The organism is Vibrio sp. 10N.247.311.47 (assembly GCF_041467535.1).
Lineage (GTDB): Bacteria > Pseudomonadota > Gammaproteobacteria > Enterobacterales > Vibrionaceae > Vibrio > Vibrio crassostreae_C.
In genome coordinates this window covers 1-115,343 of sequence record NZ_JBFSUR010000004.1, presented here as the reverse complement: position 1 = coordinate 115,343, position 115,343 = coordinate 1, and the positions used below count along the sequence as shown (strand labels likewise).

90 protein-coding genes and 5 pseudogenes (1 of these 95 running past the window's edge) are annotated in these 115,343 nt (G+C 44.2%); 57 read left to right on the top strand and 38 right to left on the bottom strand.

Annotated elements, in window-relative coordinates:
- From AB6E51_RS04225 to yghU, 3 genes and pseudogenes are all read right to left on the bottom strand, one after another.
- On the bottom strand, positions 1–254 hold the 5' portion of the coding sequence (locus AB6E51_RS04225) for a DOPA 4,5-dioxygenase family protein (protein WP_017060873.1). Its footprint begins 70 nt before the window's first position; 254 of the gene's 324 nt are visible here — the first part of the coding sequence; the start codon lies at positions 252–254; its stop codon lies off the left edge, out of view.
- A gap of 204 nt (positions 255–458) precedes the next feature.
- Positions 459–4,945, bottom strand: a pseudogene (locus AB6E51_RS04220) (SslE/AcfD family lipoprotein zinc metalloprotease).
- Between the two features lie 276 nt (positions 4,946–5,221).
- A complete protein-coding gene (gene yghU, locus AB6E51_RS04215) occupies positions 5,222–6,079 on the bottom strand; it encodes a glutathione-dependent disulfide-bond oxidoreductase (RefSeq protein WP_372058266.1) in 858 nt (285 codons plus the stop codon).
- Between the two features lie 284 nt (positions 6,080–6,363).
- Here yghU and AB6E51_RS04210 point away from each other — a divergent pair, with 284 nt between their 5' ends.
- Positions 6,364–6,708 carry a YajD family HNH nuclease gene (locus AB6E51_RS04210; RefSeq protein WP_017060876.1) on the top strand — a complete coding sequence of 115 codons (345 nt, stop codon included), beginning with the start codon at positions 6,364–6,366 and terminating at the stop codon, positions 6,706–6,708.
- A 180-nt stretch (positions 6,709–6,888) separates the two neighbouring features.
- On the opposite strand, the gene AB6E51_RS04205 is transcribed toward AB6E51_RS04210, so the two are convergent.
- On the bottom strand, positions 6,889–7,269 hold the full coding sequence (locus AB6E51_RS04205) for a hypothetical protein (RefSeq protein WP_017064770.1): 381 nt from the start codon (positions 7,267–7,269) through the stop codon (positions 6,889–6,891).
- Between the two features lie 594 nt (positions 7,270–7,863).
- Here AB6E51_RS04205 and AB6E51_RS04200 point away from each other — a divergent pair.
- The 3 genes from AB6E51_RS04200 to AB6E51_RS04190 all read left to right on the top strand — a co-directional run bounded on the left by AB6E51_RS04200 (position 7,864) and on the right by AB6E51_RS04190 (position 13,422).
- On the top strand, positions 7,864–9,102 hold the full coding sequence (locus tag AB6E51_RS04200) for an OFA family MFS transporter (protein ID WP_017067032.1): 1,239 nt from the start codon (positions 7,864–7,866) through the stop codon (positions 9,100–9,102).
- A gap of 57 nt (positions 9,103–9,159) precedes the next feature.
- Complete coding sequence (locus AB6E51_RS04195; RefSeq protein ID WP_372058267.1) at positions 9,160–10,824, top strand: VRR-NUC domain-containing protein; 1,665 nt, start codon at positions 9,160–9,162, stop codon at positions 10,822–10,824.
- Between the two features lie 243 nt (positions 10,825–11,067).
- Positions 11,068–13,422 carry a fatty acid cis/trans isomerase gene (locus AB6E51_RS04190; protein WP_372058268.1) on the top strand — a complete coding sequence of 785 codons (2,355 nt, stop codon included), beginning with the start codon at positions 11,068–11,070 and terminating at the stop codon, positions 13,420–13,422.
- Between the two features lie 122 nt (positions 13,423–13,544).
- Here AB6E51_RS04190 and AB6E51_RS04185 read toward each other — a convergent pair whose 3' ends face one another.
- Positions 13,545–14,483, bottom strand: coding sequence for a LysR family transcriptional regulator (locus AB6E51_RS04185; protein ID WP_372058269.1), 939 nt, complete (start codon positions 14,481–14,483; stop codon positions 13,545–13,547).
- A gap of 93 nt (positions 14,484–14,576) precedes the next feature.
- On the opposite strand from AB6E51_RS04185, the gene AB6E51_RS04180 reads away from it, so the two are divergent.
- From AB6E51_RS04180 to AB6E51_RS04170, 3 genes are read left to right on the top strand one after another with little or no spacing between them, the layout of a single operon-like run.
- Entirely contained in the window at positions 14,577–15,902 is a 1,326-nt protein-coding gene (locus tag AB6E51_RS04180) for a cytosine permease (RefSeq protein ID WP_372058270.1), read from the top strand.
- A 5-nt stretch (positions 15,903–15,907) separates the two neighbouring features.
- The gene (locus tag AB6E51_RS04175) at positions 15,908–17,032 is read left to right on the top strand and encodes a DUF917 domain-containing protein (protein WP_102449797.1); all 1,125 of its coding nucleotides are present in this window, start codon (positions 15,908–15,910) and stop codon (positions 17,030–17,032) included.
- Positions 17,033–17,036: 4 nt separating this feature from the next.
- A complete protein-coding gene (locus tag AB6E51_RS04170) occupies positions 17,037–18,617 on the top strand; it encodes a hydantoinase/oxoprolinase N-terminal domain-containing protein (RefSeq protein ID WP_372058271.1) in 1,581 nt (526 codons plus the stop codon).
- A gap of 135 nt (positions 18,618–18,752) precedes the next feature.
- Here the strand turns inward: AB6E51_RS04170 and torS are convergent, their stop codons facing one another.
- Positions 18,753–21,758: a TMAO reductase system sensor histidine kinase/response regulator TorS gene (gene torS / locus AB6E51_RS04165; protein ID WP_017060885.1), complete on the bottom strand. Its 3,006-nt coding sequence runs from the start codon at positions 21,756–21,758 to the stop codon at positions 18,753–18,755.
- Positions 21,759–21,850: 92 nt separating this feature from the next.
- Between torS and torT the strand changes: the two genes are divergently transcribed.
- Together torT and AB6E51_RS04155 are read left to right on the top strand one after the other, a co-directional pair.
- Positions 21,851–22,879 carry a TMAO reductase system periplasmic protein TorT gene (gene torT, locus AB6E51_RS04160; protein WP_372058272.1) on the top strand — a complete coding sequence of 343 codons (1,029 nt, stop codon included), beginning with the start codon at positions 21,851–21,853 and terminating at the stop codon, positions 22,877–22,879.
- 60 nt (positions 22,880–22,939) lie between these two features.
- Positions 22,940–23,395 (top strand): methylglyoxal synthase, encoded by a 456-nt coding sequence (locus tag AB6E51_RS04155; RefSeq protein WP_017064778.1) that lies wholly within the window; start codon positions 22,940–22,942, stop codon positions 23,393–23,395.
- Between the two features lie 120 nt (positions 23,396–23,515).
- On the opposite strand, the gene AB6E51_RS04150 is transcribed toward AB6E51_RS04155, so the two are convergent.
- Together AB6E51_RS04150 and helD are read right to left on the bottom strand one after the other, a co-directional pair.
- A complete protein-coding gene (locus AB6E51_RS04150; RefSeq protein ID WP_017071128.1) occupies positions 23,516–23,866 on the bottom strand; it encodes a VOC family protein in 351 nt (116 codons plus the stop codon).
- An 87-nt stretch (positions 23,867–23,953) separates the two neighbouring features.
- Complete coding sequence (helD, locus tag AB6E51_RS04145; protein WP_102332912.1) at positions 23,954–26,029, bottom strand: DNA helicase IV; 2,076 nt, start codon at positions 26,027–26,029, stop codon at positions 23,954–23,956.
- Between the two features lie 177 nt (positions 26,030–26,206).
- Between helD and yccS the strand changes: the two genes are divergently transcribed.
- The 5 genes from yccS to AB6E51_RS04120 all read left to right on the top strand — a co-directional run bounded on the left by yccS (position 26,207) and on the right by AB6E51_RS04120 (position 31,761).
- Positions 26,207–28,390: a YccS family putative transporter gene (gene yccS, locus AB6E51_RS04140; protein ID WP_017060891.1), complete on the top strand. Its 2,184-nt coding sequence runs from the start codon at positions 26,207–26,209 to the stop codon at positions 28,388–28,390.
- Positions 28,391–28,722: 332 nt separating this feature from the next.
- Positions 28,723–28,908: a hypothetical protein gene (locus AB6E51_RS04135; RefSeq protein WP_372058273.1), complete on the top strand. Its 186-nt coding sequence runs from the start codon at positions 28,723–28,725 to the stop codon at positions 28,906–28,908.
- A 121-nt stretch (positions 28,909–29,029) separates the two neighbouring features.
- A complete protein-coding gene (locus AB6E51_RS04130; RefSeq protein WP_102332914.1) occupies positions 29,030–29,350 on the top strand; it encodes a hypothetical protein in 321 nt (106 codons plus the stop codon).
- Between the two features lie 161 nt (positions 29,351–29,511).
- Positions 29,512–30,774: a hydroxymethylglutaryl-CoA reductase gene (locus tag AB6E51_RS04125; protein WP_372058274.1), complete on the top strand. Its 1,263-nt coding sequence runs from the start codon at positions 29,512–29,514 to the stop codon at positions 30,772–30,774.
- A gap of 75 nt (positions 30,775–30,849) precedes the next feature.
- Complete coding sequence (locus tag AB6E51_RS04120) at positions 30,850–31,761, top strand: LysR family transcriptional regulator (RefSeq protein ID WP_372058275.1); 912 nt, start codon at positions 30,850–30,852, stop codon at positions 31,759–31,761.
- 75 nt (positions 31,762–31,836) lie between these two features.
- On the opposite strand, the gene AB6E51_RS04115 is transcribed toward AB6E51_RS04120, so the two are convergent.
- The 3 genes from AB6E51_RS04115 to AB6E51_RS04105 form a co-directional block, all read right to left on the bottom strand.
- Positions 31,837–32,751: a YjjW family glycine radical enzyme activase gene (locus AB6E51_RS04115; protein ID WP_017060896.1), complete on the bottom strand. Its 915-nt coding sequence runs from the start codon at positions 32,749–32,751 to the stop codon at positions 31,837–31,839.
- Positions 32,752–32,807: 56 nt separating this feature from the next.
- Entirely contained in the window at positions 32,808–34,373 is a 1,566-nt protein-coding gene (locus tag AB6E51_RS04110) for a YjjI family glycine radical enzyme (RefSeq protein ID WP_372058276.1), read from the bottom strand.
- Between the two features lie 330 nt (positions 34,374–34,703).
- Positions 34,704–35,303: a class I SAM-dependent methyltransferase gene (locus AB6E51_RS04105; RefSeq protein WP_017064785.1), complete on the bottom strand. Its 600-nt coding sequence runs from the start codon at positions 35,301–35,303 to the stop codon at positions 34,704–34,706.
- A gap of 161 nt (positions 35,304–35,464) precedes the next feature.
- Between AB6E51_RS04105 and AB6E51_RS04100 the strand changes: the two genes are divergently transcribed.
- Complete coding sequence (locus AB6E51_RS04100; RefSeq protein WP_016797108.1) at positions 35,465–36,343, top strand: LysR family transcriptional regulator; 879 nt, start codon at positions 35,465–35,467, stop codon at positions 36,341–36,343.
- A gap of 57 nt (positions 36,344–36,400) precedes the next feature.
- On the opposite strand, the gene AB6E51_RS04095 is transcribed toward AB6E51_RS04100, so the two are convergent.
- A complete protein-coding gene (locus AB6E51_RS04095; RefSeq protein WP_017060899.1) occupies positions 36,401–36,751 on the bottom strand; it encodes a hypothetical protein in 351 nt (116 codons plus the stop codon).
- 288 nt (positions 36,752–37,039) lie between these two features.
- Between AB6E51_RS04095 and AB6E51_RS04090 the strand changes: the two genes are divergently transcribed.
- Positions 37,040–37,936 carry a cation diffusion facilitator family transporter gene (locus AB6E51_RS04090; RefSeq protein WP_050653601.1) on the top strand — a complete coding sequence of 299 codons (897 nt, stop codon included), beginning with the start codon at positions 37,040–37,042 and terminating at the stop codon, positions 37,934–37,936.
- A 39-nt stretch (positions 37,937–37,975) separates the two neighbouring features.
- Here AB6E51_RS04090 and yddG read toward each other — a convergent pair whose 3' ends face one another.
- Both yddG and yjjG read right to left on the bottom strand, forming a co-directional pair.
- Entirely contained in the window at positions 37,976–38,905 is a 930-nt protein-coding gene (gene yddG / locus AB6E51_RS04085) for an aromatic amino acid DMT transporter YddG (protein ID WP_372058277.1), read from the bottom strand.
- A 281-nt stretch (positions 38,906–39,186) separates the two neighbouring features.
- Positions 39,187–39,861, bottom strand: a complete 675-nt coding sequence (yjjG, locus tag AB6E51_RS04080) for a pyrimidine 5'-nucleotidase (RefSeq protein WP_372058278.1) — start codon at positions 39,859–39,861, stop codon at positions 39,187–39,189.
- Between the two features lie 213 nt (positions 39,862–40,074).
- Between yjjG and AB6E51_RS04075 the strand changes: the two genes are divergently transcribed.
- The 3 genes from AB6E51_RS04075 (at position 40,075) to AB6E51_RS04065 (ending at position 42,754) form a co-directional block, all read left to right on the top strand.
- The gene (locus AB6E51_RS04075) at positions 40,075–40,230 is read left to right on the top strand and encodes a hypothetical protein (protein ID WP_372058279.1); all 156 of its coding nucleotides are present in this window, start codon (positions 40,075–40,077) and stop codon (positions 40,228–40,230) included.
- A gap of 256 nt (positions 40,231–40,486) precedes the next feature.
- Complete coding sequence (yiaY, locus tag AB6E51_RS04070) at positions 40,487–41,635, top strand: L-threonine dehydrogenase (protein WP_372058280.1); 1,149 nt, start codon at positions 40,487–40,489, stop codon at positions 41,633–41,635.
- A 195-nt stretch (positions 41,636–41,830) separates the two neighbouring features.
- Positions 41,831–42,754 (top strand): hypothetical protein, encoded by a 924-nt coding sequence (locus AB6E51_RS04065; protein ID WP_029235256.1) that lies wholly within the window; start codon positions 41,831–41,833, stop codon positions 42,752–42,754.
- Positions 42,755–42,858: 104 nt separating this feature from the next.
- Here AB6E51_RS04065 and AB6E51_RS04060 read toward each other — a convergent pair whose 3' ends face one another.
- Positions 42,859–43,293 carry a YccF domain-containing protein gene (locus AB6E51_RS04060; protein WP_004730224.1) on the bottom strand — a complete coding sequence of 145 codons (435 nt, stop codon included), beginning with the start codon at positions 43,291–43,293 and terminating at the stop codon, positions 42,859–42,861.
- 247 nt (positions 43,294–43,540) lie between these two features.
- Here AB6E51_RS04060 and AB6E51_RS04055 point away from each other — a divergent pair, with 247 nt between their 5' ends.
- Positions 43,541–43,666 (top strand): hypothetical protein, encoded by a 126-nt coding sequence (locus AB6E51_RS04055; RefSeq protein ID WP_017060906.1) that lies wholly within the window; start codon positions 43,541–43,543, stop codon positions 43,664–43,666.
- A gap of 102 nt (positions 43,667–43,768) precedes the next feature.
- Here AB6E51_RS04055 and AB6E51_RS04050 read toward each other — a convergent pair whose 3' ends face one another.
- Entirely contained in the window at positions 43,769–44,845 is a 1,077-nt protein-coding gene (locus tag AB6E51_RS04050) for a low specificity L-threonine aldolase (protein WP_372058281.1), read from the bottom strand.
- A gap of 306 nt (positions 44,846–45,151) precedes the next feature.
- Between AB6E51_RS04050 and AB6E51_RS04045 the strand changes: the two genes are divergently transcribed.
- From AB6E51_RS04045 to AB6E51_RS04035, 3 genes are all read left to right on the top strand, one after another.
- Entirely contained in the window at positions 45,152–45,769 is a 618-nt protein-coding gene (locus AB6E51_RS04045; protein WP_010428887.1) for an NAD(P)H-dependent oxidoreductase, read from the top strand.
- Positions 45,769–47,691 carry a monovalent cation:proton antiporter-2 (CPA2) family protein gene (locus AB6E51_RS04040; RefSeq protein WP_017067137.1) on the top strand — a complete coding sequence of 641 codons (1,923 nt, stop codon included), beginning with the start codon at positions 45,769–45,771 and terminating at the stop codon, positions 47,689–47,691. Before AB6E51_RS04045 ends, AB6E51_RS04040 begins: the two co-directional genes overlap by 1 nt.
- Positions 47,692–48,232: 541 nt before the next feature.
- A complete protein-coding gene (locus tag AB6E51_RS04035) occupies positions 48,233–49,459 on the top strand; it encodes a DUF819 domain-containing protein (protein WP_372058282.1) in 1,227 nt (408 codons plus the stop codon).
- Between the two features lie 128 nt (positions 49,460–49,587).
- Here AB6E51_RS04035 and AB6E51_RS04030 read toward each other — a convergent pair.
- Positions 49,588–49,728, bottom strand: a pseudogene (locus AB6E51_RS04030) (L-threonine 3-dehydrogenase); the annotation flags it as partial.
- Positions 49,729–49,851: 123 nt separating this feature from the next.
- Here AB6E51_RS04030 and AB6E51_RS04025 point away from each other — a divergent pair.
- From AB6E51_RS04025 to AB6E51_RS03995, 7 genes and pseudogenes are all read left to right on the top strand, one after another.
- Positions 49,852–50,164: pseudogene (locus AB6E51_RS04025) on the top strand (IclR family transcriptional regulator C-terminal domain-containing protein); the annotation flags it as partial.
- A gap of 499 nt (positions 50,165–50,663) precedes the next feature.
- The gene (locus tag AB6E51_RS04020; protein ID WP_010429574.1) at positions 50,664–50,876 is read left to right on the top strand and encodes a DUF1656 domain-containing protein; all 213 of its coding nucleotides are present in this window, start codon (positions 50,664–50,666) and stop codon (positions 50,874–50,876) included.
- Between the two features lie 10 nt (positions 50,877–50,886).
- Positions 50,887–51,753, top strand: a complete 867-nt coding sequence (locus AB6E51_RS04015) for an HlyD family secretion protein (RefSeq protein WP_102332923.1) — start codon at positions 50,887–50,889, stop codon at positions 51,751–51,753.
- A 9-nt stretch (positions 51,754–51,762) separates the two neighbouring features.
- Positions 51,763–53,118, top strand: coding sequence for an FUSC family protein (locus AB6E51_RS04010; RefSeq protein WP_154723769.1), 1,356 nt, complete (start codon positions 51,763–51,765; stop codon positions 53,116–53,118).
- Between the two features lie 325 nt (positions 53,119–53,443).
- On the top strand, positions 53,444–55,102 hold the full coding sequence (locus AB6E51_RS04005) for a hypothetical protein (protein ID WP_102332925.1): 1,659 nt from the start codon (positions 53,444–53,446) through the stop codon (positions 55,100–55,102).
- Positions 55,103–55,292: 190 nt separating this feature from the next.
- Positions 55,293–57,431 carry a carboxylesterase family protein gene (locus AB6E51_RS04000; RefSeq protein WP_102332926.1) on the top strand — a complete coding sequence of 713 codons (2,139 nt, stop codon included), beginning with the start codon at positions 55,293–55,295 and terminating at the stop codon, positions 57,429–57,431.
- Between the two features lie 82 nt (positions 57,432–57,513).
- Positions 57,514–58,971, top strand: coding sequence for a phospholipase D family protein (locus AB6E51_RS03995; protein ID WP_102332927.1), 1,458 nt, complete (start codon positions 57,514–57,516; stop codon positions 58,969–58,971).
- 102 nt (positions 58,972–59,073) lie between these two features.
- On the opposite strand, the pseudogene AB6E51_RS03990 reads toward AB6E51_RS03995, so the two are convergent.
- The 10 genes and pseudogenes from AB6E51_RS03990 to AB6E51_RS03945 all read right to left on the bottom strand — a co-directional run bounded on the left by AB6E51_RS03990 (position 59,074) and on the right by AB6E51_RS03945 (position 72,516).
- Positions 59,074–59,951: pseudogene (locus tag AB6E51_RS03990) on the bottom strand (aspartate/glutamate racemase family protein).
- A gap of 111 nt (positions 59,952–60,062) precedes the next feature.
- Entirely contained in the window at positions 60,063–61,781 is a 1,719-nt protein-coding gene (locus tag AB6E51_RS03985) for an autotransporter assembly complex family protein (protein ID WP_102332935.1), read from the bottom strand.
- 201 nt (positions 61,782–61,982) lie between these two features.
- Positions 61,983–63,134 (bottom strand): BamA/TamA family outer membrane protein, encoded by a 1,152-nt coding sequence (locus tag AB6E51_RS03980; RefSeq protein ID WP_102332928.1) that lies wholly within the window; start codon positions 63,132–63,134, stop codon positions 61,983–61,985.
- 308 nt (positions 63,135–63,442) lie between these two features.
- Positions 63,443–64,357 (bottom strand): LysR family transcriptional regulator, encoded by a 915-nt coding sequence (locus AB6E51_RS03975; protein ID WP_102332929.1) that lies wholly within the window; start codon positions 64,355–64,357, stop codon positions 63,443–63,445.
- 159 nt (positions 64,358–64,516) lie between these two features.
- Positions 64,517–64,870, bottom strand: coding sequence for a hypothetical protein (locus AB6E51_RS03970; protein ID WP_372042757.1), 354 nt, complete (start codon positions 64,868–64,870; stop codon positions 64,517–64,519).
- Between the two features lie 88 nt (positions 64,871–64,958).
- Positions 64,959–66,131, bottom strand: coding sequence for a patatin-like phospholipase family protein (locus AB6E51_RS03965; protein WP_102332931.1), 1,173 nt, complete (start codon positions 66,129–66,131; stop codon positions 64,959–64,961).
- A 225-nt stretch (positions 66,132–66,356) separates the two neighbouring features.
- Positions 66,357–67,214: a pyridoxal kinase PdxY gene (gene pdxY, locus AB6E51_RS03960; RefSeq protein WP_102332932.1), complete on the bottom strand. Its 858-nt coding sequence runs from the start codon at positions 67,212–67,214 to the stop codon at positions 66,357–66,359.
- Positions 67,215–67,415: 201 nt separating this feature from the next.
- On the bottom strand, positions 67,416–69,014 hold the full coding sequence (locus AB6E51_RS03955; RefSeq protein ID WP_102332933.1) for a bifunctional aspartate transaminase/aspartate 4-decarboxylase: 1,599 nt from the start codon (positions 69,012–69,014) through the stop codon (positions 67,416–67,418).
- Between the two features lie 153 nt (positions 69,015–69,167).
- Positions 69,168–70,883, bottom strand: coding sequence for an aspartate-alanine antiporter (gene aspT / locus AB6E51_RS03950; RefSeq protein ID WP_154723770.1), 1,716 nt, complete (start codon positions 70,881–70,883; stop codon positions 69,168–69,170).
- A gap of 925 nt (positions 70,884–71,808) precedes the next feature.
- Positions 71,809–72,516, bottom strand: a complete 708-nt coding sequence (locus AB6E51_RS03945; protein ID WP_102333082.1) for a KilA-N domain-containing protein — start codon at positions 72,514–72,516, stop codon at positions 71,809–71,811.
- Positions 72,517–72,714: 198 nt separating this feature from the next.
- Here AB6E51_RS03945 and AB6E51_RS03940 point away from each other — a divergent pair, with 198 nt between their 5' ends.
- Positions 72,715–73,221, top strand: a complete 507-nt coding sequence (locus AB6E51_RS03940; RefSeq protein WP_235612492.1) for an EAL domain-containing protein — start codon at positions 72,715–72,717, stop codon at positions 73,219–73,221.
- A 49-nt stretch (positions 73,222–73,270) separates the two neighbouring features.
- Here the strand turns inward: AB6E51_RS03940 and AB6E51_RS03935 are convergent, their stop codons facing one another.
- A complete protein-coding gene (locus tag AB6E51_RS03935) occupies positions 73,271–73,414 on the bottom strand; it encodes a hypothetical protein (protein WP_154723771.1) in 144 nt (47 codons plus the stop codon).
- A gap of 423 nt (positions 73,415–73,837) precedes the next feature.
- On the opposite strand from AB6E51_RS03935, the gene AB6E51_RS03930 reads away from it, so the two are divergent.
- The 19 genes from AB6E51_RS03930 to AB6E51_RS03840 all read left to right on the top strand — a co-directional run bounded on the left by AB6E51_RS03930 (position 73,838) and on the right by AB6E51_RS03840 (position 91,332).
- Positions 73,838–74,209, top strand: a complete 372-nt coding sequence (locus tag AB6E51_RS03930) for a hypothetical protein (RefSeq protein WP_102333079.1) — start codon at positions 73,838–73,840, stop codon at positions 74,207–74,209.
- A 141-nt stretch (positions 74,210–74,350) separates the two neighbouring features.
- Positions 74,351–74,686, top strand: coding sequence for a type IV conjugative transfer system pilin TraA (locus AB6E51_RS03925; protein ID WP_235612494.1), 336 nt, complete (start codon positions 74,351–74,353; stop codon positions 74,684–74,686).
- A 49-nt stretch (positions 74,687–74,735) separates the two neighbouring features.
- Positions 74,736–75,041, top strand: coding sequence for a type IV conjugative transfer system protein TraL (traL, locus tag AB6E51_RS03920; protein WP_016800278.1), 306 nt, complete (start codon positions 74,736–74,738; stop codon positions 75,039–75,041).
- Positions 75,041–75,601 carry a type IV conjugative transfer system protein TraE gene (gene traE, locus AB6E51_RS03915; protein WP_102333077.1) on the top strand — a complete coding sequence of 187 codons (561 nt, stop codon included), beginning with the start codon at positions 75,041–75,043 and terminating at the stop codon, positions 75,599–75,601. The genes traL and traE overlap by 1 nt, the downstream gene beginning before the upstream one ends.
- Positions 75,598–76,320 carry a type-F conjugative transfer system secretin TraK gene (gene traK, locus AB6E51_RS03910; protein WP_102333076.1) on the top strand — a complete coding sequence of 241 codons (723 nt, stop codon included), beginning with the start codon at positions 75,598–75,600 and terminating at the stop codon, positions 76,318–76,320. Before traE ends, traK begins: the two co-directional genes overlap by 4 nt.
- A complete protein-coding gene (locus tag AB6E51_RS03905; protein WP_102333075.1) occupies positions 76,320–77,732 on the top strand; it encodes a TrbI/VirB10 family protein in 1,413 nt (470 codons plus the stop codon). Before traK ends, AB6E51_RS03905 begins: the two co-directional genes overlap by 1 nt.
- Before the next feature lie 11 nt (positions 77,733–77,743).
- Positions 77,744–78,127 (top strand): type IV conjugative transfer system lipoprotein TraV, encoded by a 384-nt coding sequence (traV, locus tag AB6E51_RS03900; protein WP_102333074.1) that lies wholly within the window; start codon positions 77,744–77,746, stop codon positions 78,125–78,127.
- A gap of 4 nt (positions 78,128–78,131) precedes the next feature.
- A complete protein-coding gene (gene traC / locus AB6E51_RS03895) occupies positions 78,132–80,675 on the top strand; it encodes a type IV secretion system protein TraC (protein WP_102333073.1) in 2,544 nt (847 codons plus the stop codon).
- Entirely contained in the window at positions 80,672–81,019 is a 348-nt protein-coding gene (locus tag AB6E51_RS03890; RefSeq protein ID WP_102333072.1) for a TrbI F-type domain-containing protein, read from the top strand. Before traC ends, AB6E51_RS03890 begins: the two co-directional genes overlap by 4 nt.
- A 4-nt stretch (positions 81,020–81,023) precedes the next feature.
- Positions 81,024–81,749 (top strand): type-F conjugative transfer system protein TraW, encoded by a 726-nt coding sequence (gene traW, locus AB6E51_RS03885; RefSeq protein ID WP_102333071.1) that lies wholly within the window; start codon positions 81,024–81,026, stop codon positions 81,747–81,749.
- A 32-nt stretch (positions 81,750–81,781) separates the two neighbouring features.
- On the top strand, positions 81,782–82,762 hold the full coding sequence (traU, locus tag AB6E51_RS03880) for a conjugal transfer pilus assembly protein TraU (RefSeq protein ID WP_102333083.1): 981 nt from the start codon (positions 81,782–81,784) through the stop codon (positions 82,760–82,762).
- 11 nt (positions 82,763–82,773) lie between these two features.
- Positions 82,774–83,460, top strand: a complete 687-nt coding sequence (gene trbC / locus AB6E51_RS03875; protein WP_102333070.1) for a type-F conjugative transfer system pilin assembly protein TrbC — start codon at positions 82,774–82,776, stop codon at positions 83,458–83,460.
- Positions 83,457–85,217: a type-F conjugative transfer system mating-pair stabilization protein TraN gene (gene traN / locus AB6E51_RS03870; protein ID WP_102333069.1), complete on the top strand. Its 1,761-nt coding sequence runs from the start codon at positions 83,457–83,459 to the stop codon at positions 85,215–85,217. The genes trbC and traN overlap by 4 nt, the downstream gene beginning before the upstream one ends.
- A 24-nt stretch (positions 85,218–85,241) precedes the next feature.
- The gene (locus tag AB6E51_RS03865) at positions 85,242–85,448 is read left to right on the top strand and encodes a hypothetical protein (protein WP_102333068.1); all 207 of its coding nucleotides are present in this window, start codon (positions 85,242–85,244) and stop codon (positions 85,446–85,448) included.
- Positions 85,449–85,460: 12 nt separating this feature from the next.
- Complete coding sequence (traF, locus tag AB6E51_RS03860) at positions 85,461–86,270, top strand: type-F conjugative transfer system pilin assembly protein TraF (protein ID WP_102333067.1); 810 nt, start codon at positions 85,461–85,463, stop codon at positions 86,268–86,270.
- A 15-nt stretch (positions 86,271–86,285) separates the two neighbouring features.
- Positions 86,286–86,723, top strand: a complete 438-nt coding sequence (gene traF, locus AB6E51_RS03855; protein ID WP_102333066.1) for a conjugal transfer protein TraF — start codon at positions 86,286–86,288, stop codon at positions 86,721–86,723.
- The gene (locus tag AB6E51_RS03850; RefSeq protein WP_102333065.1) at positions 86,720–88,081 is read left to right on the top strand and encodes a conjugal transfer protein TraH; all 1,362 of its coding nucleotides are present in this window, start codon (positions 86,720–86,722) and stop codon (positions 88,079–88,081) included. The genes traF (AB6E51_RS03855) and AB6E51_RS03850 overlap by 4 nt, the downstream gene beginning before the upstream one ends.
- 11 nt (positions 88,082–88,092) lie before the next feature.
- On the top strand, positions 88,093–90,777 hold the full coding sequence (locus tag AB6E51_RS03845; protein ID WP_102333064.1) for a conjugal transfer protein TraG N-terminal domain-containing protein: 2,685 nt from the start codon (positions 88,093–88,095) through the stop codon (positions 90,775–90,777).
- A 108-nt stretch (positions 90,778–90,885) separates the two neighbouring features.
- Positions 90,886–91,332 (top strand): hypothetical protein, encoded by a 447-nt coding sequence (locus AB6E51_RS03840; RefSeq protein WP_102333063.1) that lies wholly within the window; start codon positions 90,886–90,888, stop codon positions 91,330–91,332.
- Positions 91,333–91,463: 131 nt separating this feature from the next.
- On the opposite strand, the gene AB6E51_RS03835 is transcribed toward AB6E51_RS03840, so the two are convergent.
- Positions 91,464–91,736 carry a helix-turn-helix domain-containing protein gene (locus tag AB6E51_RS03835; protein WP_102333062.1) on the bottom strand — a complete coding sequence of 91 codons (273 nt, stop codon included), beginning with the start codon at positions 91,734–91,736 and terminating at the stop codon, positions 91,464–91,466.
- A 331-nt stretch (positions 91,737–92,067) separates the two neighbouring features.
- Here AB6E51_RS03835 and AB6E51_RS03830 point away from each other — a divergent pair, with 331 nt between their 5' ends.
- Positions 92,068–92,889 (top strand): restriction endonuclease, encoded by an 822-nt coding sequence (locus AB6E51_RS03830; protein WP_102333061.1) that lies wholly within the window; start codon positions 92,068–92,070, stop codon positions 92,887–92,889.
- 617 nt (positions 92,890–93,506) lie between these two features.
- On the opposite strand, the pseudogene AB6E51_RS03825 reads toward AB6E51_RS03830, so the two are convergent.
- From AB6E51_RS03825 to AB6E51_RS03815, 3 genes and pseudogenes are all read right to left on the bottom strand, one after another.
- Positions 93,507–93,706, bottom strand: a pseudogene (locus AB6E51_RS03825) (group II intron reverse transcriptase/maturase); the annotation flags it as partial.
- Between the two features lie 249 nt (positions 93,707–93,955).
- Entirely contained in the window at positions 93,956–94,114 is a 159-nt protein-coding gene (locus AB6E51_RS03820) for a hypothetical protein (protein WP_016799988.1), read from the bottom strand.
- An 18-nt stretch (positions 94,115–94,132) separates the two neighbouring features.
- Positions 94,133–94,861 (bottom strand): zeta toxin family protein, encoded by a 729-nt coding sequence (locus AB6E51_RS03815; RefSeq protein ID WP_102333060.1) that lies wholly within the window; start codon positions 94,859–94,861, stop codon positions 94,133–94,135.
- A 640-nt stretch (positions 94,862–95,501) separates the two neighbouring features.
- Here AB6E51_RS03815 and AB6E51_RS03810 point away from each other — a divergent pair.
- Genes AB6E51_RS03810 through AB6E51_RS03795 form a run of 4 tightly spaced genes read left to right on the top strand, consistent with a single transcriptional unit; the run spans position 95,502 to position 100,159 of the window.
- Entirely contained in the window at positions 95,502–96,596 is a 1,095-nt protein-coding gene (locus AB6E51_RS03810) for a CBASS cGAMP-activated phospholipase (protein ID WP_102333059.1), read from the top strand.
- Positions 96,593–97,918, top strand: a complete 1,326-nt coding sequence (locus tag AB6E51_RS03805) for a CBASS cGAMP synthase (RefSeq protein WP_102333058.1) — start codon at positions 96,593–96,595, stop codon at positions 97,916–97,918. The genes AB6E51_RS03810 and AB6E51_RS03805 overlap by 4 nt, the downstream gene beginning before the upstream one ends.
- A 5-nt stretch (positions 97,919–97,923) precedes the next feature.
- On the top strand, positions 97,924–99,702 hold the full coding sequence (locus tag AB6E51_RS03800) for a ThiF family adenylyltransferase (RefSeq protein WP_102333057.1): 1,779 nt from the start codon (positions 97,924–97,926) through the stop codon (positions 99,700–99,702).
- Positions 99,692–100,159: a Mov34/MPN/PAD-1 family protein gene (locus tag AB6E51_RS03795; RefSeq protein WP_102333056.1), complete on the top strand. Its 468-nt coding sequence runs from the start codon at positions 99,692–99,694 to the stop codon at positions 100,157–100,159. The genes AB6E51_RS03800 and AB6E51_RS03795 overlap by 11 nt, the downstream gene beginning before the upstream one ends.
- Before the next feature lie 275 nt (positions 100,160–100,434).
- On the opposite strand, the gene AB6E51_RS03790 is transcribed toward AB6E51_RS03795, so the two are convergent.
- The 4 genes from AB6E51_RS03790 to AB6E51_RS03775 form a co-directional block, all read right to left on the bottom strand.
- Positions 100,435–101,265 (bottom strand): hypothetical protein, encoded by an 831-nt coding sequence (locus AB6E51_RS03790; RefSeq protein ID WP_102333055.1) that lies wholly within the window; start codon positions 101,263–101,265, stop codon positions 100,435–100,437.
- A 201-nt stretch (positions 101,266–101,466) separates the two neighbouring features.
- Positions 101,467–102,501: a restriction endonuclease gene (locus tag AB6E51_RS03785; RefSeq protein ID WP_102333054.1), complete on the bottom strand. Its 1,035-nt coding sequence runs from the start codon at positions 102,499–102,501 to the stop codon at positions 101,467–101,469.
- Between the two features lie 88 nt (positions 102,502–102,589).
- Complete coding sequence (locus tag AB6E51_RS03780; RefSeq protein ID WP_102333053.1) at positions 102,590–103,963, bottom strand: UvrD-helicase domain-containing protein; 1,374 nt, start codon at positions 103,961–103,963, stop codon at positions 102,590–102,592.
- Positions 103,960–105,657, bottom strand: coding sequence for an ATP-dependent endonuclease (locus AB6E51_RS03775; protein ID WP_102333052.1), 1,698 nt, complete (start codon positions 105,655–105,657; stop codon positions 103,960–103,962). The genes AB6E51_RS03780 and AB6E51_RS03775 overlap by 4 nt, the downstream gene beginning before the upstream one ends.
- Positions 105,658–106,029: 372 nt before the next feature.
- On the opposite strand from AB6E51_RS03775, the gene traD reads away from it, so the two are divergent.
- Complete coding sequence (gene traD, locus AB6E51_RS03770) at positions 106,030–108,069, top strand: type IV conjugative transfer system coupling protein TraD (RefSeq protein WP_102333051.1); 2,040 nt, start codon at positions 106,030–106,032, stop codon at positions 108,067–108,069.
- A gap of 181 nt (positions 108,070–108,250) precedes the next feature.
- Positions 108,251–114,034 carry a conjugative transfer relaxase/helicase TraI gene (gene traI, locus AB6E51_RS03765; RefSeq protein ID WP_102333050.1) on the top strand — a complete coding sequence of 1,928 codons (5,784 nt, stop codon included), beginning with the start codon at positions 108,251–108,253 and terminating at the stop codon, positions 114,032–114,034.
- Positions 114,035–114,054: 20 nt separating this feature from the next.
- Here traI and AB6E51_RS03760 read toward each other — a convergent pair whose 3' ends face one another.
- Both AB6E51_RS03760 and AB6E51_RS03755 read right to left on the bottom strand, forming a co-directional pair.
- Complete coding sequence (locus AB6E51_RS03760; protein ID WP_029224421.1) at positions 114,055–114,414, bottom strand: hypothetical protein; 360 nt, start codon at positions 114,412–114,414, stop codon at positions 114,055–114,057.
- Between the two features lie 555 nt (positions 114,415–114,969).
- Positions 114,970–115,343 (bottom strand): lytic transglycosylase domain-containing protein (locus tag AB6E51_RS03755; protein ID WP_372139823.1); only part of this gene is annotated, 374 nt, incomplete at its 5' end.

Genomic DNA, 115,343 nt, shown 5'->3' with positions numbered 1-115,343 from the left:
AAAGTTTCTTCACCGCCAGTTACAGGGTGAATAAGCACCGACATATCACCGCGTTCTTGCTCAAGCCATTCAACAATGCCCGACTCTTTGTTCGCAAAGTGAATCTCAAACATTGGCATCTTATGTGGACCAACCAAACGCTGTATTAATGGGAAAACCTCTAATACATCTTTACGTTCCGCTAAAATTTTCTGACGCAGTGTTTCTGCTTGCTCTGCAAATCGCAGAGGGAAATAGATATGACCGTGGTACATGGCACCATCCTTTAGAATTATGATGCGAACAGTTTAACCTGCTTTCTCTAGCAAGGACAGTCAACCAATGGCAGCCGAAGTATTAAACATCATGTAGAAGACTGATCTAGCTGAAATTTCTAGAGCATTCCAACAAAAACGCCACACGTAGTTTCAGTGTGGCGTTTGTTTTTAAGCTATAAAATGCTTTAGCAATAATTAGCGTTAGTAAATTGAATCAACATTCAAAGGACTGTTGTTTGGTTTCTCTAGTTTTAATTGTTCAACCGCACTAAGACCTTTAGAGCTAATTCCGCCACTATAAGACTTCGTGCCATCAGCATTAGTCATGGACGTTTCGCCCACGTTCCAAACTTCAAAGAAGTCACTTAAGTCATAGTTTGAAACATAAGAAGCGCACACCATCATTAGGTCTCCACCAGAAAGCCCAGTCTCGCTAGCACTACAATAGTTCGTATTCGAGTCGCCTTCTCTATCACCTCGAGCTTTACGGTGCATAAGTTTGGAACATGTTCCAGCCTTCATCTTCACCATACACATCAGATTGGCTTGCGCCGCGTGTATACCAATCATCAATTGCAAAGTTCGATTTTGCCCAGATTTTTAGCTGACCAAACACAACTAATCGTAAACCTGCATCACCATGTGACCACGCATGTTCATTATTAAGCTCTAGCCATTTAGGTGCTTTCTTAATATCCGATTTAATACGATCCATTTCAGGGTTTGCATTGCGCCCCTCTAACTCCTGCATATACAACGCAAGAAGGTTATTGGTCACTTCTGTACTACCAGCCGCAAGGAAAGGAGCTGATGCTAAGTTGTGACCAACTTCATGCCACAACAACCAATCGTTCACAGGGTTGGTTGGAATGTATGTCCGATTTGCGTTAAAGCTTGAATTCATCACTGGGTAGCCAGAGTGAGCAGCGCCAATCGAAATCTGCACGTCATTCACAAAACGATGGCGGAACGCATTCAGTTCTGGATAAGTGAACCTACGGTGTAAACCAGTGCTTTGTTTCTCATCACGCCCGTAGAAGTCACTTGCCGCTTCAGCGAATCGATTCATATCTGTTGCGAATTGGTTCAAATCAGCGGATTCTAGATTCCTGATTGGTGTAGTGTAAATAAATGAACCCGTATCGATTTCTGCAATTGGTGCGTCTGCCGATTGAATAGTGTTAATCCACTGTCCCTCTTTCCACCAAGCCGCTTTTAACGCGCCATCAATGCTAAACGAGACTTCACCAAGCTCTTTTACTTTCGGTTGAATGTAAATAAGGCCACCATATGGAACCTTGAAAGTTAAGCTCGAACCATTGTAGTCAAAGCTGGTTTGCATACGTGGAGGGCGTTTCAAACTCGTTTCGTGATTCGGCTTACCTGTAAGATCATCCGCGATCATCACAGTAATCGTAGCTGCCACGCCATCTTGAATGGTTACTTCTTGTAATTGAGGTGCCCACAGACCTGTCGATTGATTGTTTCCTGCCGAATACGTCACCGCTTTACCGTTGGTCTGAACCATTACCGTACTTGACGAAGATGCCCCCGAAGTTCGACCCGGATACATTGTGGTATCAACAACGATTTCATGATCCCAGAATGAGCGCCCCAACATAATACGAGTCAGAGGTTTCTCCATGTAATTTAATGGATAGCTAGGATTCAACTGCCCAGATAACTCACCTTCGCCATGAATCATTCCATTAGCGACTAACGACGCTTTTAGGTCAACAGGACACTGTGCATCCATTGTGTCTGTTTGATGTAAGTCTTCGGTATAACAGTTAAGGAACTGAACAGCCTGCTTGAACCCCAACTCATCTTGTATTTCTGTTTCAAAATGGTATGCGTTGTCATTCCACATCCAAACAGACAGGTTATCAAACGCTTGATTCAATTCGCTGTTAGACAGACGCTTACCTTTAGTGCCCTTCGTGCGATAGTAAATCTCGTGCTCGTAAAGCGCTGTAAAGTTAGAACCCAAGTTTGCTGCTTTCACCATACTGTCGACAACGGTTTTACTCACTTCATAGCGGTCGAAATCGGCTCTATGATAAGCACCACGAACAGTGATGCCGTCTCCAGAACGAGTCTCTATACAGTTAAATTCGTATTCATACTCGTTCTTACAAAGCTCAGTGCTAACGAATGCCGACTGCAGTTCTTTGATTGCCGCTTCACGCTCTTCTGCCGATTCAACAAAGATACGTGCGGATTTTGTCTCCATGACTGGTACGCCAGACTCATCAAGCACTGGTTTCCCTTCAGCGTCTAACTTAGTAACCTCATAAGTCGGGATCTCAAACTTAATCTTGGACTCATCTTTGATCCACTCAACCGTACCATCTTGATTTACCGTGAATGGAGGTTCTCCTTGGTTATCTTGAAAACGCTCAAGAACCACCATTTCCTTTTCGCTCTTCACGTGAAGATTTGGATACGGCGCTTGGCAATAATAAGAGCTACCGCAGAAAGCTTGGTTTGTCGGCGTAACGTTTTCACCACCTAGTGAAACACCAGCGGCATCCGCCAAGCGTCCAATAGGTTCAGGGTTTGTCGTTTGAATCGCATCCATAAACAAGATATTGCCACCGTTATTAACATAGTTGATAAGAGCGGTAATATCGTCTTGGCTTAAGTTCGGGTTATCCAAGTCAGCAACAAACTGGTTAGTCATACCATCTTGAACCAACTTAGGGGGATATGCCTGAAGGATCAAAATCGGCGTAGTGCTCATATCCAAACCATCAAAGTCACCTGAACCACGCTTTTCTACTGATGCAAAACCATACTGAGGACTAACAAAAAACGTGTACTGCTTACCCATTGTGGAGTGGTGATAAGCCGAATAGGCTTGGTCAATATTGGTCACTGCATTCATCCCAGCAATAGGCAAACCATTATTGAACCACTCAAACAAGTTCGAGAAAAACAACCTCATGCTGCCTTGGTCATCATGTAGTAGGTTTTCAAACGTCGAAACAGTGCACTGTTGTTTGTTGCTGTCGATATGTAATGTGCGATTAGCCCAATAATTCTCTGGGCATGACAGAATACTTGGATATAAGCCATTGCCCATGAACACGACCTTACCTTTGCCTATCTCGCCTGCAGTAACGAATGGGAAACCATAAGTCGCGTTGTCTTCAGAGACTAAAGGAATCGGAGGCATCGAGATGCTTGGGTGTTGTGCGATGTAAGGCTTACCTTCACGAGTCCAAGCCTGTTGCTCACCAAAGTAAAGCTCACGGTTTTTATCAGTTCTTGGCATCACCACAGGGAATGCTCTGTTCGATATGTTCAGAGCTCGCATACCACGGGTATACCCCGTCGCACCGTAAAAGCTACCATTGTCATTGAAGACATGGAATTTGGTGACGTTGTGGAAGATTTGCTGCAGAGACTCTGTTACATACTGACCAGAATCCATAGATAAAACGGCAGGTTGACGAACATAATCCATAAACTGAGGCGTTTGGCGCAGCTGCTCATCAATGACTGCCGTTAACCCTTGGCTAAACTGACCAACAAACTCATTAGGAAGTTCGAAGTCTGTACCCTCTATCAGCCCCCCATTTGGCAGAGTTAGGTTGATCAACTCATTTATAACGTTAGGGTAATGAAAAGGTATCTTGGACTTCTTCAGATATCTCATAATAACTTACATGATCAACCGCATAGCGCTCTAGTAATGACTGGATATTCGCTTTCTCAACCATATTATTGGTCACATCAGACAATTTATAAGCAACCTGATTACCCGTAATGGAGCCAAACTCAAACGTATCAATACCAAAAACGATTCTGTCGCCCCACAGGTACTCAAAGACCCCCTCTTCATCCGTCACGCCCGTCGCGTTAGCCGAAAAGAAACTGATCCCAGAAATCGGCGTACCATTAGCGTCTGTAAGCTTACTGCGAGTTAACACCTTACCTTCAACACTTGGCTTATAAGCATAGGTAGACTCCGCGTCTGCAGAAACAAAACCAGCGTTAAGGTTATTGTCCGCATTAGGGTCAACCGCAGGAACAACAGTTGTGTCTACGTGTGAACTAGGAGCCTTACCTACTTCATCTGTAGACTCCTCTTCTTTCGATGAAAAGTACGCATCGACAGCATCTTGATCATCAAGCTGCGAGAACACATCCTCAATATCAAAAGCATCCAGCTCTTTTAGACAGATAGCACTTTCAGTCTCACAAACATCAATTGATTCGAGTACCTTGGTAACGTTGTCTCCATGTAATTCTGTCAACTCAAATGCCGCATGAAGCGCATCATTTGAAATCGTGCTTTCTGTGACTTCGGGGAAAGGAGCCGTGAAATCACCTAAAGTAAGGTGACCCAAGGTACAACTAAAACTCACGCCTTGTTTTACACTGAACGTTCCGTTTTCAAGATGAATGCCGTCACAGTACACATCTCCAGAAACAAACGCCCCGCTCGACAACAGTGAACCGATGTAAGTTGTTGGGGGAATAATATCTGTTGGTGGAATAATGTCAGTCGGCGGAAGAATATCCGTTGGTGGAACAATATCTGTCGGAGGAAGAATGTCCGTTGGTGGTACAATATCTGTTGGAGGAGCCGTATCAGGGCCACCACTATAGCTTAGTGAGTCGTGATTACACCCTAAAAGAGCCGTGGATATGATAGCCAACGCAATTAAGTTTTTTTTCATTGAGCGAAGTTAGTCGTAATTTAAAGTGGACCGTTATCTTATAGATTTACTCCACCTCGATGACTATCGTTTTTTGTCTTAACCACAAAGACCATTACTCATAAGCGATTGAATAAGAAAAACAAAATGATAATTGAGACTCTCATTCCAATTACAAAACCTCTCCCTACCTTAAAACGGAAAAACGCCATATCTCGATTGAGATATGGCGTTTCAATTAGCCATTAACATTAAGACCGATAGGGTATATCTGCCAAAAACACGTTCAAAAAAGAACTAAGGCTTAAGCTTTAAAACACGGTCAATGTCTTCTGCAGAATGGCGCTCTGGTACTTGCTCCCACTCTTCGCCAAATGAACGGTTAACCACTCGACCGCGTTGGAAACCTTCGCGCGCTTCTAGTTGCTTCGCCCAGCGAACTACGTTGGCGTACGACTCAACTTGAAGGAATTCAGCGGCATCATATGTTTTACCTAGTACAAGGTTGCCATACCAAGGCCAAATCGCGATATCTGCAACACTAAGCTCTTCGCCTGCCACATACGTGTTATTCGCTAACTGTTTGTCTAATACATCTAGTTGACGTTTCACTTCCATCGCAAAACGGTTAATTGGGTATTCTTGCTTTTCATCGGCGTAAGCGTAGAAATGACCAAAGCCACCACCTAGGAATGGTGCAGAGCCTTGCGCCCAAAACAACCAATTTAATGTTTGAGTGCGAGCAGCGCCCTCTTTCGGTAAAAAGTGACCAAACTTTTCAGCCAAGTGCATCAAGATGGATGCCGATTCAAAGACATTCACATCTTCGTCACCAGACTTATCAACAAGTGCTGGTATTTTCGAATTCGGGTTTACACCAACAAAGCCAGAAGAGAACTGATCAGCCTCACCGATGTTGATCAAGTACGCATCATATTCAGCTTCTTTAACACCCGCCGCTAACAACTCTTCCAGCAAGATAGTGACTTTTTGACCGTTAGGTGTGCCAAGAGAATACAATTGAAAAGCATGGTCACCAACAGGAAGCTCTTTATCAAAGCGAGCTCCAGATTCAGGACTATTGATGTTTGCCCACTTGTTACCACCAGCAGTATCGTTAACCCAAACTTTTGGCGGAGTGTATTGTTCTGACATGATATTTCCTTATTAATATAGGGTCTCACAAACTGATATTAGGTCACATGCCTGCGGTTAAAACCCCTGAATACGATTTATTTTCAAACTGTTAAGCATGGCTTATTCCAGAAAGACATAACCCGCTTAAGCGTTAGTGTGTAGAAGGTAAGTCTGTATTCAAACTTCAATCTAATATCGATAAGTCCACTGCATCATTTAGCAATGATTTTACGAACGACATACCGACAGCTTCAAGAAAGCTGTGATAAAATCGGGATATTACAATTGATAAGGATTTGGCAATGTCTTCTGATTTCACAGGTTCGAGTGCAGCGTATGCTCGCCAAGAGAAAGGCTACCGCGAAAAAGCACTAAAACTGTACCCTTGGGTTTGTGGTAAATGTGCGCGCGAATTTGTTTACTCAAACCTCCGAGAGCTTACCGTTCACCACGTGGATCACGACCATACAAACAACCCTGAAGATGGCAGCAACTGGGAGCTACTGTGCCTGTACTGTCACGATCATGAGCATTCAAAATACACTGACCATGAGCGTTATGGTGTGGATGCAAAAGCGAGTTTAGATGATCATCAGTCAGCGACACACAACCCGTTCGCCGATCTCGCTAAGATGATGAAGAAATAACACACCTTCAGAGTAGTCTTTGGTAGATGGTAACTGCTAGATAATAGATACATAACAAGTAACCCCAGTATGTCACCATACTGGGGTTTCTTTTATCTGCCGTCATAACCAAATAATAGAGTTCAGGTAGGCAGGATCAAAAAAGCCTTCCGAAGAAGGCTTTTTAAGAATCAAATCGAATTATGCTGCCGCTTGCTTGCGAGACTCTTCTACCTTCTTAGCGCGCTGTTTTAGCGTCAATTTATCGCGGTATGCAAACCAAACGTAAGACACAACCACTAAGAAGAACAGGTATGACAATGAGAAAATGAACGGCGATTGAATGATATCGTTCGAGATACCCCAAGAAACACCGATAACAGTCACTGCAATTTTCGCAAAAAAGCCACACATCAATAGCACTAATGCCAACTGTGGGAAACGCGTACTGCGGAATGCAAGCCAGTAGCAACTACCAACTGCTAGAGCCGCAACATAGAAGCCGAATAGGAAAGAGTGAATATGGTCAGCTGCCGCTACACCACCAGAAATTGACATCAATAAAATTAAAAACAGTTTCATAATACTCGCCTCACCATAAGTTGGAAACGCATCCTTTCAAATTTGGAATCTCAGTTTGCATACTATTTTCCCACTTTTTACGGACAACACAACCCCTCCAATCGAACAAAATGTAAGCAAAAGTACTAACAAAAATCACCCTTAACAATTGCTTAACATTCTGTTTTTAATAAAACTCCGTTACTCCTTGTCTCATATGAGCAAAGCGCTGTTACGATTTATTTTGTTACACAAATTTAACCTTGGAAATTAATTAAAATTATTTGTAACTCTGTGATATCCGCACGCAATACGCGTCTATTCAAAAACCATCACCTCAAAATCCCTGAAATAATAAGAAGACAGAGCGAAAAAGAACAAAATAGAGAGGTGTTAAAAACATTTCAAAAACCAATGAAAAACAACTTATTAACAAATTGAATTTAATTTACCAAAAATGGAAAAAGAGATTCCAATCACATTTTAATTGGTTATAATCCGCGCTCTTTTGCGCTATCTGTTGATAAACGCAAACTAATTTTGAAGAAACAATCACAATAACCCGTCTTTAGTTAAGTGGCTCTCCACTAACCGATGACAAAACTGAGAATAAAAATGAGCAAGATTGATAAAGCAACACGTATCCTGCTAGCAGGCTTCTGTATCAACCTTTGTCTTGGCATCCTGTATGCTTGGAGTGTATTTAACAAAGCGCTAGTAACTGAAGCTGGTTGGAGTGCTGCTGAAGCATCTTCACCTTACGCTATTGCAACTATCACATTCTCTGTTTGTCTTCTTGTTGCGGGCATCCTACAAGACCGTATGGGTCCACGTAAGATCCTTATCCTAGGTACAGCGCTTACAGGCCTAGGTATGATTGCTTCTGGTTTCGCTACAACGCCTATGATGCTGAACATCACGTTCGGTATTATAACAGGTGCAGGTATCGGCTTCGGTTACGCATGTCTGTCTCCATCAGCAATGAAGTGGTTCCACTCTTCTAAGAAAGGTATGGTTAACGGCCTTATCGCAGCAGGCTTCGGTCTTGCGGCTATTTACCTAGCACCAGTAACTTCTGCGCTAATCGACAGCATGGGTATCCAAACTAGCTTTATGATTCTTGGTGTTGGTGTACTTGCAATCGCAGTACCTCTAGCAGCAACAATCAACAACCCACCAGCGGATTACACGCCAGCTGAGCCTAAAGTAAAAGCAGGCCAAGCTCCTAAAGCGGTTAAGAAGACTGAAGACCTAACTTGGAAAGTAATGCTGAAGACTCCTCAGTTCTACTCTCTATGGATCATGTACGCATTCGCTGCATCTGTTGGTCTAATGATCATCGGTAACATCACTACAATTGCTAGCGTTCAAGCTAACCTGCCAAACGCAGTTTACCTAGCGTCTATCCTTGCAGTATTCAACTCAGGCGGCCGTGTTGCTGCGGGTATGCTTGCAGATAAAATCGGTGGCGTACGTACTCTACTTCTAGCGTTCATCCTTCAAGGCGCGAACATGGCTCTATTCGCTACGTTCAACTCTGAATTCACGCTAATCATTGGTACGGCTATCGCAGCGGTTGGTTACGGTACGCTTCTAGCAGTATTCCCAACACTAACTGCTGAGTTCTACGGCCTGAAAAACTACGGTACTAACTACGGCGTGCTTTACACGGCATGGGGTATCGGCGGCGCTATCGGTGCAGCAGTTGTTGGCTTCTCAATGTCAAACGGCGAAGGTTACGGCCTAGCTTACACAATCTCTGCAGTTATGATGGCAGTGTGTATTGTTCTAGCAATCATCACTAAACCAATCTCTGAAGCTAAAGTTGCTGAACTAAAAGCATCACAAGCTTAATCAACAGAAAAGATTGAATTTGTTACTGAAGAGCTTAACCTTAGGGTTAGGCTCTTTTTGTATCAAGCGACTTCTCCATTGACGACCGAAACCACTCTTCAGCTCTCCCCCACTTATTATCTCGACAACTTCAATCGACTGGTTGAACACGCTCAAACGCTCTACCCCGATCTTCTGAGTGATGATGAATGTCGTTGGTTGTCCGCATACAAACGTCTTTCTGTTTCAAGCCAATGCCTAATGGTTCGTTTGCTTTCTCGTAAAGGCCGTTGGTTTCGCAGCGATAAACTCAACTATGTTGAGATCCCAGATCTAAAGACCGTACTGCAAGAGCTAAACAGCTCAGGCTTCATTGGGTTGAGTCATCCCGAAGAACAGCATGACCTCGCCATTAGTGAGGTCGAGCTCGGGTTTCACTTGCTCACCAAACCAGAGCTGTTGAGTGTATTCCCCGCCCTTAAGAGCCATAGAAATGCCAAGAAAGACGAGCTGTTGTTACGGCTTGATCAGCAACCTTTTGATCAATTTCAAAACCTCTCTTTCGACTGTATTTACGTCATCGAATCTCAAGTGATTGATGTATTACTGTTGCTGTTCTTTGCCAACACCTATCAAGACTTAAGTCAGTTCGTGTTAAGCGACCTTGGGCTAAACACCTTTGAGAACTACCCATTAAGCAAGCAACACCGCTTCTTCACCTCTAGGGATCAGCTCAATCAATTAATCCAGATGCGCGATATTCAACGCTTTTATTCAGAAGGTGACCGCAAAGATGGCGAGTTTCTGGAACTGCTTTTAAATGCGATTCCTGAAGAATCAGAACACAGAAGTATTGCCAGAAAACGATCGCGTTTGATCAATGATATTGCTCGCGATCTTGAAAGGCTTAATCTAAACGACCAAGCTATCTTTTGGTTCAGACAATCTACACTTCCTCCGAGCAGAGAACGACTTGCACGCATCTATGATAAGCAAGGTACGCTAGACTTAATGTGTGACATTGTCACGCAAATGAAAGCTACTCCATCGGATGTGTCAGAGTTGGAAATCGCTATTAAGCTTGAAGACCGGCTGCTACGGAAACAGGGGCACAAAGTTTCACGAACCATAAAGCCGAGCTGCAAAGAGTTAAAACTGGAATTAGACCTCAGCCAAACTCGAGTCGAGCTTGCGGTAAAGCAGCATTTTGAGAACCAAGGTTGGGACGTCTACTTTTCAGAAAACAGTTTTCTGTGTGGCTTGTTTGGTTTGGCTTTCTGGGATGTCATTTTCGCAGACGTTGAAGGCGCCTTTATCAATCGTTACCAACATCGACCATTGGATCTGTACCATTCAGATTTCGTAGACAAGCGAGCCGAACAGATTGAAGCCGTGTTTCAAACGATATCCAAACATGGGCTGAACCATTTTCTTGATACTTACGATGAAAAGCAAGGTATCGCGAACCCCTTTGTTCATTGGGATTATTTTCCTAAAGCACTCATCGAACACGGCATGGCTTCAATTCCAAATGCCTTGGTTGTAGACCTCTTCAAAGTGATATTGAGTGACTTAAAGCTATTTAGAACTGGGATGCCGGATTTGATTGCGTTCAAGGGCGATGAGTTTCATTGGATTGAAGTCAAAGGCCCTGGCGATAAACTGCAAGACAACCAGTGGCGCTGGATCAAAGAGTTTGAGCGATTGTCTGTCCCCTTCTCTGTTTGTTACGTCAATCAATGAGTCTTAGCTCTTAACTCTTAACTCTTAACTCTTAACTCTTAACTCTTAACTCTTAACTGCTAGCTTTCAGCTCTTGGGACTTAAATCTAGCTAAGTCTAAACACCAATTTCTGAGCACTAGCGAGTGACGCGCATCGACAAGTCACTCGTCCCATCAAGATCTTGTCTACAAAATTGTTAGAACATGAGCATTTTCAATCATTTTCGATATAATTATAGAAAATGCCTAATATTTAAATACGTATGAATTTGAAAAAACTCTTCATTTTAGCTTTTGTTAGCGTCTTCTCAGGTTGTGCCGTCTACGCGGGTTTAAACTTCGACGAACTGTTTGGTGAACAACAAGTACGCGATCGCCAAGCACCTATTCTTTCAGCTCAAGCGCAGCACTTCATTGACGAAGTAAAGCCCATCATTGATAACCGATGCGTGGTTTGTCACGCTTGTTATGACGCCCCTTGCCAACTCAAAATGTCTTCAGTGGAAGGTATAGACCGAGGCGCGAGCAAGGCACTCGTTTATCAAGGCACCCGCTTAACGGCATCAGCCCCTACTCGCTTGTTTGAAGATGCTTTAACCACGCAAGAGTGGCGCGATGCGGATTTTCATCCTGTCCTCAATGAGCGCATGCAAAACTCAACGGCTAACCTCGATGCTGGTCTTGTTTCTCGTATGTTGATCCAGAAAGAGAATCACCCTCTGCCCGATCAAACCCAGCTTGAAGGTTTCGACTTTTCAATCGATCGCGACCAACAGTGCCCAACCATTGAAGAATACGCTCAATACGAGAGAGATTACCCAACTTGGGGAATGCCTTATGGGATGCCAAACTTAGACAAAACCGAATACGCGACTTTAATGAGTTGGTTGGAAAATGGCGCGTTAATGAACGACCACATTCCATTGACTGATGCAGAACAAGAGCTCGTTAATGTCTACGAAAGCTTTTTAAACAAGAGTGACAATAAGAGTCAACTTTCAGCACGTTACATCTACGAGCACCTGTTTTTATCTCATGTCTATTTTTCTGATTTAGCTCAGCCAACACGCTTCTTCACTGTTGTTCGCTCTGCAACACCACCAGGTGAAGCGGTACAGCGCATCACGACTCGTCGCCCTTATGACGATCCAAAAGTAGACCGTGTTTACTACCGTCTGATTCCAAAACAAGGCACTATCGTCGACAAAACGCACATGCCTTTCGCACTTAATAAAGAGCGTCTACAAAAGTGGAATACCTGGTTTGTCGACGTAAATTACGAAGTAAAACAACTACCTAGTTACGACATCGATGTTTCAGCTAACCCAATGACTTCGTTTGAAGCACTGCCAGTAAACTCGCGCTTCAACTTCATGTTAGATAACGCGCAAAACACCATCATGGCCTACATCAAAGGACCTGTGTGTCGTGGTCAACTTGCCTTGAACGTAATTAACGACCGTTTTTGGGTTTTCTTCATCGACCCAGAGAAAGCCGATGTTCCGGAAATCAACGCCTTCTACGCAAGTCAAAAGAAAAACTTAAAGCTGCCTAGCGAACTAAAAAGTAACACCGTACCTGTGACCAACTGGGTAAGATACGCAAAGCAACAAGCGCAATACCTAAACGCGAAATCAGACTTCACTAACCAATGGTTCGAGAGTGGCGTCCACCTAGACACTGGCATCATTTGGGATGGCGATGGCATCAACCCGAATGCTGCTCTCACCGTCTTTAGGCACTTCGATAGCGCCTCTGTTGTACAAGGGTTAGTTGGCACGCAACCTAAGACTGCGTGGATTCTTGATTATGCTCTTCTAGAGCGTATTCATTATCTTCTCGTTGCAGGCTTCGATGTTTACGGCAACTTTGGCCACCAGCTGATTACACGCATGTTCATGGACTTCTTGCGTCTTGAAGGTGAGAGTAACTTCTTAAGCCTTCTTCCTAAAGACGTTCGTCACATTGAACACTCTAGTTGGTACCAGAACCAAAGCGCACAACTGAGTGACTATTTGCAGCGAAACATTGCACCTTTTGATCAGCCGACCAGCGTGGTTTACAAAACGGCGGATCCGAAACACGAACTGCTTGATATGATCAAAGATAAGCTCGCACCTGTTCTCGATAATCGCTTTGAGATTGTTGAAACAGGTTTTGGTAGGAAGAATGAAGCACTGCTTAACCAAGTGAATTTGATAAAGGGCGAAGGCCTGCGTCATGTGCCTCAATTAGTGATGATCATGATTGAAGGCGAAAACGGCGAAGAGCAACTGTTCACCATGATTCACAACAACGCTCACAGCAACATTTCGAGCCTGTTTAATGAAGAAGGTAACCGTGATTACGCCAATGATGACCTAACCCTCGTAAGAGGCGTTGTCGGTAGCTACCCTGCGGCTTACCTATCATTAACCGAAAGCGACATTCCGACTCTGGTTAAAACGCTACAGAACTTGAACACGGAAGAAGACTACGTGGCGTTACTTGATAAGTTTGCTGTACGACGCAGCTCTCCGGAGTTTTGGCCGTTCAGTGACCGTGTCCATCGCTGGTATCAACAAGCGCAACCTATCGAGTTCGGCCTGTTGGATTACAACCGCTTTGAGAACCGCTAGTTTTCACGCATAACTTTTAAAAACAAAAATCCTCTGTCTTGGCAGAGGTTTTTTGTTTATGGGGAAAAGTATCGTAAATGCTATTGAGAAGCGAGAAGTGCTCTTAAGAAGCGAAAAGTGCTCTAGATTGAACCCGATGTTTCCGGTTGGTGTAGCTCATCAAAAAACGCACGCGCGGCGGGGGAAAGGGAATCTACAGGTTGCTTCAACACCACATAAAACTGACTCTTAAGGCTCCACTTCTCGGGCTGAAGCGGAATCAAGGCTTGGTCATAATGGCCACGGTCGATTAAATGAGACGGTAAAAAACTCAGGTGTGTGCCCGCCAAGGTTAAAATTACACCCGACTCGACATGCCAGCCATCAAAAGGCTTTACGGAATCGTACTGCTCAATATTCAGTAATCGGAACATCTCATCTTTGGCATAGCCGCCCATGTTGATACGACAGCCATCCAATGAGAAATCCTTGTCCATGATCTTCTCAGCCAGATCCTTACGCGCATACAGATAACTGTGCTCTTCAAACAGTGGGTATTTATGTTGAAACGCTGATTTTTGATGTGACCCTAGAACCACTATCATCATATCAATCTGGTTCTTTGCTAACTTCTCATTCAACTGGGTGAAATCCCCGACATCAACACTCACCTCAACACTGTTACTGCGTTGGTAAAACGTCTCGATCGCTTTGGGAAGTGGGTTATAAGGCAAAGTGACGGTGTTATCCAAACATCCAATTCGCACATGCCCAGAGAGTTCCGTCTGTACACCTCGTAACTTATAAGCGAAGTCGGTTAAGGTCGATTTTAGTTGGTTCGCATATTTATACACTTGCTCACCTTCATGAGTCAGCTTAAAACCACGTCGACCACGTTGGCATAATGTTAATTCTAAGCTTTTTTCCAAGGCAATAAGCTGATTACTCAGCACTGGTTGACTAATCCCAGTGCTTGCGACCGCCTGATTGATGCCTCCTTGTTCAACAATTTCACAAAAAAGCTCTAATCTACGTAGGTCTCTTTTGTCTAACTTATTGTTTTTATTCACTTTGCCACTCACATTTGTTTTTTGTTATGTTTACATCTGATTATATTCATTTATTAACAATAAATACATCAGTATGCTTTATTCACACTTATGGAATAACAATGCATGGATGGCACTATGGCGGCAGAAGCTTACGTGAATAAACCCGAAGCAACACACAGCCACAAAAAGATAGATGACTTCGAGTTGGAACCCGTTCCCGAGAAGGCCAAACGATCTTGGTGGGTCATCAGCCTTATTTGGTTGGCAATCGGCATCGACATTTCGGGACTGTTTCTCGGCTCGATTCTAAGCAGCGGTATTGGTTTTGAAGACGCACTGCTTGCCACGTTTATTGGTTCAGGCTTATTGGCGATCATCGCGATGCTGTGTGCCAACATTGGCTTTCAAGCTGGCGTGTCTACCCCGCTGGTGAGCAGTGCGGTATTTGGCCGTAACGGCGGTAAAATTCTTGGCTTCATCAACGGCATCTCATTAGTCGGCTGGTTCGCATTCCAGGCTGATTTCTTCGCTTTCATCATGGTCGATGCACTGGCGAAATACGACATCATAATTTCACACCTCACCGCTCTTATTGGCGGCAGTGTGTTAATGATGATGACGGCTATCTATGGCGTTCGTGCTTTAGGCAAACTCAGTACCTATTCTGTTCCATTGATGGTGACGTTGATTACCATCGGTTTGTTTATGGCTGCTGATTATCAAGGTGGCGCAGCGCCATCGATTGAAGATCCTTTGACGCTTGGCCAAGCCATCTCTTTTGTTATGTCTATCTGGATTCTAGCTGCGGTTGCTGCACCTGATATTGCTCGCTACGCCAAAACACGCCGTGATGCGATTTTAGGAGCGGGTATCGGTTTCCTCGTCGGCAACAGCGCCATCATTCTTATCGCATTGATCTTGACCAAAATGACCGGCACCGACGACCTAGTCGAAGTCTTCTTCACCCTAGGTTTAGGCATGGCGGCCATTATAGTACTGGTATTCGCACAATGGACCACCAACAGTAGCAACCTAACCTCTGGCGGCTTATGCATGTCGATGGTTCTACCTAAGATTCCGCGCCCTGTTCTGGTTGTGATCATGACCATCGTCGGCATTGGTATCGCTCAACTCGGCATGGTGAACAAGTTTACCGACTTCTTAATGCTACTCAGCGTAACCATTGCGCCTGCTGCGGGTGTCTACATCGTTCAATATTATGTTTTAGATTCGACAAAAATGAGCTTTGAGAACATCCAGCAAGTTCCAGCTTGGATGTTTAGAGGCTTGGCTTCTTGGGCATTTGGTACTGCATTCAGCGCTTGTACCGCGCCAGAGTTTTTCAACCTGTTTTCGTTAACCAGTATCTCGGCGTTAGACGGCATTCTTGCCGCTGGTGTGATTTACCTCGCCCTAATGAAGCTTTCTCCTTCAAGTGATAAGGAATAGTAGTTGTGATTATTACTGAACAAATGATTGATGATATCGCGCTTGGTGCGACGGTATTAGGTACTGGCGGCGGCGGTGACCCATACAGCGGTGCCTTGATGGCGAAAGTAGCCATTGCAACGGCAAAGCACCCTGTACGCATGATTCCTTTAGAAGACGTGCAAGACGATTGGATGACAGTACCCTCTTCAATGATTGGCGCACCAACCGTCGCAGTAGAGAAACTCAATTCGAAAGATCAAATGTTGATTGCTTTCGAAGCGATGGAAAAAGCGCTCGGCACTGAAGTGGCGGCAACGTTTCCTATCGAAGTAGGCGGCTTCAATTCATTGATTCCAATTCTCGTTGCAGCACAAAAGAACATTCCTGTGATCGATTGTGATGCGATGGGACGTGCGTTCCCAGAAGCTCAGATGGTGACCTTCTTTCTTGATGGTCTCCCTTCTGCACCAAACACATTGGCCGATGAGCGTGGCAATGTCGTCACGCTTTATCCGATAGACGGAATTTGGTCGGAAAAATTTGCGAGGCCAATTACCGAACAGATGGGCGGATCTGCAGCAATGTGCGATTACCCAATGAACGGTAAGAACCTAAAGCGCAGCGCATTGCCTGCAACACTGACCCAAGCAATGAAGATTGGTGAAGCGATAAGGCTGGCGAACGACAACAATCAAAGTGGCACACAGGCTGTATTAGACATTGTCGGCGGCCATACCATCATCAGTGGCAAGATTGTTGATATTCAAAGAGAAACCGATGGTGGTTTTGCAACAGGCGGTGTCGTAATTGAAAAGCTAGCTCAGTTTGAAGATACCGGCGTCGATAACGTGTTTGTGCAGTTCCAAAACGAATTACTTCTGGCGCACAAAGGCGCAAGCCGCGCAGACATGAACCAAGATAATCTGCTGGCATCAACACCGGATCTTATTTCGATCTTGGATCATGAAACCGGTAAACCAATCACAACCGAACAACTTCGTTACGGGCAGCGCATTGACCTTATCGCCTACCCTTGCGACCCTAAATGGCGCACTGACAAAGGTATTGAAGTCGCGGGCCCGGGTTACTTTGGCTACACAGTCGAGTATCAAACCATTGAACAACTGAAGTCTGCATTGAAGAGGTAGTAGCATGACAAACATTACGCTTGATTACTGCCGTTTGGGCATTGACGTAGGTGGCACCAATACCGACGGTGTGCTACTCGACGCAGACTTGAATGTGATTGCCAAAGTAAAGACCGCAACCACACATGACATTTCAACCGGCATTGATAACGCGATTGCTGCACTATTAAGCCAAGCAGACATTGATGGTCAGCAAGTGAAACATGCGATGCTTGGTACGACTCAATGCACCAACGCAATCGTTGAACGAAAAGGCTTAGATAGAGTCGGGATGATCCGTTTAGCGCTTCCAAGTGGCGATAGTGTTCCGCCACTCTGTGGTTGGAGCGAAGCTTGGCAAAACCTGCTTGGTGAACACTTCTACCAAGCACACGGCGGCTACGAATACGACGGCCAATTGATTGCCGACATTCAAGAGTCTGAGATCCGCAAGCTTTGCCAGAAAATGAAAGGCCATGTGGATTCCATTGCTATCTGCGGAGTGTTCTCTCCCGTCAACGGCGACCAGGAGCTTCAAGCAGCAGAGTGGATTCAACAAGAACTTCCGGGCGTGAACCTATCGTTATCCCATAAAGTGGGCAGTTTAGGGCTTTTAGAGCGTGAGAACGCCACTATCCTCAATGCGGCTCTGCAAGGGACAGCAAAACGATTCGTTGACGGCTTTTGCAGTGCACTCATCAATCATGAAATCCACACCACGCCTTATTTCGGTCAGAACGACGGAACACTGATGTCACAGCAGTTCGCATTGATGTACCCGATTCTTACCGTGGCTTGTGGGCCAACAAACTCGATTCGTGGAGCGAGTCACTTAACTAAGTTAAAAGACGCGATTGTGGTCGATGTGGGCGGCACTACGTCTGATATCGGCGTACTGACTCACGGCTACCCAAGAGAATCGAGCTTAGCAGTAGAAATCGGTGAAGTGAGAACCAACTTCCGTATGCCTGATATTTTGGCGTTAGCCATTGGTGGTGGTACCAAGGTTCGCTTTGAACAGCAGCGTATAGAGCTAGGCCCAGAAAGTGTTGGCCATACCTTGACGCAAACGGCGCGTAGCTTTGGTGGTGATGAACTTACGCTCACCGATATTGCACTCAAAACAGGACAAATGCAGTGGCAGGCAGAACATCAACTGAGTGATGAGATTGGTGTTTCGGCCGAACAAGCAAGCAAGATTTATCAACAAATGGTCACGGATGTTGAAGAAGGCATCGATAAGATGAAGACCTCTGCGGCGAGTGTACCCGTAATCATGGTTGGTGGTGGTAGTGCCCTATTCCCAGATCATTTTGAAGGTGTGAGCCAAGTGGTTCGTCCTGAGCACTTTGAAGTGGCTAATGCGATTGGTGTTGCGTTGGGTGAAATATCAGGTCAATTCGATAAGATCGTACCGATTGACCCAGCATCACGTGAAGAGACCTTAAAGGGCTTGGAAGCGCAATCAAAGCAACTGGCGATTGAAGCTGGCGCATGCAGCGATAATGTCGCGATCATTGAACGCAGCGAGATTCCATTAAGCTACCTACAAGGCAATATGGTTCACGTTAAGATCAAAGCTGCTGGACATATCAAGATGGCTTAGAGCCGTTCCTTGAAAGCCTTACTTAGATTCTTATTCGACAATAAAAAAGCAGGTCACTTCTTCATATTAAAACGGAGAAATAGCCTGCTTTTTGTTTTCTGTTCTTATTTTGGGGCTTTCCGCCCAATAGCCACTCTATAGTTGCTCTCGGAGCGCTGCTAACGAGTCTTTCACCAATTCAGGTAATGAGTCTGCATTATCGCGATATTGAAGTAATGGATCCTCGCTCGCTTCAATGCTCTGGCATAAAGCAAACAGTGCAGATAATCCTAGGCTGCCGGCAGACCCTTTCAGTTTATGAGCTAAAGACTTAATTTCACGAGCGTTGTCAGCGGCACTTGCCACAATCAGTTCATCGAGAGTGACTTGGCTGCTTTGGTCAAACAACCCAACAATCTGCACTATTTTTTCTCGACCGAGAATGGCCAAGTCGTCTTTGATAATCTTAGGGTTAATCATCTGCACAATCGGTTCTCCTTGATTATGTTCCGCGTCTTGGTTTGCTCGTTGTGTCGAGCTTGCAAATGCCAATGCTGATAAGTCTAGCTCGGTTTCCTGAGGTTTAGAGTTTAGCTGACAGCAAACAGCATCTGACGGATCCGGCTGAGGCAGCAACAGCGTGTGACCGTCCAACTGCTCAACAATCAATTCCGATAATGCTTCCTTCTCTAACGGCTTAGGTAAGAATCCATCAAAGCCAGACGACAAATAGCTTTCCACTTCTTCGTTAAACACATGAGCCGATACTGCGATCATTGGGGGTACTTTTCGAATTACGTCTTCTTCACTTTTATGCTGAAGCGCATCGTCTTTGAGTTGTTGAATTAACTCGACGCCATCGCAGTCGGGTAAGTTAATGTCCACCAGCGCAATATCGAACTCTTGCTCACTGAATATGGCTCTCGCTTCTTGTCCGGTTGTCGCAATCACAACCTCGTGCCCCAAGTTATGCAAGAAGCCTTCAGCAACGATGCAGTTTACGGGGTTATCTTCAATCAGAAGTACTTTAGCTCGAATACACGCTTCAATGACCGGTACTTTCGTTTCTATCTTCTCACCGGCTTCAAGTGGCAGTGAGAACCAAAACTGGCTACCCTCGCCTTCTTCAGAATGAACGCCAATATCCCCGTTCATTGCCAACATGATGCTTTTACTGATCGCTAATCCAAGCCCTGTGCCGCCGGTTTTGTTGCGACCGCTATCGGTTTGGGTAAAGGCATCAAACAGACAAGCTTGTTCGCTAGCATCAATACCGACACCTGTATCTGACACTTCAAACATCACTCGATTTTCATCTTCGATATCTAAGCTGATAAAGATATCGACCGAGCCACTTTCCGTAAACTTAATCGCGTTACCGACCAAATTATTCAAGATTTGGCTGATTCGCGTTACGTCACCACGCCAATAGCGTTGCACATCACTTTCAATATGGAAATCAAAGTTCAGCTTCTTCTCAGCGGCACGCCCTTCCATCAATTGGTAGGTATCTTGAACCATCTGATGAAGATCAAACGAAGCAGTGCGGATTTCTAAATGCCCTGCTTCAATCTTTGAGTAATCCAACACGTCATTCAAAATCGCGAGTAGGTTCTTACCGCTGCGGTTAATGATGTCTGCATAGCCGGATTGCAGCGGGTCTAACCCGGTATCTTTGAGCAATCTTGCAGTACCTAATACACCGTTCATCGGCGTTCGTATTTCATGACTCATCGTCGCAAGGAAAGCGGATTTTGCTCGGCTTGCTTGTTCTGCGGCGTTGCGAGCCTTAGCGTGGTTCCCTACCTCGATGTTCAGCTTCTCATTGGTCTTTTGCAGCTGGTAGGTTCGGTCTGTGACCAACTCTTCTAAGTGTTCTTTGTGCTCTTCAAGTTCGCGTTTCGCCTTTGCTTCACCCACCGCAACCACTTGTAGCGCCTGCGCGGTGTTTCTGGCAGTGATGATCGCCTCGCCCATATGAGCCAGCTCATCATTACCCTTTACCGAGATATCAATATTCAGGCGACCTTGTGCGATAGACATCAAGGCCGATGAGTATTCAGTAAGACGTTTAACAACCGAGATATACACCACTCGCCACACGATAAATGCAACGATAACCAAACCAATAACCGAAATCACAGACAGTGACCATTGAGCCAAATTCAACGTGCTGGTCAGCTCATCAACCGCTTTTTTGGTACTGCGGTTTGAATCATCAACCAGTTGGTTAACCGTTGTATTCAGCTGAGAGAACAGCTCCAACGTATTTTGCATCAGAAACTCTGACTTTTTGGTGTTCTCATATTGTTCTAATGAAATATCGAACACGACTTGGCGTTTTCTGAGCTCTTCTAGAAGCTGAGACATCTGCGCTGAACGAGTCGGATCTTCGACCGCTTTAACGCGGCGCGCCATGATTCTTAGGTTGGATTCAAATTCTGATTGGATTTGATGAATACGCTCTACGTTGGTAACGGTTTGCGTTTCTTCAATTTGGTTAAGCATTTTGAACGCCAGCAAATGCAATTCGTGTAGGCGCTCAGACAAATCAAGGTCAACCTCTACAAGCGCATCTAAGGCTTGGTAGGCTTTATCCGTTTCTTTGGTTTCTAGCAGGTCATAGATATGCGTGACGTTAGCAACCGCAATGGTAGCCGTGTTCAAAACTTGGGTTCGCGTCAACTGCTCTAGCTCTTCGGCCAATAGGCGCATCTCTTCGACACGAGACGACAACTCTTTGCTTAACCAAAGCTTACGCTCAACCGACACACCCAACTCAGCCAGTGTGTTAATAACGCTTTGAACATTGTTTTCGAGTTTATTGAGGAGCTGAGAATCGAAACTGTCGACACCAAGCTCTTTGATATGTTGAAGAAGCGACTCAAGTTGGTCAAACAGTACGGTGCCAGCCTCTTTTCTTTCAGCTTCGTTTCTCGCATTAGAAAGTGTTTGTACTGACGAAATAATACGGTTACTCAACTCAGAAACCTGACGAGCTTCGATCATGGCAGGAAGCGCCGAATCAACGACGTTTCTTTCCGTTTTGGCTACAAAGCTAAAACCAGAAACACCGATCAATGCAGACAATAGAACCAACAGTGCCATCACTAAGAATGAGGCCAGCAGCTTGCGTCCAATACTCGCTGAAGCTAACAACATAAACTCTAAACCTTAAAACGTTCTTCTTTACCCATGCAGAATACGCTATATTTTGCAGTGTTTCTTATCTAAAACCAACAAAACGGCAATTCATGCTATCTAGACCTTTCGCTTCAATAATTCTTCTCTCACTACTGGCCTCAGTGACTACTGTCGCAGGTGCTAGTGAGCCTTTGAGCCCAATAAAACCCGCCAATGCCACATCACAAAAAGAGAAAATCTGTGCCATTTATCCGCACCTCAAAGACTCTTATTGGTTGTCGGTAAACTATGGAATGATCTCTGAAGCAGAAAAGCAGCAAGTTGAGCTAAGAGTATTGGAAGCTGGCGGTTACCCCAACGTGGCCAAACAAGCCTCGCAACTGGTGCTTTGCACGCAATGGGGAGCCGATGCCATTATTTTAGGTACGGTTTCACCCGATGCGTATCATGACAATCTCAGCGATTGGGTTGGCTCGACGCCTGTGTTTGCTACGGTAAATGAGTTAACCGTCAATGAAGAACAACAGAGGGTATTAAAAGGTACGGTCGGTGTCGATTGGTACCAAATGGGATACCAAGTCGGAGATTTTTTGTCGAAACGACACCCGAAAGGATCAGGCGAAACACCTATCGCCCTGTTACTTGGCCCACAAGCGAGTGGCGGCACTAAGCCTGTAGCACTGGGGTTTTATGATGCGCTCAAGTCGAGTGATATCAAAATTGCGATCAGCTATTGGGCAGATAACGATAAAGAACTTCAAAGAAATCTAGTACAGCAGGTGATAGAAGAACCTGATATCCAATATATAGTCGGAAGTGCCGTCGCGATTGAAGCAGCGATCAGTGAGCTACGAGCGGCCGATAAAACCGAAGATATTGGGTTAATCTCAAGTTACCTAAGTCACGGAACCTACCGTGGTTTACTCCGTAACAAGGTACTTTTTGCGCCAACAGATAAAATGGTTGAGCAAGGTCGCTTGTCGGTAAAACAAGCCACGAGTTACTTACGCGGTCAACCTTACGAGCAACACAGCGCACCGATTATCGAAGCGCTGACACCTGCAACTCTCAAAGATCAAATTATCGCCGACTCATTGTCACCTTCTGAGTTTCGTCCGGTATTCAGTGTGAATCCATAGTGCTATATTGGCTGAAGAACTCAAAACAATAAAAACGAAACAACAATTTAGGGAACATTCATGCAAAAAACAACGCGCACTATGCCAACACACAAGCATATCGCTTTGGTCGCTCATGACCACTTCAAACCTGAGCTACTAAGATGGGTCAAAGAGAACAAAGAAAAACTACAAAAGCACTTCCTTTACGCAACGGGCACGACTGGTTCTCTACTCAGTAAAGAGACAGGCTTAGCAATCAAGAGCATGATCAGCGGCCCTATGGGCGGTGACCAACAACTTGGCGCGCTTATCTCTGAAGGCAAGATCGATATGCTGATTTTCTTCTGGGATCCGCTTAATGCTGTGCCACATGACCCAGACGTAAAAGCACTGCTTCGTATCGCAAGTGTTTGGAACATTCCTGTGGCCACTAACCGCGCTACCGCTAATTTCTTGTTTAACTCTTCACTGCTTGAAGAAGAAGTAATCATCGAGATCCCAGACTACGAAGCGTACCTAGCTGAGCGCACGTAATCGCACGTTAAATGTGCTCTCTACTGAACAGACTAAAAAGCCTGCATTTTATCGCAGGCTTTTTTATGTCTCGTTTTCAGACATTAAACAGTTCAATCATAAAACAGTGCGAGAGTCTCTCTATTTATCGCTCCACACTGCCATCTCGTTGCCACTTGGCTCTCTGAAATGGAAACGTCTGCCGCCGGGAAAGCTAAAGATCTCACGGTTTATCTGACCACCAGCATCAATTACATCGCGCTCGGTTTGCTCAAGATCTTGGCTATAAAAAACCATCAGCGCCGCGCCATTATCCGTATTCGACGCCAGATCCGCCAAATAGAAGCCGCCCATTAAGCCTTTGCCTTCAAACGCAGAATACTCAGGGCCATAGTCTTCAAAGCTCCAACCAAACACTTGACTGAAAAATGCCTTAGTTGCGGCGATGTCTTTCGCAGCAAATTCAATGTAGTTAATAGAGCCGTGTTCCATAGCAAATTCCTTATGCTTTATGCGTCTGCCTTGTGATATTAGGGCAGGGATTGAAGATCTAATCTTAGACAATCAAGTCAAGTAACATCACTTTTTACGAACAACTGGGTAATCAGAACCATGCAGCTCCTGCACAAAGCCAGAGCCGTCGCCACTGTGCGTGATCCATACTTTCTCTTTTGCCCGCGTCATTGCTACATAGAATAAACGACGCTCTTCAGCATAAGGGAACGCGTCTGATGATTCAGTCAATGCGCCATCAATATGCAGCTGTTTCTTCTTGGTCGGGAACTGTCCTTCGTCAACACAAAGAATAATGACAAAGTCCGCCTCTTTACCTTTACTGCCGTGGCAAGTCATGAACTTGATATCAATGGAAGTGAAGATCTTCTTCCAGTCTTCCAACAACTCTGGCTTGTGGTAATGATTACGTCCAAGTAGCAGCACCAATTTATTGGTTTTGCCTTTGGATTGACGGTTCAGTTGATCAAGAATCTTCTCAACTTCTTTACTTGGCGCACTGTACACCGCCTTCTGCTTCTGTTGCTTGAAGCTGTTCAGTTCTTTCGGAATCTGAATTGGGTTTTCTTGTACAAAGCGATTAGCCACCGCACCTAACTGATTGTTAAAGCGGTAAGTCGTATCTAGGTGATGAATGGTCGAACTTTCAAAACGATCCTTAAAGCCCGTGGTCAAATCCACATCCGCACCTGCAAACTGGTAAATCGACTGCCAGTCATCGCCTACTGCAAAAATAGAGGCTTGATGCTCGGCTTTAGACTGATTACACAGTGCTTCAACCAAGGCAAGACGATCAGGTGAGATATCTTGGTATTCATCGATCATGATGAACTTCCAAGGTGAGATAAACTTGCCCTTCTCGACATACTGAGTCGCTCGGCTGATCATGATTGAGAAGTCGATATGATTCTGTTCTTTCAGCTCCTTTTGCCACGCGGTTACACATGGCCAACACAGTGAAAGCTCGCTGTTGAGGCGCGCATAGTCTCGGTGATCAATCAGCTGTTGCTGTACTTCTTTTTTGGTTAAACCCGACGCATTCAACTGTTCTAGCTGCTTTTCAAGCCAACCGATCAATTTGAGGTTTGAAACGTGGCTACCAAGCTCATCGTCACCGGTTAAATAAGCGATTGGCCATTTAGACAAATGCTTTTGCCAACGTTTAAAGTTGGTCGGTGTCATCCAGTGCTTCTTCAACCAATCAATGCACCATGCTTGGCGTTGGTTGTCATCGAGCGCTAAAGGAGAAATAACCACACGTTCGGGTTCAACTTGATTCAGTATCTTTAAACCCAACTGGTGGAAAGTGCTGACTTGCACCTTCTCTGCTGATAAACCAATTTTGCTGTCGAGACGTTGCTTCATCTCTTCTGCCGCTTCACGACCAAAAGCGAGCAATAGCAACTCTTCAGCTTGAGCTTGATGGCTTTGCAGTAAATACGCGACGCGAGCCGTTAGAACACTGGTTTTACCCGAGCCTGCACCCGCTAAAATAAGGTTGTGATCATCATTCATCAACACCGCATATTGCTGCGATAAGTTCAGTGGTGACGACTCACATTGCGCAAACAACACTTCCCAGTTTTTTCGCTCGGTCTCTAGCCATTGCTGGTTTCTTTCAGCTTGCTTGATTTCCGTTTCAGATAACCATGGCTGCATTCTTGCGATGCGGTTTGGCATGCGTTGTGCGGCCTCTTCTAGCGTCATTGTCATACTCTCTAAGCCTGAGTTGACCATATCAACCCAAGTGTTGACCTTAGAATGCGGTAGAAAGGCTGGTAATTGCTCAAGACGTGTTAATTCAGCTTCCCACTGAGGTACGTGTTCAGCCAATTGTTCACATTGAGTGTCGTGCCACTTCTGATAAGCACTAACTGACGCGCGTGCAAATTGACGGCATTGATCCCAAGGTAAGCCTTGTACTAACCAACTGCGCTGTGTTCCATCTTGTTGATTAGCAAAAAATTGTAGCGATCCCCAGAACAATCCGCGCTTTATCGCGATCTTGCCACTCCAAATAGTAAATGGGATACGCTCTTCACTGCCTACTGAAGATAACAGCAAGCGTGGACCATCAAGTTCAACCTGATGATATTCATTTTGAATAAAAAACTGTGCAGTCTTGTTAGCGCTTAGCTGCATTGGAGTGTGCTCTTAATTGGGAATATTGAATTTATATCATGATGCAATGAGAATTAATAATATCTCATATCTTATCGACGCTTTCATGACCACCTACGGGCAATTATGGATAAGTATCAAATTCTTGTGCTTGATTTCTGTTAGGATTATGGTTTTTAGTGTGTCAAGTGAGCGACTGTGGACTTTTCAGCCAAATTACGCCTCTATTGGGCGAATAAAACCATAAATTACAGCGTATTAATTCTCATCACTCTACTCGGCGTGGTGGTGCCTGCTTGGTATTATGGACAAAACACACTGATCACGCCTTTGATCTTAGGCGTTATTGCTGCGGCTCTTGCGGAAAGTGATGACAGCTTTACCGGGCGCTTGAAAGCACTCACGCTGACCTTTATCTGTTTCGCCGTTGCGGCTTTCTCTATTGAGCTTCTCTTCGATACGCCTTGGCTGTTCGCGATAGGGCTTTTTGTTTCAACCTTCTCTTTTATCATTCTCGGGGCAATTGGCCCTAAATACGCGAGTATCGCGTTTGGTTCTCTCTTGGTTGCCATCTATACCATGCTTGGTGCACACGAGAGCACCAACCTTTGGTTTCAACCGCTTCTACTGTTAACTGGCGCCGCTTGGTACTACTTCATGTCGATGATTTGGCAGATAGTGTGGCCAATGCAACCCGTGCAGCAAAACTTAGCCACGGTATTCGATCAAATCGGTAACTACATCGATTCAAAAGCGGAACTCTTCTACCCCGTTTCTGACTTGATTCCCCAGCCACACCGAATCATTGAAGCCAAACTCAACGCGAGTACCGTTAACGCACTCAACATGTGTAAAGCGACGCTGCTTAATCGCTCTAAGCGCGGACACATTGACGGCCCTAGTGACCGATTTCTTAACACCTACTTCATCGCACAAGATATTCATGAACGCGTCAGCTCTAGCCACTATCGCTATCAAGAGCTAGCAAAACACTTTGAGCGCTCTGACGTGTTGTTTAGATTTAAGTATCTACTGGAAGCGCAGGCCACTGCGTGTAAAGAAGTGGCGAGCTCGTTGAAAGTTGGCGCTGAATACCAGCATGGTGACAAGTCTGTATTGGCACTCGATGAGCTGATGTCTTCGCTCAATCATCTGCACCAACAGAATAATCCTAAATGGAAATCACTGCTGAACCAGTTGGATTACTTATTCAATAACCTAGCAACCGTTGAAAAACAGCTCTCGAATATCAGCAACCCAGATGCAGAGAAGATTGAAGAAGGTGTATTGGACGATACCAACCCTCATACTTTGACGGCAATGTGGCACAAGATCAAAGCTAACTTGCACACCGATTCTATGCTATTCCGCCACGCGATTCGCATGGCGATCACTTTGACGCTGGGCTACGGGATTATCCAGGGTTTTGATATCGAACGAGGTTATTGGATTCTACTGACGACACTGTTTGTGTGTCAGCCAAACTACAGTGCAACCCGTCAAAAACTGACGGCGCGTGTCATTGGCACGGTCGCAGGCTTATTGATCGGAGTACCGTTACTGACTTTCTTCCCGTCGCAAGAGAGCCAATTAGTGTTCATTGTGATCAGTGGCGTGATGTTCTTTGCGTTTCGAATCAATAACTACGGGTTTGCGACCGGCTTTATCACACTGCTTGTGCTCTTCTGCTTTAACCAATTAGGTGAAGGCTACGCGGTAGTATTGCCAAGGTTAGCGGATACCTTTATTGGTTGTGCTCTCGCCGTGCTTGCTGTCATTTATGTGTTGCCTGATTGGCAATCGAAGCGACTGCACAAAGTGATGGCGGATGCGCTCGATTCCAACAAGAACTATCTCGCTCAGATCATCGGCCAATACCGTGTCGGTAAGAAAGATAGCCTAAACTATCGTATCGCTCGTCGTAGCGCTCATAATAATGACGCAAACCTGACTGCCGCCATCAGTAGCATGTTGGTTGAACCGGGTAAGTACCGTACCTCTGAAGATGAGAGCTTCCGATTCTTAACACTCAATCATGCTCTGCTTAGCTATATCTCGGCTCTGGGTGCTCACAGAACGCGTATTGATGATGAAGCGACACACAAACTGGTGCTAGATGCGCACAGAGTAATCCACCAGCATCTCGACGCTCTAAATGATCAGCTCTATTCTCATAAAGAGCATTGTGAAGTGAAAAACGCTTATGACCCGGAGCTGGATAAACGTTTGAGTGAATGGCGAGAAGAAGATGAGAATTCTGTCAAAATGGTTCTACAACAGCTCCATTTGATCTATCGCATGCTTCCAGAACTGCATACCTTAGCGACCAAGTTTGCAGTTAAGGTTAAGATCGACAAGTCGTTTGAAACAGAAGCTTCTTGAGCAACAAACAAAATACCGTAAAAACAAAAAGATAACGCCAATTGCTTATCTTTTGATCATCACAAATATTTATACATTGCTTTACCCATACCCCTAATTGGGTAGAGAAATTACTTACCTACCCTTGTGCCACAAGGGTTGAAGGCGTTTTTACATTGTAGGAATTTTCTGACTTTGATTGACCAAGCCTTAACTTTTCCTAACATTTCTCGGACAAAAAACGACCACAGGAATTTATAGTTGTCTTAGTTTCAAGAAACTTCAAACATCATTTAAAATTCACTTAATCTTGTTTGATTTCCTGAATCAGTAGGCTATGCTCTAAAGAGCATATGAATTTGAACAAAGGTCACACTATGAATACACAGCAATTTGAAGCATTTAAGCAGCAAATACAGCTTCTTAGCCCACAACAATTAAAAGCACTTCAGGGTGAGATCGACGGCAACCTCGAAACAGAGAAGCTTTCTTTGCTTACTGATGAAGAGTTAAACGCGCTAAATGACCTGTTCAGTTAATAGACAGACATCACTATTTTAGCTTAAGTTCACATTTTTACCGTAAATTTCATCTGTTCATCATTGCGCTCAAAATATCGTCCGCCTAGACTCATTCCATACGTCAATAAAAGGTTCTGATATGTCGATATCTGGTATTCAATCTGGTTACGCCATTATTCAGCAATCCACCAACATGGCTGAAGAAGCCGCAATCGAGCTCAACCAAGCCTCCAAACACGCTCTAGAATCCGACGACACTTTCGAAGCTAGCGATCTCAGCTTTAATCAAATAGAGCCTGAACAAGCCATTTCCTTTAAAGACAAAGAACCTGAACCTGCTTCATCTTCAACCGATTCCTTGATTAAACTGACACAAAGCGCAAGTTATAACCGCGTTGGTGCAAGTGTGGTTGATCGTCAAAACGAAGTCATCGGTAGCCTTCTCGACATTCATATCTAAATTTCGCTCAAATACAGCCTATATTTCGCGAAACTTCGCTGCTTTTTGCTTCAACAACCACACAAACTGTAACTCATTATATCAGGCGCTTGTTTCTGGTTTATTACTCGGTAGAATCAGCGCAAACCAATTTGCTGCACAAACTTTACTTCATACTATTTATGCCAAAACTAAATCTGCATCGCCGTGACTATGTTTCTATTTTAGGAGGCGACATCTCCGCAGACGAATTAGAAAAAAAGCTTCAGCCTCATTTTGAAAAGCCAGTAAATAAGCTGACACCTAGCCCCTACCTGACAGAAAAGAATCTCACACGTCGCTGGACAGCGCTCGATAATGCAGATTCACAGCAAGAACTGCTCGACCCTCATACACAAAGTCAGTTCCAAGCTTATGAGAAAAACATTGAGCACTTTATTGGCACCGTTAAAGTCCCTGTGGGAATATCTGGCCCTTTAAGAGTCAATGGCCTATTTGCTACGGGCGATTACCTCGTACCACTCGCGACCACAGAAGCTGCGCTTGTCGCGTCTTATAACCGTGGTTCTAAGCTGATTACGGCTTGTGGTGGCGCAAGTGCTATGTTGCTCAATGAAGGCGTAACACGTACTCCTGGCTTTGCATTTCAAGGATTAGTTGAAGCCGGACAGTTTGTGGCTTGGGCTGTGACTCAGTATGACCAGTTCAAGATCTTGGCAGAATCAACAACATCACACGGCAAGCTGACCGACATTAATATCAACATCGAAGGTAACCATGTTTACTTGGTGTTCGAATTTCTAACCGGAGACGCTTCTGGTCAGAATATGGTGACCATCGCAACCAATGCCGTGTTTGAGTACATCATCGAAAATACGCCAGTTAAGCCTGACCACGCTTTCCTTGATGGCAACTTGTCAGGCGATAAGAAAGCCAATACCCAAACCTTGCGCAGCGTTCGTGGCAAAAAGGTAACTGCTGAGGTTAATATCCCTGCAGAGCTTGTCGCGAAGTACCTACACACGACACCAGAGAAGATGGTCCAGTTTGGCCAAATGACCACAGTCGGTGGCGCTTTGAGTGGTACTATCGGTATCAATGCCCATTATGCGAATGCGTTGGCGGCACTCTATATCGCTTGTGGCCAAGACGCGGCCTGTGTCGCAGAGTCAGCGATTGGTATGACGCGTATGGAACTCAACAAAGAAGGCGGTTTATACGCGAGCGTCACACTGCCTAACTTAATGGTTGGGACTGTCGGCGGTGGTACCGGCTTGCCAAGTCAAAAAGCCTGTTTAGATTTACTTGGGCTGCATGGTAACGGTAAATCACAAGCACTCGCTGAAGTTTGTGCTGTACTGTGTTTAGCGGGTGAACTATCGATTGTGGGCGCATTTTGCGCAGGCCACTTTTCAAGAGCGCACCATAAGCTAGCTCGTAAATAACCTTTATCCAATTTGGCTTGTTCGGTTTTGTCGTTCATGCAAAATCACAAGCCAACCTGAATGCGTGAGTCATAAATGGATTACTTACACTTATCTAGGGTGAGCCTTAAGCACCTCACTGCGCTGCATATTATGCTGAACACTCACAGCGTCACTCAGACCTCAGAGCAACTCTGTGTCAGCCCTTCGAGTGTAAGCAAAACCCTGTCTCAGTTGCGTGACATCCTGAATGATGAGCTTTTCTATCGAGATGGTACCAAGCTTATCCCGACTCCCTTTGCTCTGAAGATAGCGCCCACTGTTCACGCAATTCTTTCAAGCATGAATGGACTGCTTCATCAAAAGAGTTTTACCCCTCAAGAGTACCAAGGCAGTTTTTCACTTTCGATGCGTGAAAGTACTTTCGAAGTATTTGCCTCAAAGATCAGTAAAATTACCACTGAGCTCGCGCCAAGCGCGAAGCTCAACATCTATTCGAAACAACAGCTCGGCTTCGATGCTTTACTCAGTGGCAAGGTCAATTTGATCTTGTTGCCTCATGATATATCTCAGCCGCCGACCGATAACAAAGAGCTGGTTTGGGAAACAATTCTTCCAGATGAAATGGTTTGTTTGATGGGCGCACACAACCCTCTCGCTCAGCAAGAACTGACAGTGGAAGGCTACTTAGATTACAAGCACATTGGGATTTTAGATAACGAACTGTCTCAGCCTTACTTTGAACAAAACTTGGTTCAATGCCACCAACCAAGAGAGATGGCAATATCGGTCGCGGACTTCGGCGCTGCGGCTGTGTTGTGTCACCACACACCTTTCCTGTTCACTTGCTCTAAACAGTGGGCTGAGCATGCTAAACAAGCTCAGGGCTTAGTGAGCAAGCCCTTGCCTTTTGATTACGGTAAGGTGGCGTACAGCTTGGTGTGGAATAAACCCAACATGAATGATCAAGCGATCAAATGGTTGTGTGACCTGTTTTTAGAAGCTTAATATTTTTAGAGACTTAATATCTTTAGAAAGTTAACGTTCTTAGAAGCCTGATTGACCGCCTAAGAAATCTAAAGACTAGGTATAAACCTCAGGAGTTTGCATCGGTCTTTGAACTATGGTGTAGAGCTTATCGTGAAAGCTCTGCATCTGTTTTTCGGTGCATTTCGGCCAATCTAACGCGTCGCCAATGACACCATGATGCTGAAACGCATTCAGCCGAATTCGAATATCACTTGGTAGAGTCTTCAAGTAACGCCCCACTTGTTCAATTTCGTCCTCAAGATCGCTTTTATTTGGGATATGTAGCAACCTAACTTCGTGCAGTTTTCCTTTATCTGCTAAGTAGTTAATGGTTTCAAACACCCTATGATTACCTCTACCCACTAACCATTGATGTGTTTCCGATTGCCATGATTTTAGGTCAATCATCGCGCCATCAAGATAAGGCAACACCTTGTCCCACCCTTGAAGTGACAGCGAACCATTACTATCAATAAAACACGTGAGATGCGCTAACTGTGAATCACGTTTAATCGCTTGAAACAGCTCTATGATAAACGGCAACTGCATGGTCGCTTCACCGCCAGAAACGGTAATGCCACTCAAGAAAAACTGATTATGCCTGACAAGCTCCAGAACCTCTGAGACCGTCATTGTGGTAATTTTCGGGCTCGACTTATGATCGCAGACATCAATGCACTGATCGCAATTCGTACAGGCTGCTGGGTCCCACTTCACTTTGCCATCAATAAGACTCAGAGCACTGCTCGGACAGCCGCTAATGCAGTCACCACAATGGTTACAGTGATTAATTGTGTGTGGGTTGTGGCAAGTAATACAGTCAAAGTTGCAGCCCTGAAGAAACAGCACCAAGCGGTTTCCCGGGCCGTCAACACAAGAAAAGGTCAGCACACGGCTGACCTTCGCTTGTTTTTCTGTCTTATTATTTTTAACCCTAGCCATTTGAGTTGTTAGATCAGAAATTTTCATAATTCACATTGTTCGTATTCGAAACGCACCATACACATAACGCACGCACGTTAAAGCTATTCGTATGTCGGCGACATCTCTAAACTCACCACGCGTGGTTTACGCTCTAATATGCCCGTGTTCTTCGCAGCTTCGGCACCTAAAAAGGTGGTATTGGTGCGTGAGCCTTGCTCGTCATATTTGGCAATGTCAGATAGCTTAATCATGTAACCCGTGACACGAACCAAATCATTTGATGCAACGTTAGCCGTGAACTCTCGGTAACCCGCTTGAATCGCGCCTTTACACAGGTTAAACATCGCTTCAGGGTTAGATTTCACTGTTTCGTCGATGGTCAGAATGTCACTGATGCCCGAGGTGTAGAACTTATGGTGACCCGCGGTTGCACGAACGTAAGAGACAGGATCCGGTTCGGTACCATAAGGAATACGGACACCCGGCGTCACATCTTCATCTAAGCTAATACCGCCTTGAGCATGCAGCAGAGCTTTACCTTCTAATCCATATTTCACTTCAGAGCGTTCAACGATCTCAGCCAGCTTTTCAGAGATACGATGACCAAGCTGATTCGCCAGTTCATCGTGACCATAACGCTCTGCTTGACCTTCTTTCTCCAACAAGATGTTGACTGCTTCCGCCATGCCGTAAATACCAAACATTGGCGCAAAGCGATCCTCTTCGATCAAACCTTCTTTGGTTAAGAAGCCTTCGAAGAAGTTAGACTCTTCATGCAAGAAGCGGCTTCGAACGTTCATCAACTCAACCATGATGCCACTGTAGTTCGGCAATACTTGTTGTAAGAAATCAGCACTGTCCTCAGACTTCAACGCCACTTGCTTAAGGTTCATACGCACCAAGGTGTTTGAACCACCCGCTAACGGCAGAGAGTTGTAGCAGCTCACAATACCAAAACGCTTATCGCCGTAAGCCTCGGCATGCGCTGGATAGTTTGCAATATGTGGTTTACTGCATTCACAGATGTTGCTCGCCGCATGACGAAGTAGATCATCAGGTGTCACGGCTGGGTCGTACATAAAGGTTAAGTTTGGCGCGATCTGCTTCAATTCAGCGTCTACACGTAAAATCGTACGGCAGATAATGTTGTCTGTCGGGCCGATATTCACATGCATAAAGGCGTCTGGCAGTGTGCGATCCAACATGATCCAGAACAGCTTAATCTTTTGGTATACCTGCTCTTCTGTTAAGTCGCCCACGAAAGGCATCAACACATCATCCAACTGACCTAGGTAAACCGGAATTGAAGTGACAGACGGAACATGGTGGTAAAGGATGGTAAGCATGTTCAATGCTTCATCGAAGTTGGTTGCCGCGCTAAGCTCTAAATACTCTGAGCCTTGATGTAAGTATTTAGAATAATCTGGAAGTACATAGCGCGGCTTAAATGGGGCGTGCCCTTCAAACATGTCACACAGCACACCTTGTTGTAAGGCTTGCTCTACTTCTTTGCTTACCGGCATATACGGTAAGCTGGCTTCAGCTTCTAAGGCAAGATAGCTCGACTTCTGTTTTGGTGACAGGTTGGCATCTGAAATGATATTGCTAAAGCGTTGTTGTTGCTCTGAAAGTGGTGAAGAAGTAGATGACGCAGATTGGTGGCTCATGATTAAACCCTTAGTGTTGTTATGGGCTTATTTTATATCTCACCGTTATATTTCCACTAATGAAATGTATGCAAGACTACATTTCCAAAATGGAAATAAATAATTTGTAAATTAGCGGTGTTGAGTGTTCTATGAGCGAGATGAGAAACAGAGAAATAGAGAAATAGAGAAACCAGAGTTAGTAGTGAAGAAATGAGAAAGCGCTAATTCGTTCTGTTTAAAACGATAGCGCCAAAAAGAGAAAACCCACATAACTAACGTTAGAGTCGTTAATGTGGGTTTAGTAGTTTAAATGAGCATTCTGAATGCTAGCTCAAGGCATACACACGATTACAGATCTGGAAGCGCTTGTTTACGTCCAACACCCATTAATACCTTTAACTCTCCTTGTGGAGTGTCAATCGAGAACGGTGTAGAGACTTCAACTACTGCAAAGCCCGCTGCACTCAATACATTTTCTGAGCGCTGTTGGCTTACACCGTAGTCTTCACTGTCGCTTTCCAAGTACCAATCCCAGTGTACAAACGTACCGTCGTTTTCAAGCAGCGTGTAAATCAGACTGACTGTGTCTTGTAGGTTCGGGATAAAACCACACACCGAAGAGGCTACCACTAGGTCAAACTGGTTTCTGAATGCTGGATGCTGCGCTGCAAGTCCGCGCGATAAAATATCAACTACCGGTTCAACGTTAGGTAACTCTTTCTTATCTAACTCTTCAATCATCCCTTCAGAGATATCAAGTGCGATGATCTCTTTTGCTAAAGGAGATATTTTCTGGCTGAGTAGTCCTGTACCACAACCAAAATCAAGGACACGGGTTCCGTTTAAATCAACGAGCTGTGTTAACTGGTCAAATACGGATTGTGCGAATACTGCAGTTGCGGGATCTTTATCCCAATCAACGGCGTATTCGTCCCATTGTTTCGCCATCATGGCCTCCATCTTTACTTCTTGTAGGTTCGGAACTTCCCCAGAGTAAACCAAATTAGTCAATTCGTCATAGAGTTATCATGCAAAGATGGACTATTTCTAAGATAGTCAGCACAATATTCAGATAATATGCACCAACCCCCGCTCAATCTGGAAATGAAATGAACCTTTCTCAAGTCCAAGCCTTTTGTTCCGTTGCTGATTTAGGATCAGTTTCTGAAGCTGCACGCCAGTTAGAATGCAACCGAACCAAACTCAGCATGTCGATTAAAGCCTTGGAAAAAGAGTTAGATGTCGAGCTGTTCGTCCGCAGCGGAAACCACGTTGAGCTTTCAGAAGCGGGTAAAGCGATTTACAAAGATTGCGAAGGCATGTTGGTGACAGCCGCGCGTATTAAACAAACCTGCTTGCATGTTTCGGGCGAATTCAACGCAGAAATTTGGATAGCACGAGATGACTCCCTACCCGATGAAATGTGGCAGGACTTATCTCACGCCTTAAATAACAAGTACCCTTCTACCTCATTCAACTTCGTTCTCGCATCGAGCGGTGACTTAGCTAACCTAGTTGAAACTCAGCAAGTCGACTTCGCATTTGGTGTCGATTACGAACGCGTCGATGACCCAAGAATTATCTACAACCCGCTTGGTAAGATTCGAATGATGTCTGTATGTAAGAAAGGACATGATTTGAGTGCGATGCGACGAGTGTCTGATGAAGTACTGAGAAATTCGATGCAAGCAACCATGGTTTATCTTAATGAAAAGGATAATCCTGAGCTTGAGCCCTTCTCGCGTCGTTACATTGGCTTCTCTAGCTTCGACTTTATGTTGGATACGATTCTACGTGAAGAAGCATGGGGCGTAATGCCTGAGCCATTGATTCGCCATTTACTGCGTGAACAAGAGCTTGCCGTGATCAAACACACCTACGGTTTAACACAAGAAGACTACTGTATGTTTACCGCGGCTGGCATGGCAGAGCACCCAGGAATGAATTGGTTGGCCGACCAGCTTAGTGATTATTTGTTTGATTTCTAGCTCGCGCTTATTGCTTATCGTCGATAACAAAGGGAAAAACCACAAACAGCACTACTCCTAAAAGACCATCACGTGATCCACTAAATAGCGTCCGTCTTCTTCAACCAATACCATTTCAGCGACAAACTCACCTTTGGCGATGGTGTAAGCTTGTTTCCACACAAAGGCGATGGAGTCTGAACGTCTAAATAAAGCAACTTGCTCACGCTCAGCAAAAAAGCCATTACTGTGCTGATAATGGTGACACACCTTTTCTAAATATTCTGGCGTAACAATGTCTTTCATCCTTTGAGTAAAATCTCGACAGTGCTGTTCATGATCAACCTTAGTTGAACCATCCATCAGATTATCCATGATCGGGTTAGCAATCGCCCACAACTCATTATCACTGATATCGTCAAACTTCATATTGATTCACTCCTTGTCCATCGCAGTCGCAGTCAAATCTAGAAGACCAATAAGACCTTAGCGACTAATGTGTTTTATTAATCATAAACGATCCTATTTCAGTTGCACACCATCACCAAAAAACACTCAACGTCAACTTTATTGACACCACACCCTGATCTTAAGTAACTGAATTTTATTGATTTATATGTTCGAATTAAATAAGACATATAAACATCATCAGATAAAGTTTGTAAAGTTAGCTCATTATTAGAACAATGAAGTTATCAAAAACATCTGGAAAATATTATGTGTGACAGGAAAAGCCAAAACGAAAATCGAGTACTATTGTTCTCAGCCCTTTTAGCATCAGGCTTCGCAATTGGCGGATTGGTGTTGGGTCTTCTCGTTGGCTCTCTGGTCATAGTGTTTGACGGTGTCTATTCTCTTATCAGCTTACTGTTAACTTTATTGTCACTAGCTGCGTCGAAATACATCAATCGCCCTTCGGACACTGAGTTCCCGTTTGGTCGAGCTATCATCGAGCCGATTGTGATTGCGATTAAAGCCGTTGTGATTCTTCTTGTGGTTGGTTATTCACTTTACTCTGCGATTGGTGCCCTAATGACGGGTGGTCGTGAAGTTGATGCTTCTATTGCAACTCTGTTTGGTATTTTCAACGTGTTGGGTTGTGGTTACGCTTGGTGGTACATCGCGAATAAGAGCAAACGTATTTCTTCAGGTCTGATTCAGGCTGAATCTAAGCAGTGGCAGATGGATACGCTACTGAGTGTAGCGGTAACAGCGGGTTTCGTAGCGGCTTGGTTAATTACCTTTTCTCCGCTTGCAGAATACGCAGTGTATGCCGACCCAATGATGATGTTGCTAATGTCTTTCTACTTCATCAAAGTTCCTTTCGACATGTTACGTGAAGCCATGCGCGAACTGCTTATGATGTCGGCAAACAAAGATATTTGTGATGCGGTAGATAAGAACGTTGTCGCGGTAGACAAAGAAGCGGAGCAAGATTTGGAGCTGATGGGTGTGACTAAGGTTGGTCCAGAATTACGAATCAATGTTGATATTCATACCAACGACCAACAAGCGATTGCGGTCGATGATATTGAACGTACGCGCCGCCAACTTAAGCGACGCCTATCGAAGATGCCATATGAGCTTCAATTGAACCTCAATGTCGCGAGCTAAGTTTTCACCTAGCAAATAACGCTGGAACATAAGCGCAAATTAAGACTGAGATTGAACCTTTATAGAAGCCGACGCCTTTGCCGTCGGCTTTTCTCTTGTTACCCACCAGCAAGCCAGTGAACCAACGGTTACCATACATACGCCCTGCCAAAACGTCATGGTCAATGACAAGCCCAAAATCACCGAGGAAAGTAGTGTCGCGAAGATTGGCGTAAAGTACGACATGGTTGCCAAAAACACCATGTTGCCACCAAGAATCGCCGTGTTCCAAAGTGCGTAGCCTGCCCCCATGCAAGCGCCAGCTAGCGCTAAATCAATCGCCGCACTCGTTGTCATCACCATGCCGGTTTCGTTACTCAATGCGTATTTGATCCACAAGGTGATTGCAGTCGCGATAAAGAACAGCACGATCGCATTCTGTCCTTTCGCCACTTTCTGAGTGTAATTACAGTAGACCGCCCAAATAATCGCGCCGAAAAACGCCATTGAATAGGTTTTAGGGTTAGTCGCAATGTTGGCAGCAATTTGATCAACAGATAGACCTTGGTCACCACTGATGCTCCAAGCCACACCAAAGAATGCCAAAAAGATACTTGGATAAACTAACCAGTTAATCTTCTTGTCGCTCAGCAACACCGCAAACAACACCGTCAGTGCCGGCCACAGATAGTTAATTACGGCCATCTCTATCGCTTGATGTCGGCTGTTCGCCATTCCCAAAGCCAGAGCCAGGAAAATCTCATAACAAACGAACAAGGCGCCGCCAATCAGCAAGTAAGACTTAGAAAAGCGTGACAACTTTGGTAAACCCATAACACAGACCAACAACAGCGCACTCACCGTGTAAAGGCTGGCAGCACCACCAATTGGACCTAGCTGTTCTGAGACGCTACGAGACAGAGCAATCAAACAGCTCCATAATAAAATGGCGATAATACCGTAGCAGCTATAACGATGAGATTTCAGCACGCCTTTTCCTTATCTATTTTTGATGGTCACTCTATGGTTAAACCAAGTTCAAAATAATTGGCCGAGTACATTTTCGTACTCGGCCATCAACACTTTGTTTACAAAGCATCTATCAATTTACGAAGTACCAACCAATTAACGAAGCATCAATCAACTTACGAACCATCAATCAATTTGCAAAGCATTGGTCAATTAGCGAAATCAACCGATTGTGATTATGATCGCGTATTCGCTAGTAGCAGTCAGTTGTTAACTATTAACTATTAACTATTAACTATTAACTAAGCCAACAGTAGAGCTTGTAAGTCAGCCAAAGACTTCACTTGATAGTGAGGGTTGATGCCAGCTGGTGTTGTCTTTTCTTGACTGTTTAACCAGCAAGTTTCAATGCCAAAATCGAGTCCGCCTAGAATATCTGAATGTGGGTTATCCCCGACCATCAATATTCTTTGTTTCGATGGCAATCCAACCAGCTTATGCGCATATTCAAAGATTTCAGCGTCTGGTTTCGCGACACCGACTTCTTCAGAGATGATCACATGGTCAAAGTAATCTGTCATACCTGTGCGTTCTAAACGTATAGATTGCAGCTCGGTAAACCCATTCGTGATGATACCCATGTTCACTTTGCCTTTTAAAGACTCCATCAACTCTTTTGCACCTGGGAGCAGAGAACAGATATCCGCCATTGCGGTCAAAAATGCACTGTTTAGTTCTGCTGTTGTTGTCTCTAACTTTGTTGCCCAGCTTTCAAAACGCGCGTGCTTCAGTTGAGCTGCCGTAATGCGGCCATCTTGATAATCTACCCAAAGTGGTAAATTAACCTCTTGGTAAACCGAATAATCCTGTTCGTTGAAGTCCACACCAAAACGAGAAAACATCAGCTTCATTCCCTGATAAGCATCAAAATGGAACAAGGTTTCATCTGCATCAAAGAATATCCAGTCGTACTTCATTTTATTTCCTATTAATCACGCTGTTGAGCTGCGTTTATCTTTAGTTGTTCATTGGCTCAAAGACCAGATGTTCATTCTACTACCAATTTTGTGAGCCTGAATATAGTTCTAATAATTTATAGAAAACAAGCCACAAGTCATGATGTATCGCAAATTTTGCCACATATTAAACCAATACCATACAATAAATACACTTAGGTACCGGGAGGTACTATGAAGCACTTTTTACCATCGTCTGTCATGCTTACCCCTTTTCTTGTCAAATACTATGACGAGGAGTCAGAAGACACGCTTGATTCTGAAGAGTCACAAGAACCTGAAATTGAATGCAGCGATGACTCAGATAAACGTCGACACCAGCCTAACTAGAAGAGTTCTCAATGAAAAACCTTATTTTTCATTGTTATAGAGCTCCATACTGTCTCTAATTTAGTCGATTTATCGCGATCTATTACTGACAATCAACACAGCCAAAAACCATGAAAACGATTGCTATATGAGCCCTATCACAACGACTAGCCACAAAGTGGTAGTTCGAATTCAAAGTTGTTCCAGATCAATGGTCGACCACTTGAATGCCGACAACATGTAGGAAATTAAAAATCATAATTAACGGAGTTTTCCAATGTCTACTGCATTTTACATCCCTACAATCAACTTCATGGGTACTGGCTGTCTGAAGGATGCTGCTGATAGCATTCAGTCTCAAGGCTTTAAAAAAGGTCTGATCGTTACTGATAAGATCCTGAATCAAATTGGCGTAGTTAAGCAGGTACAAGACCTTCTTAGCCAGCGTGGCGTAGACGCAGTTGTATTCGACGGCACTCAACCAAACCCAACCATCACTAACGTGAACGATGGTCTAGAATTGCTGACTGACAACGATTGTGATTTTGTTGTTTCTCTAGGTGGCGGTTCTCCACACGACTGTGCAAAAGGTATCGCTCTGGTTGCTTCTAACGGCGGCAAGATTGCAGATTACGAAGGTGTCGATCAATCTGAAAAACCGATGATGCCTCTTATCGCTATCAACACGACTGCGGGCACCGCTTCAGAAATGACACGTTTCTGCATCATCACTGATGAAGAGCGCCACATTAAGATGGCTATCGTTGATAAGCACACAACACCGCTTATCTCAGTAAACGATCCTGAGTTGATGCTTGCTAAACCTGCATCATTAACTGCTGCAACTGGTATGGATGCGTTAACGCACGCAATCGAAGCTTACGTTTCAATCGCAGCAACGCCAATTACCGACGCTGTAGCAATCAAAGCAATCGAGCTTGTGCAAGCACACCTAAGAACAGCGGTTACGCACGGCGAAGACATTGAAGCTCGTGAGCAAATGGCTTACGCACAGTTCATGGCGGGTATGGCGTTCAACAACGCGTCACTAGGTTATGTTCATGCGATGGCGCATCAGCTAGGCGGCTTCTACGATCTTCCACACGGTGTGTGTAATGCTATCTTGCTACCACACGTTCAACGCTACAACGCGCAAGTTTGTCCTGAGCGTCTACGTGATGTTGCAAAAGCAATGGGCGTTAACGTTGAAGGTATGTCACCAGAGCAAGGCGCAGAAGCTGCGATCAACGCAATTGTTCAACTAGCAAATGACGTGAACATCCCAACAGGTATCGCGCAACTTGGTGCGAAGCTAGAAGATATCCCTACTCTGTCTGACAACGCACTGAAAGACGCATGTGGTTTTACTAATCCTAAACAAGCGACCCACGAAGAAATCTCTGCGATTTTCGAAGCGGCAATGTAATCTGCCATTAAGTCACTTATAAACTTATCGACAAACGGGCTCACCTACTGAGCCCGTTTTCTTTACCTGCCATATGTTATTCAAGTCTCTGTTTTGAATAGCCACTGATTAAGATAAATCTCTTTAAAAGTCGCATTGTCATAACTGCTTAGTTATAGTCAAACTATTGATACATAGAATGACAAACAGGTTCCATTGAGTCGTTGGATAGTTAACTCCTCATTATTAGCATCGCTCGTTTCCCACTCTGCCTTCGCGGAGGAACAGGATGAGTGTCACAGCCAACCGTTAGAAGACACGCGCGTCGAAAAAGCTTACCACTACCTAAACAGCAAGTTTTGTCAGCCCGCAATATGGTTCGATAACTTCTTTGTGGATGACCGTATTACCGAGGACGCCAGAGCCGGAACCTCTGTACGTTGGTATAATGATTTCATCTATTCTGAGGGCGGTGACGTGGATTATTCCACCAAGCTAAACGCACGCCTGCATTTACCCTTTGTCAGCAAAAGGCTTAAGCTAATCTACGAGTCTGTTGGCGATGAAGAATTCTTAGACTTCTTCCCACAAGATTCTGAAGAGTTAGAGAATGCACTTGGCCTTCGTTATGACGCCTATGCCAAGGGTTACAGTAGTTTCAATATCAAAGCGACATTACGCCCAAGAATAGAGGCTCGCTATCGTTTTACCTACCCGCTCACCACAGATGCAGTATTCAGGCTGACCCAACGTGTATATCAAGAAAAACAAGAGACTGGTGAGATCACCGACATCGACTTTGATCTTTCTTTAAGTGATGATTTCTTGGCTCGATGGTCAAGCTTTGCAGGATATAACGACGACCTTAAAGGTTGGAACTATGGTACAGGGCTAACCTTGTATCACTACCTTGCCCAAGACCAAGCACTTCAATATAGCGCCACGATTAATGCAACGGATGAGCCTCATAATCATTACGAATACGCTCAGGTTTCGGTTACCTACCGACAAAACGTATGGAAAGAGTGGCTGTTCTACGAACTCATCCCTCGTTATCAATGGGAACGAGAACCTCATGAGAAACACACCGAAGAAGCCAACATCACCCTTAGGCTTGAAGTCTTGTTCAACAATGTCTAGTGAGTGTTTGTGAGATTGGGGCATCGTTAGATAGAAAACGAGGCACAAAAAAGCACATCATGTGATGTGCTTTTTCAGTTCTATATAAGGCTTAAACTGTAGTCTTAACCCTTGTAGTTTCTTACTCGTGCCGCTTCTGCTTCACGCTTGTCGACAACGGTTTTACCGATTGGCGCCAATGAGATAACCGCGAGCTTAAGGTGCTGAATCGCAAACGGAATACCTATAATAGTAATGAAACACGCTACTGCTGACATGATGTGACCAATCGCCAACCAGATCCCCGCAAATAAGAACCAAATAACGTTACCAATCACACCTAGCGGGCTCGTGCCGATGTCCATTTCATTGGTTAGCTCATCACGCGAAATCGCTTCCTGACCAAATGGGAAGAATGAGAAGTTACCCATAACAAAACATGCTCTACCCCATGGAATACCAACGATGGTTAGGAATGCGAGCAGTCCGAAGAACCACCAAGCTAGTCCCATAAATACGCCACCGAACAGAAACCAAATGATGTTTCCTATTGTTTTCATTCTGTATTCTCCAAATCTTTGAATGCTATTTATTTAATATGCCGAGTAAGGCAATGATTGTTGTAATAGGTTCATTATTGTTGAACCTTTATGAACCGTTTATGAATCACTTACATTTTATGTGATTGATATACACCACGGTTCTCTAAATCTACATAGGGCTAAACCCATTTATTTGATACCATACACTTAGATTTTTAGTACCAAAAAGCTAAACAGACTCAACAACGAATTTAAGGCCGAATTTATGAATAACACTGAGCAACCTAAAAAGAAAATGAAAAACTGGGTGCCAATCGTCTTCTTCGGACTTCTCAGCACTGTTCCAGTGTTCATGTTCTTAGTTGATGTGTACATCAACCAGTATATGTAACAGAGCCGGACATCCTAGCTATATAAATGGATATAAGAACCCTTTCCTGTATCCATTTCAGTTCCAATTAGATCAGTTCTTCTTCAGCCAGCTCTTCGTTAATCAAATCAGCTCTTCGCTAATAAAATCTAGAATGTCTATCAGCTCATGATCAGGCAAATTTAGTAGGTTATCCCCTACATACCATTCAATCTTACATTGGTTTGGCAACTCACTGATCGCTGGGTTTCCTATCCAAATCTTGTGTTTCTTCGCTATGTTATCTCTCACAATAATGCCGTCTTCATAGCTCACAGGTAAATATAGGTGAAGCATGTTGACCTGCGGTTGCTGCGGATTAACGGTGAACTGAGGGTAATCTTGTAATATTTGATAAACCTGTTTGGTGCGTTCATACAGAGCTGGCATCAGTTCTAATCGCTCATCAAACTGCATCGCAGCAGATACCACATAAGGCGTTCGGTGATACACGTTACCACCTTGGCGCTTCATCCACGCCGATGCCTTCGCTACAAAAGCTTTATCGCCTAACAGTAGCGAACCACCAAGGCCATTGAGACCTTTATACAGCGAGACATAGGCGCTATCGAACCCCTTAGCAATCTCGCGGTATGGCTTTTGGTAATACGCGCCACACTCCCACAAGCGGGCACCATCCATATGAAGGTGAATCGATTGCTCTTTGCAGTACTGTTTAATCGCCTCAAGCTCTTCCCATTCGGGTAACTGCCCACCAATTTCTCGCATCGGCAGTTCATATAATGCGGCTCCGATTTCATCAGGCCATGCCTTTAAGTCATCGACATTCCAAGTGCGGAATACGTTACCGACAGGAAGAACACTAAAACGATTTTGAAGCTGATACCCTTGGCGTTCATGGCGCATAATATGACTCGATTCATGCATCGCCACTACTGGGTTTCTTCTCTCTTGGCACGCAATTTCTAGTGCAGTCGGTTGATTCATGGTGCCCGTAATAACAAACACAGCCGCTTCATAACCGAGCAGATCTGCCACTTTCTTTTCAAAACTCTCAATAAACTCGCCATCACCGTAGCTATCGTGAGTAACATTATTTGTTTCACACCAGTGAGCCATCTGAGCGAATGTTTGTGCCGGAGTTGGTTCTAAGTGACCAGAAAGCAAAAAATCACATTGTTGACGCAGATCTGTACTCATACTCTTTCCTTTATTCGTTATCATTGTATGAAAAGTTGTCGAATGGTTTCGTTCTAACGTTAAGGTGACATAAAGTAAAAATGTTAGCTTTTATTATTAACGAATATTTAGTTTTACAAGCTCATATCCTTTCGAAGTATTGAATTGTATAAACAATACAGTGCCTTAAAACAAGGTAAACTATACGAAATGAGATAATGAAAAAACAATCACTATTAGCTAATTCGTTGTTCTTCAAGCATTCTTCTATTATTGTATATCTATAATCCCAATAGGTATTATTCGTTTATATACAAAGAGGGCTATATGTCGAAAAATCGAGTTTTAGTGCTATTCGCACACCCTTCTCAACATCGTTCTGAAGCAAACAAACCGTTATTTGAGCAAGCAAAACGCGTTGACGGTGTCACGTGCGTCGACCTCTATGCCGAATATCCAACGTTCAAGATCAGCATCGATCGTGAGCAAAAACGCCTATTGGACCATGACATCATCATTTTTCAGTTCCCCTTATATTGGTACTCCACACCGGCAATTCTCAAAGAGTGGCAAGATCTCGTTCTAGAGTATGGCTTCGCCTATGGAACCGATGGCAACGAGTTACAAGGTAAGAGCTTACTGTGTTGCATCACTGCTGGCGGTAAAAAGGATGCTTACCAAAGTGATGGCTACAACCACTTCACTATTCGAGAACTGCTTCACCCAATTGAACAAACCGCGTCTTTATGTGGGATGAACTATCTTGCGCCTTTTGCGCTTTTTGGATCTCGTACCGCTTTAGAAGAAAACCGTATTCAACAACATGTCGATAGCTACAGAACGCTTTTACAGGCCTTGGTTGCAGGTGATATCAACATCAAAAGAGCCAACAAGGCAGAAAAGTTGAACCATATTGTGGAAGAATTGATGGCAGAGGTTAAATAATGACGGGATACTTTCTACAAGCATTTATCTATTTAATTGCAGCCGTGATTGCGGTCCCTATTGCCAAAAGACTTGGACTTGGATCAGTTCTCGGCTACTTAATCGCTGGCGTTGTGATTGGTCCCATCATTGGATTGGTTGGCGAAGAGACAACAACCATCCAGCACTTTGCCGAGTTCGGTGTAGTGATGATGCTGTTCTTAGTCGGGCTTGAACTTGAACCTAAGATGCTATGGGCGATGAGAAACCGATTGATGGGGCTTGGTGGCCTTCAAGTTGGTGGTACGACCGCTATCGTGATGGGAATTGCACAGTTCTTTGGTCAACCTTGGACGATTGCTTTAACTATCGGTTTGATCTTTGCGCTTTCATCGACAGCCATTGTTCTACAAACGTTCAATGAGAAAGGCCTGTCTAAAACGGAAGGCGGTAAAAACGCTTTCTCGGTACTTTTGTTCCAAGATATTGCCGTTATCCCAATGCTGGCGTTCATCCCTTTGTTGGCTCTTCCTGAATTGGTTGCTTTGGCAGAAAGTGCCGCCCAAACCGCTGCACACCATGATGAACTCAGTTTAGTTGCAGGTTTGCCAAGTTGGGCATACGGACTTGTTATTACGGCTTCAATTGCGATTGTGGTCGTCGGTGGACATTATCTAAGTCGGCCACTGTTTCGTTTTGTTGCGAGCTCTGGCTTACGCGAGATCTTCACTGCAACTGCACTGATGTTGGTGATTGGTATTGCCGCGCTAATGAGCCTTGTTGGTTTGTCGCCTGCCCTAGGTACTTTCTTAGCAGGTGTGGTACTTGCCAACAGTGAGTTCAGGCACGAACTGGAATCTAACATCGACCCGTTTAAAGGGTTATTGCTTGGATTGTTCTTTATCACGGTAGGCGCAGGTATCAACTTTGGCGTTCTATTTAACGATTTCGCACTCATCATTGGCTTAACTCTTGGCGTGATGGCGCTGAAAGCCTTGGTGTTGTTTACACTGGCTTTAATCTTCAGAATCAAAAACAGCGACCGCTGGCTATTTACATTGAGCTTGGCTCAAGCGGGGGAATTTGGTTTTGTACTACTCAGCTTCTCAGCACAGAACCATGTATTACCTGCGGATATTGTTCAAACACTATCACTGGTTGTTGCCCTCTCTATGTTCTTAACTCCTGGTCTGTTCATTCTGTTTGATAAAGTCATTCTGCCCCGTTACGAGCAAAAATCGAACGATCGAGAAGAAGACAAAATAGAAGAGAAAGGTACCGTTATCATTGCAGGCATCGGCCGATTTGGTCAGATCGTAAACCGCTTGTTGGTATCAAATGACGTCAATACCGTAGTATTGGATCATCAAGCAAACCAAGTGGACTTATTACGCTCCATCAATATTAAATCTTACTTTGGTGATGCTACTCGTCACGACTTGTTGCATACCGCGGGTATCGAAGAAGCCGCGATGCTAGTAGTGGCAATCGACAACCAAGACTCAAGCGTTGAATTAGTGAAATACGTTAAACACACCTACCCTAAAGTGAAAGTCTTAGCGCGTGCATTCGACCGAGGTCATAGTTATCGCCTAAGAGAAGCGGGGGCAGACTTTGTTGAATCAGAGACCTACCATTCTGCTCTTGAAATGGGCGCTGAAGCCTTGCGTTCTTTGGGTCATCACCCATTCTTCGTCGAGCAGCAAAAATCGACTTATCAACGCGTTGAGAGCCGTAAGTCTGAAAAGCTTTACCAAGCTTGGTCTGAAGCGGAAGAGAACCCACGCTACGACAACAACTACCGACAAATCTTCATTCACCTTGAAGAAGCAATGAAAGAAGATATGAAAAAAGACCGTTCAGACAAACACTCTCGTTCTGAACGTGGTTGGACACCTCCACCGAAAGGCTATGCAGATGGCTTTGAGGAAGAAGAGTCTTAAGCAGAATCTAGACTACAGCTCTAGATAACCATGCTATTCAACCATCAAAAGCGGCTATTTGAGCCGCTTTTTCTTTCATTTAACCCCGACAAAACCTCAAATGAGCACAAGTATCAGGTGCTGAAACTCTTAATCCGAAAGATTTGTGTGATCTAGCTAAAATTTTTAATTTCTGACCACATGGCAAAAGTGGATTCGATTTTTACATTATTGAAACATTCCCACCCCGCATAAACCACACCAAAAACATGGCTATATATGCACTCATTCCTACCATTCAAGCACCCACCCAATTCTTAGCGACCACTCTCTAAGGCTTGAATTACATTGCATATATCGAAATACGCCGCAAAACCCCTAACAGATTCATTCATCAATCAAATAAATAACGCACGACATTCACAAATTCAAACCATCAAAATTAACATAAACATTTCAAAATATGTCTATCGTTACAATTTGTAACGAATGGCGGTTGTCGGTATAGTCCTGCAATTCAAAAAAGTGAGACCTTTGCGCTCACCTTAAAGGAGATATAATAATGATTACTAATGATGCTGTAATAATGGGCATGTTAGCTGTTATTCTTGGCGGTGTTTTTATCACGGAAAGTAGCCAAAATAGCGCACTGAAAAAATTCTACTCGTTCGTTCCGGGTCTATTGCTCTGTTACTTTGTTCCTTCTCTATTGAACAGCCTAGGCATCATCGACGCATCAAACTCAAAGCTGTACTTTGTTGCAAGTCGTTACCTATTACCAAGCGCACTCGTTCTACTGATCATCTCAGCTGATCTACGCAAAATCTTCGGCCTTGGCTCAAAAGCCGTCATCATGTTCCTAACGGGTACGGTTGGCATCATCATTGGTGGCCCTTTGGCAATTCTGATTATTGACCAAATCAACCCTGACCTTGTATCTGGTGACGTATGGCGTGGCCTAACAACGGTGGCAGGTTCTTGGATTGGCGGTGGTGCAAACCAAGCTGCAATGAAAGAAGTATTTGAAGTTGACGATCAGTTGTTCTCTGCGATGATTACTGTGGACGTAATCTGTGCCAATATTTGGATGGCAATATTGCTTATCATGGCAGGTCGTCAGAAGAAGATTGATGCATGGTTAAAAGCCGATACTTCATCTATCGAAGACCTAAAAGAAACCGTATCTAAGTACCAAGAAGAAAACGCGCGTCCGACGACGACAACGGATCTAATGAAGATCACTGCGATTGCGTTTGGCCTTACGGGCTTAGCACACTTCTTTAGCGACATTATCGCACCATGGATCTCAACTAATGCTCCTGAACTGGCGCAATACAGCCTGACTTCTGGATTCTTCTGGTTAATCGTAATGGTGACTACGTTTGCACTCATTGCTTCATGCTTCAAATCAACACGCAGCCTTGAGCACAGTGGCGCATCTAAAGTGGGCTCTGCATTCATCTACATCCTAGTTGCCACTATTGGTATGCAGATGGATATCACAGCTATCTTAGACAACCCAGGCTACTTCTTCATCGGTATCACTTGGTTAACCATCCACGCGATTATCATGATTGTGATGGCAAAGCTAATCCGTGCACCACTGTTCTTCATGGCAGTAGGTAGCCAAGCTAACGTCGGCGGTGCTGCATCGGCTCCTATCGTAGCGGCAGCGTTCCACCCAGCATTAGCTCCAGTAGGTATTCTAATGGCTGTACTTGGTTACGCACTCGGTACATACGGCGCTTACATCTGTGGCCTAATCATGCAGGCTGCTGCATTGGGTTAACAACTCATTGCTGTAAAAAATGGGCAACTGAACCTTGATCATATCGCCCATTTTCTTGAGTTCCGAGATGTAAAAAAGGCGACAGTAAAAACTGTCGCCTTTCTAATATCTTGTTACTCAGCTAAAGCTTATTCCCAATCAAGAATTACTTTACCTGACATACCAGAGCGCATCATGTCGAAGCCTTTCTGGAAGTCGTCCACTTTGTAGTGGTGAGTAATGATTGGTGTTAGATCTAGGCCTGATTGGATTAGTGAAGCCATTATATACATTAGCGAAATAAGTTTTTTGAAAGCAAGTATTTAAAAAATTTCAGGAGAACAATGGCGACAAAGTGGCGACATATATAAAAACAGGTCACCCATATGTCTCTATTGGCATAAAGTGACTAAAAATTCGTTCACACTCAGCTAGCAGACACCGAGTTTGTGAAAAGCACAAAAAATACCCTCGAAAACGTCGAGCAACTTATCGATGAACTTAAAGCGATTAAGCTACAGCATTTTGGCGAAGATAATGAAGCACAAGAGCCAGGCTTACGTTGTATAGCAGCTCCAGTTTACGACCGTTTTGGTACCGTAATTGCCAGTGTCTCAATTTCATTTCCTACCATTCGATTTGATGAAGAGAAAAAAGCTCACTATGTGGAGCTACTGCATAAATATATCCAAGCAATTAGAGTTTAATGGTTACCCAAGCAAGTAACAATAAAGGTTACGGTGACAGTGACAATAAAGGTTACGGTGACAGTGATATCACGATAAAACTTGCATCGTTAGAAAGGTAACTTCTTTTACGTTACCGCAGAGTTCAATGGTTTTATGTAAGCAAGAGCGCGCGTAACTCTTGCCTTACATACTCTCAGCTAAAATCCACAATATTAAACAATTTCCTAACGTTTATAATTTTTATCTCGCTCCCCCCTCACTTAATCTCCAATTAAGACCGATAAAAAATGCCTCTCTCCACATCAATAATTTAAAGAAAAATAAGTATCTCTAATAATAGTTTTAATATTAGATTTTATTCTATACGACTAGTTTCGTTCGTACCCACTTATCACTGTTTCATCGAAATGGAAAACAAAATCATCATGTAACTCAATATCCAACGAATTCGATGGATATAGTCCTCTATAAGCGATTATCACAATAAATCGAACTCCGTTATCGTTGCATTCATCAAACAAATAGAGAACAGAACCATGAACACAATGCCACATGAACTTGTGTGGGGTGAAGTCTACTTCCCACCGCTGTTATTGGTTATCGCACTGGCTTACATATTGACAATGCTAACAGGGTCAATCGCTACCAGGTTTGGCCTTCATAAGTACGTCGCCTTTCCTGCAATAGCAGAACTGAGCTTGATCGTGATTTTTACTGGCGCTATCGGCCATTTTATTACCATTTTTTGAGGCACTTACTGTGATCAAACGTTATCTCATCACACTTTTATTATTGGCTGCTGCGGGAACTGTGGTTTATAGCTATTACCAGTCGTATTCAAGTAACCCGTGGACCAGAGACGGACAAGTGAGTGCTTATATTGTCTCGATTACACCTCGAGTCACGGGTCAAGTGATTGAAGTACATGTCGAAGACAACTCTAAAGTGAAAAAAGGCGATCTTCTTTTTGAAATCGATCCGAGTATTTACAAGGCGACCTACAAAAAAGCACTTGCCACTCAAAAACAAGCGTTTGCCCTACTCGCCAAAGCCAAAAACGAAGAGCAACGCGCGTTGAATTTAGAGAAAAGAACACCCGGTGCGGTGCCCGCACTTACTCTAAACAACTTGAACAACGCGGTAGAAACTAGCACCGCGAATGTCGAACTCGCAAAAGCGAACGTAGAAGAAGCACACCTCAACCTTGAATACACCAAGGTATATGCGCCTACTAACGGCTATATCACCAATCTGAACCTACGTGTAGGTTCTCAAGTTGTCGCGAATTCACCTGTGGTTGCGCTAATTGATGAAGATAGCTTTTGGATTGAAGGTTATTTCAAAGAGACTGATTTAGTCGGCGTCGACGCTCAGGATACAGCCTATGTTACTTTAATGATGCATAACAATGTTCAACTAGAAGGACATATCAAAAGTATTGGCTTTGGTATTGCCAAACAAGATGGCAGCACAGGTAATGATTTATTGCCAAACGTGAATCCAAACTTCCAATGGATACGTCTAGCTCAACGCATCCCTATCAAAGTTAAGTTAGACAACATACCAAAAGACGTACAACTGCGTGTTGGTATGACTGCCTCGATTAAAATAATCAAAAATAGCTAGGTGATTCTTATGTTCACTGCATCGACTAAAGAAGCGATTAAAGCCGCACTCTCTATCGTTATCGCAATCTGCCTAGCGTTGTGGTTTGGCTGGGAAAAACCGTATTGGGCTGCGATAGCCGTTGCAGTGATGACATTGAACGAGAGCTTCGCTCATTCAATAAACAAAGGCCATAACCGGTTAATGGGAACCTTGTTAGGGACCGGTTATGCCTTTTTCCTTATCGCGCTGTTTTCTCAAGACCGTTTCTTGTTTCTAACATTTTTCACCCTGTTTCTTGGGGTGTGCATCTTCATGTCGAGCGACGAGAAATACGGCTATATCTTTTCAATAGGATTTGCCGTGTGTTCGATTGTTGCTTGTATGGGCGGGTTTGATAGCCAAACCACTTTTCACTTTGCAGTACTTCGGCTTCAAGAAACACTATTAGGTGTTGTCGTCTTCTCTATTGTGTATCGCATCGTGTGGCCTGTGAATACTGAACTCAACTTTGTACAACGTTTCGAAACAAGTAAACAAGCCTTGTTAGATGCGATGGAAAAAACAGACGACATCGACATTGCCGCACTCGAAAGCAATACCGCAAATATTGATAAGCTGTATCAACTTTTAGATCTGCCACTGACCGGAAGTTACCACCTTAAAGAGAACACCCAAACATGGCGTTTGCGTATCGATGAAATGGCACATATCCAAGATACACTACTCAAACAAAGTAACAGCGAATCAGACGTAGGTATCCAATGGACAGTTCTTACTCACAACTTGAAGACGTTCGATGTATTAACACCAGATCAATCTCTGGTTGATGGTGAACTCAATGTAATGGGCGATCATAAAGCAGTGTCTTGGCATCATGCTCATCGCACGTTTGTTGAACATTTGAATGAAGATGGGAGAAAAGTGCTGCAAGGCGTGTCGATGTTTATCACATCGTTGTTGATTTGGATTTATCTTCCAATACCCGGTGGTTTTATATTTCCTATGTTAGCCGGTATATTCTCTTCTATGGTGCCGACCATGCCACCAAGCATTATTAAGGATGCCTTCTATGGCGTTTTGGGTATAGGATCGGTGATTTTGTTGCAGTACATCTTTGTGATGCCACTAATGACAGAACTATGGGAGCTAGGCCTATTCTATTTCCTTAACATTATGGTCATATGGAAAGTGTTCGCGACACCTAAGCTCATGATACATCGAATTTTGGGTATCAACTTGTTGGTTGTTCTTACATCTGGTGCACTTAACCTCACTCCGGTTTATAGAATAGAAACACCACTGTTGATGCTGGTGAATATCTTGGTCATTTTAATGATCGCTAAACTGTTTACTGATCTATTCAGAGTAAAAGTAACCGCTTAGAACTGGATACACTAAATCGCTCATAACAAACGGCCTGCCAAGTATTTTTACTTAGCAGGCCGTTTTGTCATCTGTTGTAAATCATTATAAGTCAGTCGATTAACGTTAATTCTTACTAAGTGAGGATAGCGTCCATCAAACGCGATTAACGCGATCTGCCACCTCATCTTAAAATCCTCTCATTGATTGAAGCAATGCATTTTTAGTCGCGACATTCACACTAGAAATCCTAACGGATAAATACATAACAACTGAACACGACGTTCAGTTTTACATTGACTGTGTGAGCTTCGAAGGTTTGAGGCTACTCAGCGTGGAAACCGTCATGAGTTTTTTTGAAATCCGCAACAGCGCCTGTAAGACCCATACTCTTTCTGTGTTAGCGAGCGCCCTATTACTTACTACTCCTATTTTTGCGTCAGCAGAAGAAACCAAAACTTACAGCGAAGTCATGAAGCAAGGTCGAGTAGTGTTTGATAAATATGGTATAAGTCGTGATTTACCAAAGCTAGCAATCAGTTCACTGGTACAGGGTGAGCATCTAGTTGAACACGCACATCGTACTCTGCAAGTTGGTGATCAAGTTCGTGACTCAAGCGTCTACCTTGTTAAGAACACCGACACTAAAGGCAACATCGATCTGCGTGTAAAATATAATCCAACAGAGTTGGACGATAACGACAAACTGCTAAATGAAATAGAAACTTTCACACGTACCGAATATCGCTTGCGTAACTATGCAGAAAGCTTCGATCCTTCTTCAGTTCGCGTGCAAGAAGTCAGCGATAGCAAAGTCATCGTCAGCTTTAAATATTCGAAGTATGGCTTGCCTCAAGACATCGCATATTTCCGTTTTTTGAATGTCGACATTGAGTTAGTCGACGGTCAACCAAAACGCATGCTTATCAGCAATGAAAAGCCGTTCAAGCACCATACCTACAACGTAGAAACTTATCATCAAGAGATTGAGTTCTACACATTAGATTCTGGAAAGGTTGTCATTGCTAGTAAAATGACTGAAGTCACCGGTACATCAAAGAACAAACCCATGAAGATGACGAGTTTAGTTGAACCCGTTGCAATATATGAAGATGACAACGCTGTACAAGTTCTTAATGAAGAAAGACTTGAGGAAGTATCCGACCCAAGAATGCAAGAAGCTAGCGTGAAACTAGACCGAGTTTTTCCGTTAATGGGTGACATGGTGCGACGCCAAGGCATTGACTTACCGCTTCCATTCGGCGTATCAGTTGCTTATCGCAACCAAGATATGGACATTCCAATGACCGATTACGTGATTGGTGGTGTTCGCTTGAATGACTTATTTGACCCAGAAGATAGCGTTGCGACGGTTAATGCCGAAAGCCTTTCGATACGCGGTGACATTAATATCCTGCCATTCTGGAATGTATTCGGTTATGTCGGAAAGGTAAACGTTGATGCGAATATTGACGCCTCTTATACCGGCGCCGCAGGAGAATACCTACAAGACAAACTAAACGACAAACTACCTGGATTGGGCAACAAACTATGCGAAGGCGTATCGGCCTTGTGTAACAGTGGCCGTCTAAATGTACCACTGCATCTTGAATATGACTTGCGCGGAGCCGGGACTACGTTATCCGTTGGTTATAAAGAGTTCTTTGCCTCCGTTACTGGAACCTACTCCCAAACACGCCTGAAAGGGCTGGATGATTGGGGCGATGGCATCATCACGGTTCAACCTATGTTGGGTTACCAATTAGTCGATTATCGAGCTCAATTTTTTGTTGGTGCTGAATACCAAGGTTTAAATTCTCGTATGCAAGGCACCGTAAAAACTGATGACATCGAATTTGATTATGACGTTGGTGTCGACATCGATCAGTGGGCATTCCTAACAGGGGTTAACAAACAGATCGGCAAACATTACAACATGACCGTGTTGTACAACAAAGGTGAAACTCGTTCGGCTTTGACATTGAATTTTGGCTATCGCTTCTAGATCTAAATCACGCATAGGGTGGTCACGGCCACTCTTGAAGGATGGCGTCCTACTTATATGATTCCATTAATCGCAATAATATCTTTAATATACATTCCATAACAAAATGACATGTATCCAAGCTCGACAACGGTCGATGATAGCGTACGGAATTGCTAGTTTGGTAACAACAAAAACTGTGGACATAATTATGAAACTCAACAAACGATCAATTCTTGCTGTGGCCATTTCACTGCTACTAGCGGCTTGTGGCAGTGATACTAAGCCTACCGTTCCTGTGCCAGACAGACCAGAACCGTTAGTTCCTGCACCTGCTGAACCATTTGATGCTCAAATCGGTAACGTAACGATTAAAGCGACCAAAGAAGAATTGGTTATTACTTCGAATACCGAAAATGACAAACTCGCATCTATTGAATCTTTCAAAGGGATTAAATATGCCGAGGCTCAGCGCTTTGAGCACAGCAATATGCTGCCTTTATCAGATAATACGGATGAGTTTGAAGTTATTGACGCAACTCAATTTGGGTATGCATGTCCTCAACTAAAAACGACATCACAAACGCAAGATGAGAACTGCCTTAACCTCAATATCTGGCGTCCAGCAGGCGTAGATTCTGATGCAGATCTACCGGTTTATGTATTCATTCATGGTGGAGACTTTGAATATGGCTCAAGTTCTGAAGCACTTGTGCATGGCGATACTGTTGTTGCTCAAGGAAGTGACGATGGTAAGCCTTTCATCTATGTAAACTTGAACTACCGTCTTGGTCAGTTAGGTACTCAATGGGTAGAAGGCGAAGATGAAGATGGCAACTATGGCCTAGGTGACCAAAAGCGTGCCTTGGAATGGGTACACAATAATATTGCTGATTTCGGTGGTAATGCTCAAAACGTGACTGTTATGGGTCAAGGTTCTGGTGCTATGTCCATTGGTTTCTTACAGCAAGATGAAGATATCGCAGGTCAATATTTCCAACGTGCCATCATGCAGAGCAACCCGTATGGTTTTGAGTACCCTAGTTATGACGTAGCTAAGGACCGCAACAATGACTTTGATGCAAACACTTCGATCGACGAGATCATGGCGTCGCAAGAAACAGCTTTGAATGGTATTGAACAGCTAAAAAATTGGTTATTGAGTTCGCTATCGGTTTCTGTTTCTTATTTGGGTCAAGAGTTGGAAGTAGGCCCTAAATCAGGAAAGACCCCTATGCCAACACTGATGCCATTTGCTCCTTATCTAGGTTGTGAGTCACTTGCTACCAGTGATGAGTCAGAGACAATATGTATAGAACCATCTAAATCACCACTAAATTCTGATTTTTCTGTACAAACGATTTTGGGAAACAATGCTCATGAAGCAAATAGTTTTGGGATGTTGTTCAGTGTGACCTTTTTGATTCCAACTATCATTGACGAATTTCTTTCAACTGAAGCAATAAAAGGTAAGCGTTCAGAGGCCATTGCCTTAGATGCGTTGAAATGGCTAGATGATGAGCACAATCAAGATCGTTTATTAGCAAGAATAAATAACATGAGCTCTAAGGACGTTGCTGCAAATGCAGGTCTTTCACTCACTGCATATACAGCTGTTACTGAACTATTTTGGGGGATGGATTCAACTGTTGATATAGGAGTTCTTACGCCAATTTGTCTAGCTAAAGACGACCCAATAGAAGTAATCGAATGTATCGCAAAAAATGTAGATATTGAATTAAACGGCCATGAACAAACGAATAAAGTTTTAAACCTAACTGACTTCTACCCTAACTCAGAATCTAGCTTAGGTGGCGCTCTTGACAACATGAAGCAATTTAAAACCTTGCTAAATGACACCTTGTTCAATGGTCCAGCTCGTCATATGGCAGCAAACAGCGGAGTAGAAGCAACGCTATACCACTTTGAGCACAAGCCAAGCTTTAACATGTGGAACTACAATACCTTGCCAAATGGTGAGCTATCCATCATCGATTTATTTAAAACGATTGGTTGTGTCAGCGGTGCGTGTAACGGTTCAGAGTTGCCGTTTGTATTTAACAAAGCCGTGCGTTTTGATGGAAGTGAAGTAAGACCATCAAGCAAGGATAAAGCACTAATGAACGAAATGTCGCGTCTTTGGTTTAGCGATGAATTGTTCGAAGGCCAACAGTACAGCGATGCTACCGACAATGTACTTGTAATTGATGGTACAGGATTCAGCGAAAACAGTACTACCTTAGACTGGGACTATGTCACAAACCCAGGTGTTGATCCTAAGCTTCGTAAAGGTCGCTTAACCGGTCTAGCAGAGGAAGGTCTTATGCCTTGGCAGTGGTACCTAAACTAAACATGCTCAACACCCTTCCTACTTTACGGCCAGCTCGCTGGCCGTTTTTATATCCAAATTTTACGTTCAAACGCAGGTAGTTATGACACTTAGCAAACTAAAAACCGTATGCACAATGATGTTGATTACTGTGGTCACAGGCTGCGCCCAACCATACCCCGATGTTGAACCTGACTTTGAGGCAAACTGGCAAAGCACAGAACACCAAGCCGAAGTGTACCTGATCCCGACTGCACCAGAAGCCTTTGCTCGTCGTATCGAGCTCGTTCGCCAAGCACAACACTCTATTGATATGACCTACTTCTCTTGGGAGCGTGACACGCTTGGGTTGATGCTTCTAAATGAGCTCAAGCAAGCGGCGGATCGTGAGGTTCATGTCCGACTGACCTTAGATGACCTACTGGTATTTAATGATAAATGGCTAGCGGAATTGGACTCACACCCCAATATTGAGATTCGACTGTTCAACCCTTTTGAATCACGTAAAGCTGGCTGGATTGGTCGTGCGTTCAACTTCTCCACTCATCAAAAACAACTGGATAATCGGCTTCACGAAAAGTACTTCAATGTTGATCATCACTCGATGATTTTAGGTGGAAGAAACATCGGTAATGATTACTTTGGCTATAGCGAGAATGCCAATTTCTTTGATATGGACGTTTTGTTTCGAGGTGACGTAATCGCATCTTTCGACAACAATTACCAAGCACTTTGGGACAGCCAATATGTGGTGCCAATTCAAGAGCTAATCAAAGTCAAAGAACAAGGCCAATACAAAGCGTTTACCAAGGCAATAAATAAAGGCGAGAAGAATAAAAAGCCGATCACTTTCGATATTGAGCAACAGATAGATCGCCTAAGCGAACCAAGGTTTATTAAAGCATCGGTAACCCCTTTATTTGATTCATTAGAGAAGCTCAATGACAACAAGCCCTACTTTCGTCAACGTACCGAGCACTTAATGAAGCAAAAAGCACCGACACCTTCTAAGGCTGTTATTTCTACGCCTTACATGGTGCCAAGCGATAACCAGTTTGTATTCATCGATGCCCTCAAAGAGCACCAAGCCGAAGTCACCTTACTGACGAATTCATCGGCCTCTAATGATTCGGGCTTTGTGCCTGCGTATTACGAAAAACACCGTGAGACTTTACTCAACAAGGGTATAAGTATCTATGAGTACAAAAGCCAAGCTATCAATGATGACCACTACTTTCATGTTGATACCTACTACCACAACAAGACCGTAATTTTAGATGAGCGTGTCACCTATATTGGTTCTTCTAACTTCGACCCAAGATCAGACTTTCTCAACGTTGAGTTTGGTGTGTTGATTGACAGTGAAGAGTTTGCGAAGCAAGTGACACACTACTTAACGCGTCAGAAAGAAGATTTGTTTTGGGCTGTGTCGCGAGAACAGTCTGGCGAGACGAGCTGGGCTTCAGGGGAACAAATCCATACTAAGAACCCGAACTACAGTTCGTGGAACAAAGTACCGAATTGGTTATTTCGAAAAATGAATGGCGAGTTCGAGCTTTAAGTGTCGAGCTTCGAATTTTAATTTTTAATCTTCCACCAGTCCAAATGCAAAAAAGCCGCGTAATTCGCGGCTTTCTCATGTTTCAAATAGACGTATCTGAGCTTAAAGACGGTAGGTCATCGCTCTTTGGGCTACATAGTTCACCATATCAAGTGTTGTGAAGATCGAATTAACATCGTTAATGTCGTAATCCACATGTCCACGCTCAACATACTGCTCAGCGAGACGATAAATATCGACGACACGCTCAGCTACCGCTTCCATAGGATCAATAAAAGTGACTGTTGGAAATGCCGTTTCAAGTTGCTTTCTAACCAAAGGAAGTTCCGTACACCCCAAAATAACCGTATCAACACCCTTCTATACGATGCTTTGAACCGCAAGAAGTGCCGCATTGCGGTCAAACTCGCCCGCTTTAATACCGTTGGTTTCTCGGATTGCTTGTCCACACGCGGTCATCTCGCCCGTCACTTCGCCATAGATAGCGCTATGAACGTTATGTTCTTGCTCAAAAGCATCTGGCTTAACGAATACGAGATTGGCGTCAGTTAGGTAACGGTCGTAGATTCCCGAGTTGTATGTGCCGTTGGTACATAAAATACCGACAATAGATTCAGGATTCTGCTCTTTGTTTTGATCAACCGTAGTTTGAAGCATATCGACGATATAAACATTGGTATGTTTTTGAACTTCAGGTCTGAAATAATGAGCAGTGTTGCAGGTCATAACGCCAAATTGAACGTTCGCGTGTTCTAAAATGCACGCGGATTCAATTAGCTCTGGAACAGGGTCGATACCGCCTTCGTTAATGGCTTCAGAGCGGTCTGGCATATCTGAATTTTTGACCGCAATCATGGCCATGTGGTCTTGGTCTTTAAGCGCGCCGTGTTCTATCTCTTTTTTTGGCGACGATATCTTGGAACAGAGCATCAGCTTCAGGCCCCCATATTGCCAAATACACCGAATCGTACCTTTTTCATTGTTTTTACCTTTGTGTTTGCTAGAGCACAAAGGTCATTACGCTCTGTCGATTTGCTTGAATCCCATTGGATAGATCGTATCCTCGCTAGAGCTTAAACAGCATACGAACATTAGAACTGAGTCCCCAAGGAAAAGTGAATACGAAACTCATCTCCTGCAGGCGCATCTAACCCGTAAGCAAAATCGAGTTTTACAGGCACCAATTGTGAGTTCCAAATCAAACTAAGACCTGTGCCGCGCTTCCAATCCGCTTCATCATCGAACGCATCACCAACATCAAAAAATGCGCCCATCCAGATTGAGCGGTAAACCTGATGTTGGTACTCAAGCCCTGCTGTTAGCATGTAACGTGCACCTGTTAATTCACCGTTGTCATCTTTTGGAGAAATCGATTCATAACCATAGCCTCGCAAGTTCCCATCGCCACCAGCAAAAAAACGCAGTGACGACGGTACATCCGACAACGATTTAGCTATGTTAATGCCGACATTTGAACGGAAATGGAGCTTCTGACTTTCGCTAATATCCCACGAAAGCACGCTGTTTCCTTCCAACCGCAACAACCTTGAATCAGAGAACAAACTAGGGTCAGAATACTCAACAGAATAGATGTGTCGATGATTGAGCTCCAATTGATCATTTTTACGATCAACCTGAGAAAAACTGATGCCAGGTAACAGTAATTGCGATTGGTCTTCCTCAGAGGCCTGACGGTACTGTTCATGCAAGTATTTGACGTAAATGGTACTTTGCCAATCGCTGTCTAATTGCCAATAACGTTCAAACTTAAGATCGTTTGAAAAGCTATTGGTGTCTCGATGATCAATTCGTTTCGATTCAAACTGAATACCAAAGTAATCGGTCGTGACTTTCTCCGTCGGGATTTTGTACCCTAACTGCAGCGATTGCTCTTGTTCAGACAAATATGTCTGTGTTTCAAAGCTGTGCCCTCGTCGGTTATACCAAGGCTTTGACCAATTTAAAGACGCTCTTAAACCGAGATCGGTAGAGTAACCACCACCCACCTGCACAATGTTGCGAGAGCTTGGCTCAGCAATGATTTCGACTGGTACTTCAAGATTGTCATCAAGATGATTAAAGTCACCGTGTACTACGACACTCCGAAACCACTGAGTTTCAAACAAGTCAGACTGCAGCTCGCCCAACTTGATGGTGTCGAAGTCGTCCCCTTGCTTAAATGTCGGAATTTTCTCTATACGCGCAGGTTCAACACCATCATCAGGAATGCTGATAGCGCCAAACTTGTAGCGTGGGCCACTAGAAAAATGCAGATGAATATTGGCGATGTTTTCACTAGGAATCACTTCGATCTTAGACTCAACAAACCTACCGTCAAAATAACCTTTACGCTTTGCCAAAGAGAAAATCGCCCGTTTAGTTTGGTCGTATTCTTGGTGAGATAATGGTGAGCCTGAATCTAACTTACTTTGCGTGAGTATTGTGATGAACTCTTCATCTTTACTCGCTTCACCGGTGACTTTTACAACCGATTCTGCAATGTACATGACAGGCCCAGAATCGATATTCAAGGTGAGGTAATCACTGTCATCAAGTTCGATATCTATCTGAGGATGATAATAGCCATAAGGGTTGAGCGCGTCTTGAACCCGTTTCAATAACTTAGTATGGGATAGCTGGGAAGCTGGGACATCAACCAAAGATTCTAAATATAACTCTACATTTTCAGTGAGAGTTTTGTCCAGCCCTTTAACCTTAAAGCCTGCGCCTATCGCAGCGGGGTGAGTAACCATGAAGAGTGAAACTGCCAGTATTACTTGTTTAATCGAGGTCTTCACGCCGTTACCCAGTTGCTTAAAACCAAGACAGGTTATGAGCAAAACATGAAATCGTAGAATCTCTTATGGAGGATCTCGCCCTACAAACTGACAATCCGTACCCTAAGTGATGGTAAAATTACTTATACAGTGACCTAACCCCTTATGAGAGAACACAAACAAGGCGCTAAATTAGCGCCTTTTAAATGGAAAAAACCAAACTACTCTGTTTGTTTAGAATCCACTGCCTACATTAAAGTAAACGGCACTTTCTTCATGGCTTTGCGCGTAGTCCATTCCAAGGTGTAAACCGTAACGTCTTGCGATTTGGTATCGGAACCCCACACCTCCAGCATTGATGGTGCTATCGTGACTTACGATGTTATCTTGCTTTGCAGTACCAGAACCGTAGAACCCAGACACCTTCCAACGATGATTAATGCTATACGTGAGTTGCCCTTGTATTGTTTCAATTTCATCACCTTGGTAGCGGTAAGAAGACACTCCGCGTAAAGACACATACGGCTTCGCTGTTGGGGAGACAAGCCGATCTTGTTGGTCGAAGTTTTGATAATTCGCGGCTAACCCTAGCATCCATTTCTGAGTGATTGGGATATAGGCTTCGCCATCTATGTTCAAATTTCGGTAATTGTAATCACTGCCAATCGCATCGTCGTACACCATGTAATCTGCAGACAATTTGTAACCTTTGGTTGGATAAAATAGATTATCTCTTGTGTCATATTCAGCTTCCAAACCTAGACCAGAAGTAACCGATTCATTACCTAAAATTCGGTCTAAAACCGTATTATCAAATTCAATCTCAGACTTAGCTAGTAACTGTTTTATCCCCAACATCCAAGGCGACTGTCCGATCCTAAATTGTACCTTTTGTGAAAGAACGGCCACTGAAGTTGATGTACCTATTCTAAGATCATGGTCTATCGGTCCCCAGTTAATTGATGTGTACAAATCCAAATTCGCAACACCAAAGCCACCACCACCTGTATAACGGATAGAGTCATTCATCCATGAACGTCTGTGACCACCAAAAACAAACCAAGTCTCGTTTTCTGTACCTACCGCCCCAACCACTGACATTGCAGAAGGAACAAGCTGCGCACCACCATCAATAGCAGATAGCGCTGCCTGCTTTCGTTGTCGCTTTTCTTCATCTGTCTCGTGTAAAAACAAGCCAGCTACACCGCCACCGTAACCTACTGCAGGTTCGGTAATCAAAATCGGAATAGGCAAAAAGCCATGGGCATTTTCTGCAAGGTGATGCCCCATATCAAATTGACCATCAACAGGATCATAAAACGATGCTAAAGAAGAAGTGGTAAACAGAGAGCAGGAAAGAAGAACAAAGCCGCCGTAGCGAGTCATAAGATTGGCCTCATAAAAAAGGCCGGGCAATGAAACCCGGCCAAAAGTCTGCGTCCTTGCAGTAAACATAGAAATTAAACACTTATTGCCGATAAAGGGGGTCCTTAATCGACAGGACTAGAATAGGCCAAACGGTGGTATTGCCCGACTCTCATATAGAGGGTCAAACCCATCAAAATATGACCTTTCCAACGAGGTGAAGCTCAGAGCGCGGATACAAAAAAAAGGCTCTAAGTGAGCCTTTTGGGGAAATAACTGCGTAAGTTACGGTCAAGAATTAATACATATAAACCATTGAAATGAAAAATTTATGGTCGGTAGTTACTGATTAATCGCTCTCGGTATTCTGAAATTACTGAAGTCAAAGAGCCCTTGATATCACTGACCTGTTTCGAATGAGGACACCATAATGCAAAACCAAATTTGAAACCTTCAACCATTTGAGCTGTTTGAATTGGTTCAATTTCGTGTTGAGAAAACTCTGGGTCAGAGAAAAATGATTTAGGTAAAAGTGCCCAACCCAAGCCTTCTTCCACCATTTTGATCACCAACGCAAGTTGATCGATCTCTTCGTGGTCTGAACTTACAACGATTTTTTCCGACATCCCTTCTTCAATCAGAGATCTCAGTACAAACTGTTTCGAGTTTCTTAAAGCAACCAGTACATCTTCTTTGTCTAAATTGGTAAATTCACCGCCCTTTTGTACGAACGGATAGAATTCAATATGGCCTAAAAAAGTTGCGTCTAAACTGTGCATCGCACGGCTATCGTGAACATTCACCAAACCGAAGTGATACTCACCGTCCTGTATCCCTTGCTTAATCACTTTCTTATTACGAACCAGAAAGTTAACTCGCATCATTGGGAAATCACGTTTGAGTTGCTTTCGAATATCGACAAGGACACGTTGAGGAATCACGCTTGAATAAGCGATTGTGATGTTTTCTAATCCCCCATAAGAAAGGCTCAACGCAAATTTGTCGAAGGTACGTGCTTGCTCAATGGTTTGCTTGGCATAGTGATAAAGAAGATGCCCATCTTCAGTGGGCTCTACCGAGCGGCCGACTCTTTCAAAAAGGTTTACTGCGAGTTGGTCTTCAAGGTTTGTAATTACCTGTCCGATTGTCGTTCTGTGCTTGTTGAGCTTAACGGCAGCTTTACTGAAAGAGAGCTGGTCATAAACGGTAACGAACGCGAGAAGTTGTTCAATGCTAAAATTCATTTTGGTGTGCTTATTTTTAATCGTTATATATTTAAATTATCACAGACTGACGAAATATCTACTTTGTCAGATAATAATAGTGAGATGAATTCGTCTGGTTTAAGCAAAAAAAAACCTACTTAAGTCAGTAGGTTCTATCATTGATGTGTAATTAACAACTTAAATATATTCGATAACTCGTGCTAAGTAGTTAAAGTCGCCTGAATCACCGTGGTAATTGCGATAAACATCGACACTGAAATATCTAGGTTGATCCGCTTGAATATGTTCAGCAATACGCTGCTCAATGGACTCTAGAGTTTCACCCGTTTGCGAGTAAATGTATTTCTTGGTGCTCTTTTGAAGCTGGCGTTGCTTGGCTTCTTTGTGAGTGACGTAATTGTTCACTTCAACCCACTTTCCAATGTAATCAATCGCCACGTAGTCCGAATTCTCTTCAACCATGATCAAAGCCGCTTCTTGCTGAACATCGGCCAGTTGTAGCATGTCATTGTCGACTTTTTGCTGATCCATTGAGGTTGCATTTTGTGCCATTGCAGCGCTAGAGGTTGCTAAGATAAGTAGCGTTAATGCTGTTCTTTTCATTTGATAATATCCCTAATTAAGGTAATTCGGTTACCCAAGGTTTGCCTTGAGTTGCTTTGTGATAACCATATTTGTATATGGTTAATAGGTAATGTTCATCAAACATGTCTTTGGTGCGTTTTGCATAACCAAAGTCGTGTTCCATATAAGTAAATTGCATATCGATATTGTTGATTTCACAGATGTATTTCATTCGATATAAATCACCACGCGTTTGTGCAAGCGTCAGGCTTGAGACGCTCTTTGCTACCAAATCGAGTCCCTTATCTCTCAACGAGTGATACGGGGCTTTCAGCGCACCATTTCGAATAACATCGAGTTGTGGTGGTGTTTCTAACCCAAGTGAATCTGAGATCTGTTGATAGTCGAAGTTAGAGGGATTGAAGAATACTTGAGTCGCTAAACCGCCATCGACGTGTAGTTCTTCAAAGATTTCATCTTCATGCTCTACATCGATGAACTGCGGTGGGAACACGCCAGGAATAGACGCACTTGCGGCCAACACTTTATATATGAGTTCAGACTTATCTGGCATGTCGCTATTTGCTATTGCACCTACATTCCAAATGACAAGCTCACCAGAATCAAAATGAGTGCTACCAATAAACAGACGTTTGCCACTGCGATGTTGCGTTGCAATTTGTTCAATCATCGGTTCAGGGAAAGCCTCAGCAATAAACTGGTACAAGTTTTCTCCATCGGTAAACGCATCTTTAAAGACAGTGTTCAAAAAGTTCTTTTTTCCGAGCACTGATTTATCATTAATGTTCAACATTACTTCTTTCATCTTCGAAAACGCATCTCCCCCGATAAACACAAACGGTGCAATTAACGCTCCTGCGCTGATGCCAGTCACTATGGAGTAGTCCTTCAGCTGACCTGACTCTTCAAGCCCTATCAATATACCCGCACCAAAAGCTCCGTTTGCGCCACCTCCGGACAACGCTAAGATGTTCAGTTGATCACCTGATACAGTAATCGGTGTGGTTTGATCAGTTGGAGAGTATAAGAAGTCTGGCGACTCACTCGCCCAAATACGCAATGGCTCAGCGACTGATGATGCATCTTCTACAGTGACTTCTTTGTAATTGTCTTTGTTTACGCGTACGTCTAGCGTGTGAGGTGAACTACAAGCCACTACCAGGAATGACAAAGCAACGGTAAGACCCGAAGAGATTAGACGGTTCATATTTAGGCTCATTTAGTGTTCTCTAAAATGATTCAGAGACTCTGTTTAATAAATAAGGAACCTAAAAAACAGAGAGGTTAATAAATAGGGTAAAGTGAAGTCCGTCTCTTTGTGGTCGTAATATAGCTAGTATCCGGCTTAATTCGTAATCTCGTTTGTAGGACGCTACCCATCGAATAGTCGCCCCCCTTAGCTTGACCTTAAGCACTGTTGGAGTTAATCGCTCTAGCCTATTTTGACCACGTTGAAATCGTGGGTCGGCTCAACAAATTCATATTGAGCATTAATCGTTTGTAATTCCCAAGTGCCATAACTCTTAGTCAGCTCCAACACACCATAGACAGCGTTGTTTGCATGACGAAATGCAGCCACCGGAGACATTCTTTTCATTAATCCCGCAGTAAATAGGCCAGAGATAAGGTCGCCAACACCAACTGGCTGTTTCTCAAATTCGATATTCGGTCGTTGGGCTAAATAGCATGCTTTTTTCGTTGCTAGGATCATGCTGAACGCATCATCGGATAATGAGTGCAGATGTTTCACGAGCACCATTTTTGGCCCAAGTTCCAGCGCTTTCTTACAGGCCGTAACCGCATCATAAAGCGAGTCGATTTTGGTATCGGTCAATTCGCTCAGCTCAAATTGATTTGGCACGATGACATCAGCTATGGGCAGCAAATGTTTGACAATAGCCGCTTTCACGCCATCATCAACAATGCAACCTTTGTCCGGGTCGCCCATTACAGGGTCACAAATGTAGAGTGCGCTATGGTTCTTTTCTTTAATGAGGTTAACCGCCTCGGCAACCGCTTTGCATTGGTCTGCACTTCCTTGATAACCCGAAAGGATTGCGCCACAGTCTTTCAATGCACTGATGTTGTCTAAGCCTCGAATTAAGTGTCGAATATCGTCTGAACTAAATGTTTGGCCTGTCCAACCTTGCTCATATTGAGTGTGATTCGAGAACTGAACAGTATGGATTGGCCACACATCGAGTCCCATTCTTTGGATTGGAAAAACCACAGAGCTGTTGCCTGCATGCCCATAAACCACGTGAGATTGAATAGAAATAATACTTTTCATACGCCGCTCTTCTGATTTTGTCGGAATGAATTTCGCTTGGATTTGGCGACTAAATAAACACAACGATTGCATCCAATAGATAGCTACTTGAACACTGTGCTTATTTGGTCGGAATAGCCTCGACATCGCCGAGGCTTATTCTTAGTGATTTGAACATCGATGACTTAAAATCATGTATTCACTTCTAAGCTTGATTAGAACTTATGCGCCTTGAAACTCAGAGAAGTGTTCGTCTAACACCTTGCGAGTTGCGCGGCCAATTAGTTCATACTCATGGTGAGTCAGGTTAGCCAGTGACACACGAACAGAAGCGTGAACTACATCGAAGCCTTTGCCAGGAAGCAAAATAACGCCTGTTTCGTGTGCAAGTCGGAACAGGAAGTCTTTGCCCTTTTCATTCGCTTTGAACCATTCAACGAAAGCTGGGCCGTACAATTTGCCGCCCAAAGTGTCGAGCTCAAGCAATGTGTAGTAGTCCACACGATCTTTGTTTTCTTCAATTTCTACACCCATGTTTTTGTACAACGTTTTGTAGCGCTCGCGAATGATACGTTTGCACGCTTCTTTGTAGTTTTGCTCTGAGTCCATTAGGCAATTCAATGAGAACAGTGCCATCTGAACTTGTTGTGGTAGTGAAAGACCTGCTGTGTGGTTGAGTGCAACACTTCGGCTGTCGGCAACGATACGGTCGATGAACTTAATACCGCGTGGTTCTGGGTCTAACGTCTTGTAACGCTCATCCAGTTCAAGTTGACGCGTTTCTGGTAGGCTACGCATTGCATCATCGAACACATTATTGTGTTGAATCGCAATCGAGCCAAGGCGCCAGCCTGTCGCACCAAAGTACTTAGAGAATGAGTAAACACAAAGCGTGTTGTATGGAAGTTTGGCAAACAGAGAAACGAAATCGTCTGCGAATGTGCCGTACACATCATCGGTGATAATGAACAGATCACTACGTTGTGTGTTCACGAAGTCTGATAGGTTATTCAGAGTCTCATCAGAGAACTTCACTGATGCAGGGTTTGCAGGGTTCACCACACACAGCAGTTTGATGTCTTTGTCTTCAAGCTTCTCGATTTCAGACATAGGTAACTGCCATGTTGTCTCATCTAAACGAAGCTCTACAATCTCTAGTTCGTATTCTGAAAGCTCAGGGATTTCTAAGTAAGGAGTGAAGATTGGTGTGATCAACGCAACCTTATCGCCTTTCTTTAGTAGACCGTTGTGAAACATGGTTTGGAACGTGTACGTCATTGATGCAGTGCCACCTTCCGTTGCAAACAGATCGAAATCCGTCGTCATTGGCATTGGACCGTACATCTCTTCTGCAATGTATTGTTTTACTACGCTTTCGATATTCGTCAACATGCGTGGTGGTACTGGGTAGTTACACGCTAAGTACGCATTCACAAGCTCATTTAAGAACACTTGCTTCTCAATACCTAAGCGATCTTTTGCGTAGCTCAGAGCTTTTTCAATGAATTGAACACCTGGGTTCTGTTGATTGTTGTTTGCGTAAGAATCAAAACGCTCAACAATACCAACACCATCTGGAATACCACCAAAGCTACCGTCTAAATATGAGTATGTACGCTCCGCTTCCATTACTGCGAATTCACCTAAACGAATAAATGCTTTACGTGGCAGCGTTGCTAGGAAGTTTGGATTACCACGGCCTGCATCTAATAAAGCACGGTCTGGTACTGTTTGCGCGACTTCAATTAATTTGTCTTTTAATTCAAACGGGCTTAAATTAGCGAATTTTGAAAAGTCGATAGTAGTATTTTTTGTAGTCATAATATTTACCTAATAATTTAATCTTAAACACTTCTAATTAAATAAAGTGTTTTACTTAAGTGTGATTATTCAGGCCTACCCTATTTTTTGATTGGGTAGGTCTGTTAATAAGTTGATAATTGTTTTAAATCTATAATGAGTTCGCGGTTTTAATTACATACCCGCATTAACGGTAATAATGCCGACGATAATTGGTCCCCATAGAGTCAGTAACACGTTGGCTACTGCGTAAGTCACAGTGAAAGAGAATACTGGCGTTGCATTGCCTGTTTTTTCCATCAATGCTGCGAATGCTGGGTTTGCACTTCGACCACCAGTCACACAACCTAACGCTTCTACTGGGTTCTTGATCTTCAATACAAAGTACGAGAAGAAGAATGAAATAATCTGTGGAATGATGGTGACTGCCATACCCAAGAACAGAAGTGACATACCGTGTTCTTTGATGGTATCAACCGCTTGGGGGCCTGCTTGTAGGCCAACAATACCTACAAATGCCGCTAGACCAAAGTCACGAATGAAGTTTGCTGCACCCACTGGGAACTGAGCGACATGTGGGTTTCGGCTACGTAACCAACCAACAAGTAAACCAGAGATCAAACAACCTGCACCAGAACCAATCGTTACGGGAATACCTGCAATCTTGAAGCTAATTAAGCCAATAAGAAGGCCCAACACCATACCGAAACCGAGTACGATGAAGTCAGTCATAGTCGCAGAACCCATTCGCTTACCGATGTATTTTTCAACTCGGTTGATGTCTTGAGCCGTACCCGTTAGCTGGATAACATCGTTCTTCTCAACAATAAGGTCTTGAGTAATGGCCACTGAAGTACCTGCACGCATGTAGTCTGTCACATACACGCCGCGGAATGAGCGTTGATTTGAGCTGTCTTTGATTTCTTTTAGCGAGCGACCTATTAGCTTGCGGTTATCAGCGATAAGTTGACGATTTTCTTCAATAACTTCATAGCTTTCCGGTAATGCTACTTCATTGCTTTGTGCCTCGCTCTGTAGCTCATGAACCGCATTTCTACGGCCGGTAACCACAACAAGGTCGCCTGCTTTAAGCGCTGTGAACTTGTCTGCACTTAGCTCTTTTCCGTCGCGCTCAATAAGTTCGATACACGCAGCAAGTGATGATTGATTCAATTGTGCTAGCGTTTTCCCAATCAGTTTATCGTCGTTAGTTACTTTAAAAGCACGTGTCACTAGAGCGGTTACCGCGTTAAATTCGCCGTCTGCTAAATCGCGTTTGCCGTTCGAGTTTTTCTCTTCTAGAGCGATAGCTTCAGATCGGATATCCCACTTCATGAGCGTTGGGAATACCCAAGTCACCATCAAGATTGGACCTAAAGAACCAAAGATATATGTTACGGCGTAACCAACAGCGACGTTAGTTTGCATTAGGTGTTTGGCTTCTTCGGATACGCCGCCTAAACGTGCAATCGCATCGCCTGCAGTACCAATGATTGCAGATTGAGTTAAGCCACCAGCCGCTAGACCTGCAGCAGTACCTCTATCTAGGTCAAATAACCACGCAGCAGCAAGCACACATAATAAGCCTGAAACCGTCATAACAACCGCAGAGAGCAGAATGTTAATGGTTCTGAAGTTAAGGGCTTTAAAGAATTGCGCACCGCCTTGATAACCCACAGCATAAATAAAGAGCGCAAAGAAAATACTTTTTACGCCGGGATCAATCTGAACACCAAATTGTCCAATAATTACGCCCATTAATAATGTTCCGGCTACCCCGCCTAAAACAAATCGGCCGATAGTAATTTTACCAACCATATAACCCAATGAGAGTGTAATAAATAATGCGACAAATGGTGCCATGTCAAACAGATTAGAAATAATGTCCATGACAAATTTACTCTTGTTACTAAATATAAGGAGTAAATAATCTAACGAATAACTTAATAATGATATTTGTTGGATTATTCAAATTAATACAGCGTCTCGCTGCTTCGAAGTGAATATTAGTTAGAAAAGTGTTTTTAATGTAATCCCATTTGATGGATCTGATCATCGCATCGTCAACTGTCATGTTCACATAACGAACAATTAAGAACTAAGCCTTTGTTTATATTGAAACTTCAATAGAGCCATCTTTGAAAATAATTTTGAAATTATTTCAGTTTATTTTGCTCTACGTAAAGCTTTGTAGCATAGTTCAATGACGCTAAGTCTCGAACCTACGATCTAATCAACTACACTCGTCATACGTCTTAATCATATACCTTAGCCTCATTATAAAAATCAACTTGAAGCAACACAATCAAGCGGCTATTAAACGAACTCTCTGACCTTTTAAATTAATGAAGAAACTAGAAGTGGATGGATCCGACTTAAACAAAGTAAGTGTGATAGTGCAGGTATATTCACTGATTTAGTCTTCACGAAAACCCTTATGGTGAAGAGAATCTTCTCAATACCACTGGGTGGGTCATCGACTTATATTTAGGTTAGAGCATAGTACGGATGGCCAACGTAGAGTGCAGACAAAACTGCATGTCGCAGTTAATACAAACACTCCAAGCATCATCGAGGTATATGGAGATAGTCCTTATGACACGAAAGCTTGTCGCTTTGGTCTGCCTTACGTTCAAAGTTGCCTTTCTGGTCTACCAACTGATATACACCTTTACCTTAGCTATCAGTTCTAAATGTTCTTGTAGCTTCTCAGGAGATTGAAAGGAAGCATGACAAATTTCATCAAATCTAATCATAGTAGATTTCAAGTAGATCATCACTCTTCCATTGAGTTACTAAATATTAGTAATACTTATCACAGAACATGTCTTGTTAGCGCACTATGATTTCGACTTAACGCCATTACATCATCTACCAACTTCTCGATTTGCTTTTGCTGCATTTGCATTCGGCCTTGGAAGCTTTGATATTCACTTTCATCCACTAATGCTAAACCATTCTCTCTAGCTTGTTGCTTAAGGAATTGTAGTTCAGGGGTTTGACTGCGCAACTCATTTGCCAAGTCTTGTTTTAATATTCTTTTTGCCAACGCATGTTCGAATCCATGCTCTTGGAACCAAGTATTGGTGTTGAATACGGCATTGTAGTACACATGAACATTTTGGCTTGTTACGTTTTTCGCCTTCGCCAACTCAAAAATTAAGTCGTTTAAGGAGAGGTCTTGCGGAACGGTTGGAGCTGGAAGAGCTGCAGCTGTGGGCATACTGTCGAACGCACGAATGACATTTAGATGAAACTTAGGGCTAACCCACATTGCATAAGAATAAACAAGTTCTTTGCATACCCAAGTCCCCGCATTACTACCGCCACGTTTGGTGTTTACAGCAAAGCAGAAATTACTGCTTTGCTCAATTTCATTAACCAGTTCTTGAGTTTGCTGATTCTTGATAAAAATACTTGGACGATGTCGATTGTGTCCACCACTCGCTTTATGCAGGTCATTTAACGAATACAAATTATCAAGTGTGCGGATGTCTTTAGAAAGGATTGTTAGATTTGGCATGATGGCCTCCTTGAGATTTAGCCTGCTAAATCACCACTCGGAGTTCCTACGCTTCGGGTGGTGAACTGAACAGGGGTAGGAATACCGCTCTCAAGGACACGGCCAGCCGAAGCTGCCCTGCCCAGCCCACCATAATTCAGATGCATTTTGCTTAATAGATAAGCAAAGCCACCATGTTTAGATGTGCCGAAGCCGCACATGAAAAAAACCAGCAAAAAGCTGACGTCCATGCGCCTTGAGAAAAACAAAACGGGTTCCTACGCCCGGCACTGGATTTTGCCAGTGCCGTTACAGATTAACGATGTGGGAGATCGGTGTCAAACGTTTAATAACGTTGCATATTGTATAGAGTACGACTCTTACAATCGGCTTGCCTTACCCATGAACGTAGACAGGATTGAGACAAAAAATTCCAGAGAAAACACGCGGTTCCAGATAGACAAAATGTTTACACGGTCCATTGATGAAGGAAAGTCCGCTGTTCTCGATGGGTATATTAAGATGACTAAACAATTAGATCTCAATCTAGTAGCGGAAGGAGTTGAAAATAAACTCGAAGCTAAAGGGCTTTTATTCAGAGGCGTCTTTCAACATCAAGGTTACTATTACGCCAAACCTATGCCGATTGAAGATCTCCATCGCTGGGCTTTAGCTCATGGTTATACTCACGAGCGGATTAGTGAGACGCTCACAAAAACGTCATAAAGCTTACCTTAATCCACAACGAAAAGATGTTGTTGCTAGTACTCCTGGTTTAGCCTATTGGAGCCCAACCAGGATAGCAGACCGTTTCCGCCTTATACATCAGAGCATGTTCTTCAGAAAACCCTTTTGGCCCCGTTCTTTCACGAGCTATCGAACCCCAAGTCCATTGTGCGTTTCCGATGTTTTCAAACATTGTCTTCCCCATTAATGTTGATTAATACTGACTACGTTGATATCGCAGTCTTTGAACTCAAAGTCGAAAAACACATTCGTCGGCTTTTTATTCCATCTGCATACCAACACCCGCATCACCGTAAGAGTGGCTGCCTTCACTATTGCAAAAAGCGCCGCCGATGGGCGCAGGCCTGCGTAATATGCCTAAAAAGTTCAGGAGCCTTATCTGGGGCGACGTCCAAGGCTGTTTTTCTACTCAATTAAGCATGCTGGTTGAGTGGTTCAACAGAGTTACTTGGGAATACCAGACACCACACCCTTTGGGTGTGCGTATTCTACTACAAGAATGCACAAGCCAGTTTGTAGCACGGCTCTTGAGAGAGAGCCCATTGTTTTGTTCTTTTAAAAGAGCAAAACAATGTCCTTAAAAGGAGTTTAAATAATGCAAATTGTATACGGATATTGTCGTGAAGATGAGGCGGTGAGTTTATTGGACCGCTTTGTTGAACAAGGGGATTTTGTCAGCTTCAAAGAACTGGGCTCGGTCGGGCGTGAATACATGGCATTTGCTGCTTTGTTGCCTTTTACTGACCGCCTCCCCTTTCCTTTCTATTGGAAAGGTGTTCATTTCGTTTCGGTTCAAAAACAAACCCAATCAGTCCGTCAACTCACGCCACCACCATCAAAGAATGCTCGCAAAAAACATTATCGTAAACTCAAGAATACGATCATGACCCCTCAAAATTGGAAACAACACGTCAGTCGCAATCGCGGTTTGAAGTATGTAAACGCTTCCTTGTTGCCTTTAATGTAATCGAGAAGAACCATGGGGCTCAACGGCAACACCTTCACTCATGCGGCCCAAAGCATTCCCCAAAATATGGGGAACTAACAACGTCCATTTTTCAACCCACCAGATGCACGACACCCCTTTTGATAAAGGCGGTGCGATGTCGTGCCTCTTTTATTTACATTTAAAGGTAACCACATGAAAGATAAAACCTCACGCTTCAACCTTCCTCTTACGTATTGGCGTCACTTTTGTACGCTCATGGCCGTCTACTTTGCCTGTGCGTCACCCGCTTGCGCTGATGACCTTTTTGCCAGTGGTAAAGATACCGTGACCAACACGGTCGGAACGGGGTCTTCTGGCGAGTTCTACATTCTGGTGGCAGGCCTGATTGGCGGCATCATCGTTGGCATCATGCAAAAGAACTGGGTGGGTGGCATCATCGGCTTTTTCGTTGGCGTGGTGTTCTGGGAAGTCGGTAAAGGGTTTGTAGGTTTGTAGGCTTATAAACCACATAAGGAGAGCGCGAAACTATTCGCCTTATTTCACCATGGATCATCAAGACAAACAAACCCTCTTCGCTTTTCCAAACTACTTACAAACCGACGTCAAAATAGTCGGATTTCCAATCGATGAAATACTCCCTTCTATCTTGTTGTTTTTGATGTTGTTCAACATCAATCGGTTGGTCGCGGTCGCCGTGTGTATCGGATTTTTCCTCACCATTCGCAGCTTAAAAGTCCGACACGGCCCCAAATTCATCATTCACTTCATCCACTGGTATGGGGATGACACAGCGAATAAAACCATTTTTAAACGCACGCCCCCCGCCACAAAAAAATATTGGATTTACTGATGCTCAATGAACATAACGGCGAGGCGCTTAAAGCGGCTCGCTTTATCAATTACGTCCTCACCGCGGTGGTGTTGATCACCGCCTTAGGAACCGCTGGGTTGAGTTTTGTTTTATTAAGCCAAAACCAAGCGGAAAAGCGCACCTTCGTGCCACCTCATATCGACCGAGCGTTTACGATCTCAAGCGATGCGGTTGATGAAGCGTATCTGTCTATGATGGCCGATTGGTGGATACACCTAAAATTTAATGTCACGCCCTCTAACGTTAAACGTCAATTCAACTTACTCATTACCTACGTGCCGCCTAAATACTGGAGCGGCTTACAAGACAAGTTAATGCGAGAAGCCGAATTTATCATCGAGAACGACGTCACCAGTTTTTTTGAAGTTGACACGCTGTCTATCAATCTCAATGAAATGAAAATACGGGTCAGAGGCACACTCAACAAAACCATCGCGGGGCGCACACTCGACCCTGAGCCCGTGACGTATCTACTCCAAGCCAATTATTCAAGTGGCTTGATTGAACTTCACACCATAGCTAAAGAGATACCGTTATGAAAATACGCTTGATTTATGCTTTTGTTGGTTTGTTGTTACCCATCATAAGCCACGCCCATACGATTGACGCAAAGACCTACTATTTTGAGCAAAATGACACCATTGTGTTGCCCTTATCCTCAGTCAACACCAATCGTTTAGTGGTGAAAGACGACAAGATATTAAACCTTCATTGCCCTAGAGGATTTTGTCTCGCTAAAGCCAATCAACGAGACCAATCGGGCTCTATTACCGTCAAACTCAACATCGCCTTGCCTTTTACCGCGCACGTCACCACAGAAAAAGGCCAAAATTTCTCGCTTTTTATTAATCCTAAAGCCGTCCCTGCGGTGGTCAGCGAGTTCATTTCGCTTCGCTCTACTGAAGAGAAAAGTGTCTTTGAAAAAGATCTCGAATACCCTTTGGCCTTGGGGCAACTCTCCAAACAAATGATACATTGGCAGCGCTCCAAGACGCCTATCCCAGGGTTTCGTGTCCATCCGATTGACCCAGAGACACTCCCTAAAGACACGTCACCACTGGCCATTATTCCGCAAACCCTGTTTGTCGGTCGCCCTTTCTCAGGGCTTATTTATCAAGTTAAAAATCAATCCAGTGACACCGTGACACTGACCGAAGCGCAATTTTACAGTTACGCCAGCCGGAGCGCCTCGCTTGATCGTTATACCTTGGCCCCAGGTGATTCCACCCATCTGTACATCATCACAGGAGGACACTAATGAGACGATTTAAACAGTGGCTTTTAAGAGAGTCGGACTTAGAGGATGGAGTCAATGCCAATAAGCAAAGTAAGCAACGCAACCAAATACTCAGCTTATTGACCGTTGCGCTCTTGGTCGCGGTTTTTTTTGCATTTAAAGCCTTTAAACAACCTCGCTCCTCGCTTGATATTGCGCAAGAGGTCGTTGAGTCAGCCCCCAATTTTGGGGAAATCATTACTGATGATTTTACCGACAAAGACAACCGCTCAGCCTTGACCTTACAAGGTCAAGACATTGAAGACGTAAAAGAGAAGATGGAAAACCTCAATCGAGACGTCGAACGTTTGATAACGAGCAATGAAAATACGCTCACACAAATGAAAAAAGAGAACGAAACCTTACGCGATGAAATACGCCGCCATCAAGAAGTGCAGCGCGCCGTCGCCTTGCCATCAACCCCATCACCAGCCTCAAAGGAAACCCGTCACCTCACCGTCATGGGAGAGCCTGCGCCGTTTGGATCGCGCCCACTTCCTCCCAAACCTTTGCCCTCTTACGCCACCAATGATCTGCAAAAAGAGAGCTTTCAATACAGCAACGCCGATAAGGCCTCGTTTGATGACCAAGGACAAGCGTTTGACTCGTTTGATTTTTTTTGGACAGCCTCCTCAGAGTCAGCGTATCAACGCACCGTCGACAATTACGTCCCGTCGGGCACTTTTGTGACCGCCAAAATCACCGGTGGCGCGGATGCCAATGCCGGAGCGTTCGGTCAAAGCGATACCGCGCCTATCGTGTTTCAAACCGTGCATGAAGGCGTGTTGCCCAATGGAGAAAAGAGCCACCTCAAAGACTGCACCATTATTGGGAGCGTGTACGGTGACCTCTCTTCCAATCGCGGCGTGGCGCGCACTCACACCCTCAGTTGCATTCGGGACGGTCGCATTTTAGACATTCCTGTACAAGGCACCGTCTTTAACTTTGGCCGCAATGGCATCCGTGGTACTTCAATTTTGCGTAACGGTAAAATCGTCCAAATGGCGGGCATCTCAGGCATCTTAACCGGACTGGGTGAGACGGGGGCGGGATTGGCCAGCACCACCTCAACCTCAGCGCTGGGCTCAACGTCGAGCCTCAACAGCAAGGATGTGGGATTAAGTTTATTGGGCAATGCCACCTCAGACGTGGGGAGTAAGCTTTCGGATTACTACATTGCCTTAGCCGAGTTATATCACCCCTTCATCGAAATCAATCCAGGGGGCATCGTGAATATCGTCTTTACGAAAGGGTTCCCTCTCGATGATGAGGAAGTAATCAAACGCTATGTTGATTATCAAGCAAAAGAGCAAGAGCAAGCAAAACCGGACACCCTTTTAGAAACCATCACCCTCAACCCTCTCGCGGCAGAAGTTAACCAACAACTAAATTAAGGTCGGCTTTTATGACTATCAAACTTTTCACCGCGCTGCTTATCAGCGCCGCCCTCGCCGGCTGCTCGGCGGGCTTTCAAGATGAATTCAGCTGCCAAAAAATCGGCGGGACACCCGGCTGCGCCAGCATGGATGACATTCGCAACATCTCGACCCACCCAACCACCCAACAAGTCGTCGAGGCTAACGTCCTGGCTTCCCACCCTTTTGCCTTACTGCCAAGACGCACGCGTGAAGGCCACCCGATTCGAACCCAAGACACGGTTAGGAAGGTGGTGGTTTTTCCCTTTACTTCGGATGACACCACCACTTACCTCGACACAATGGATATTTACATTGTGTTAGACGAGTCTACCTGGACAGGTCGCCCTGTTCAGGCTATCAAAAAGGATTAACGTCATGGGCGTATCAAAATATTTAAAGGGTTTTTATCAAGAAGCCAAACGTGAATATAACCACCTGCATTCTGAGCTGCCTTACCGGACTTTTGATGCGCAGGACGGCCTCTTTCATAACAAAAAAGGCGTAGGATTTGGATTCAAATTAAGCGTCTTAGCGGGGGCGAATGACGATATGGTGGAGGCGTTTAACCGTCTCATCATGGATTTACCGACTGGCCATAAATGGGATTACCATTTTTCCATGATGGGCCACAACCGCGTGAGTCATTTGATTGAGCAAAATGCCGCGTTGAAATCCGCTCGTGCGGGTATTTGCGGTGAATTAGCAAAACAAGAAGCCGATTACGCCAACTTTGCGGCTCACCACGGCTTTTTTCATCGTCAGAAGCATTACTTTGACATCAAAGATTACAGCGCGTGGTTGTTTGTCTCCAGTACCGACGATGTTGACCAAGTGTTGGATTGCAAAGAGGCGCTCACCACGTCTTTATCCCAAATTGGACTGGAGCTCACGCCGCTTACCCCCGAAGGCTTAATCAACTACGTCGAAGGCATTCTCAATTTTGACCCCACACAAACCGCCCCTCGTGAATCTGACTATGCTCCCGAAGCGTTTATCTACAAACAAGCCCTCTCTCCTGATACCGAGTTTTTAACGCGCCGACATTACACCGACGTTCGCTTTAGTAACCGCCAACATCAAACGGTGACCTCGCGGATCATTTCCTTGGGCTTACGCAGTACGCCTCGCACTTTCCGCCTGTACGCTTTGCCCGATTGTTTTGCGTCCTTAAAGAGCGTGGCTAAAAATGTGCAATGTCCACACCTCATGACACTCAATTTTCGCCATCAAGAATCGGGCAGTTTTGCGACCAAAAATGGCGGGCGCATTGGAGAGTTGGAAAAAACGCTCAAGTCCCCGATGGCATTTTTCTTCCCTCAAGCGAAGAAAGAGCAGGCCGAACGTGAGCAAATTCGAGATGAAATGTCGGATGGCATCAACAGCATGGCATACATGCACCTGACGCTGACGTTATTTACCAACAAAAAATCCGAGCGGCTGCACCGCACTACGGCCATTAACGCCTTTCGCTCTGGCGGGATTGATTTACAAACCGTCTCGATGCTGCAAGGCCAAGCGCTCATGACGACCTTACCGTTCATGATGACCGATGGGTTTTGGGCCGATTGCGACCGTGCTGGACGCATTCAAACCGTAAAAACCGGCAATGTGGCCAACCTCTTGCCTCTAGTGATGGACGTAAAGAATTTCAGTGGCGGTATGATGCTGCCCACCATGCGCCAACAAGCCTTTTGGTTTAATCCGTTTAATTGTGGTTCAGATAACTACAACATCGCCCTGACCGGAGGCTCCGGGGCAGGAAAATCCTTCTTTGTGCAAAAGCTCGCCGAAACCCTCTTTGCCATGAACGGCAAAATCTGGGCGTTAGACAAAGGAAAGAGCTTTAAAAAGCTCACCTTGATGCTTGGCGGACACTACATGACGGCTGAGAAGATTTACCTCAATCCATTTACTCACCTGGAACGCATTGCTATGGGGGATGACTATACCGATGAGAAAGGCGAACAGGTCAACCCTCTTAAGGAAACGCTGCACACCATCACCGGACTCTTTGCGACCATGGCCTGCCCCACGCATGAAATGGGGGATTTTGAAAAATCGGTTCTCGGGGATTGCATCATTACGGCTTGGCAGGCACACAAAAGCGAGACGTTGGTTGACCATGTTCAAGAAGCGCTGTTTGCGGCGGCCGAAAAACAGGGCGGTGATAGCCGCCTTTCTGATATCGCCATGCAACTGAATAAATACCGCTCAGAGGGGATCTACGGGGACACCTTCAATAAACCGTCCATGCTGGATCCCAATGTCCACTTTACCACCATTGAACTGGACGGATTTCCCTCGGACATCATGCGACCGGTGATTTTTGCGCTGATGTCGAGCATTACTCAGCAGATGTACCTGTCTGGCTCTCGTTCAACGCCGAAGATGTGCATCATTGAAGAGGCGTGGTCTCTGATGGCGGGCTCTAATGCACAGGCGCAAGAATTCATCAACACCGGTTACCGCACCGCCCGAAAATTTGGGGGATCGTTCTGCACCGTGACGCAAGGTATTGAGGATTTTTACAGCACACCCGAAGCGCTCGCCGCGTTCAATAACTCCGATATTCATATCACTCTGCGTCAAGGCAGTGGATTGACAAAATTCATCAAAGACAACCCTTCACACTTTTCGCCCTATGAGCAGTTTGTCATCAAGAGCTTTGAAAAGTCCTCCATCGCCGGTTACAGCTCTGTCATGCTAAAAACCGGGGATGTGACCACCTTTCATCGCTTGTTTGCCGACCCTTTTACCCGAGCATGCCTTTCAACAGAGCCGCATGAGTTTGAATACTGTGAAAACTTGATGAACCAAGGCCTATCACTGATGCAAGCAGTCAATCAAACCGCCGAGCATTTTTACGGAAAGGAAATTGAGACCTTTAATACCCTCATCTATGGCAAGGAGGCCAAATGAAATCCATCCGTCACCCACGTCTTATCTATGCCTTGTTGGCTATAGCGTTAATGATGTTCACCCTGATAGCCATCAAGCTCAATACAGCGCCTCAAATCGTGGTCTTCGATCTCGAACAAACGTTATCGCAATATCAAGACCAACTCATTGAAGCCAACCTCGACGATCAAGAGCACAGCGCGCAACTGGCGACCTTTGATACGGATCTCAGGCGACTCTTGAAAGAATACGCGCAAGTGCACCACCTCGTGATCTTCGTGCCAGGCGCGCTCATCAGCGGCGCGCCAGATAGAACCACTGAGATCCAATATTACGTTATCGAGGCGCTTAAAAAGGAGTCATGAGCTTATGATTGTTCCCAGTCATTCATCCCTCACACCCACCGCCCTCTTAAAAGTGGTCAGTGTCACTTTACTGACCATCGCCCCCACCGCGCTTGGCCAACAGTTTGGGCGTCAAGGTGAACTGTTTCCTATTGCAGAAGTGGACATGTTGCAATGGATCAACAACCGATTGACACACTTAGAAGCCACGGGAGAAACCGCAAAGATGCAACAACAGTTTGTGGAGAGCGTAGAAAATAGCGTGCGAAGGCCCACTCCCGTAAAAGGGTTGACCACCACCACCGCGCCCAACACCTTTTACATCGATCCATCATTAAAGCTGGCCACCGATATCAAAGATGCACAAGGCAACCTCCTTTATGCCAAAGGCGTCATCATCAACCCCTTTGATACTGACACTTGGCCAGTCGACATTCCCAAACAATCATTCGATTACTCGCATGTGATTGTCTTTCTTGATGGTGACGACCCAAGACAGCGCGCTTGGGCCAAACAATACCGCGCAGATAAGCCGATAAAATGGACCCTCACCAACGGCAGTCCAGAAGACGTCGCCAAGGAGTTTGACGCCCGAATTTATTTTGACCAACAAGGTCACTACAGCCGTCAATTTCAAATCTCACACATTCCCTCTCTGATTGAACAAGACGGGGCGCGGTGGAAAATCACAGAGATCGATGTGACGCCGTTCACCACAGCCATGAACAAGAGTGAGACGGAAATAAAATAAGGAGAAAGACCTTGAGAACCCATGGGTTATTACTGTTTAGTTTGTTCCTATTTCCTTGGCAAACCCAAGCTCAATCCGCCGCTTGCACGGGGCATTTCTTAAATCCATTGTCTGACATTTGCTGGGACTGCCTATTTCCTATGACACTGGGCAGTGTGCCTCTCATTAGCTCGACATACCCTGACACCACCAATCCAAGTCTGCCTATTTCCTATTGTCCTAAGCCCCCGCCCATTTTTATGCAAATTGGCTTAAACATTGGGTATTGGGAGCCGTATTCCTTAGTGGACGTGACGCGAGTCCCTTATTGCATGGTCAACATGGGGATGCAGTTGAGTAATGACAATAGCCAACAAATAGGAGGCTCGCAGCACGACTCAAGCAGCAAAACCAGCGGCAATGCTTTCTATCACGTGCATTGGTACAAATATCCGGTGATTTATTGGCTACAACTGATGCAGTCGGCGGCCTGCATGGCCACGGATAATTTCGATGTGGCCTACCTCACCGAACTTGATCCCTTTTGGGATGATGATGAGATGTCGTTCATTCTTAACCCCGAGGCGATTCTATTCGGTCACCCCATCACGCAGCTCTCTTGTATCACCGAAGCCATGGCGACCACCACGGGGCGCGTTTTGCCTTTTGATGCACTTTTTTGGTGTTTAGGCTCACAAGGCAGCGTCTACCCATTAACCGGTAACAGCGCTTATTCTCATACCGGTCCTCAAGTTGGCACTCTAATGTTAGAGCGTTTTAATTTTAAAATGCACAGGCAAGGCATTGTATGGGAGACCCGGGGCGAGGATGGTGCGGTCTGTTATCAGTGGCCAGAGCCAATCTTACCGAAAAGTCGTTATCGCTATCAATTGTCGGCGCCGATTGGTGATGCCGCTCATTGTTATCCCTACGGCACAACATCGTCACTTTGGGAGCAAGGCAAAGATAACCCAACCACCGGCGGTAACTTTGGTTTTGTGAACTGGCGAAAACGTAACTGCGTATTTTTATAAGGAAAAAGACAATGTTATTTAAACCACGAGCCTCATGGCTGTTACTGATTCTGCTCGCGAGCCCTCTTGCATTGGCCGAGACGGGTTACTCGCAAGAAGAACTCAAAGCCCTTGCCAAGCAAGAGCAAAGTATTGCAGCGCCAGCCCATCAAAGTGAACAGGCCCTCCTGCTAGAGCGGAGTCAAAAACATAAGCAAGAAGCGTTGTCGATGAATCAACACCTCGATAACGCGTTGCAAGACTCGCCACTGGCGAGTGTTCTTGGGATGCCTCAAGTCAACCCAAACAAAAAGGCGCAAGGTGTGATGGTGTTTGTCTCACTTTCCATGCCAGATACCGCGCTCAAACAGCTACTCAAACAAAGTCAGCAATATCAAGTACCTCTCGTGATACGTGGGGTACTACCAGAAGGCATGGTCCCGACCGCCTCTCGAATCATGGATTTGTTAAAAGCGTCCGACGAGGGAGATGCGATTGAGGGCGGTTTTGCCATCAGCCCACAGTGGTTTCGTCAATTTAACATCACCCACGTCCCCGTGTTTGTGGCCATTGGCGAAGCGTGCAATGAAGCGTATTGCCCACAAAGTGATTACGACATGGTTCACGGCAACCTTTCCCTTCCCAACGCCTTAACGATTTTAAGCCAAGGCGATGTAGGCCACATCGCCAAACAAGTGCTCAATAGGAGTTCCCCTTGAATACGCCCTTTTCACTCCCTTTTGTCTTGCTCTCTTTCAGCACCCCTCTCTTACTCTCCCTTGATTCCCTGGCCGACTCTCAAGAAAACACGTTTTACGACAACGTAGAATGGGCGAAAAACGCCCAAAATGAGGCTTACAACCCCTCAGAGATGACGCTTAACCTGTCCGACTTCTGCAGCGACAATAATCCAGGGTGTGAAAGCCAAATCCGACAGCCTGATGAAGCGGGGATGACTGACGCACAAATCACAAACCAATCCACGTTGGAGTTTGGCAGCAACGAACACGCTCAAGCGATACAAGAGGGGTTTGACAATAATAGTGCCACCATTGACCCCAATGATGACACGTATCGATTCGCTACCCTTGGCATTGAGAACGCCTATGAAATCAGTCATGGTCAGTCTAATCAATACGTCGATTGCGACAACGCCACGCAATGCGTCATTGATAACATCGCAAAGCAATGTCATCGTCCAACGAACAACAACGTGCCTTGTACAAAAGTGCCCGTTGCCACCGTGAGCACCAGCGAGGTGATCTACCGCTGTCCATCCGGCTGGACAAAGCAAGGGATTGATTGCCAACGTCCCCTCCCACAATGCCGATACAATAATAAACATTATGTGAGTCAAACGGGAGGTGATGGCATTTTCTCATCGTCACGAACCACGTATTTATGGGGTGGGAAGCAAGTCTCTCCCAATCAAGGCTACACGCTTGGCGAGTTAAAACAGACCTATCACGTTAATTGGCAAGCGAGCGAACGCTGGGATAAACGCTACGAGATTTGTCGACCCACCACACAAACGAAAAAAGCCACGCTAAGCTGCTCAAACGGGTTCACCTTATCTGGTGGGAACTGCATTAAAAACACCATAACCTGGCGAACACAATGCAGCCTGATGAACTCGTGCAATGTCACTCGCCAGCAGTGTATTGAAGGTCGAGCCACCCGGACCATTAATGGCATTCCGACCACGCTCGATTGCTGGAAGTATCGGGTTGACCACCAATGCACTCGACCCAATACGTGCAACGTCCTGCCCGCCGATTGCACCACGACGTCGATCCATTGCAGCCTCCAGCAAAACGGTGTGTGCATTGAGGAGAAAGTCAATAAATCCTGCCCACAACGGCGCTGCAGTGCCACTCAATTAATCTGTGGAGAAGAGAGCTTTTGTCTGGATGGCGATTGTTTTGAAGCGATGGCGACCACTTCAAACCGCTTTAATGAAAGCACCTCAGCCTTAGCAGCCCTCGCAGAAGCCGCTGACGGTCTTGGCGATCCACCAATGATATTTGCAGGCAAAGGCATGAAGTGCACAGACGCGGCTTTTGGTTTTGCCGACTGTTGCAAAGACGGCGGTTGGGGCACGAGTATTGGCATAGCCCAATGCAATGATGAAGAAAAGGCGCTCGGTCAAGCCAAAGAGCAAGGCATTACGATAGCCCTTGGCAGTTATTGCGCAGAAAAAGTCTTAGGCGCGTGTATCCGGAAAAAGAAGACCTACTGCGTCTTTGATAGCAAGTTGGCGCGCATCATCCAAGAGCAAGGCTCGAAAGGCCAACTTGGGATCAGTCTGGGAACCGCCAAACACCCCATTTGCGGCGCCCTTACTCCCGAGCAGCTTCAAGACATAGATTTTGAACGACTCGACTTTTCGGACTTTTATGACGACATGCACAGCAACACCAACCTGCCTTCGGCCACAGAAATCCAAGAGCGATTACAAAGCGCTTATCGCCATTAACTTAATCTATGATGAGGATATGATATGGATCCCCTCCTACTCCCTTTACTTGTGGCCACCCTGTCGACAACCGGGTTTGCTACCACCCTGATCCGCCATCTTCTGTTCAAACGACAACTCCATCAGCTCAAGCAAGAAATGATGAAGCACCAACAAAAACACGGCAACGATGAAGCACTTTGGACGTTATTTCATACGCGCACCCACAAGATGCTGAGTTTCTGGCAATAATGAGGTCACACCATGAAGGACTTATCCACAAAAACGGTGAACAACTCAATTAACCGATTAACAATCAAATCCCTACCGTTGCTGTTGTTGTCTTTATTGGCTTTTCACAGTTTCGCCAATGAGCCCCCCAAAGGCTGGCGCTGGTATAACGAGGCCAAAGCACCGAAAGCCCCACCCAAAGAGGAGGAGCGCCTCCCCCCCAATAGCCTGTCTACTGTGATGAGCGCCACCGAGCAGATGCAATGGTTCCACCGTACATTTGAGGAAGCGTTAAACGATGCCACGATTAACCCAACCGATGAAGAGAAAAATCTAAAATTGATGAAGCTGAAAAAATTCATCGATGGCAAAACCACTCAAACGGGCATGACCTTCAAAAAGCTCATCAACGAACACCCCGAATACTCGTACACCAAAGACCGCCCCACAGAGCAAGCCGCAAGAGCAACGTACTATCAAGGTATTCAACTCAAAAACGAAGCCACTGTGCGTCAATTGGTGCAAGAAGGTTGGGGCCTCTACTTCATCTACGAAGGGCAAGACGCCTTATCTCAAACTCTGGCGCCCTCCATCCAAGACTTTGCCCACCGATACCACATCGAACTGGTGGGGATCAGCAAAGACGGTCAGACCTTTGAGGCGATTGATGAAAACCGTATTGATGAGACAGGGCAAGTACAGGTGCGCTACACACCGGCTTTAATGCTGGCCAATATTCACACCAAAGCGCTCAGACCCCTCGCCTACGGCTTCATTTCACAAAAAGACTTGCTCTCTCGCTTTCACAACATCGCGACCAATTACCAAGACAGCGACTTTTAAATTAAGGAGCCCCTTATGAACGCTTTTATCCGCACGTTATTGTTGAGTGCGCTGATGATGCTCGCCTCAACCTCATTCGCTCAAACGCAAACTCACCCTGTGATGACAGGTCAATACGCCTTGGTCTTCTTCCATTTCAGTCAATGCCCTGAGTGTCACCACTTTGCGCCGACCATGAAGCGACTCGAGCAAACCACTCAATTGCCTGTGTACGATTTCTCCTTTGACGGACAGCCTATACCCGGTTTCACCACCCCTATCCCGACCACCTCTGACATCACCTCCGCGTTTTTTGGTGAGCTCAAAAACGCCATTACGCCCGCCACGTTCTTAATCAACGTCAGCAATGGTAAGTACGTGCGTTTGAGTGAAGGCAATGTTCCGTACCCCGCGCTGCTTAATAGCTACCAAGCCTTGCGCGCCGATGTGGCCATAATGGAGAGTTTACAATGACAAGACCGACCCTCCTGGCTCTCTTAATGAGTGTTGCCGGTTCACTTCATGCCGGCGGCCTAGGCGATGCCATGGACAGCTTTTGGGATGACAGCAGTTTTAACCGCAACATCACGAACCCAAGTGCCTATCAAGGCCAATCCGCCACTTACTATAATGCGGGCAGCTTGTTTGCTCGCACCAACATCAAAAACATTCAATTGGCCGCCATCACCCTGCCTTCTGTCAGCGCAGGATGCGGGGGCATTGATGCCTTTATGGGCGGTTTTTCTCACATTAATTCGGATCAACTGGTGTCTTTTGGTAAAGCCGTCATTGCCAACGCCGTGCCCTTCGCAGTGGATTTAGCGCTGCAAACTTGGGCGCCGAGCATCAAAGAGAATCGAGACAAACTGCAGGCGATTGCTGACCAATTCCTCACCACCTCGATGAACTCTTGCCAAGTAGCACAATCGGCGGTCTCGGGTTTAGCGGCCTTTACCGATGGGGAAGCCAAGCGCCATGCCTGCGCCACACTAGGCACGCAAAGTAATGCCTTTTCTGACTGGTTAGAAGCGCAACACGAATGTCGCCACGTCAGTACCAATCAGAGCATGCTGGCTGGCAACACCGATGACGCCACCGCGCACGCTGTGAAAGTGAACTTAAATGTGGTGTGGGATGCGCTCATGAAAAGCGCTTACCTTCAAGACAATCAAGAGGTCGCCGAGTTTATCGTAAGCCTCACTGGCACCGTCATTTACGACGCGCAGGGGACGCCAAGCTACATTCCGGCGATGTTAGTGGGTAACGACACCGCCATTAACGCCCTTTTGACCGGAGGGGATTTGGAGGTGTATCGATGCGAAAACACCGAGACCTGCCTTTCGATGAGCCTAAGCGCCATCCGCTTAAGTGAAAGCCAAGCCTTTAACGCCAAAGTACGCCACACCGTCGATACGCTCTACGCCCACTTACAATCTGACCAACCTATCACCGACTCAGAGAAAAGCTTTGTTGAACTCAGTGACATTCCTATCTTGGCGATGCTCATTGATGATGCGCACCTCAACCTGCAGCCAGAAAGCCATTTATACGCTCAAAATATTGCCGCCGATCTCTTGCATGCCTATCTCAATAACATGCTGATGATCGTCAATCAATCCCTGACCAACCTCGCTTCGGTGAACCCAACTGACGTCAATCGCACTCTCGAAGGCATCAACCGTGCAAGAGATTACTTACAAACCCTTCGAGACCGTCACAAAACGAAATTGAACGCGTACTTAGCCCTCACTGAGCGCCTAAAACGCAAACGAAAGCTCCTTAGCCAATCGGCCAGTGACGCTACCTTATCGAACCTCACCTTTGGCCATTAAAGGAGATCCCCATGACCTTAGACTTTTATCTCTATGGCGCAGGCCCTCAATTACAACGAGCCTTGAACGCTGTCGCCACTTTTTTTACCACCAACACCTTTGGCTCGTTAATCGAAATCGCCTTACAACTGGCTTTTATCATCAGTGCCACTCTGTTTTTTGTGTCTCGAGACGCGAAACATGTGATGCGTTTTATGTTCATTTACTTGGCTATCCCCACTTTTCTTATCAGCATGAAAGCCACCGTCCATATCAATGACGCGCAAAATCCCATGCGCATTTATTACGTGAATAACGTGCCTTACATCGTCGCGATACCCGGTTGGGCGGCCACCACGTTCATGCACGGCTTAACCGAAGGCATTGAAATCGTCTTTAGCAGTACAGAAGATGAAAGCTACAGCTCCTCAGGCATGGTGTTTGGTTCGAATTTATACACGTTGCTTCGTAGCGCCAACGCCGAAACCATTGACCTGCAACGCTATTGGAAAGACTTTTATCACAACTGCATCGTCGGAGACATTCGAATTAACAAAAAATACACCATGCAAAACATCCTGCAAGCACCGGATTTACTCGGTTTTCTCGCCACAAAATCGATGTCCCCCATTCGTGGACTCTATAACCCCCAGGGTCAATACAGAACCTGCCGCGACGCTTTTCCTGAACTCACTAAACAATTTGATGAAGAGGCCAATCAAACCATGAATAAACTGGGCGCGTATATCTTGGGACGAGAGAGCAACATCCAATCAACGTTCTTAAGAAACGCCATCGAGAATAGCCACCAAGATTTAATTGGGGTCAGTAATAGCGCGGTCGATATTTTAAAACAGAACATGGTCATCAACATGACGCGATGGAACATCGAAAACACGCACCGAGGTATCGCGGCCAACTACGCCTACACCGCCAACCAAATGCAAACCACCACCATGTGGGCCAACATTGGGCTGCAAGCCAAAGAGTTCATTCCAATGATGCACTCAATCGGGGTCATTTTGTTTGTCTGCTTTGGGGCGATCATTGCCATCATCGCCTTGCTGCCACATATGGCGCTGCCTGTCCTTAAAAACTACGTTGGCAGTTTTTTCTATCTGGCCACTTGGCCGATGATATTCACCATCCTCAACGCAATCATGATGTGGTTCTTAGAAGGGGCGACCCAGGGCGCGACACAAGGGTTACGCGGCATCACCCTCTCGAACATGAGCGGCATTGATTACGTCAACACGCGTTACGCCGCCATTACCGGTTACTTGATGATGTCCACCCCCGCGATTGCTTTGGCGTTAACCAAAGGAGCCGCGGCCATGATGAGCAGTTTAAACTACCAACTGGCGGGAATGATAAACCAAACCAATGCCCGCACGTCAGCCGCGGCCTCAAGCGGTGACATCAGCCACGGTAATACGCAACTGCAGACCCACACGTTTAACAACGTCAATGGCAATAAGTTTGATACGTCGACATTGCTGAAACAACACGGCAGTACCACGCAAAGCGAAGACGGTATGCTTTCAACGCAATACGGTGATACAACCGTGTATGACACTAGCCCTACCGCGTCGAATTTCCAGTGGAACGTCGCCAGCTCTAGTCAATACAGCGAAGCGGTGCAAGACTTGCACACTCAAGCTCAATCCAACCTCTCGACGCAACAAGCGGCCTTGTCACAAAGCACACAAAGTGGCACTCAACTGATGGCCGATTGGAAAGAGAATTATTCGTCAACCCAAGGTTACGGTTTAACTCATGGACACGGTGCAACTGCAGCGGCTTCAAAAGGCTTAGAGCAGGTCAACTCCGCCACTGAGCAAGTCAGTGCAGCAACCGGATGGAGTCATGAGAAAGCGAATGCCTTCTTACACTCAGCGTACGGCGGTTATGACGTGAACGCTGGACTGTCAAGCGGCGCTCTCGGTGACGCCGTAGGGTTTAATGGGAGTGTGAACGCGTCCACGGGACAAAAATGGACACAGGAAGACCGCGAAACACTCAGCAGCATGAGCAACGAACAACAAAGCCAAATGCAAGCCGCCATCGAATCCTACCGCTCTGGTGCCAACCAAACCATCGAGGCGAGCAACCGCCTCACAGCCGACGAACGTAAGACAGAAATGGGCACTTACGCCACTGGCTTTACGGCGAACTTTAGTGAGACACAAGGCTTGATAACGTCCACGACACAATCTCAACAAGAGGTCGATACGCTCAGTCAAGTCAACAGCCAAGAGCAACGTCATATGGCCAGCCTGATTGAGAAACTGGAAATACCATTCCAAACGTTTGTTGAAAACGGGCTTACCAAAGACGAATCAAGGTACATACTCACGGGTCAGGGCGACGATGCTCGTCAAGCTCGCGCTGATGCCTGGGAATACTTTAAAACAACCGCCACGTTTAAAGATTTTGTGCTCGCCAGCGTACCCACTCAAGAAGAGCACGAACAAGCCTTTAATCCTGAGCCGACCCAAGCCGAGTGGCAAACGATGGTGGGGGAACAATTTAAAGGCCAGGCTCTAGGTAATACCGGTCAAACGGTGCTGGAGCAGCATCAGAAACGCGGCGGCACAGAGCGTTATTACAACCCCGACAACCACTCACAAATCGTGAATGAAACACGTGAACAATTTGAGGGCACCAGCAAGCGTGTTGAGCCACCATCAACCTTGCAGCCAACAAAGAAGGAGTAGGATAAAACCCGTTCTTAAACTATAAATAATGATTAATTATTGAGCGCACTAAGTGAAAAATCAATACAAACTAGTAACATACACAAATAGTGTTAAATGGAGGAATTAATGATGAAATGGATCGTATTAGGCTTAACCACTTTATGTTCGTTTTCAAGCTTAGCCAATAGTCAAATTCCAGAAATCGACCGCATGAGCAGTGGCAAGAACCCTGCAAATATGCGTTACTACGTTGAGCATTATCGAAATCCCGATAGCCCTGAGTATCGAGATTTATTGATTGGGGTTCGTGTTGCTGCGGATACAATAAATCTGTATACCACGCGCTTAGACTCTCGCAATCAACGTATCGATTATTGCTTACCCATGAAAGATCCAGCCAATCGCGAAACGTTATGGGAATGGAAAACCGAAGAGTTAATGGAGCTGATTAATAACCAAATTGAACATAATATTAAAAAATACGGTAAACCAGGCATTAGCGGCTCTATCGGTTATTACTTAGCGATGGGGCTAAAAGAGCAATACCCTTGCCCGGTACAAAAGCAATTTTAAGCTGTCGATTTACCTTGCTAAAAGGTTATCCGTTCTTATCATGCTGTTCGCTGTAACCCCCGTGATATATCACGGGGGTAAATTAGACCAAGCTACTGACTTGCAGCGTTTTTCAAGGTAATGATGGCTACCTATAAGCTTTCAACCAATCCAAGTTTATTACTTGTGATCTGGTTTAATTTTTTGCTGAAACTCCCCCTGTTGATCCCTAACATCCTAGCAGCCTTTGATTGATTACCACGCGTATGAGCTATCAACTCAGTAAACAATGTTTCTAGCACCGTAGGAGTAACCCAAGACATATCAGGGCTAGCTGATTTATTATCAAACCATGTTAGCTCCAGTTCTGCTCGGATAAGTTTTTTTAAATGGTCTTTGTTGATTGGGGTTAGTTGGTCATTCATATAAATTGAAGGTTGTTAATCGATTTTATCATGTTGGCAAATTTATCATGAAAGTGCCTTAAAATCTGCTGACTCCCAAATTTGATGTCATGCAGGTTTTGATTTGTAGTCGCTTGGTGAGCACAGTCATCTTGACTTGAGTATGTCGTCTACTCGACAACTATGAGTTAGAAGTGTTCGGATTCCGAACAAGAAATCCGAATTCAAGCGTTGCCTTCCCAGCCCTAGCTCATCAATAGCTATCATACTGATAAGTATCACCTTACAAACTATACCCATCATCTATCGCTTGTGTTTTAATGCATCTAAACGCTTATCAGGTAATCTGCAAATGGCACGAAAAAACGATGGAATCATATGGCACTTAATGGATGCTCCATGGTGGTTAAGCGTAGTGCTCTCTGCCTGTATTTATTTTGGGTTTTCATATCTATTGCCTAGCTTGGCCGTGGATAGCAATAATTTCATCTTTGAAGCTATTGCTCCAAACTTGCCCTTGATGGCTCCATATTTTACGTTCTTATTTCTTATCCCCGCACCGATAGCGTTTTTCAAGCAATATCAGAGAAAAAGAAGCTATCTCAAGACGAACACTCAGATTAAAATTCAGAGGAATACTTCCCCACTAAATCACCTAACTTGGATCGAATTTGAAAGTTACATCGGAGAATACTTTAAATCTCAAGGGTATGCGGTCAAACAGTCTTTCGTTCAAAAATCTGATGGCGGTGTTGATATTTGGCTTACAAAAGATAGTGAATTAAGTCTTGTACAATGTAAGCATTGGAAAACTCGCAAAGTGGGTGTGCAAATTCTAAGGGAAATGTACGGTGTCATGATCGGGAACAATGCCAGTAAGATGATTATCGTAACTTCAGGAGACTTTACTTCTGAGGCTGTCGCTTTTTCCCTAGATAAGCGCCTGTGGCTAGTCAACGGCAGCGAACTAGTACATATGATTGAAGATGGGCGCAGCTTTCAAAATAAACCATCAATATCGCCCCAAACACACAGGGCAGGCGTCGAATCTATGATTTGCCCTAGTTGCCAATCTAAGCTTGTCATGCGTGTTGCTAAGCGAGGAGCTAAATCTGGTATGTCTTTTTATGGTTGCTCTACGTATCCAAAGTGTCGTTATACTTGCGACTGCTGAGTTTTAATATATTCGCAAAACACGCTTGTTGTAGAAAGTAATCTTTGATAGCCCGAAAGTTGCTGCTGGCATCTATGCTATTTGGCATAGCGCACAACTGATTTATTGCGGTATGTCTGGAAGACAAATCGAAAAGAACAGTCATAAGCCCAAATTTGGTCTAATCACACATATTCAAAGTCATGCTTCTGGTCCTTAAGTGTTGACCAATTTTGCGGGTACGTTACGAACCATTTGGTGATTCCGAGTTTGAAACCATCTGACCTCCCTCGCTTTGCTTGCGGAGACTCAAGCTCGACGCTCTAACGAAGGAATACATCCACCAGCCTCTTGAATTTCAATATGTTGTTGTCGATACAAACGAATGGGCTTACAAGCTAGAAGATAAGGCTAGGTCTAGCGAGATATTGGGACAATTACCTCTTTTAAACCCTCTCTAGATAGGTTTTGTCCAGAGTATGCTAAAACTAATCACACAAAGGCTGATCAGTTTTAAAAACGTTTTTGTCGAGTAGACAACACTTGCTTACCAAGTACCGCCCCTCTAAGAACCTACGTGCAACTTTCACTGCATACGACTCAAGCCTCCACTAAGGTATCATTTGATACCCAACAACTTATAAAGCAAGCAGGACAGGCTCTTTCCAAGAGTTACGAGCTAGCCTTTGGGTTTTCTCTTCGCCAAGTATTCTTGGTATTGAGGGGCAAAAGGGGTCGCAACACTCCTGATTTTCACGTGTCGCTCGATGGGCACTTTCGCTATTTGGGACAGATTGAAGTGACAGTCCATGTTCATGATTGTCTGCCAACCGTGAAATTACCCCTAGCCTTTAAGATTCTCATAAAGCGGTGAACAACGCTTCATACGACTTCAGGTCGTACGGACATAAATGATTTACAACCACTGCACTAAACCGCTTCATCAGATTAGAAAGAGTATCTTGAAACCTTAAACGATTGTTATGCCTTTGTTTGTTCATACGCTAAAGTTAGAGGTGTAAAAAAGCCGATTCAACTGTGTTAGTTTGAATCGGCTTAAAGAATTGATGAGCAAGAGCATGTTCGATTATGCAACTGCTTTGGCCTTCTCAATTGTTGAGTTTTGAGACTCTGAAGCAGCGACGATCACTCTTTTATAAACTTTTTTCTTTTCACTTGAAGATGTACGCTTCACAAAATTTGACAATGGTGATGAAGCAACCTTCTTACTGCTAAAATTAAACATAAAGCCTCCTATCAACCTTTAAATGCCCACAATTTTTTTTACTTCTTCTAAAGTATAATTCGGTTTCAGATAAGGTTTCAAGCTACTAACGTTACTATGATAAGTTCTAGTGCTGCCATCATTATCTTTCATCAACAAGTCGACTTGGATCTTTTTACCGAATTTTTCCTTCAACGCCTCTATAACTGACTGAGAACCAAAGAATTGTTCTACGAAGTGTTCAGGGAGAATTTTTCTACCTTCAACTTTTTCTCTCGCGTTAACAAATTCCCATGCCAGTTCAGGACGTTGATAAACAAATATTATCAGTACATCTCTGTCTTTGTCTAAAGATCTTTGAATGTTTTTTTCCGCTACATGGTAGCTTGATAACGTTCCGTCTAATAAGAAACTCTGACCATTCTTAAAGATATAGTCCATTGAACGTTCAACAAGAATAACAACTGCACGCTGAAATAAGTATGAATTCGAACCATCGTAATCTTCAAATTCAATGCGCAAGTCATCAGGATCTAGGCGAAGAACTTGCACATGACCATCAGAGATGGAAGCAACTAATTCTTTAGATGACTCTGTTTTCCCTGCCCCTGGAGAACCACTCATAAAGACAGATACAGGAGCCTCTTCTGGAAGGTAGACTGCTTTATCAGTAAGCCTTCGGCAAATCTTAGTCCTGTTTTTCTTGGCAAAGATGACTGCCCTGTCCCTGATTGTAAGTTCTTCGTCATTAAGATCCAAAATGACCATCTCATAATTATTATGTTTCGCACATTATACACAATAATTAACGCCTAAAGGCATAACTTGCTCTACCACAAGTGCGTTTCAATACATCTAAAAATTCATGTGAAATATAAGCAAAGCTAGGAACCAACCATGAGCTAAATTTGGCTAACTTAGGGGCGACAAACATATAGAAGAGCAAAAAATCTAAGAAAGTGCCACTGGTAAAAATTCGACCTGAGAAGCTTTTGGACATCTTTGTGTTAGGGAATTTGCTAAATTAGAGCAGTGTGGATAACTTTTGGTATCGAAAAACACACTATCGTGTCTATGCAATTCTAACCAAGCCTGATGATACATGAGGTTCGTCTGCGTCCTAAATAAATTCAATACAAAATTATTCTCAGATAATTAATGCACAAACATGCTCACTGTATATATCAACAGAAGGCATTTCCTACGGCCTAGGGTTAGCAGACGCTAACAAGAAAGATCCCTCTTTGGAATTATCGTTCATTTTATCCTTTGCAAGCTATTGAAAAATACCGCCCATACCCATATCTTGTGTTTAGTTGCTATTTAAGTGTCAATATATGGAATGGATACTATAAGTGCAGATGGCATTTATAAAGCACTCCAGTAACATCAGATTAAAGGAAAAGAAATGAGCGATAACCTCCTTCCCTCAAATGCAGTCCGAGTCTTGAGCCTCAATGGCGGGGGCGTCCGAGGCCTTTTTACTATTAGCGTGTTAGCTGAATTAGAGCGAATCCTTGAAGATTCTTCAAACGAGAAGACGATTAAGATTGGTGACTACTTTGATCTGATTACAGGTACATCCATAGGAGGACTTCTCGCTTTAGGGTTGGCCGAGGGGAAATCTGCACGAGAGCTAAAAAACGTTTTTTATAGTAAAAGCGATAAGATATTTCCTCAGCATAAATGGTTCAATAATCTACTAAAAACAATCAAGAAAGCGTTTGGTGCCACTTATAAAACTGGGCCACTGAAAGAAGCCATTATTGAAATGATTGGGGAAAGCACAACATTTAACGATCTTGATAGGCGTGTAATGATCCCTACTGTCAACTTATCAACGGGGCGTCCTCAGTTTTTTAAGACACCACATAACCCAGATTTCACTCGTGATGGGCCTTTGAAGTTGGTGGATGCTGCTCTAGCCACGTCTGCTGCACCTACTTATTTCGAACCATATTTTTGCGAAGATCTTAAAGCGTACTTTGTTGATGGGGGGTTAGTTGCTAACAATCCTAGCTTTGTAGGGTTGCATGAGGTTTTTGGTGATATGAAAAGTGATTTTCCAGATGCTTCATACTCAGATATCCATGTTCTGAATGTTGGGACTATGGGTGAAGAATATGCACTTAGTCCGAAGCTATTGAGAGCAAAAAAGGGTTACCTAGGGATGTGGGGGTTAGGAGAGCGATTAGTTCTTACTACTATGACCGCTAATCAGATTTTACATCAGTTTATGCTATCAAGAGAGTTGAGTGTGCACGGTGCCATTGGCAATTATATTAGCTTAGATAGCCGAGTCCCAAATGAAGCAGCAGGAGATATTACACTTGATAACTCTAGTATTGAAGCGCTAGACAATTTGGCTTCTAGAGGCAAGCAGTTGGCAAATGAAGAGTTTGCAAAAGATAAACGGCTAGAATTGATTTTTTCTAAACCAGCTGAAACATTTAAATCTAAAGCGAGGGCTGATACCTCAAACGAAAAAGGAACATTAGCATGAATTGGAATCTACACCATTACTACACTAATCGAACAGACGGTTTAATGGGTAAACTTCTTCTCAATAAAGAAGAAGATGAAAAGCTTTTGTATCTTCGTAATACTGTCCGGAAGCGCATTACAAGTGTCTTTGAGGAAGTTGGGGCTATAGCCAAAGAGCAGGCTGCGTTTAGCCAAAATAGTGACTATCTGTACACTCGTCTACTAAAGACAAATCTTCAATATCTTACCCAACAAAAAATCATTGAAGCAAGCAGTTTGTTGAGCCAAATGGACAGAGATACCTTAAAGGAGCTTTCAATCTTAAAGCCTAGATTTTGGACTCAGGGAAGCTTCAAATACAAAACTTTAAACCGCCCTTTTCACCTAGGCCAAGAAATGGACATTGATGATGGAACCTATCTTCCAATGACTTTCTTTGAGTCTGAACCAAAGATTGGTCACCAACTCTTAACTCTTCTGGTTGATGCTTCCCTTAAATCACTCGTTGAAGAAAATATTGGCTGGGAGTTCGATAGCAAACGAACTTGTGCTCGTATAAAAATCCCTCAAGAGCGAACACACATTGATGTGCCAATGTATGCAATCCCAAAAGAACAGTTCTTGCAAAAAGAAACAGCCATGCTCAAGGCGTTAAATAATCGTACTATGTATGAGTCAGCGGGGATGGAAGCATATGGCTTTATACAAGATTCAGCTGATGACCTAGAGTATGAAAAGTTAGACTCTGAAAATGTAAACCTTGCTCTTAGAGATGGAGAACCTGGTAGTCCTAAGTGGATGAATAGTGACCCGAAGATTGTTGAAGATTGGTTTGAAGGCGAGTGCCGCCGTATAGGCAAACATTTGCGAAAAATATGCAGGTATATGAAAGCTTGGCGTGATGCACAATGGCAAGTTGGTGGTCCATCGTCCATCAGTTTGATGGCTGCAACGGTTGAAGTTTTGCAGCAACACTCTGTTGAGGCTCAAGATATGGGAGAGACAATGAAGGTTGTTGCTGACAACTTATACCAAGAGTTTCTTAAAGGGGTTGAAAGTCCAGATGACACTGATGAAAGACCATTGTTTCCGCCAGAAAGTCAGCATACCAATAGAGAGCGAGATATTGTTGGTAAGTTGAGGTTATTACCTGAACAACTACGAGAAGCAGAAAGAGCTGAATCAAAAAGTGATGCTCTATCTAAATTGTCTTTAGTTTTCGGAGAGCGAGTTTTTGACAGAGAGCTTATTAAGCATAAGGCTGCCGCTCCTGCATATAGTCAGGAACCAACTAAAGCAAACTCTTCTACACAAATCAGTTCTTCAATGGTGAGTGGATAAACATCGTGAGTATTACTCATCAGGCTCTACTTAAGCTTGGTTATAGTTACAGACCTATAAACCGTTTAAGAAAAGAATCCTTTTTACAGAAACACTCCATTTTAGGTGGGGTTTATATAAAAAGATACGATACAAAGTATGGTGCGTTTGAAGTTGCAATGATACAAGCGAGTGACCCGCATATTGAGCTTCCAACTGTCTTTGTAATTGAGATGCCGCTAGCTCTCCAAGGGCGGCTAATCCCTCATATATCTCATGAAGGCTACCTGTGTTACGTCGAACAAATGGAAGCTGACTGGAATCCGAATAACTTAGTTGAACTATATAAAACTGTAGATCTTCAGATAAAGACAACACTAGATATTGCAGTAAATGCTATGAACAATGAAGTCAAGGGAGACGAGGAGCTTGATAATGAATTTGTATCTTACTGGTCTTCTACTGCCGAATTATATTCACTCAGCGAACTTCGAAGACACTCCAGCTACACATCCGTGTTAGCAAGAGCGACAGGTAAAGAAAAGCTACGGTCAAGTGAGTATATTACCGTAGAGGTTGATAAAAAAGAGCATGACTTACAGAGCAATCAGTACTTACAAAGCTGGCTAAATCAAAGAGGCTTAGAGTTGGTTCGTCCTGAGAGCCCTTCGATAAAAACTCATTATGTCTGGGTTCGTCCAAGTCGGTTATCCGGTGTAGAGTGGCCGCCTCAAGATCTTAAAGAGGTGCTATCTTGGCTTGAACTAGTTGATTTCAGCGCAAGAGATCATCTTGTTCGATGCCTATCTAACTCAAAAGCAAAAAGAAATATTGTAGTGCTTGATATTGAGAAGCAAGATCCGGTTTCCCTTTATCTAGAGATAGATGTCAATAGTATTGAGTGCCAGTTTAGTTCGCGGAAAACCCGAAGAAAGAGGAAGCAAACGTCTTTCAAAAATCTGATCGGAATTATGTCTAGAAAAGGTTTTTGCTCCAAGCTCGCTCGGTTATCAATTACTAAAGCGGATAAATCCGCCATATTAAGCCGTAATCAACAGAGGGAGTTTGAGTTAAGCTCAAAAAGCATTGCTCTAATTGGGTGCGGTACAATAGGGGGATATTTAGCAGAGTTGCTCGTTCGAAACGGAGCTGGCTTAGATGCGAAATGCTTACATCTCTACGATAGAGATACTCTAAAGCCTCATAACTTTTCTCGGCATACACTTTCTGTATCAGACTTTGGGAGCAATAAAGCCTCAGCTTTGGCTAAAAAGCTTAAGAACTCAACACACTTAGCTAAAAATATTTCTGGATTTGATAATAATTTTCCTATCAATGAAGGAACGCTTAGTAAGTACGATATTGTTATTGATGCAACTGGTCGTCCCCCTATATCAAAGAGGCTAGCATTTGTTGTTCGTCAGATATCAGTCAAACGGCCTACTATCGTTCATGTGTTCAATGATGGTAATGGTAGAGCAGCTAAGGTTTTAGTTGATGACAGTCTGAGTTGCTATGGGTGTATGACGGTTGATAAGAGCATCCATCAAGACCATATCGACATGCGCTTTAAAGACCTAGACCTGTCTAAAGAAAAAAAAGTCAGCTGTGGAAATACTTATACAGTTTATGACGCTGGAGTAAGCCAGATTTCTGCAGCTATGGCGTTGGAGGCCGTACTAAATACTCTTAATGCAAGCACGCCTTGGACTTACAGTGAGTTTATCTTAGACCCTCGCCATCGTACCGGAAAGAGAAAGGTACTGCAGCCTCAAATGCAATGCGTGGTATGCAATGAAGTTTGAGAGAGAGCTTACGTATCAAGATAGCAATGGACACCTCGTCATAATTACTGAACATGTTTTAGCCGTTCTAGAAAAATATAGACAAACTGAAATGCAAGATACTGAAGCAGCAGGTGTGCTACTTGGTGAAGAAAGAGGCCAGCATATAGTTATTACTGATCTGTCTAAGCCCGGATTTGGTGATCTTAGACAGAGAAACCTAGTGGATAGGCGAGGTAAACACCATCAACAGAAAGTAGATAATTGTTTCCAGTTGTCTGGGGGAACGGTTAATTATATCGGAGAGTGGCATACTCACCCCGAGGACTTCCCTCAACCATCGCAACAAGATAAGTCATCATGGTCAGCACACCTCAAAGGCGGAGCAACTAAGATAGTTCTCATTGTCGGGATAAAAGATTTTTGGATCGGAAAGATGAAAGGGACTAGATTATCAAAACTTTCCTCTCGCAGGTAATCGAATTAGTTTTGTTTATAGATCTTAGAAGGTACTGAAACTTGGATTGGGGCATTTTCGAGCTATAAAATGCCACGGGTAAAAATTCAATCTGAGAAGTTTTTGGACAAAAGCGTGCCAGTACCCCATCTAAATTAGCAATACATGAATAACTAAAAGTATGGAAAATAACTTAAGTTTGTATCCATTATTGACTGATACGAATCATTTTCAGACATTCAAGTCGGTTATACAGCAACAGCACAAAAGAACTCAAAACACTTCTATCAAAAAGTCTATAAATCATAGAGGTAGAACTTGAGTTCATAACCATTGCCACTTGGCCATTGTTCCTTAACTAGTTTCCAACGATGTTTACCATTAGCCATAGATAAAGGCAGTTTAGAGTGATCTTTAACTGCTTCTGCAATTTCTGTCGGTAGTTCCAGTCCAGTGCTTTTTAGTGACAGAGTTTTTGCCGAAGAAACTAGTTTATCAAATGACCTTTTAGTGTTGTTAGGAGCATTCATATTCAGCACTAACCAAGCCTGACCTTTCTGGTAATAGTATGCGATGTTGTTAGGCGCTCCAGATGAGCCAACAATATTTGCGTCAATATTTAAATAATCGGAGCTACAAGATTTATACTCTTTGTTCCAAGCCCTTGTGCTTAATTTATCGTCAGACAAAAAGTCACATTCTTCTGGTCGAGAATCTGAGCCAGAGCCAGAAAATATACCGACCAAAAATAACACCCCTAACACCGACCAAACCACATTTTTCTTCGATTTTCTTTTTAACAGAAGTACTGTTGAGATCGGGTTGTTGCCAAGTTTCACGAAACTATCATAGATAGCCAAGTAAGTTTTTTCTTTCATAGTAGCAACGAAAGATTGAGTAGAACCTAACTCAAAAGTTACGTAATACTTCTTTCCTATTACCTCATTCTTTTGAAGCTTAACAACGTCTTGTATAGGTATTTCTTGTACGTTGTAAGTCCCTGTAGTGAGTTTATTATCTTCGAAAGTCCAAAGGCCTAGCTCTATGTCACCCTTTTCAACTGTTATCGTTTTCATTTGCTCGAATAAATCCTTTTTGCCGAGGTGTTGAATTGCCACCAAATCCATAGACACTTTGTGGCATAAGAAAAAATAGGTCAAATAACCTCATATAGAAATGAGAAACGGAACAGATCTAGCTTAGAATAGGGCAATTTTTTGTAAGCCATGAACCCCGCTGAGAAGTCTCTGGACAGAAACAATTTAGGGGTATTGCACAAAACCGTTTCTGTCAGATTAGAAAAAGTATCTTTAAACCTTAAATGCTAGTTAGGCATTTTTTACCCAGTCATGCAGAATTTTAAATGAGTCGTTCTTTGCTGCTAGTTCATTTAAATCTAGCTGTTCGACCTGTTTCGATAAAAATTCTCGCATATTGTCACCACGGCGCACCCTACGTAAGTCCTCACGTTTTACGCCAAGCCAAGATTCAATAGCTGGATCAGGTATTGCGTACTCCCAATTTGATAACTCGACACCACGTTTTAGCATATCTCTTGTACCAGAAAAGTCGTCATCTGAATCTGTGACAATAAGCACAGGTGAGCTTGTGCCAATATTTACTGTCGCATTTGCAACTCTAGGAATTGTCATTTTACCCATAGCTACAACTATATTGACCTTTTTAGCTAATCCATTTTCTCGCAAGATTCTGGTAGCTAATAGCGAAATAATTTCACGGTCGGTGGAACCTTCACAGATAACAACCAAATCTGATTGACCTTCAAAGTTTGCATCTTGTCTAACTAAACTCGATGACATATTGTCATAAGTAAATGCCTCAATGATTATTTGTCCATCTTTGGTAGCTTGCTCGTAGTTGGTCGAGTGGTACACCACCCCCTGTTCCGCTGCAATTCGTAACTTAGACTTAAGAACATTTTTGAATGTGCTGTTGCCAATCAACGCAGCATCAATATCCTCTTTACCAAACAATATAACATTGAGAGATTTACCTAAAGTGAGAGCATCAACGGCGTCTTTCGAGTAGCCAGACATTGAAATGAAGACTCCAATTGTCCCCAGCAGCTTACCATCGACTTTACCTTTGAACTGATAGATCGATGAGGCAGGAAGCTCATTTGAATGCCACTTTGCTTCAAGCAAGAAGACGCTACCATCAAGGAAAAATGATCCGTCAATCTGTTCCCCATCGGCTTTATAACTAGAACGTGGGTCCATTCCCTCACTATTTAAGCAATTTTTGAGAATTTCTTCAAAAGCATACCCTCGTTGTCTAAACCAAGTTGAAGATGCTCCCTCTGGTGGTTCAAGCCACTTTTTGTATTCTTCTTTATAATTCATTTCACCAAGTCTTATTTATTTCATCTTAATGCCTAATGCTACTCAGACGTATAAAAGTATCTCTTTATTCAGTGTGAGCAAAACCAAGTCAGTCATGATAGACGAAACCGAGTGCTCCAATGGAATCTCTCACCACACCCATGTCAGAATCAGAGAGTAGGTCATGATCCAAGGCCAGTATCAATCTCTTCTTTGCCCGCGTAAGAGCTACATAAACCTTCTTCCACTCTTTGTTAAAATAATTAGCTCTACTGAGGTTATTTTTAGTTAGATATTTCAGTAGGTTAGGACTAATAATAACAACACAAGTATCGGCATCCAGCCCTTTAACCGAGTCAATGCTTTGTACTCTAAACTGAACGTTGTCTTCTGTACATTTAGCGCATAGTTCATATAGCTGAGCAAAGTGATAATTCTCTAGTGTCAACGAATGTCTAGCTTTTAGCTTGTTTACTGCTCTTTTAGCATTATCTTTAGCTACATCATCCATAAAGTCAGCAAAAGCTGCTTTCACAAACAATGTCTTGTCTTTCTTGTGGTTAGACTCACGAATCATCTCCTCGATCTCTCGGGGGAAAGAATATCGATGCTTAGATGATGTTGAATACCGACCAGTTTTTTTGTCGATACAAACTATTTGTTTAGTGTCTATGTAGCTATTGAGTAGATCGTCGTACTTAGCGTCGGTTGACTCTATATACATTAACTCACCGACAACCTCCGATAGCGACTCTTGTTGCTGATCTTCATAGCAAAAACCGTTAGAGATGGCTAGTATCTCGGTAGGTACACGTCTAGTATGGTTGTTGATCTCAAGTATGGTTGCATATTCTTGTGCTGTTACTTTCTCAATAAAACTATCGAGTGCTTTGGGGTACTTGATTGCTTGTTTCGGGTCTCCGATCATGTATACGTCAATACCGTTACTGCCGAGTACCTCGAATATTCGCAGTGCGTCACCATCTAGGTCTTGAACTTCATCAATGAATATTTTATCAAAACAGTTTTCAAGAATAGCCAAGAGTCGTTGAACCTTGGCTTTCTTAGATCTGTTGCTGTGTTTGCTTACGGTCTCATCAACAATTTGTTTAGCGATGTTATAGACGTTCTCTGCGTGAATGACATTTCGCTCTCTTAAGTGTTTGAATAAACGAGCTTTATATTTAGGATTCCCAACAGACATAATTGATGCATCGTTATATACATCACCGAGTGTAAATGATGAAAACGGATAGATAATTTCATTCAGCAAGAAGCTATGTACTGTTTGTATACAGAGATTTGGCGGGATAAAGCCATGCTGTTTGATAACCTCTTGCTCGATCTTTGCTGTTGCTGTGTTTGTGTACGTTAGTGCAAACGTCTTCTTGTGACTGGTACAGGCTTTGATGTGCTTTATCAAAGCTTCTGCTAAGCCATAAGTTTTTCCAGCTCCAGCCCCAGCAATTTGCACTTCAATCATGATACTGCCTCAATGACTTGTGCAATATGAGGTGGTAGCTCAATATCAATTGGGTCTTCTTCACGGACCATTGCATCACACACATCTAGCATTCTAGCTGCTTTACCCTTGATCATGTGATCTGATACTTCTTTAATATCTTCCGTCATACCGAACAAACCATTTAGTAAAGACAAGTTGTCGTCTGTTTCTACTAAATCAATTTCTAGAGTGTAGTTGGTGGTTGTTCTTACAGTGATGTTGGTATGAGCTGCGTCATAAGCATCATGTTTTGCTTTCGTTGCATCTGAATTGTCATAGTCACGGATAACACCGATTTTCTTATTAAGATTATCTTTGTTTAATGCTAGCCAAATATTTAAGAAGTTGGTGTAACCGCGTTGCCCAATAGCTATGAGTTCTAGGTCTTGTAGACCAGCTTTTTTAGACAGATATGTACTAATTAGCATTTCTTCGGTCGTACCTTCGACCAGAATCACTTTGTTTGCGAACAACAGCTTCAGTATGTCGAAGTTAGGTCGTTTTCTTAGATAATCAACTAATTTAGGTGAAGCGTCTGATAGGCTAATAGCTTTATCTCCAGTAAATGCTAATACATTAGAGATTTGTAGCTTGTTGATGATCGTAGGGTTATGAGTCGAGATTATGGTTTGTACCAGCGAGCCGCTGTTATTTGAACTTTTCTCGACGAAGTCTCTTACTAAACGCAGATTGTTAACGCTTAAGTGCGCTTCAGGCTCTTCAATACAACATAGGTTGAATGTATCGCCGCACGACTTGTAGTAAGCAAACAGAATGAATATGTAAATAAGGTTTCTTTGTCCCAAGCCTTTTTGGTACAGAAACTCGTCGCCATATTTGAGCGTGATGTTCGATAAAATATTCTTCAAGTTAGGCAGATTAGGAGTGCATTCTAGTTTTTTGATAATGTCATCGTAGTTATCAAAGTCTGGGTTAGTACTAATGACTTTGTCGAATGTCTCTGTGTCTTCGATTGCGGTAAAGAACTCAGAGTAAGCAGTATTGATCTGACTTTTGCCATCATCATCGAGTGTGTTCATAAGCAGCTTTGTGAAGATGCTGTTAGATTTCATTGAACTGCTTTCTGAGAAATCATCTCGCTCAGCGTTGATACTATGAATGCTTACGTGTTTGAGGTCGCTAAAGGCGATAGTTTTTTCGTTGTTTACCGATACGATTTGATAATCATATAGCTCGACGGGTAAGGTAAACCAGTTCACATCGTCGATAGTCTTACCTTCAAGCGACTTTTTTACTACTTCAAGTAAGTCCGCGTCGTCTTTAGGCTTAAAGTCATATCTAATTTTATAAGTTTCGCCATCACCATCAGATACTACCCATTTAGATAACAATGCAGTCTCATAGCTATCTTTGGGATCAGCGAACTCTACAGTCACTGATACTTTTGGAATTTTCAGGAGCTGGTTTGGTGTAGGTTCTTCGCTGATTACTGAAGCAAAGAACTCTATAACTGAGTCCTTGTTGATATCAGAAATGCTTAAACGCTTTTGATTGAAATCTATCTGATTGCCACTTAGGGGTAACGAAAGTGCGGTGAAGAAGTTTGTCTTGCCCGTGTCGTTTTCTCCGATAACAACAGTTAGCTTTTGTAACTGAGCCTCAAAAGATCGAAAGCTGCGGTAGTTATTAATCGTTACCTTTTTGATGTACATAAGAATTATCCTATAAAGCATACAAGCGCATATGCCACTAATGTACTACAAAAGATCGAATTCAAATAAGTGTTTTACCGTCATAATTACAGCATCTATGATTAGCCTCACATGCCCTCGAACATTAGAAAAACATATCGAAAGACTATAGGTGTGATTTAAGTATTCAACTCACAATGGGGCAAAAGTGTGTTGCCGTGCTCGGCTCTAGCATTGTGATCACCAAGCGATTCTGTCGAACCTTAACCTTGGCACTCGTAATACACCTCCTTTGCAGCCTGTCACCTTATTTCTGATTTCATTCTACCGACCAAAAGCGCCGCACTCAGTGTGGGCGCTTTTTTTTTGTTTTCCTTCACAAGGAGTTTTTCTATGTCTACAACTCGTGGTGGTCAAATCACTTTTCACAACATCCGTATGTGGTGGCAAGTGAACGTGACCACAATCAAGTACCTCAATATCTTCGCGGCCTTGCTAGGGCTCCTCACCACCTACTTCATCACCTCGACTAACACATTCACGGGTGCCTACTACTACAGTCTATTTCAGCTTTTCAACAAGTTAGGTTTTAGCTTAGAGCGCAACGTGGTGGTCGAATGGGAAGAGCAACGCTACAGCAGCACCCTTGGCCAACAACTGCAAAACCCCATCTTGTCACAGTGCTACCAAGAATTGCTGCAAGCCCTGTTTGTTGGCCTACTGGTCTATGTGGCCGCTTCCACCGTGCTGTTTGTGATGATTAACCACTGGTTTAAGAGAAAAGGGCAGAAGCAGAGCGAAGATAATCACATTCGAGGCTTTCAATTGGCTGAGCCTAAAGCCGTCACCGCAGAGCTAAAAAAGAAGAAAAAACTCTCCCCTTTTGCGCTCGATGGTCACAAGCTTTTTGTTGATGGATTTGAAGTCAAACACCTGATGATTGACGGCACTACGGGGGCAGGTAAATCCGTTGCAATTCGCAAGCTCTTACGTTGGATACGGGCGCGAGGCGATAAAGCCATCATCTACGACAAAGGCTGCGATTTTGTCAGTAAGTTCTATGACCCGCATAAAGACGTGATTTTGAATCCCTTCGATGAGCGTTGCGCTGCATGGGATATTTGGAGTGATGCCAAAGAAGCCCCGGACTTTGAATCGCTCGCGGCCGCGCTTATTCCGCAACACGGCGAAGGCGACCCGTTTTGGGTGGATTCCGCACGAACCATTTTCGCAGCAACCACCTATCAAATGATGATCGATGACAAACACAAATGTACCATTGAAAATTTGCTGCACATTATCTTAACATCTGAGCTTTCAACGTTAGGTGAACACTTAAAAGACACCGAAGCCAGCTCCCTAGTCTCGAAAAGTATTGAGAAGACGGCTATCTCCATCAAATCGGTTCTGGCGACTTACATTAAATCCTTACGTTACTTACATGGTTTGGATGAAAAAGACGCCCAAGGCCACCGTAAACGGGCGCCATTTTCGATCACTGATTGGGTACAAGACGAATCACAACAAGGGTTTCTGTTCCTATCCAGTAATGCAAGACAACACACCGCCCTCAGACCACTGATCTCGATGTGGCTTGCGATTGCCTCCAACGCCATTCTAGGAATGGAGCCCGATGACGACCGCCGAATTTGGGTGATCATCGATGAAATGCCTACGTTACATAAACTGCCTGAGCTCACGCACATTATTTCTGAAGTGCGTAAATTTGGGGGGTGTTATTTACTGGGGTTGCAATCTTACGCTCAATTAGAAACCACTTATGGGCGTAACGCGGCCAGAGTCATTTTTGATTTGCTCAACACGCGCTTTTTCTTCCGTGCCCCTTCAAAAGCGATGGCCGCCATTTCCTCGGAGGACCTTGGTGATCAAGAAATCGATATCTCACGAGAAAATATCTCTTACGGTGCGAACGCACTGCGTGACGGTGTCTCACTCGGCCATCAAAACAAAACGCGCCCGGTGGTTTCTCCAGCGGAAATCCAAGGTTTGGATGATTTAGAGTGTTACTTGCGAACGCCTAACTCCATGCTCATCACGAAACTGCAACTGAAATACGATCGCATGAGCAATCTCCAACCCTCCTTCATCAAACGCAGCATACTCGGAGGGAAAGCAATGGAGAGTATCGATCAAGCCTTAATTTTTCATGAATTAATTGCTTTGCATGAACTCGATGAAACCCAAAGAAACCGATTACTTGCCATCCAGCAAAGTACCTATGAAAACGAAGAAGAGCAGCAGCAAACCAGAGCCCGTCAAAAACAAACTCTTGCCAAAGCCTCGAAAAAGAAAAACCCGACCAATAACGCAACCCAAAACCAACAGCTCGCAGAAGACACACAAAATGCACTTCAGCGAGAAACCGAAGAGGCATCCATAACACAAATAGAACAGGGCGAGATGTACGATTAACCACACGAAATACAACATCAATGCTCACTGAGAGCAAAAACAATTTAGCCCTCCCCTGTAACAAGCCCGGCCCCCTCCATTCGCATCAACACCGTCGCTAACCCATTCGCACGGAATCCAAATCACCGGCATTTCGCTGACGTGGCAGCTTTGCTGCGCCCCAACAAAAGGAGAACACCTTATGATGTCTATTAGCCCTCTTAAATCCGCCTCTGGCGCCGCCAAGTATTACTTGAACGAAGAAAACACACCAAATACCTTTGATACGTCACTCGAGAAAGACAGTAACGACAACTACTACCTCAAAGAAAGCAGTACCAATGAAAACACTTTTTGGCACGGTCAGTTAGCCAAAGAAGCAGGTCTAATCGGTAAACCGGTTAACCAAAAAACGTTAGAGTCCGTTTTATCTGGACACCTAGGCAATGAAACCATCAAAGGTAAACGGGGCGACCATAAATGTGGTTTTGACCTGACTTTTTCAGCACCAAAAAGATTAAGCACGCTCGCACTCGTTGGCGGGGATACTCGCCTTATTGATGCACATAATGACGCGGTCAAATTTGCTCTATCTCAATTAGAGACAGACGCAGCACAAGCCGTCTCGATTAACAAAGAAGGGGAGCGTGAGTTTAACAATACCGAAAACATGGCCTTTGCGGTCGTCCGCCACAAAACCAGTCGTGAAAACGATCCACAACTCCATTCCCATGCCTTGACGGCAAACATGACCCGCGACAAAGAAGGGCAACTGCGTACACTCGCCTCTTCTCTCAAACAAAAAGGCGGCGTCATCAATGGGACAGGCGAGCGCATTTACAACTTCCAAAAATACTACGGTATTTTGTACCAGAGCCAATTGGCTAAAGAAGTTATAGAGTTAGGCTATACAACGCGAGCCCTCGGCAATGGTCAATTTGATGTTGAAGGCGTTCCTCAAGTATTAATCGACACCTTCTCCACTCGCTCACAACAAATAGAACAACAAACCTTAGACTTAGGCTTTGAATCCCGCGCGGCAAAAGACGTAGCCAACCTTGATACGCGCAAGTCCAAAACCTACGAAAGTGAGGCAACGCTCAATGCTCATTGGCAACAAACGGTGCGCAACGCAGGCCATAAGCCCGAAGAACTGGTTAAAAACGCCCTGGGGATCACTCCACAAGAACAGAACCCTGAAGAAATCGCTAAAGACGCGTTTGGTCGCGCCGTTGAACACTTAGGGCAATACAACACAGCATTAAAACTGGAAAAGATTATAGAATTAGCCGCGGCCGAGTTTACCAAAGGCGGCGTACAAGCCAATGCGATTGACCTTAAAATGGTCGCTGACCAATGGGTGAAAAACGGTGCTCTCATCCCTCTTTCAGAAAAAGGTCAATACACCACTCAAGCCATGCTGAAAACCGAACAAGCGTTAATGGCGGCCAGCAAAGGGCGTACGCGCCATATGCGCACGCCAGTCAATGACGCTACGTTAGATAAATTAAACCTCACTCAAGGCAACCGCCAAAAGGTGGCGGACATTTACCAGTCCACCAAGCAGTTTCATGTGGTTAATGTGTTTGGCAACAGTGAGCAAATCGCGCAAAACCTCTTGAACGTCGGCAACCATGTCGGTAAACGTGTCCACTTAGTGTCACAAAACGCCAAAGACAAACACCGTCATAGCCAAACCATCCAACGTGAAAGTCATACGGTCGCCACCTGGATAAAACACCGATTTCAAGAAGAGCAGCGCCACTCTGTCCATAGTTTGTTGCACTCAGACGTCCCTATGACCAACAAAGACATCCTTCTTGTCGACAGCGCCCACAAAATGAGCGCCAATGAGTTGATGGCTTTAAACGCAAAAGCTAAGGGATCGGGTAGCAAAGTCATCTTGCTGAACAACACGTCCAGTCGCCAAGGTTTTAAATCTTATAACGCGATCGAGCTTTATCGCAGAGGCAACGTCGTCTCGCACTCTTGGGTAGACAGCAAACAGAAAGACAGTAAGGTTACCTTGCACAACAGCGATACACGCACCCTCGCTAGAGCGTATACCCACTTACCAAACAAAGAAGACACACAAGTGCTGGCGACTTCTCACCTTGAACAACGACGATTGACGGACGCGATCCGGTCCTCTCTGCAGAACGAGGGTCAACTTGCCCGCAGCGGTATCACCTTGTTCACTCAGCAGCCTCATTATTTGTCTAAGCCCCAACAGGAGTTAGCGCAACATTACAAGCCAGGTATGACCCTTCGCCATTGGGAAGACGGACAACCTCAAGAGTTAGTGGTTTCAACCTCGGATAAGGCAAACAATCGACTCCATGTCCTGAGCAAAACCGATGGACAAGAATACACCCTCGATCCCGCTTCCGCCGGATTCAAAGCCCTCAACATGCAGATCTTTAAACCTGACTCGCTGCAAGTTAACCAAGGTGAACGCCTCATGACCACAGGTAAGCACTTTCCATCTGAGTTGAACGCCAATGAGCGTTACGTAGTCACGGATATTTCTAAAGAAACCCTAACGTTAACGGACACACAGGGCGAATCGAACACCATCCCCGTTGAAGCCCTGAAAGACGCACCACTACAATACGACTATGTCCATACCGCCAGTCATATCGAACCAAGGGCGCACACCCTCCTTTCAGGCAAAGCCTTTACGCTCTCGAAAGCGCTCTTTCACGAGCTGACCGAGAAAAGCGCGCGCATCGATGTGTTTACCGACAACCCCGATAAAGCCCAGGCCGCGCTTGAGAAAAGCGAAGTGAAGCTTTCTGCCATCGAGCGAGTCATGCAGACTCAAAACGTCAACGACCGCTACCTCTCTGAAACCACCGCCGCCACAGTCAAAAGCGACATCCAGCAAGCCCTCACTCTCTTAAACAAAGAGCACAATTCACCACTGCAAGAGAAAGCGTTGAACTTTGCCCTGGGTCATCTTTCTGAAAAAGAAGCGGCGTTTACACAAAAAGAGTTAGTCGTCGAAGCGATCCGTTACGCTTTTGAAGAGGCCAATCAACCGATAATCAAAGAGCAAATTGAAACAGAGCTCGCCAAACGCAGTGACGTCCTCTCTGCCGAATACAGCGATGGTACACGCTGGACCACCCAAGCGGCACTCGATACCGAAAAACACATTTTACGAAACATTGAGCAAGGGAAAAATCAACACAAGCCGTTTGCCACCCACCAACAAGTCAGAAATTATCTCGATGCACAGCCTCTCCTTACCCAAGGACAAAAGGACGGCATCACCCTTATCTCAACGACCAAAGACAGTTTTGTGGCCGTGCAAGGTTTGGCGGGCACCGGTAAATCCACCCTGCTCGAATCCAACCTTGAATTGATTCAACACGCCACCCAAGCCTGTAACCAGGCACCTTCGCAAGTGATCGGCCTAGCGCCCACTCACGCCGCCGTCAGCGAACTGGAAAGCAAAGGGATACAAGCGCAAACGCTGGAAAGCTTACTGACCGACCTAAGACGTGGCATCACCTTACCAGAGGAGCACAAAAACACGCTGTTCTTCCTCGATGAAAGCTCCATGGTCAGCAACCAACAAGCCAAAGAGCTCACCGACCTTGTATTGAAAAGCGGCTCCAAAGCCACCTTGCTTGGGGATAAAGAGCAGCTGCTTTCTCTTAATGCTGGTAAACCGTTTGAATTGAGCATAAGTCAGGGCCGTATCGATACGGCTTACATGACCGACATCGTTCGTCAGAAGAATGAAATACTGCTTGGCGCCGTACACAACATTGTAGATAAGCAGCCAGACAGCGCCCTCGATAAACTCTCTCAGCAAGGCCCTGATACACTCGGTAGCACGCAACATATCGTCTCAACCCTCGATGAGAATGCGAAAGACCAAAGCAAAGCGCAACTCATCGCCACCGAAAAGCTGCCTTACGCGGTGGCGCAGGACTACCTTGCCCGCACGCCCGAGACACGAGAAAACACGCTGATCATCGCTTACACAAATAATGAGCGTGACCACATCACTGAGCACATTCGTGCCGGACTGATGAAAACACAGGAGATAGGCCAAGAAAACATCATCACCACCCGATTACGCTCTACAGGTGATAGCAAAGAAGAGCTGACCACCATGATGCCTTATCAGAAAGGGCTCATTTTAAGCACCAAGCCAGGAGAGTACGACATCATTACCCACGTTGATTCGGAGCACGGTTTGGTGACTCTTCAAGACGTAAATACAGGTAAGACAAAGCCATTTTTACCACGCAACAAAGACCACAAATACACGTCACTCTTCGTTCAATCAGAAAAGCCACTTTCAACCGGGGATAAAATCATGACCCGATTTACCGACAAAGCGCGAGGCATTAAAGCCAATGTGGAATACACCATCAGTCATGCCACCAAAGAAGAAATCACCGCGCTGTCGAAAGAGGGGCAAGCGTTAAGCCTTAATCCAAACCAACTGAAAGACGGCCATTGGGATTACGCTTACACCAGAACCGCAGATATGGCGCAAGGCGCGACGTATCAGAACGTCATTACCACCCTAAAGGGTAAAGGCGCACTGACGAACTTAAGACGCGCTTACATCGATTTAAGCCGGGCGAGTAGTCATGTGAAACTCTTTACTGACAGCCCAAAACAGATGATGAAGAGCTGGTTATCGAAAGAGGTCAATAAACACAGTGCCATTGAAACCATCGAGAACATAGCACCACACAGTACGCCTTACTTTAATGACAAAGCCCTATCTCATGAAGACGTGCGTTATCACAATAGAAACGGAGATTTTGACTACAACCAATTTAAAGAACACATCAGCCAAACGTTACCGAAATACACCGAAAGCTTAGCCATCAACCTCTTGGGGCAACCGAACCCATCTAAATCAGACCGTGATTATCTCACCTTTGGTATTGGAAAATCGGCAATAAAGGTATCGTTAACGGGGGAATATCGAGGGTATTTTAAAGACTATACCACCGGTAAAAAAGGCTCATTAATCAATTTAATGATGATTCATAAGGAAATATATTATAAGGAGGCAATGCAAGAAGCCCACAACATTCTTAATGATCCTGATAAATACCAACTCACCGCCAACCCCAAACATGACCAATTACTGAATACGACGCCAAAACACATGGCACAATTTGAAGAGAGAGCGAAAGAATATATACAAACCAGCCTGCCACTCACAGGCACATTAGCCGAAACTTACCTCAATAAATTGGGGATTGAACACCCTAAGAATGACCATGTTCATTTTCATCAAGCAGTATATTCCTCAGAGGACAAAACATTTCACCCGGCGATGATAACTAACATTCACGATAAAAAAGGAGAAACAAAAGCGATTGAAGTGACTTATTTAGACGGGCAAGGAAATAAAGATCCGGCACTCGACATCAATCCACGGATATTAGGCACGAAATCCAAACAAATAACGCAATTCCATCAAGGCCGTGATTTGCACACCACCATCATCAGTACCTCAATCGAGAATGCTTTTATTATTAATCAAGCGCATCAAGGCCAATACGACATTATCAATGTCAATCATAAGAATGACATTCAGAATATCTCTACCGATGAACTCAGACAGAACATTGTGATTGTACTGAGTCAAGGCAATACTGATTTAAATCCCAACAACATTGAAAAAATCATGGCTAACTTTTCAGGGAGAAATATTCAGTTTGTTTCGCCTGACAATATGCTTGAGGAAATCAAACAGGGTATTGAACAATACCATCAACAAACGCATCAACAAAAAGAGGAATTCGACACACCCACTCAAGACCATGATTCATTAACCAACAAGCAGGACACTGATATTAATCAACACACAAAAGAAATCAAAGATAAAGAGCTTGAACACTTCGACAGCAAAGAACCCTCCCCTCAAAAAACGTTTGATTTTAATCAGGAGCGTGACAACAACAATGACCAATATAATAAACTAGATAGAGAGTTAGAGCGGTAGAAAAAGGGGTGTCCAATGGACTACCCTTTTTTTTTGCCTGCCAGAAACTCATCGACTTTATTATCGATATCAGATTTCACCTGTTGCCTAAAGGGTTTGGATTCTTTTTGTTCTCGGAATAATTTTTCACCATCAAAGGTTTGTCCATGAACCACATCAGTGATCGCAGATGAACCACGAACGACACGATAAATCTCTTCCATCAACGCACGATTCGATGGACTATCATCCTCACTATCATTGAGTTTAATGCGCAGTGCCAACATCAAAAGTTGCCGCGTGGCCTCGGCATCACTTAACGCTTCCTTATCCCTAAACGTCTTAAAATCTTGCGCTAACTTTCCACGTAATGAGCTTTGTAATGGATAAGAACGTGTCATATTGCCCTCCTCAATCCCAATTAAAAGCATTGTTATTCCAATGAAATTTCAATCAATTAATTTTATAAAACACCCATTGAGCCTTGTCAATAAAGGGCTCAATCAACATTTAATGATTTCCAATTAAAATAACATTGAAAACGCTCTCATCGCTTTACATATAAGGGATCAATCAATATTCATTGAAAATATATATTTATCCATTGAAATTTAAGCGGCTAATTAGTGTAATTTTTGAAAATTTTTCCACGTTACTTTAAACGACTATTATATCTTTAAATTCTTGTTTTTATTGTCTTTATGTTTTTAACAGACAACCATTTGCATTGATTTCAATGCGCCGTGGTGTGTGGATGATTCCCAAGTGGTAACAATGACCTCCAATGAGTCTGCATCTAGTTTGTTTTCTTGGGGTGTGTTTTAGGGACGTCGAGCTCAAAAGCCGAACCGTTGGCGATTGAATCTAGGGTGATTGAGACCATTAGGGAAGGAATGTAAAACGGAAAAAGAAGATCGTGACACAACTAGCGCCGCACCGTTATGGTGCAAGAAAGGTTATTTTAATGGCAACTGATAATAGACTTTTTGAACTTTTTTGATGTATATTCTTCTGGCGTTTTCGGTACGTTTAAGAAATCCTGCATTATAAGCACCTACGCTATTCCAGTTATAACCATGGCTGGCAAAGTTAGAGCTTAATACCCACGCACCTAATGAAACATTAAAACATGGTTCGTAGACATTGGTTTCATTGACATTAAATTCAGTCAGTCGAGGAAACCAACTAGAGTTAATTTGCATGAGTCCAAAGTCACGACTGGTTACTTGACCTTTTTTATTTTTGTTTTCGTTATAAGCATTAGGATCAAGACTGCTTTCAACTTGTGCTATCGATCGCAGCAAATCTGGATCAACATTATAATGTTGTC

What these genes read in the sequence shown, in the direction of transcription:
- AB6E51_RS03865 (WP_102333068.1), top strand. Translation starts at nt 85,242, where the DNA reads ATGGATCCCCTCCTACTCCCTTTACTTGTGGCCACCCTGTCGACAACC.
- traV (WP_102333074.1), top strand. Translation starts at nt 77,744, where the DNA reads ATGACTATCAAACTTTTCACCGCGCTGCTTATCAGCGCCGCCCTCGCC.
- AB6E51_RS03840 (WP_102333063.1), top strand. Translation starts at nt 90,886, where the DNA reads ATGATGAAATGGATCGTATTAGGCTTAACCACTTTATGTTCGTTTTCA.
- AB6E51_RS04005 (WP_102332925.1), top strand. Translation starts at nt 53,444, where the DNA reads ATGAGTTTTTTTGAAATCCGCAACAGCGCCTGTAAGACCCATACTCTT.
- AB6E51_RS04020 (WP_010429574.1), top strand. Translation starts at nt 50,664, where the DNA reads ATGAACACAATGCCACATGAACTTGTGTGGGGTGAAGTCTACTTCCCA.
- AB6E51_RS04010 (WP_154723769.1), top strand. Translation starts at nt 51,763, where the DNA reads ATGTTCACTGCATCGACTAAAGAAGCGATTAAAGCCGCACTCTCTATC.
- traD (WP_102333051.1), top strand. Translation starts at nt 106,030, where the DNA reads ATGTCTACAACTCGTGGTGGTCAAATCACTTTTCACAACATCCGTATG.
- AB6E51_RS03780 (WP_102333053.1), bottom strand. Translation starts at nt 103,963, where the DNA reads ATGATTGAAGTGCAAATTGCTGGGGCTGGAGCTGGAAAAACTTATGGC.
- helD (WP_102332912.1), bottom strand. Translation starts at nt 26,029, where the DNA reads ATGCAGCTAAGCGCTAACAAGACTGCACAGTTTTTTATTCAAAATGAA.
- AB6E51_RS03970 (WP_372042757.1), bottom strand. Translation starts at nt 64,870, where the DNA reads ATGGATCAGCAAAAAGTCGACAATGACATGCTACAACTGGCCGATGTT.
- torT (WP_372058272.1), top strand. Translation starts at nt 21,851, where the DNA reads ATGCTATCTAGACCTTTCGCTTCAATAATTCTTCTCTCACTACTGGCC.
- traC (WP_102333073.1), top strand. Translation starts at nt 78,132, where the DNA reads ATGGGCGTATCAAAATATTTAAAGGGTTTTTATCAAGAAGCCAAACGT.
- AB6E51_RS03930 (WP_102333079.1), top strand. Translation starts at nt 73,838, where the DNA reads ATGCAAATTGTATACGGATATTGTCGTGAAGATGAGGCGGTGAGTTTA.
- AB6E51_RS04105 (WP_017064785.1), bottom strand. Translation starts at nt 35,303, where the DNA reads ATGGCGAAACAATGGGACGAATACGCCGTTGATTGGGATAAAGATCCC.
- AB6E51_RS03905 (WP_102333075.1), top strand. Translation starts at nt 76,320, where the DNA reads ATGAGACGATTTAAACAGTGGCTTTTAAGAGAGTCGGACTTAGAGGAT.
- traE (WP_102333077.1), top strand. Translation starts at nt 75,041, where the DNA reads ATGCTCAATGAACATAACGGCGAGGCGCTTAAAGCGGCTCGCTTTATC.
- AB6E51_RS04035 (WP_372058282.1), top strand. Translation starts at nt 48,233, where the DNA reads ATGATTACTAATGATGCTGTAATAATGGGCATGTTAGCTGTTATTCTT.
- traF (WP_102333067.1), top strand. Translation starts at nt 85,461, where the DNA reads ATGAAGGACTTATCCACAAAAACGGTGAACAACTCAATTAACCGATTA.
- pdxY (WP_102332932.1), bottom strand. Translation starts at nt 67,214, where the DNA reads ATGAAAAGTATTATTTCTATTCAATCTCACGTGGTTTATGGGCATGCA.
- AB6E51_RS04095 (WP_017060899.1), bottom strand. Translation starts at nt 36,751, where the DNA reads ATGAAGTTTGACGATATCAGTGATAATGAGTTGTGGGCGATTGCTAAC.
- AB6E51_RS03845 (WP_102333064.1), top strand. Translation starts at nt 88,093, where the DNA reads ATGACCTTAGACTTTTATCTCTATGGCGCAGGCCCTCAATTACAACGA.
- AB6E51_RS04210 (WP_017060876.1), top strand. Translation starts at nt 6,364, where the DNA reads ATGTCTTCTGATTTCACAGGTTCGAGTGCAGCGTATGCTCGCCAAGAG.
- AB6E51_RS03805 (WP_102333058.1), top strand. Translation starts at nt 96,593, where the DNA reads ATGAATTGGAATCTACACCATTACTACACTAATCGAACAGACGGTTTA.
- AB6E51_RS04000 (WP_102332926.1), top strand. Translation starts at nt 55,293, where the DNA reads ATGAAACTCAACAAACGATCAATTCTTGCTGTGGCCATTTCACTGCTA.
- AB6E51_RS04110 (WP_372058276.1), bottom strand. Translation starts at nt 34,373, where the DNA reads ATGAGCCACCAATCTGCGTCATCTACTTCTTCACCACTTTCAGAGCAA.
- trbC (WP_102333070.1), top strand. Translation starts at nt 82,774, where the DNA reads ATGTTATTTAAACCACGAGCCTCATGGCTGTTACTGATTCTGCTCGCG.
- AB6E51_RS04205 (WP_017064770.1), bottom strand. Translation starts at nt 7,269, where the DNA reads ATGAAACTGTTTTTAATTTTATTGATGTCAATTTCTGGTGGTGTAGCG.
- traK (WP_102333076.1), top strand. Translation starts at nt 75,598, where the DNA reads ATGAAAATACGCTTGATTTATGCTTTTGTTGGTTTGTTGTTACCCATC.
- AB6E51_RS04060 (WP_004730224.1), bottom strand. Translation starts at nt 43,293, where the DNA reads ATGAAAACAATAGGAAACATCATTTGGTTTCTGTTCGGTGGCGTATTT.
- AB6E51_RS03810 (WP_102333059.1), top strand. Translation starts at nt 95,502, where the DNA reads ATGAGCGATAACCTCCTTCCCTCAAATGCAGTCCGAGTCTTGAGCCTC.
- AB6E51_RS04125 (WP_372058274.1), top strand. Translation starts at nt 29,512, where the DNA reads ATGCCAAAACTAAATCTGCATCGCCGTGACTATGTTTCTATTTTAGGA.
- AB6E51_RS03795 (WP_102333056.1), top strand. Translation starts at nt 99,692, where the DNA reads ATGAAGTTTGAGAGAGAGCTTACGTATCAAGATAGCAATGGACACCTC.
- AB6E51_RS03785 (WP_102333054.1), bottom strand. Translation starts at nt 102,501, where the DNA reads ATGAATTATAAAGAAGAATACAAAAAGTGGCTTGAACCACCAGAGGGA.
- AB6E51_RS03955 (WP_102332933.1), bottom strand. Translation starts at nt 69,014, where the DNA reads ATGACTACAAAAAATACTACTATCGACTTTTCAAAATTCGCTAATTTA.
- AB6E51_RS03995 (WP_102332927.1), top strand. Translation starts at nt 57,514, where the DNA reads ATGACACTTAGCAAACTAAAAACCGTATGCACAATGATGTTGATTACT.
- yiaY (WP_372058280.1), top strand. Translation starts at nt 40,487, where the DNA reads ATGTCTACTGCATTTTACATCCCTACAATCAACTTCATGGGTACTGGC.
- AB6E51_RS04170 (WP_372058271.1), top strand. Translation starts at nt 17,037, where the DNA reads ATGACAAACATTACGCTTGATTACTGCCGTTTGGGCATTGACGTAGGT.
- AB6E51_RS04120 (WP_372058275.1), top strand. Translation starts at nt 30,850, where the DNA reads ATGGATTACTTACACTTATCTAGGGTGAGCCTTAAGCACCTCACTGCG.
- AB6E51_RS04200 (WP_017067032.1), top strand. Translation starts at nt 7,864, where the DNA reads ATGAGCAAGATTGATAAAGCAACACGTATCCTGCTAGCAGGCTTCTGT.
- AB6E51_RS03965 (WP_102332931.1), bottom strand. Translation starts at nt 66,131, where the DNA reads ATGAACCGTCTAATCTCTTCGGGTCTTACCGTTGCTTTGTCATTCCTG.
- AB6E51_RS03935 (WP_154723771.1), bottom strand. Translation starts at nt 73,414, where the DNA reads ATGTTTGAAAACATCGGAAACGCACAATGGACTTGGGGTTCGATAGCT.
- traL (WP_016800278.1), top strand. Translation starts at nt 74,736, where the DNA reads ATGGATCATCAAGACAAACAAACCCTCTTCGCTTTTCCAAACTACTTA.
- AB6E51_RS04040 (WP_017067137.1), top strand. Translation starts at nt 45,769, where the DNA reads ATGACGGGATACTTTCTACAAGCATTTATCTATTTAATTGCAGCCGTG.
- AB6E51_RS03890 (WP_102333072.1), top strand. Translation starts at nt 80,672, where the DNA reads ATGAAATCCATCCGTCACCCACGTCTTATCTATGCCTTGTTGGCTATA.
- AB6E51_RS04075 (WP_372058279.1), top strand. Translation starts at nt 40,075, where the DNA reads ATGAAGCACTTTTTACCATCGTCTGTCATGCTTACCCCTTTTCTTGTC.
- AB6E51_RS03820 (WP_016799988.1), bottom strand. Translation starts at nt 94,114, where the DNA reads ATGTTTAATTTTAGCAGTAAGAAGGTTGCTTCATCACCATTGTCAAAT.
- AB6E51_RS03940 (WP_235612492.1), top strand. Translation starts at nt 72,715, where the DNA reads ATGAAAAAAACCAGCAAAAAGCTGACGTCCATGCGCCTTGAGAAAAAC.
- traW (WP_102333071.1), top strand. Translation starts at nt 81,024, where the DNA reads ATGATTGTTCCCAGTCATTCATCCCTCACACCCACCGCCCTCTTAAAA.
- AB6E51_RS04190 (WP_372058268.1), top strand. Translation starts at nt 11,068, where the DNA reads ATGAATTTGAAAAAACTCTTCATTTTAGCTTTTGTTAGCGTCTTCTCA.
- AB6E51_RS04090 (WP_050653601.1), top strand. Translation starts at nt 37,040, where the DNA reads ATGTGTGACAGGAAAAGCCAAAACGAAAATCGAGTACTATTGTTCTCA.
- torS (WP_017060885.1), bottom strand. Translation starts at nt 21,758, where the DNA reads ATGTTGTTAGCTTCAGCGAGTATTGGACGCAAGCTGCTGGCCTCATTC.
- AB6E51_RS04045 (WP_010428887.1), top strand. Translation starts at nt 45,152, where the DNA reads ATGTCGAAAAATCGAGTTTTAGTGCTATTCGCACACCCTTCTCAACAT.
- yghU (WP_372058266.1), bottom strand. Translation starts at nt 6,079, where the DNA reads ATGTCAGAACAATACACTCCGCCAAAAGTTTGGGTTAACGATACTGCT.
- AB6E51_RS03980 (WP_102332928.1), bottom strand. Translation starts at nt 63,134, where the DNA reads ATGACTCGCTACGGCGGCTTTGTTCTTCTTTCCTGCTCTCTGTTTACC.
- AB6E51_RS03850 (WP_102333065.1), top strand. Translation starts at nt 86,720, where the DNA reads ATGACAAGACCGACCCTCCTGGCTCTCTTAATGAGTGTTGCCGGTTCA.
- aspT (WP_154723770.1), bottom strand. Translation starts at nt 70,883, where the DNA reads ATGGACATTATTTCTAATCTGTTTGACATGGCACCATTTGTCGCATTA.
- AB6E51_RS04115 (WP_017060896.1), bottom strand. Translation starts at nt 32,751, where the DNA reads ATGAAAATTTCTGATCTAACAACTCAAATGGCTAGGGTTAAAAATAAT.
- AB6E51_RS03790 (WP_102333055.1), bottom strand. Translation starts at nt 101,265, where the DNA reads ATGGATTTGGTGGCAATTCAACACCTCGGCAAAAAGGATTTATTCGAG.
- AB6E51_RS03815 (WP_102333060.1), bottom strand. Translation starts at nt 94,861, where the DNA reads ATGGTCATTTTGGATCTTAATGACGAAGAACTTACAATCAGGGACAGG.
- AB6E51_RS04155 (WP_017064778.1), top strand. Translation starts at nt 22,940, where the DNA reads ATGCAAAAAACAACGCGCACTATGCCAACACACAAGCATATCGCTTTG.
- AB6E51_RS03775 (WP_102333052.1), bottom strand. Translation starts at nt 105,657, where the DNA reads ATGTACATCAAAAAGGTAACGATTAATAACTACCGCAGCTTTCGATCT.
- AB6E51_RS04180 (WP_372058270.1), top strand. Translation starts at nt 14,577, where the DNA reads ATGGATGGCACTATGGCGGCAGAAGCTTACGTGAATAAACCCGAAGCA.
- AB6E51_RS04100 (WP_016797108.1), top strand. Translation starts at nt 35,465, where the DNA reads ATGAACCTTTCTCAAGTCCAAGCCTTTTGTTCCGTTGCTGATTTAGGA.
- traI (WP_102333050.1), top strand. Translation starts at nt 108,251, where the DNA reads ATGATGTCTATTAGCCCTCTTAAATCCGCCTCTGGCGCCGCCAAGTAT.
- AB6E51_RS03945 (WP_102333082.1), bottom strand. Translation starts at nt 72,516, where the DNA reads ATGCCAAATCTAACAATCCTTTCTAAAGACATCCGCACACTTGATAAT.
- AB6E51_RS03760 (WP_029224421.1), bottom strand. Translation starts at nt 114,414, where the DNA reads ATGACACGTTCTTATCCATTACAAAGCTCATTACGTGGAAAGTTAGCG.
- AB6E51_RS04050 (WP_372058281.1), bottom strand. Translation starts at nt 44,845, where the DNA reads ATGAGTACAGATCTGCGTCAACAATGTGATTTTTTGCTTTCTGGTCAC.
- AB6E51_RS03975 (WP_102332929.1), bottom strand. Translation starts at nt 64,357, where the DNA reads ATGAATTTTAGCATTGAACAACTTCTCGCGTTCGTTACCGTTTATGAC.
- AB6E51_RS03830 (WP_102333061.1), top strand. Translation starts at nt 92,068, where the DNA reads ATGGCACGAAAAAACGATGGAATCATATGGCACTTAATGGATGCTCCA.
- AB6E51_RS03835 (WP_102333062.1), bottom strand. Translation starts at nt 91,736, where the DNA reads ATGAATGACCAACTAACCCCAATCAACAAAGACCATTTAAAAAAACTT.
- AB6E51_RS04135 (WP_372058273.1), top strand. Translation starts at nt 28,723, where the DNA reads ATGAATTTGAACAAAGGTCACACTATGAATACACAGCAATTTGAAGCA.
- AB6E51_RS04150 (WP_017071128.1), bottom strand. Translation starts at nt 23,866, where the DNA reads ATGGAACACGGCTCTATTAACTACATTGAATTTGCTGCGAAAGACATC.
- AB6E51_RS04130 (WP_102332914.1), top strand. Translation starts at nt 29,030, where the DNA reads ATGTCGATATCTGGTATTCAATCTGGTTACGCCATTATTCAGCAATCC.
- traF (WP_102333066.1), top strand. Translation starts at nt 86,286, where the DNA reads ATGAACGCTTTTATCCGCACGTTATTGTTGAGTGCGCTGATGATGCTC.
- yjjG (WP_372058278.1), bottom strand. Translation starts at nt 39,861, where the DNA reads ATGAAGTACGACTGGATATTCTTTGATGCAGATGAAACCTTGTTCCAT.
- AB6E51_RS04055 (WP_017060906.1), top strand. Translation starts at nt 43,541, where the DNA reads ATGAATAACACTGAGCAACCTAAAAAGAAAATGAAAAACTGGGTGCCA.